Origin of the sequence: Stutzerimonas chloritidismutans (genome assembly GCF_051486945.1) — a bacterium.
Classification (GTDB): Bacteria; Pseudomonadota; Gammaproteobacteria; order Pseudomonadales; family Pseudomonadaceae; genus Stutzerimonas; species Stutzerimonas chloritidismutans_B.
In genome coordinates this window covers 56880-172222 of sequence record NZ_JAHVDX010000001.1, presented here as the reverse complement: position 1 = coordinate 172222, position 115343 = coordinate 56880, and the positions used below count along the sequence as shown (strand labels likewise).

87 protein-coding genes and 2 pseudogenes (2 of these 89 cut by a window edge) are annotated in these 115343 nt (G+C 62.9%); 45 read left to right on the top strand and 44 right to left on the bottom strand.

Going from position 1 to position 115343, the window contains the following annotated elements; genetic code table 11:
• The 7 genes from KXR72_RS00695 to KXR72_RS00665 all read right to left on the bottom strand — a co-directional run.
• On the bottom strand, nucleotides 1-172 hold the start of the coding sequence (locus KXR72_RS00695) for a formate dehydrogenase subunit gamma (RefSeq protein WP_437419218.1). It extends 521 nt beyond the left edge of the window; only the first 172 of its 693 coding nucleotides appear in the window; the start codon lies at nucleotides 170-172; its stop codon lies beyond the left edge, outside the window.
• On the bottom strand, nucleotides 169-1104 hold the full coding sequence (gene fdxH, locus KXR72_RS00690) for a formate dehydrogenase subunit beta (protein WP_437419217.1): 936 nt from the start codon (nucleotides 1102-1104) through the stop codon (nucleotides 169-171). Before fdxH ends, KXR72_RS00695 begins: the two co-directional genes overlap by 4 nt.
• Nucleotides 1104-4178: a formate dehydrogenase-N subunit alpha gene (fdnG, locus tag KXR72_RS00685; protein ID WP_437420345.1), complete on the bottom strand. Its 3075-nt coding sequence runs from the start codon at nucleotides 4176-4178 to the stop codon at nucleotides 1104-1106. Before fdnG ends, fdxH begins: the two co-directional genes overlap by 1 nt.
• 156 nt (nucleotides 4179-4334) lie before the next feature.
• On the bottom strand, nucleotides 4335-5255 hold the full coding sequence (gene ligD / locus KXR72_RS00680; RefSeq protein ID WP_437419216.1) for a non-homologous end-joining DNA ligase: 921 nt from the start codon (nucleotides 5253-5255) through the stop codon (nucleotides 4335-4337).
• 16 nt (nucleotides 5256-5271) lie between these two features.
• The gene (locus KXR72_RS00675) at nucleotides 5272-6285 is read right to left on the bottom strand and encodes a Ku protein (protein WP_437419215.1); all 1014 of its coding nucleotides are present in this window, start codon (nucleotides 6283-6285) and stop codon (nucleotides 5272-5274) included.
• 25 nt (nucleotides 6286-6310) lie between these two features.
• The gene (locus KXR72_RS00670; RefSeq protein ID WP_437419214.1) at nucleotides 6311-7165 is read right to left on the bottom strand and encodes an SDR family oxidoreductase; all 855 of its coding nucleotides are present in this window, start codon (nucleotides 7163-7165) and stop codon (nucleotides 6311-6313) included.
• 187 nt (nucleotides 7166-7352) lie between these two features.
• Entirely contained in the window at nucleotides 7353-8369 is a 1017-nt protein-coding gene (locus KXR72_RS00665; RefSeq protein ID WP_437419213.1) for a zinc-dependent alcohol dehydrogenase family protein, read from the bottom strand.
• A 265-nt stretch (nucleotides 8370-8634) separates the two neighbouring features.
• On the opposite strand from KXR72_RS00665, the gene KXR72_RS00660 reads away from it, so the two are divergent.
• The 5 genes from KXR72_RS00660 to KXR72_RS00640 all read left to right on the top strand — a co-directional run bounded on the left by KXR72_RS00660 (nucleotide 8635) and on the right by KXR72_RS00640 (nucleotide 16806).
• Nucleotides 8635-9552, top strand: a complete 918-nt coding sequence (locus KXR72_RS00660) for a LysR family transcriptional regulator (RefSeq protein WP_437419212.1) — start codon at nucleotides 8635-8637, stop codon at nucleotides 9550-9552.
• A 155-nt stretch (nucleotides 9553-9707) separates the two neighbouring features.
• Complete coding sequence (locus KXR72_RS00655) at nucleotides 9708-10940, top strand: efflux RND transporter periplasmic adaptor subunit (RefSeq protein WP_437419211.1); 1233 nt, start codon at nucleotides 9708-9710, stop codon at nucleotides 10938-10940.
• An 89-nt stretch (nucleotides 10941-11029) separates the two neighbouring features.
• On the top strand, nucleotides 11030-14200 hold the full coding sequence (locus KXR72_RS00650; protein WP_437419210.1) for an efflux RND transporter permease subunit: 3171 nt from the start codon (nucleotides 11030-11032) through the stop codon (nucleotides 14198-14200).
• Complete coding sequence (locus tag KXR72_RS00645) at nucleotides 14197-15600, top strand: efflux transporter outer membrane subunit (RefSeq protein WP_437419209.1); 1404 nt, start codon at nucleotides 14197-14199, stop codon at nucleotides 15598-15600. The genes KXR72_RS00650 and KXR72_RS00645 overlap by 4 nt, the downstream gene beginning before the upstream one ends.
• A 213-nt stretch (nucleotides 15601-15813) precedes the next feature.
• Entirely contained in the window at nucleotides 15814-16806 is a 993-nt protein-coding gene (locus KXR72_RS00640; RefSeq protein ID WP_437420344.1) for a TRAP transporter substrate-binding protein, read from the top strand.
• A 57-nt stretch (nucleotides 16807-16863) separates the two neighbouring features.
• On the opposite strand, the gene KXR72_RS00635 is transcribed toward KXR72_RS00640, so the two are convergent.
• The 4 genes from KXR72_RS00635 to KXR72_RS00620 all read right to left on the bottom strand — a co-directional run bounded on the left by KXR72_RS00635 (nucleotide 16864) and on the right by KXR72_RS00620 (nucleotide 25886).
• Nucleotides 16864-18330, bottom strand: a complete 1467-nt coding sequence (locus KXR72_RS00635; RefSeq protein WP_437419208.1) for an efflux transporter outer membrane subunit — start codon at nucleotides 18328-18330, stop codon at nucleotides 16864-16866.
• The gene (locus tag KXR72_RS00630) at nucleotides 18327-21431 is read right to left on the bottom strand and encodes an efflux RND transporter permease subunit (RefSeq protein WP_437419207.1); all 3105 of its coding nucleotides are present in this window, start codon (nucleotides 21429-21431) and stop codon (nucleotides 18327-18329) included. The genes KXR72_RS00635 and KXR72_RS00630 overlap by 4 nt, the downstream gene beginning before the upstream one ends.
• Nucleotides 21432-21540: 109 nt before the next feature.
• Nucleotides 21541-24621, bottom strand: coding sequence for an MdtB/MuxB family multidrug efflux RND transporter permease subunit (locus KXR72_RS00625; protein ID WP_437419206.1), 3081 nt, complete (start codon nucleotides 24619-24621; stop codon nucleotides 21541-21543).
• Nucleotides 24618-25886, bottom strand: a complete 1269-nt coding sequence (locus KXR72_RS00620; RefSeq protein ID WP_437419205.1) for an MdtA/MuxA family multidrug efflux RND transporter periplasmic adaptor subunit — start codon at nucleotides 25884-25886, stop codon at nucleotides 24618-24620. Before KXR72_RS00620 ends, KXR72_RS00625 begins: the two co-directional genes overlap by 4 nt.
• 269 nt (nucleotides 25887-26155) lie before the next feature.
• Here KXR72_RS00620 and KXR72_RS00615 point away from each other — a divergent pair, with 269 nt between their 5' ends.
• Nucleotides 26156-27622, top strand: coding sequence for a lipid II flippase MurJ (locus KXR72_RS00615; RefSeq protein WP_437419204.1), 1467 nt, complete (start codon nucleotides 26156-26158; stop codon nucleotides 27620-27622).
• A 235-nt stretch (nucleotides 27623-27857) separates the two neighbouring features.
• Here the strand turns inward: KXR72_RS00615 and KXR72_RS00610 are convergent, their stop codons facing one another.
• The 6 genes from KXR72_RS00610 to KXR72_RS00585 form a co-directional block, all read right to left on the bottom strand.
• A complete protein-coding gene (locus KXR72_RS00610; RefSeq protein WP_437420343.1) occupies nucleotides 27858-29033 on the bottom strand; it encodes an NAD(P)-dependent oxidoreductase in 1176 nt (391 codons plus the stop codon).
• A gap of 295 nt (nucleotides 29034-29328) precedes the next feature.
• Nucleotides 29329-29829, bottom strand: coding sequence for a thiol peroxidase (tpx, locus tag KXR72_RS00605; RefSeq protein ID WP_437419203.1), 501 nt, complete (start codon nucleotides 29827-29829; stop codon nucleotides 29329-29331).
• 50 nt (nucleotides 29830-29879) lie between these two features.
• Nucleotides 29880-31232: an alanine/glycine:cation symporter family protein gene (locus KXR72_RS00600; RefSeq protein WP_437419202.1), complete on the bottom strand. Its 1353-nt coding sequence runs from the start codon at nucleotides 31230-31232 to the stop codon at nucleotides 29880-29882.
• A gap of 407 nt (nucleotides 31233-31639) precedes the next feature.
• Nucleotides 31640-35314, bottom strand: coding sequence for a translocation/assembly module TamB domain-containing protein (locus KXR72_RS00595; RefSeq protein ID WP_437419201.1), 3675 nt, complete (start codon nucleotides 35312-35314; stop codon nucleotides 31640-31642).
• 8 nt (nucleotides 35315-35322) lie between these two features.
• Nucleotides 35323-37044 (bottom strand): autotransporter assembly complex protein TamA, encoded by a 1722-nt coding sequence (locus KXR72_RS00590; RefSeq protein ID WP_437420342.1) that lies wholly within the window; start codon nucleotides 37042-37044, stop codon nucleotides 35323-35325.
• Nucleotides 37045-37194: 150 nt separating this feature from the next.
• Complete coding sequence (locus KXR72_RS00585; RefSeq protein WP_437419200.1) at nucleotides 37195-37833, bottom strand: GNAT family N-acetyltransferase; 639 nt, start codon at nucleotides 37831-37833, stop codon at nucleotides 37195-37197.
• Nucleotides 37834-37959: 126 nt separating this feature from the next.
• Between KXR72_RS00585 and xthA the strand changes: the two genes are divergently transcribed.
• From xthA to xylB, 10 genes are all read left to right on the top strand, one after another.
• Nucleotides 37960-38772 carry an exodeoxyribonuclease III gene (xthA, locus tag KXR72_RS00580; RefSeq protein ID WP_437419199.1) on the top strand — a complete coding sequence of 271 codons (813 nt, stop codon included), beginning with the start codon at nucleotides 37960-37962 and terminating at the stop codon, nucleotides 38770-38772.
• A gap of 160 nt (nucleotides 38773-38932) precedes the next feature.
• Nucleotides 38933-40300: a substrate-binding domain-containing protein gene (locus tag KXR72_RS00575; RefSeq protein ID WP_437419198.1), complete on the top strand. Its 1368-nt coding sequence runs from the start codon at nucleotides 38933-38935 to the stop codon at nucleotides 40298-40300.
• A gap of 99 nt (nucleotides 40301-40399) precedes the next feature.
• Nucleotides 40400-41332, top strand: coding sequence for a carbohydrate kinase family protein (locus KXR72_RS00570; RefSeq protein WP_437419197.1), 933 nt, complete (start codon nucleotides 40400-40402; stop codon nucleotides 41330-41332).
• Between the two features lie 70 nt (nucleotides 41333-41402).
• On the top strand, nucleotides 41403-42308 hold the full coding sequence (locus tag KXR72_RS00565) for a helix-turn-helix domain-containing protein (RefSeq protein ID WP_437419196.1): 906 nt from the start codon (nucleotides 41403-41405) through the stop codon (nucleotides 42306-42308).
• 299 nt (nucleotides 42309-42607) lie between these two features.
• Nucleotides 42608-43915, top strand: coding sequence for an ABC transporter substrate-binding protein (locus KXR72_RS00560; RefSeq protein ID WP_437419195.1), 1308 nt, complete (start codon nucleotides 42608-42610; stop codon nucleotides 43913-43915).
• A gap of 70 nt (nucleotides 43916-43985) precedes the next feature.
• Nucleotides 43986-44930 (top strand): carbohydrate ABC transporter permease, encoded by a 945-nt coding sequence (locus KXR72_RS00555; RefSeq protein ID WP_437419194.1) that lies wholly within the window; start codon nucleotides 43986-43988, stop codon nucleotides 44928-44930.
• A gap of 10 nt (nucleotides 44931-44940) precedes the next feature.
• The gene (locus KXR72_RS00550) at nucleotides 44941-45774 is read left to right on the top strand and encodes a carbohydrate ABC transporter permease (protein WP_437419193.1); all 834 of its coding nucleotides are present in this window, start codon (nucleotides 44941-44943) and stop codon (nucleotides 45772-45774) included.
• A 35-nt stretch (nucleotides 45775-45809) separates the two neighbouring features.
• Nucleotides 45810-46913, top strand: a complete 1104-nt coding sequence (locus KXR72_RS00545) for an ABC transporter ATP-binding protein (RefSeq protein WP_437419192.1) — start codon at nucleotides 45810-45812, stop codon at nucleotides 46911-46913.
• A gap of 106 nt (nucleotides 46914-47019) precedes the next feature.
• Nucleotides 47020-48498 carry a mannitol dehydrogenase family protein gene (locus tag KXR72_RS00540; RefSeq protein ID WP_437419191.1) on the top strand — a complete coding sequence of 493 codons (1479 nt, stop codon included), beginning with the start codon at nucleotides 47020-47022 and terminating at the stop codon, nucleotides 48496-48498.
• Between the two features lie 10 nt (nucleotides 48499-48508).
• Nucleotides 48509-50032, top strand: coding sequence for a xylulokinase (gene xylB, locus KXR72_RS00535; protein WP_437419190.1), 1524 nt, complete (start codon nucleotides 48509-48511; stop codon nucleotides 50030-50032).
• A gap of 383 nt (nucleotides 50033-50415) precedes the next feature.
• Here xylB and KXR72_RS00530 read toward each other — a convergent pair whose 3' ends face one another.
• Complete coding sequence (locus KXR72_RS00530) at nucleotides 50416-51642, bottom strand: acyl-CoA dehydrogenase (protein WP_437419189.1); 1227 nt, start codon at nucleotides 51640-51642, stop codon at nucleotides 50416-50418.
• Nucleotides 51643-51786: 144 nt separating this feature from the next.
• Here KXR72_RS00530 and KXR72_RS00525 point away from each other — a divergent pair, with 144 nt between their 5' ends.
• Nucleotides 51787-52701 (top strand): LysR family transcriptional regulator, encoded by a 915-nt coding sequence (locus tag KXR72_RS00525; RefSeq protein ID WP_437419188.1) that lies wholly within the window; start codon nucleotides 51787-51789, stop codon nucleotides 52699-52701.
• Nucleotides 52702-52718: 17 nt separating this feature from the next.
• On the opposite strand, the gene KXR72_RS00520 is transcribed toward KXR72_RS00525, so the two are convergent.
• From KXR72_RS00520 to KXR72_RS00505, 4 genes are all read right to left on the bottom strand, one after another.
• The gene (locus tag KXR72_RS00520; RefSeq protein ID WP_437419187.1) at nucleotides 52719-53738 is read right to left on the bottom strand and encodes a LacI family DNA-binding transcriptional regulator; all 1020 of its coding nucleotides are present in this window, start codon (nucleotides 53736-53738) and stop codon (nucleotides 52719-52721) included.
• Between the two features lie 67 nt (nucleotides 53739-53805).
• Nucleotides 53806-54822 carry a TRAP transporter substrate-binding protein gene (locus KXR72_RS00515; protein ID WP_437419186.1) on the bottom strand — a complete coding sequence of 339 codons (1017 nt, stop codon included), beginning with the start codon at nucleotides 54820-54822 and terminating at the stop codon, nucleotides 53806-53808.
• 50 nt (nucleotides 54823-54872) lie between these two features.
• Nucleotides 54873-56150, bottom strand: a complete 1278-nt coding sequence (locus KXR72_RS00510; RefSeq protein ID WP_437419185.1) for a TRAP transporter large permease — start codon at nucleotides 56148-56150, stop codon at nucleotides 54873-54875.
• A gap of 42 nt (nucleotides 56151-56192) precedes the next feature.
• Entirely contained in the window at nucleotides 56193-57350 is a 1158-nt protein-coding gene (locus KXR72_RS00505) for a gluconokinase, GntK/IdnK-type (protein WP_437420341.1), read from the bottom strand.
• A 235-nt stretch (nucleotides 57351-57585) separates the two neighbouring features.
• Here KXR72_RS00505 and KXR72_RS00500 point away from each other — a divergent pair, with 235 nt between their 5' ends.
• Nucleotides 57586-57864 (top strand): peptidylprolyl isomerase, encoded by a 279-nt coding sequence (locus KXR72_RS00500; RefSeq protein WP_437419184.1) that lies wholly within the window; start codon nucleotides 57586-57588, stop codon nucleotides 57862-57864.
• Here KXR72_RS00500 and zapE read toward each other — a convergent pair.
• The 3 genes from zapE to KXR72_RS00485 are packed head-to-tail and all read right to left on the bottom strand — an operon-like array spanning nucleotide 57861 to nucleotide 61833.
• Nucleotides 57861-58976, bottom strand: coding sequence for a cell division protein ZapE (gene zapE / locus KXR72_RS00495; RefSeq protein ID WP_437419183.1), 1116 nt, complete (start codon nucleotides 58974-58976; stop codon nucleotides 57861-57863). The two genes, KXR72_RS00500 and zapE, sit on opposite strands and share 4 nt — an antisense overlap.
• 58 nt (nucleotides 58977-59034) lie before the next feature.
• Complete coding sequence (locus tag KXR72_RS00490) at nucleotides 59035-59757, bottom strand: DUF4198 domain-containing protein (RefSeq protein ID WP_437419182.1); 723 nt, start codon at nucleotides 59755-59757, stop codon at nucleotides 59035-59037.
• Nucleotides 59758-59781: 24 nt separating this feature from the next.
• Nucleotides 59782-61833, bottom strand: a complete 2052-nt coding sequence (locus KXR72_RS00485) for a TonB-dependent siderophore receptor (protein ID WP_437420340.1) — start codon at nucleotides 61831-61833, stop codon at nucleotides 59782-59784.
• Between the two features lie 749 nt (nucleotides 61834-62582).
• Here KXR72_RS00485 and KXR72_RS00480 point away from each other — a divergent pair.
• Complete coding sequence (locus tag KXR72_RS00480) at nucleotides 62583-64169, top strand: ABC-F family ATPase (protein ID WP_437419181.1); 1587 nt, start codon at nucleotides 62583-62585, stop codon at nucleotides 64167-64169.
• 10 nt (nucleotides 64170-64179) lie between these two features.
• Here the strand turns inward: KXR72_RS00480 and KXR72_RS00475 are convergent, their stop codons facing one another.
• Together KXR72_RS00475 and KXR72_RS00470 are read right to left on the bottom strand one after the other, a co-directional pair.
• Complete coding sequence (locus KXR72_RS00475) at nucleotides 64180-64539, bottom strand: response regulator (RefSeq protein ID WP_437419180.1); 360 nt, start codon at nucleotides 64537-64539, stop codon at nucleotides 64180-64182.
• On the bottom strand, nucleotides 64536-66317 hold the full coding sequence (locus KXR72_RS00470; protein WP_437419179.1) for a sensor histidine kinase: 1782 nt from the start codon (nucleotides 66315-66317) through the stop codon (nucleotides 64536-64538). Before KXR72_RS00470 ends, KXR72_RS00475 begins: the two co-directional genes overlap by 4 nt.
• Before the next feature lie 239 nt (nucleotides 66318-66556).
• On the opposite strand from KXR72_RS00470, the gene KXR72_RS00465 reads away from it, so the two are divergent.
• From KXR72_RS00465 to KXR72_RS00440, 6 genes are all read left to right on the top strand, one after another.
• A complete protein-coding gene (locus KXR72_RS00465; protein WP_437419178.1) occupies nucleotides 66557-68068 on the top strand; it encodes a CoA-acylating methylmalonate-semialdehyde dehydrogenase in 1512 nt (503 codons plus the stop codon).
• Between the two features lie 66 nt (nucleotides 68069-68134).
• Nucleotides 68135-69031 carry a 3-hydroxyisobutyrate dehydrogenase gene (mmsB, locus tag KXR72_RS00460; RefSeq protein ID WP_437419177.1) on the top strand — a complete coding sequence of 299 codons (897 nt, stop codon included), beginning with the start codon at nucleotides 68135-68137 and terminating at the stop codon, nucleotides 69029-69031.
• The gene (locus KXR72_RS00455) at nucleotides 69028-70083 is read left to right on the top strand and encodes an enoyl-CoA hydratase/isomerase family protein (RefSeq protein WP_437419176.1); all 1056 of its coding nucleotides are present in this window, start codon (nucleotides 69028-69030) and stop codon (nucleotides 70081-70083) included. The genes mmsB and KXR72_RS00455 overlap by 4 nt, the downstream gene beginning before the upstream one ends.
• An 11-nt stretch (nucleotides 70084-70094) precedes the next feature.
• A complete protein-coding gene (locus tag KXR72_RS00450; RefSeq protein ID WP_437419175.1) occupies nucleotides 70095-71246 on the top strand; it encodes an acyl-CoA dehydrogenase family protein in 1152 nt (383 codons plus the stop codon).
• A 204-nt stretch (nucleotides 71247-71450) separates the two neighbouring features.
• The gene (locus KXR72_RS00445) at nucleotides 71451-73103 is read left to right on the top strand and encodes a long-chain fatty acid--CoA ligase (RefSeq protein ID WP_437419174.1); all 1653 of its coding nucleotides are present in this window, start codon (nucleotides 71451-71453) and stop codon (nucleotides 73101-73103) included.
• Between the two features lie 441 nt (nucleotides 73104-73544).
• Nucleotides 73545-74621, top strand: coding sequence for a CaiB/BaiF CoA transferase family protein (locus KXR72_RS00440; protein ID WP_437419173.1), 1077 nt, complete (start codon nucleotides 73545-73547; stop codon nucleotides 74619-74621).
• Between the two features lie 523 nt (nucleotides 74622-75144).
• On the opposite strand, the gene KXR72_RS00435 is transcribed toward KXR72_RS00440, so the two are convergent.
• From KXR72_RS00435 to KXR72_RS00410, 6 genes are all read right to left on the bottom strand, one after another.
• The gene (locus tag KXR72_RS00435; protein ID WP_437419172.1) at nucleotides 75145-76119 is read right to left on the bottom strand and encodes a D-2-hydroxyacid dehydrogenase family protein; all 975 of its coding nucleotides are present in this window, start codon (nucleotides 76117-76119) and stop codon (nucleotides 75145-75147) included.
• A gap of 75 nt (nucleotides 76120-76194) precedes the next feature.
• Nucleotides 76195-77328 (bottom strand): acyl-CoA dehydrogenase, encoded by a 1134-nt coding sequence (locus KXR72_RS00430; RefSeq protein WP_437419171.1) that lies wholly within the window; start codon nucleotides 77326-77328, stop codon nucleotides 76195-76197.
• Nucleotides 77329-77337: 9 nt separating this feature from the next.
• Complete coding sequence (locus tag KXR72_RS00425; RefSeq protein WP_437419170.1) at nucleotides 77338-78525, bottom strand: acetyl-CoA C-acyltransferase; 1188 nt, start codon at nucleotides 78523-78525, stop codon at nucleotides 77338-77340.
• A gap of 14 nt (nucleotides 78526-78539) precedes the next feature.
• Complete coding sequence (locus KXR72_RS00420; RefSeq protein ID WP_437419169.1) at nucleotides 78540-79307, bottom strand: SDR family NAD(P)-dependent oxidoreductase; 768 nt, start codon at nucleotides 79305-79307, stop codon at nucleotides 78540-78542.
• A gap of 478 nt (nucleotides 79308-79785) precedes the next feature.
• A complete protein-coding gene (locus KXR72_RS00415; protein ID WP_437419168.1) occupies nucleotides 79786-80823 on the bottom strand; it encodes an AraC family transcriptional regulator in 1038 nt (345 codons plus the stop codon).
• Nucleotides 80820-81710, bottom strand: a complete 891-nt coding sequence (locus KXR72_RS00410; protein ID WP_437419167.1) for a LysR family transcriptional regulator — start codon at nucleotides 81708-81710, stop codon at nucleotides 80820-80822. The genes KXR72_RS00415 and KXR72_RS00410 overlap by 4 nt, the downstream gene beginning before the upstream one ends.
• Nucleotides 81711-81876: 166 nt before the next feature.
• Here KXR72_RS00410 and KXR72_RS00405 point away from each other — a divergent pair, with 166 nt between their 5' ends.
• Nucleotides 81877-82653, top strand: a complete 777-nt coding sequence (locus KXR72_RS00405) for an enoyl-CoA hydratase (protein WP_437419166.1) — start codon at nucleotides 81877-81879, stop codon at nucleotides 82651-82653.
• Between the two features lie 188 nt (nucleotides 82654-82841).
• On the opposite strand, the pseudogene KXR72_RS00400 reads toward KXR72_RS00405, so the two are convergent.
• The 8 genes and pseudogenes from KXR72_RS00400 to KXR72_RS00365 all read right to left on the bottom strand — a co-directional run bounded on the left by KXR72_RS00400 (nucleotide 82842) and on the right by KXR72_RS00365 (nucleotide 91571).
• Nucleotides 82842-83868: pseudogene (locus KXR72_RS00400) on the bottom strand (branched-chain amino acid ABC transporter permease).
• Between the two features lie 2 nt (nucleotides 83869-83870).
• Entirely contained in the window at nucleotides 83871-84758 is an 888-nt protein-coding gene (locus KXR72_RS00395) for a branched-chain amino acid ABC transporter permease (protein ID WP_437419165.1), read from the bottom strand.
• 76 nt (nucleotides 84759-84834) lie between these two features.
• Nucleotides 84835-86052 (bottom strand): ABC transporter substrate-binding protein, encoded by a 1218-nt coding sequence (locus KXR72_RS00390; protein ID WP_437419164.1) that lies wholly within the window; start codon nucleotides 86050-86052, stop codon nucleotides 84835-84837.
• An 81-nt stretch (nucleotides 86053-86133) separates the two neighbouring features.
• Nucleotides 86134-86850, bottom strand: a complete 717-nt coding sequence (locus KXR72_RS00385; protein ID WP_437419163.1) for an ABC transporter ATP-binding protein — start codon at nucleotides 86848-86850, stop codon at nucleotides 86134-86136.
• Complete coding sequence (locus KXR72_RS00380) at nucleotides 86847-87620, bottom strand: ABC transporter ATP-binding protein (protein WP_437419162.1); 774 nt, start codon at nucleotides 87618-87620, stop codon at nucleotides 86847-86849. Before KXR72_RS00380 ends, KXR72_RS00385 begins: the two co-directional genes overlap by 4 nt.
• A gap of 246 nt (nucleotides 87621-87866) precedes the next feature.
• On the bottom strand, nucleotides 87867-89132 hold the full coding sequence (locus KXR72_RS00375) for an OprD family porin (protein WP_437419161.1): 1266 nt from the start codon (nucleotides 89130-89132) through the stop codon (nucleotides 87867-87869).
• A gap of 105 nt (nucleotides 89133-89237) precedes the next feature.
• Nucleotides 89238-89831 carry a peroxidase-related enzyme gene (locus KXR72_RS00370; protein ID WP_437419160.1) on the bottom strand — a complete coding sequence of 198 codons (594 nt, stop codon included), beginning with the start codon at nucleotides 89829-89831 and terminating at the stop codon, nucleotides 89238-89240.
• Between the two features lie 60 nt (nucleotides 89832-89891).
• The gene (locus KXR72_RS00365) at nucleotides 89892-91571 is read right to left on the bottom strand and encodes an AMP-binding protein (protein ID WP_437419159.1); all 1680 of its coding nucleotides are present in this window, start codon (nucleotides 91569-91571) and stop codon (nucleotides 89892-89894) included.
• 240 nt (nucleotides 91572-91811) lie between these two features.
• On the opposite strand from KXR72_RS00365, the gene KXR72_RS00360 reads away from it, so the two are divergent.
• From KXR72_RS00360 to KXR72_RS00345, 4 genes are all read left to right on the top strand, one after another.
• Nucleotides 91812-92975 (top strand): isovaleryl-CoA dehydrogenase, encoded by a 1164-nt coding sequence (locus KXR72_RS00360; protein WP_437419158.1) that lies wholly within the window; start codon nucleotides 91812-91814, stop codon nucleotides 92973-92975.
• A gap of 95 nt (nucleotides 92976-93070) precedes the next feature.
• On the top strand, nucleotides 93071-94678 hold the full coding sequence (locus tag KXR72_RS00355; protein WP_437419157.1) for a carboxyl transferase domain-containing protein: 1608 nt from the start codon (nucleotides 93071-93073) through the stop codon (nucleotides 94676-94678).
• 121 nt (nucleotides 94679-94799) lie between these two features.
• On the top strand, nucleotides 94800-95597 hold the full coding sequence (locus KXR72_RS00350) for a gamma-carboxygeranoyl-CoA hydratase (RefSeq protein ID WP_437419156.1): 798 nt from the start codon (nucleotides 94800-94802) through the stop codon (nucleotides 95595-95597).
• A gap of 311 nt (nucleotides 95598-95908) precedes the next feature.
• The gene (locus KXR72_RS00345; RefSeq protein ID WP_437419155.1) at nucleotides 95909-97885 is read left to right on the top strand and encodes an acetyl-CoA carboxylase biotin carboxylase subunit; all 1977 of its coding nucleotides are present in this window, start codon (nucleotides 95909-95911) and stop codon (nucleotides 97883-97885) included.
• 194 nt (nucleotides 97886-98079) lie between these two features.
• On the opposite strand, the gene KXR72_RS00340 is transcribed toward KXR72_RS00345, so the two are convergent.
• Complete coding sequence (locus tag KXR72_RS00340) at nucleotides 98080-99702, bottom strand: methyl-accepting chemotaxis protein (RefSeq protein WP_437419154.1); 1623 nt, start codon at nucleotides 99700-99702, stop codon at nucleotides 98080-98082.
• A gap of 151 nt (nucleotides 99703-99853) precedes the next feature.
• Here KXR72_RS00340 and KXR72_RS00335 point away from each other — a divergent pair, with 151 nt between their 5' ends.
• The 10 genes and pseudogenes from KXR72_RS00335 to KXR72_RS00290 all read left to right on the top strand — a co-directional run bounded on the left by KXR72_RS00335 (nucleotide 99854) and on the right by KXR72_RS00290 (nucleotide 108677).
• Nucleotides 99854-100762, top strand: a complete 909-nt coding sequence (locus KXR72_RS00335; RefSeq protein ID WP_437419153.1) for a hydroxymethylglutaryl-CoA lyase — start codon at nucleotides 99854-99856, stop codon at nucleotides 100760-100762.
• 39 nt (nucleotides 100763-100801) lie between these two features.
• Complete coding sequence (locus KXR72_RS00330; RefSeq protein ID WP_437419152.1) at nucleotides 100802-101497, top strand: CoA transferase subunit A; 696 nt, start codon at nucleotides 100802-100804, stop codon at nucleotides 101495-101497.
• Nucleotides 101498-101499: 2 nt separating this feature from the next.
• Complete coding sequence (locus KXR72_RS00325; protein ID WP_437419151.1) at nucleotides 101500-102126, top strand: CoA transferase subunit B; 627 nt, start codon at nucleotides 101500-101502, stop codon at nucleotides 102124-102126.
• Nucleotides 102127-102267: 141 nt separating this feature from the next.
• Nucleotides 102268-102663, top strand: a complete 396-nt coding sequence (locus KXR72_RS00320) for a MerR family transcriptional regulator (RefSeq protein ID WP_437419150.1) — start codon at nucleotides 102268-102270, stop codon at nucleotides 102661-102663.
• 301 nt (nucleotides 102664-102964) lie between these two features.
• Nucleotides 102965-104050, top strand: coding sequence for a TRAP transporter substrate-binding protein (locus tag KXR72_RS00315; RefSeq protein ID WP_437419149.1), 1086 nt, complete (start codon nucleotides 102965-102967; stop codon nucleotides 104048-104050).
• Between the two features lie 77 nt (nucleotides 104051-104127).
• Nucleotides 104128-104739: a TRAP transporter small permease subunit gene (locus tag KXR72_RS00310; protein ID WP_437419148.1), complete on the top strand. Its 612-nt coding sequence runs from the start codon at nucleotides 104128-104130 to the stop codon at nucleotides 104737-104739.
• Between the two features lie 16 nt (nucleotides 104740-104755).
• On the top strand, nucleotides 104756-106123 hold the full coding sequence (locus KXR72_RS00305; protein WP_437419147.1) for a TRAP transporter large permease: 1368 nt from the start codon (nucleotides 104756-104758) through the stop codon (nucleotides 106121-106123).
• Nucleotides 106124-106257: 134 nt separating this feature from the next.
• Nucleotides 106258-107769 carry a sigma-54 interaction domain-containing protein gene (locus KXR72_RS00300; protein WP_437419146.1) on the top strand — a complete coding sequence of 504 codons (1512 nt, stop codon included), beginning with the start codon at nucleotides 106258-106260 and terminating at the stop codon, nucleotides 107767-107769.
• Between the two features lie 107 nt (nucleotides 107770-107876).
• Nucleotides 107877-108352: pseudogene (locus KXR72_RS00295) on the top strand (N-acetyltransferase family protein).
• A gap of 22 nt (nucleotides 108353-108374) precedes the next feature.
• Nucleotides 108375-108677, top strand: coding sequence for a chorismate mutase (locus KXR72_RS00290; RefSeq protein WP_437419145.1), 303 nt, complete (start codon nucleotides 108375-108377; stop codon nucleotides 108675-108677).
• Nucleotides 108678-108701: 24 nt separating this feature from the next.
• On the opposite strand, the gene KXR72_RS00285 is transcribed toward KXR72_RS00290, so the two are convergent.
• Entirely contained in the window at nucleotides 108702-109472 is a 771-nt protein-coding gene (locus tag KXR72_RS00285) for a 3-hydroxybutyrate dehydrogenase (protein ID WP_437419144.1), read from the bottom strand.
• A gap of 1087 nt (nucleotides 109473-110559) precedes the next feature.
• On the bottom strand, nucleotides 110560-111627 hold the full coding sequence (locus tag KXR72_RS00280) for a M42 family peptidase (protein ID WP_437419143.1): 1068 nt from the start codon (nucleotides 111625-111627) through the stop codon (nucleotides 110560-110562).
• Nucleotides 111628-111768: 141 nt separating this feature from the next.
• Here KXR72_RS00280 and KXR72_RS00275 point away from each other — a divergent pair, with 141 nt between their 5' ends.
• The 5 genes from KXR72_RS00275 to KXR72_RS00255 form a co-directional block, all read left to right on the top strand.
• On the top strand, nucleotides 111769-112167 hold the full coding sequence (locus KXR72_RS00275; RefSeq protein WP_437419142.1) for a DoxX family protein: 399 nt from the start codon (nucleotides 111769-111771) through the stop codon (nucleotides 112165-112167).
• Nucleotides 112168-112242: 75 nt separating this feature from the next.
• A complete protein-coding gene (locus KXR72_RS00270; RefSeq protein WP_437419141.1) occupies nucleotides 112243-112647 on the top strand; it encodes a hypothetical protein in 405 nt (134 codons plus the stop codon).
• Between the two features lie 279 nt (nucleotides 112648-112926).
• Entirely contained in the window at nucleotides 112927-113922 is a 996-nt protein-coding gene (locus KXR72_RS00265; protein ID WP_437419140.1) for a DctP family TRAP transporter solute-binding subunit, read from the top strand.
• A 48-nt stretch (nucleotides 113923-113970) separates the two neighbouring features.
• Nucleotides 113971-114447: a TRAP transporter small permease gene (locus tag KXR72_RS00260; protein WP_437419139.1), complete on the top strand. Its 477-nt coding sequence runs from the start codon at nucleotides 113971-113973 to the stop codon at nucleotides 114445-114447.
• A protein-coding gene (locus KXR72_RS00255; protein ID WP_437419138.1) for a TRAP transporter large permease crosses the window boundary here: on the top strand, nucleotides 114437-115343 show its 5' portion. Its footprint extends 389 nt past the window's final position; 907 of the gene's 1296 nt are visible here — the first part of the coding sequence; the start codon lies at nucleotides 114437-114439; its stop codon lies off the right edge, out of view. The genes KXR72_RS00260 and KXR72_RS00255 overlap by 11 nt, the downstream gene beginning before the upstream one ends.

Sequence of the window (115343 nt, the reverse complement as noted above, 5' to 3'; positions counted from 1 at the left end):
TGCGCGTAGGTTCCGGCCCGCCGAACAGCGCTGTCAGGCCGAAGAACGCCGGGTAGAACAAAGCCAGCCCGCTGAGCACGAGCAGCACGAAGCTGATCGCGATCAGCCAGTGGTTGACGCGCGTCCACCAGCCGTACCGCAGGATGCCGTGCTTGACGTTCGAATGGCTCATAACCTGTCCTCCCCGCGCCGGTCGAGGTCGCGATCGGCCGCAGCGAGCTCGGGATCGGGATCATCCTCCGGCTCCTCCTTCGGCCCCTTCATGACGTAGTGGAAGAAGCCGGCCAGCACCGACATGCCGAGCGCCACGGACATGATCGGCTTGGTCACACCCTTCCACAGCTCCACCGTCGGGCTGATGTGCGGGTCTTTCGGCAGGCCGCTGTAGATCTCCGGCTTGTCGGCGTGCTGCAACACGTACACCACGTGGGTGCCGCCTACGCCCGCTGGGTCATAAATCCCGGCGTTCTCGTATCCCCGGCCCTTGAGGTGTTCGACCCGGTGCGCGCCGTAGTCGAGCATGTCTTCCTTGGTGCCGAACATGATCGCCGAGGTCGGGCAGCTCTTGACGCATGCGGGCTCCAGCCCGTGATAAACGCGGTCGGAGCACAGCGTGCATTTGTAGGCCTTGTTGTCTTTTTTCGATATCCGGGGAATATCGAACGGGCAGCCGGCCACACAGTAACCGCAACCAATACAGTGCTCGGAGTTGAAGTCCACGATGCCGTTGGCGTACTGCACGATGGCGCCAGGCGAAGGGCAGGCCTTGAGGCAACCCGGCTCGGCGCAATGCATGCAGTTGTCCTTACGGATCAGCCACTCGAGGTTGCCCTGCTCGTCCTCGTATTCGGAAAAGCGCATGACCTCGAACGACTCCGGCGATAAGTCCTGAGGGTTGTTGTAGGTGCCATCGCATTCACCGACGTCGTCACGCAGGTCATTCCATTCCGAACATGCCACCTGGCAGGCCTTGCAGCCGATGCACACGGAGACGTCGATTAGTTTGGTGACCTTCTCGACGCCCCCGTGCCGCACCTGCGGCGAGGGGGTCGTCGTGGCCGATCGGGCGATGATGTTCTGCAGGTTGATCTGGTCGCCTCGCATCAGACGGCACCTCCGATTTTCTCCACGTTCACCAGGAACGACTTGAACTCTGGTGTCTGGGTATTCCCGTCACCCACGAAAGGCGTCAGGGTGTTGGTCAAGTGCGCCTTCTTCGCGACGCCCTTGAACCCCCAGTGGATGGGAATGCCGATCTGATGCACGGTGCGACCATCGATCTGCAACGGCACCATGCGTTTCGTCACCACGGCAACCGCCGTGATGTAGCCGCGCTTGGATGTGACGCGCACGCGCTCCCCTGCCACGATGCCCAGCTCGCTAGCCAGCACCTCGCTCATCTCAATGAATTTCTCCGGCTGGGCGATGGCGTTGAGGCGCACATGGGTCGTCCAGTAATGGAAATGCTCAGTGAGGCGGTAGGTAGTCGCCGCGTACGGGAACTCCTTGTTGCTGCCGAACGAGTCACGGTCCTGCTCGAACACCCGCACCGCCGGATTGTGCAGTGCCAGCGGGTTGTCCGGGTTCAATGGATTGCGATCGATCGGGCTCTCCATCGGCTCGTAGTGTTCAGGGAACGGGCCTTCGTTGAGCCACTCACAGGCGAAAAAATGACCGCCGCCCGTCTGCGTCACGATGAACGGCCGTACGCCCTGTGATGGTGGCGAGTTGATCGGGAAGTCCGGCACATCGGCACCGGTCCAGCGCTCACCGTTCCACCAGACGAACGCCTTGTTCGGCGCCCAAGGCGTGCCATCGGGCCGAGCGGAGGCGCGGTTGTAGAGCAACCGGCGGTTCATCGGCCAGGCCCATGCCCAACCGAGCGTGTTGCCGGTGTTGTATGGGTCGGCATTGTCCCGCCGCGCCATCATGTTGCCTTCCTGCGGCCAGGCGCCGGAGTAGATCCAGCAGCCGCAGGCGGTAGAACCATCCGCGCGCAGCTCGCTGAAATCCTTCAGCTGCTCGCCCTCGCGCCGGATGACATTGCCAGCGTCGTCCGTAATGTCCGCAAGCGCCCGGCCGTTGTACTCCATGGCCAGCTCGTGGGCTTTCGGGAAATCCGGATCCTTGTAATTCCAGGTGAGATTCAGGATCGGATCCGGGAAGGCTCCGCCCTCTTCTTTGTACATCTCCCTCAGGCGCAGGAAGACCTCAGCGAGAATTTCCGTGTCGGTCATCGCCTCGCCTGGCCCAGGTGCTGCCTTCTCATGCCATTGAAGCCAACGAGAGCTGTTGGTAATCGAGCCATCGTCTTCGGCGAAACAGGTCGTTGGCAGCCGGAACACTTCAGTCGCGATCTGCGACGGGTCGACATCGTGGTATTCGCCGAAGTTCTTCCAGAACTCGCCTGTCTCGACCTTCAGCGGATCCATGATCACCAGGTACTTGAGCTTCGACAGGCCATCGAACACCTTCGCCTTGTTCGGGAACGCCGCAAGGATGTTGAAGCCTTGGCAGAAGGCGCCCGTCATCTTGCCCAGCGTCATGTCGTTTACGGCATACAGCACGTCGTAGATCGGTTCCGAGAGCTTGGGCAGCCAGTCGTAGCACCAGTTGTTTTCCTGGGTCGCGACGTCGCCATACCAGTCCTTCATCAGGCTGACGAAGAAGCGCTCGTAGAACTTCCAGTACGACACCTCGCCTTCGAGTAACGGCAGCTTGACGCGGGTCTTCATGTAGTCCTGATACGACTGCAGATTCACCGACGGCAGGTTCATGTAGCCCGGCAACAGGTTCGACAGTAGACCGATGTCGGTCAGGCCCTGGATGTTGGAATGCCCACGCAGCGCGTTCACGCCGCCGCCGGGCATACCCATGTTGCCGAGCAGTAGCTGAACCATGGCGCCGCAGCGGATGATCTGCGACCCGATGGTGTGCTGCGTCCAGCCAAGCGCGTACAGGATGGTCATCGTTTTGTCGGGGGCCGAGGTCTGCGCCATCAGGTCCCATAGCTGCAGGACCGTCTCCTTCGGCATCCCACAGATGTTCTCGACCTGGTCGACCGTGTAGCGGCTGTAGTGCTGGCGTAGCAGCTGGAAGACGCAGCGTGGGTTCTGCAAGCTCACGTCGCGACGGGCGAAGCCGTTTTCGTCGAGCTCGAAGTTCCATGTCTTGCGGTCGTAGTTGTGCTTGTCCGGGTTGTAGCCGGTGAACAAGCCTTCATGAAAGCCGAAGCCCTCGGCTACGATGAGGCTCGCATCGGTGTACTCGAGCACGTACTCGTGGGCGTAGCGGTCGGTTTCGATCAGGTAGTTGATGAAACCGCCGAGAAAGGCGATATCCGTCCCTGTCCGTAGCCAGGCGTGATAGTCCGCCACCGCCGTGGTGCGGTTAAACCGCGGGTCGATGGAGATCAGGATCGCATTGCTGCGTTCCTTGGCTTTGATTACCCAGCGGAAACCGACAGGGTGCGCTTCAGCGGAGTTGCCGCCCATGGACAGGATGACATTGGCGTTGGCAATGTCGGTCCAGTGGTTCGTCATGGCACCGCGACCAAATGTTGGGGCAAGACCTGCCACCGTTGGTCCGTGTCAGACGCGCGCCTGGTTGTCCAGTTTGAGGATGCCGAGCGCGCGGGTGATCTTCTGCGTCAGATAGGCCGTTTCGTTGGTGCAGGCCGAGGCCGCCACCATCGAGGTCGTCATCCAACGGTTGACCAACCTGCCCTGCTCGTCGTGCGTCTCGAAATTACGATCGCGGTCATCCTTCATGTGCCGGGCGATGCGGCTGTAAGCCTCTTCCCAACTGATGCGCTTCCACTCGTTGGTGTAAGGCTCGCGAACTTCGGGGTATTTCACCCGTGATTCGCTCTTGATGAAATCCAGCACGCCCGCGCCCCGTGGGCAGAGCGAGCCGCGGCTGACCGGGTGGTCTGGGTCGCCTTCGACATGGTAGATCTCGTCGACCACATTGGCCGCACCGTCCCCACGTGCGTACAGCAACATGCCGCAACCCACCGAGCAGTAGGTGCAGATGTTGCGGGTAATTTTGGCGCCGGTCAGTTTGAAGTGACGTATCGACGCGACGGCTTCATCAGGCGCAAATCCCATCATTGCCATGCTCGAGGCGCCCACACCGGCCGCACCGAACTTCAGGAACTGTCGCCGGGATACTCGCACGGTCATCGGTATCTCCTGCTACTTGTTATGTCTGCCTCATCGGATCAATCGACTCCAGCCTCTCTGGGATGGTTCCTCCAGCGCGACAAGGCATGCGCATACGGCTGCGCTACCACAAGGCTAGCCGATGATCTGGCGATGGAAAGTTTTCTCCTGCTACTCGCGACCGGTGACCGATGCGAGCAGGCGGCTGGAGAGTGATTGGCGGATCGAGCCGAAATCGGCCCAGGGGTCCCGCTCGAGCGCGTCTAAACGCTCATGGACGTTGAGAATGGTCCAGCGGTTGGCCGCGCCCAGGCTTTCCAGCTCGTCGCGGCGCACGGGCATCGACACCGGCAGGCCAGCCCTCGCGCGCGCGGAATACGCCGCGACGGTGCTGGCACCGCGCTGGTTGCGCAGGTAGTCGACGAAGATCTTGCCGACCCGGTTCTTGGGCCCCATCTTGGCCACGATCCGCTCGGGGGATTCCTTGGTCAGCCGAACGGTCACGGCGCGGGCGAATTCACTGGCGCATTCCCAGCTGCTGCGCCGGTCGATTGGCACCACCACATGCATGCCACGCCCACCACTGGTCTTTAGGAACGCGCGCAGCCCTAGGCTATCGAGCAAGTCCAGCGTCAGGCACGTCGCCTCGATCATTCGCGCCCAGGGCAGCTCGGGATCGGGATCGAGATCGAATACCAGGCGATCCGGCCGATCGATGCGGTCGCTATGGGCATTCCAGGTGTGAAACTCGACCGTGCCCATTTGTGACGCCTCGACAATGGCCGTCACGCTGTCGGCCTGGATCAGGCGGGCATGTTCCGGATCGAGCGACTTGGGCAGTACCTTCATGTGCGGCATCTTCAACCGGCCGCAATGCCGCTGGAAAAAGCTTTCGCCGTCCACCCCATCCGGAGCGCGGACGATGGACAGTGGGCGGCCGGCCAGATGCGGCATCAACCGATCGCCAACGGCCAGGTAATACTCGGCGAGTTGCAGCTTGGTGGCGCCGCTGTGCGAATCGATGACGCGCTGGGGGTTGCTGATACCAATGCCGCCCACCTCGGGGCGGGCCTTGCCGGGCTTCGCGGGCATGCAGCCTCCTGATCCGTCAACTGGCCTTCTTGCTGCTGGATTTGCTCGCGGCGGGCTTGCGCGTGCCGGTTGCCTTACTCGTTGCCGCTTTGCTGCTGGTGCTGGACTTGCTCGCCGTGGCCTTGGCTGGCGCCTTCTTGGCTGTGCCCGACTTGCTCGCCGGACGCCGCGCCGGGGCGGCCTCTTCCTCATCGCCTTCATCGGCATCGGCGGTCTCTTCCGGTGCTGGCTTTTTCGCCGACTTGCCGGCGAGGCTGCGCTTGAGTAGCTCGGTAAGGTCGATGACATCGGCGCTGCGCCGATCGACGGCTTCTTCCGGCCCACCGACCGCTTCCAGCTTGCCTTCGCGCGCTTTGGTTTCGACCAGGTCCATGATCTGGTCCTGGAAGGTGTCTTTGTACTGGGCCGGGTCCCAGTTTTCGCTCATGTCCTCGACCAGACGCTTGGCCATGTCCAGCTCACGTGGATTGAGGTCGGCGTTGAGCGCTTCGTCCTTCATCTCCAGGTATTCGACACCGCGCACCTCGTCGGCCCAGCGCAAGGTATTCATCACCAGCGCCTTGCCGAGCGGCATCACAACGGCCAGGTGCTGCTTGTTGCGTAGCACGACGTTGGCGATGCCCACTTTTCCGGTCTGGAACAGGGTTTCGCGCAGCAGAGCGTAGACCTTCTCGCCTCGGCGATCGGGCGTGAGGTAGTAGGGGGTGTCGATATACAGGAAGGAAATATCCTTGGCATCGACGAAGGCAATGATGTCAACGGTCTGCGTCGCCTTTGGGTGAGCGGACTTGATCTCATCATCGCTGATGACGACGTAATGCCCCTTTTCATACTCGACGCCTTTGACGATGTTTTCGCTGTCGATGTCTTCGCCGGTGGTCTTGTTGATACGTTTGTAGCCAACGCGGTCCATGCTGCGCTTGTCGAGCCAATCGAAGTCGATGCCTTGTCGCGTAGTGGCCGGCACCAGTGCCACCGGAATATGTACCAGTCCGAAGCTGACTGCGCCTTTCCAGATCGTACGAGGCATGGGCTATCTCCTGAGGGGGGCTGGATCAGCCGTTCACGACCGTGCCGCCATTGACGTGAATGACCTGCCCACTGACGTACGAGGCGTCGCTGCTGGCCAGGTACACATACGCTGGTGCCACCTCGTCGGGCTGGCCCGGGCGCTTGAGCGGGACGTTGGCGCCGAATTCGGCGACCTTGTCCGCGTCGAAGGTCGATGGGATAAGCGGCGTCCAGATCGGACCCGGCGCGACTGAATTGACCCGGATTCCGCGCTCGGCCAGGCTCATCGACAACGCCCGGGTGAAGGCCACGATGGCGCCCTTGGTCGAGCTGTAGTCGATCAACATCGGGTTGCCCTTGTAGGCGGTAACCGAGCTGGTGTTGATGATCGAAGCGCCTTGCTTCAAGTGCGGCAGCGCGACCTGGGTCATCTGAAACATACCGAAGACATTGGTGCGGAACGTCTTTTCCCATTGCTCAGGAGGGATGTCCTCGAAGGCCTTCTGTGGGTGTTGCTCGGCGGCATTGTTGACGAGAATGTCGAGCTTGCCGAAGCGGGCAATCGTCTCGTCGACTACTTTGCGGCAGGTGTCGCGATCGGCGACGTCACCTGCAAACGTCAGGCACTGGCGCCCCTGCTCTTCTACGACCTTGCGGGTCTGTTCGGCATCCTGGTGTTGATCGAGGTAGAGGATGACGACGTCCGCGCCTTCTCTCGCGAACAGTACGGCCACCGAGCGGCCGATGCCGCTGTCGCCACCGGTGATCACCGCGACCTTGCCCTGCAGTTTGCCGGCAGCCTTGTAGTCCTCGCCCCGATACTGCGGGCGCGGGTTCATTTCGCCTTCCTTGCCGGGCTCGGGTTGTTGCTGCGGGGGTAGCGTCTGGTTATCGGACATTCATCGCCTCCATGAAACGGGTGTGAGACCTGTCTTCGGAGGACTGAGCGGCTGCGGTAAAAGTTTCGATGGCGCGATGAGAGGCCCGCGGCGGCATGCTCGCTGGGTCAAAGGCAACAGCTGATGTTGAGTGACGAATAGGGGCTGGGTGCGTCAGGCGGCAGGCTTGGCCAGCCGCCTGCGATGCTCACTCCACGCGCAAGGCGACGCGCCCGCGTGGGACGCCGCTTTCGACGTATTCGTGGGCGGCGACCACTTCGTCGAAGCTGAACTCACGGTCGAGCTGCGGCGTGATCAGCCGGTCGGCCGTCAGTTGGTTGATATGCCGAAGCGCGCGGCCGAGCGCCTCGCAATTCTGCTCGATGCCGAGTTCCGGCTGTCCAGTGAAATCACACAGGCAATGCAGGAAGAACTTGAAGTTCTTCTGGAACGCCGCACACGCCGGGAAAGCCGTTTCGTTGCCGCCGTTGAGCCCGTAGAGGATCAGCTTGCCGCGCGGCGCGATGACATCGCCCAGCAGCTTCATCTGGGAGCCGCCGCAGCCATCGAGCACCACCTCGACGCCGGCGCCGCCAGTAATTTTCTGCAGGCGGCCGACCAGGTCCTCTTCCTCGGTGACGATCACCGTCTCGGCTCCTAGCTCGCGCATGAAATCCCGGTCATCGCTGGTATCACACGTTGCGATCACCCGCCCGCCCAGGGCCTTGGCCAGCTGTACCGCAATCGGTCCGGTGCAGTGCCGGGCCTGGGTGACCAGCACGTGCTGGCCTGGCTCGAGCTGCGCCAGTTCGACCAGCGCGAAATAAGCGACCAGTGCCGGGGTGTAGTGAATGCAAGCCTCGGCTGCGCCGAGCATGTCAGGGTAGTGGACGAGCGAGGTATGCGGCAGCAAGACCTGCTCGGCATAGAGCGGATACTGGTTCAGATCGTGGCCGGGAAAGCTGGCTACCCGGTCGCCGACGGCAAAGCCGTCCACATCTTCGCCTACCGCGAGCACTTCCCCTGCGATCTCGCTACCCAACCCAGCCGGCAGCTGCGCCTTGCGTGGCGCGAGATTCTGCCGCCAGAGCACGTCGTTCCAGCTCACGCCGATGGCCCTGACGCCCACCAGTACCTCACCGGGCCCGGGCCGCGGGGTCTCCCGCTGCTCGTAGCGCAGCACCTCGGCTGGACCGAACTGGTGAAAACGAATGATGCGGGACATGAAAAAGACCCCTCGATTACAACTGTGGGAGTGACTCTATCTGCACCGACAGCACAACTCCAGCCGCCGATACCGCATTCCTTTCGATAGTCGCCATGTCCACGAATGATGATCCGCTGTATGTAATGTCGTACTCGATCTGCAGTTTTGTGCATTTGCAAAGCGGAAATCGACATGCCCGGCGCGTAGGGTTGTGTCTAGAATGCTGACGCACACCCCAAAGGTCAGCTGCATTCCTTTCTGACCCCAGCTTGAAGTGAATGGCATGAATCGCAACGATCTGCGCCGCGTCGACCTGAACTTGTTGATCGTCTTCGAAACGCTGATGCACGAGCGCAGCGTGACGCGGGCGGCTGAAAAACTGTTTCTTGGGCAACCTGCGATCAGCGCAGCCCTGGCTCGCCTGCGTACGTTGTTCGACGATCCACTGTTCGTCCGGACCGGGCGCAGCATGGAGCCGACGGCCCGTGCCCAGGAGATCGCCGGGCTGCTGTCGCCGGCACTCGACTCCATCTCGACGGCGGTGAGCCGTGCCGCGAGCTTCGATCCGGCTACCAGCGAACTGGTTTTCCGCATCGGTTTGACCGACGAGGTGGAGTTCGCCCTGCTGCCGCAAATGCTCCGCCGAATCCGTGCCGAGGCGCCGGGCGTGGTGCTCGTGGTCAGGCGCGCTAACTACCTGCTGATGCCTGGGCTGCTGGCCTCGGGGGAAATCTCGGTCGGTGTCTGCTACACCGAGGAGTTGCCAGCCAACGCGAAGCGCAAGGTGCTGCGCCGGCCCAAACCGATGCTGCTGCGTGCCGACAGCATTCCCGGGCGAATGACCATGGAAGACTACTGTTCACGGCCGCATGCGATGGTGTCGTTCGCCGGGGACCTCAACGGTTATATCGATGAGGAACTGGCCCTGCACGGTTGCAAGCGTAAGGTCGTGCTGGCCGTCCCGCAGTTCAACGGCCTGGCCAGCCTGCTCGCCGGAACTGACCTGGTGGCAACAGTCCCGGACTATGCGGCCGAAGCCTTGGCCGCGCGCGGCGGCGTGCGCGCAGAACCCCTGCCCTTCGAGACCAGCCAGGACTTCGAACTGTCCATGGCGTGGCGCGGCGCCCAGGACAACGACCCGGCCGAGCGGTGGCTGCGGTCGCGGATTCAGATGTTCGTGGGTGATCCGGATAGTTTGTAGCGCCCGACGTAGCTGCACCGACCGCATCGCTGGTCGATATAAACGCCCGCAACATCATCCCCAATGATATTCACCTTCGGCTCGTTCGATTTCTGCATTGCGAGCCCACCACGCACACTCCGCACCATCGATAAAAAACGATTGCGGAGCCAAGCATGGAACGTTCACTCAACGCGTTGCGTTATCCCCTGGTTGCCCTTGCGGCAACCCTCGTGGCCGCGTGCGGGAAAGCACCGGAAGCGACCGAGGCCGCAGCAGCGCCCCCGCCAGCCGTCAGCGTCGCCCAGGTCATCGAACAACAGGTCACCGAATGGGACGAATTGACCGGGCGGCTCGAAGCACCCGAGTCCGTCGAGATTCGGCCACGGGTATCCGGCTTCATCGACAAGGTCGCTTTCGAGGAAGGTGAGCTGGTCAAGAAGGGCGACCTCCTCTTCCAGATCGATCCACGTCCGTTCGAAGCGCAGGTCAAACGGTTACAGGCCGAGCTGCAACAGGCCCTCGCCACCCAGCGCCGTACCGCTAGCGAGGCGGAGCGTGGCGAGCGTCTGAGGGCTAACAACGCCATTTCGGCAGAACTGGCCGATGCTCGCGTGAGCGCCGCCAGCGAAGCCAAATCCGCCACGGCCGCGATCCAGGCGCAACTCGACGCCGCCAAGCTGGACCTCAGTTTTACCCGCGTCACCGCGCCAATCAATGGCCGCGTCGGCCGCGCGATGATAACCGCGGGTAACCTGGTCAACGCGGGTGAGGCGCTGCTGACCACGTTGGTCTCGACCGACAAGGTCTACGCCTATTTCGAAGCGGACGAGCGCACCTACCTGAAGTATCGCGAACTGGCGCGCAACGGCTCACGTGGTGAAGAAACGCCGGTCTACCTGGGGCTTTCCGACGAAGACGGCCATCCTCATTTGGGCCACATGGACTTCATCGACAATCAGGTCGACCCGCGTACCGGCACCATCCGCGGGCGCGCCGTGTTCGACAACCGTGACGGCAGCTTCACCCCGGGGCTCTACGCGAGGCTGAAGCTGGTCGGCAGCGCCACCTACGAGGCGGTGTTGATCAAGGACGTCGCGGTGGGGACTGACCTCGGCAAGAAGTTCGTCCTGGTGTTGGGCGAGGACGGCAAGGTCAGCTACCGCGCCGTCGAACTGGGGCCAAAGCTCGAAGGGCTGCGCATCGTTCGCAACGGCCTCGACGAGGGCGAAACCATCGTCGTGAACGGGCTCCAGCGCGTCCGCCCAGGCAGCCCGGTAACCCCGGAAACCGTGCCCATGGCGGATGCAGACACTCTCGCTGCACTGAAAGAGCAGAACCGCGCTATCACGGCCGCGTTCAAGACGGAGCTCGTCGACCGCACCGTGACGGGCCGCCCCAGTAGCTGAGCCGCGCTAATCCGCGCCAGCGGGCCCGCAAAAACAACATTCGATTCCGTCAGGGCGCGTCAGGCGCGCCCTTTACCCCGGAGTGCGTCATGAATTTCTCGCAATTCTTCATTCAGCGGCCGATCTTCGCGGCGGTGCTGTCCCTGATTATCCTCATTGGGGGCGCCATCTCGCTGTTCCAGCTGCCGATCAGCGAATACCCGGAAGTGGTGCCGCCAACCGTGGTGGTGCAGGCCAACTTCCCCGGCGCCAACCCAAAGGTGATCGGTGAAACCGTCGCGTCGCCGCTGGAGCAGGCCATCACCGGCGTGGAAGGCATGCTCTACATGTCGTCCCAGGCGACGGCCGACGGCAAGCTCAAGCTGACCATCACCTTTGCGCTCGGCACTGATCTGGACAACGCACAGGTGCAGATCCAGAACCGCGTCACGCGGACCATGCCGACGTTGCCGACCGAAGTCCAGCGGCTCGGCGTAACGGTGGACAAGGCCTCGCCCGATCTGACGATGGTCGTGCACCTGACATCGCCCGATAACCGCTATGACATGCTTTACCTGTCGAACTACGCGGCGCTCAACGTCAAGGACGAGCTCGCGCGGCTAGACGGCGTGGGCGATGTGCAGCTGTTCGGCATGGGTGACTACTCGCTGCGGGTGTGGCTGGACCCGAACAAGGTCGCCTCGCGCAACCTCACCGCGACCGATGTAGTGAATGCCATCCGCGAGCAGAACCGCCAGGTAGCCGCGGGAGCGCTGGGCGCACCGCCTGCGCCAGGCGCGACGGACTTCCAGCTATCGATCAACACCCAGGGCCGTCTGGTCACCGAAGACGAGTTCGAGAACATCATCGTGCGGGCCGGCAGTGACGGCGAGATCACTCGCCTGCGCGACATTGCACGGATCGAGCTGGGTTCCAGCCAATACGCCCTGCGCTCACTGTTGAACAATCAACCCGCTGTGGCCATTCCGGTGTTCCAGCGGCCCGGATCAAACGCCATCGAGATTTCCGACTCGGTGCGCGCGCGCATGGCCGAACTCAAGCAGGAATTCCCGCAGGGTGTGGACTACGAAATCGTCTACGACCCGACGATCTTCGTGCGCGGCTCCATCGAAGCGGTGGTACACACCTTGCTCGAGGCCATCGTCCTGGTGGTGCTGGTCGTCATCTTGTTCCTGCAGACCTGGCGCGCTTCGATCATCCCGTTGGCCGCCGTACCGGTATCGTTGATCGGCACCTTCGCGGTCATGCACATGCTCGGCTTCTCGCTCAATGCGTTGTCACTGTTTGGCCTTGTGCTGGCGATCGGCATAGTGGTGGACGATGCGATCGTGGTCGTCGAGAACGTCGAGCGGAACATCGGCCTCGGCAAATCGCCGGTGGACGCCACCAAGCAGGCGATGAAGGAAGTAACCGGGCCAATCATCGCCACGGCACTGGTCTTGTGCGCGGTGTTCATCCCGACCGCGTTCATCTCCGGCCTCACCGGCCAGTTCTACCAACAATTCGCATTGACCATCGCCATTTCCACTGTGATCTCGGCGTTCAACTCGCTGACCCTGTCCGCTGCCCTTGCCGCCGCCTTGCTGCGCGGGCATGACGCACCGAAGGACGGCTTCTCCCGTCTGTTGGACAAACTGTTCGGCGGCTGGCTTTTCGCGCCGTTCAACCGCGTGTTCGACCGCGCCAGTCATGGCTACGTCGGTGCGGTCCGGCGCATTCTGCGGGGTAGCGGCATTGCGCTGGTGGTCTACGTCGGCCTGGTCGGCCTCGGCTATCTGGGTTTTGCCAGCACACCGACCGGCTTCGTACCGCCGCAGGACAAGCAATACCTGGTCGCATTCGCCCAGCTGCCTGATGCGGCCACGCTGGATCGCACCGAGGACGTGATCAAGCGCATGTCGCAGATCGCCGCCGAGCATCCTGGCGTGGAAAACACCGTGGCGTTCCCGGGGCTCTCGATCAACGGCTTCACCAACAGCCCCAACAGCGGAATCGTCTTTACGCCGCTCAAGCCCTTCGACCAGCGCAAGGACCCCGCCCTTTCCGCCAATGCGATCGCGGCAGACCTGAACGGCCAGTTCGCGCAGATCCAGGATGCCTTCATCGCCATCTTCCCGCCGCCGCCTGTGCAGGGCCTGGGCACCATCGGTGGCTTCCGCGTGCAGGTGCAGGACCGTGGCAACCTGGGCTACGAGGAACTCTACAAGCAGGTTCAGAACGTCATCGCCAAGAGCGCCGACTATCCCGAGCTGGCCGGCCTGTTCACCAGTTATCAGGTGAACGTGCCGCAGGTCGACGCGGATATCGACCGTGAGAAGGCCAAGACGCACGGCGTGGCGATCGACCAGATCTTCGACACCATGCAGGTCTACCTGGGCTCGCTGTATGCGAACGACTTCAATCGCTTCGGCCGGACCTACCAGGTCAATGTGCAGGCCGAACAGAAGTTCCGGCTGACGCCTGACCAGATCGGCCAACTGAAGGTGCGCAACGACCGTGGCGAGATGGTCCCGCTGTCCACCTTCGTCAAAGTCAGCGACAGCGCAGGTCCCGACCGCGTGATGCACTACAACGGCTTCCTAACGGCCGAAATCAACGGCGCCGCCGCGCCGGGCTACAGCTCAGGCCAGGCCGAAGCTGCGATGGAGCGGCTGTTGAAAGCCGAATTGCCTAACGGCATGAGCTTCGAATGGACCGAGCTGACCTATCAGCAGATCCTGGCCGGCAACACCGCCATTTTCGTCTTCCCGCTCTGCGTATTGCTGGCCTTCCTGGTGCTCGCGGCGCAATACGAAAGCTGGAGCCTGCCGTTGGCGGTCATCCTGATCGTGCCGATGACGCTGCTCTCGGCCATCACGGGCGTGATCCTGTCCGGAGGCGACAACAATGTGTTCACCCAGATCGGCCTGATCGTGCTGGTCGGCCTGGCATGCAAGAACGCGATCCTCATCGTCGAGTTCGCCAAGGACAAGCAGGAGGAAGGCATGGACCGCCTGGCCGCGGTGCTTGAGGCCTGCCGCCTGCGGTTGCGGCCGATCCTGATGACCAGTTTCGCCTTCATCATGGGTGTGGTGCCGCTGGTGATCTCCACCGGTGCCGGTGCCGAGATGCGCCATGCCATGGGCGTCGCGGTATTCAGCGGCATGCTCGGCGTGACCTTCTTCGGCCTGCTGCTAACCCCCGTGTTCTATCTGTTGATCCGCGCCTTCGTCGAGAAGCGTGAGGCGCGCAAGGCTGTGTTCAAGGAGATCCCTGCATGAAGCCCTTCATCGCTACCCCGCTGTGGATGGCCGCGTTCCTGACTCTCGGCGCCTGCGCCGTGGGCCCGGACTACAAGACGCCCGACACCGCGACCGCGCAGATCGACCGGGCCGCCACCCCACCGTTCGACCGCAGCCGCTTCGAAGCAGCCTGGTGGCGCCAATTCGAGGACCCGACGCTCGACGCGCTGGTCGGCGAAGCGTTGGCGGAAAACCGCGAACTGCGTGTCGCATTCGCCCGCCTGCGCGCCGCTCGCTCGATCCGAGACGATGCAGCGAACGACCGTTTTCCGACGGTGACCGCCCGTTCAAGCGCCGAGATCGGCGAGGGCCAGCAGCCCGGGTTCACCGAGCAGCGAATCAACAGCGAGCGCTACGACCTGGGCCTGGACATGGCCTGGGAGCTGGACTTGTTCGGCCGTATCGAGCGCAGCATTCAAGCCAGCGAAGCGCGCAGCGACGCTGCTGCGGCTGAGCTCTATCAGCTTCAGGTCAGCCTGGTCGCCGAGTTGGTCGACGCTTATGGCCAGTTGCGTGGTGCACAACTACGCGAGCGTATCGCGCGGCAGAATCTGGATAACCAGCGCAATTCGCACCGCCTCACCGAGCAGCTGCGCGAGGCGGGTGTCGGTAGCGAGCTGGACGTGCTGCGTGCCGATGCGCGCCTGGCCGCGACGGAAGCCAGCCTGCCCTTGCTGCAGGCCCAGCAGACCCGAGCACGCAACCGCATCGCCACCCTGCTCGGCCAGCGCGCCGACAAACTCAGTGTCGACTTGTCTCCCCGTGAATTGCCAGCCATCGCCAAAGCACTCCCGATCGGCGACCCTGCCGAGCTGTTACGCCGTCGCCCGGACGTCATTGCCGCCGAACGCCGGCTGGCGGCGGCCACCGCTGATGTAGGCGTGGCAACGGCCGACCTGTTTCCGCGCGTGAGCCTGTCTGGTTTTCTCGGTTTCATCGCTGGTCGCGGATCGCAGATCGGCGCCAGCGCGGCGGAAGCCTGGTCGGTGGCGCCAAGCATCCGCTGGGCGGCCTTCGACATGGGCAGCGTACGGGCACGCTTGCGCGGCGCCGAGGCAGACGCCGACGGCGCACTGGCCAACTACGAGCAACAAGTGTTGCTGGCTCTTGAAGAATCGGAAAACGCGTTCAGCGATTACGCGAGGGCGCAGGAGCGGCTGCTTGCGCTGATCCGTCAATCAACGGCCAGCCGAGCAGCGGCCGAACAGGCCGAGGTGCGTTACCGCGAAGGCACGGCGGACTTCCTCGTGCTGCTCGACGCCGAGCGCGAACGACTCCAGGCCGAGGACGCCCAGGCGCAGGCTGAAGTCGAGCTCTATCAGGGTGTGGTCGCGCTGTACAAAGCGCTGGGGGGCGGCTGGCAACTCGGGCGCGGTTGAACATCCGCGGGCCGCTCTGCGTCGAGTGTCTCGGCATGCAGAGCGGCCCGCGACAACGAAAACTGTGATCTGTTCCCGCTCTCGCTCGCTGAATTGTGAATTTTGCGCGAAAGCGCTTTTTGTGGTGCGGCTTATTTGGCATAACGTCGCGGAAGCTCCTCACGCCCACTGCGGGTGTCATGCCAACCAACCAAGAACAAAGAGCCCTTCATGATCAAGCCGATCATCACCCTGGCCGGCCTTGTGCTGGCCCTCACCGCGACCGCGGTCGAAGCTGAACCCATCGTCATCAAGTTCTCCCACGTCGTTGCCGAAGGCACACCCAAAGGTCAGGGTGCGCTGCTGTTCAAGAAGCTCGTAGAAGAACGCCTACCAGGCCAGGTAACCGTAGAGGTCTATCCCAACTCCACGCTGTACGGCGATGCAAACGAGCTGGACGCACTGGCCAAGGATGAGGTCCAAATGCTGGCACCCTCTCTGGCCAAGTTCGAGCAGTACACCAAGCAACTGCAGGTCTTCGACCTGCCCTTCCTGTTCGACGACCTTGCTTCGGTCGATCGTTTCCAGAAGCGCGCCAAGGGGCGCCAGCTGTTGCTGTCGATGGAAAAGCAAGGCATTACCGGTCTGGCCTATTGGCACAACGGGATGAAGCAACTCTCGGCAACCAAGGCGTTGCGCATGCCCGACGATGCGAGTGGCCTCGCCTTCCGAATCCAGCCGTCGGGGGTATTGGAGTCGCAGTTCGCCCAGCTGGGTGCATCGACCAAGAAAATCGCGTTCGCCGAGACCTTCGCCGCGTTGCAGAACGGAACGGTGCAGGGTGCGGAAAATCCATGGTCGAACATTTACAGCAAGAACATGCATAGCGTTCAGCCATACATCACCGAAACGAACCATGGTGTGCTGGATTATATGCTGGTGAGCAACACCAAGTTCTGGTTCGCCATTCCGCATCAGATCCGGACCCAGCTCGAAGGCATCATCGAAGAAGTCACCTACCAGGTGAATCGTGCCGCCGAGGAAGCCAACCAGGCCGACCGCGAGCGCATTCGCAAGGCCGGCACCAGTGAAATCATCGAGTTGACTCCAGAGCAACGCGAAGCCTGGCGCGAAGCCATGCGACCCGTCTGGAAAGAATTCGAACCCGCAATCGGCGCCGACATCATCAAAGCGGCGCAGACGGTCAACCGCAAACAGCGTAACTGACCTTACCTCCAACAGCCGGCCCAGGGCGCTGCGTCTGGGTCGTTGCCTCCGTTGCGATCAGGGTATTGGCGGCTGTACTGCCGGGTCCTGCTCCAGCGCCGCCTCTTCCCATCCTCCACCTAGCGCAGCGATCAACTGAACGCTCGCAATCAGCCTGTCGCCTAGCAAGGTCAGGTTGGTGCGCTCGTTGTTCAACGCCGTGGTCTGCACGGTGACGACACTCAGGAAGTCCACCGTTCCAGCGCGGTATTGGTTTTCGATCAGGCGCAGCGACTCCTGAGCCGCTTCCAGCGCCTCCCGCTGGACGACAGCCTCGCGAGCGAGCACGCGCAGCTGGACCAGGGAATCCTCCACTTCACGGAAGCTGTCCAGTACGGTTTGCCGGTAGGTGGCGACGGTCTGGTCATAGGCCGCTTCGGCCTGCTCGAGGTCGGCTCGCCGGGCGCCAAAGTCCAGGAGCGTGACGGCCAGTTGCGGCCCAAGCGACCAATAGCGGTTCGGCAAGCTGATCAGGTTGCTAAAGCTGCTGTTGCGATAGCCGCCACTGGCGCTCAGGGTCAGGTCCGGATACCAGGCAGCTTCGGCTACACCGATCTGGGCATTGGCGGCGATCACGTCCCGCTCGGCTGCCGCTACATCAGGGCGCCGTTCGAGTAACTGCGACGGCAATATCACCGGCACGTCAGGCAACCGGGGAATGTCGGGCGTCACGGCGATCCCCAGTTCCGAGGGCGGAACCCCGACGAGCACGGCGATGGCGTGTTCCAGTTGCGCACGCTGCCACTCCAGATCGACCGCCTGGGCTTGAGTGCTGCGCAGCTGGGTCAGCGCCTGGCTGACATCGGACCGGGGCACGATGCCGGCGCGGTACTGGTTTTCGGTGAGCCGCAGCGAGCGCTCGAAGGCGGCGACGGTCTGATCGAGCAGCCGTTGCTGCTCGTCCAGAACGCGCAACTGCAGGTAGGTCTGGACCAGTTCGGACTGCAGGCTGAGGCGCACGGCGGCCAGGTCCGCAGCGCTCGCCTGCATGTTTGCGCGGTTGGCCTCGAGATTGCGGCGCAGGCGCCCCCAGATATCCAGCTCCCAGGACGCATCCAGGCCAGCGTCATAACTCTCGCTGATGCCGCTGCCCTGGGTCGTGGTCGAACTACTGCCCGCCCCGCTGCCTGCGCGGGTCGCGCCGACACCGGCGCCAACGGTTGGGAACAGTTGCGAGCGGGCGCCACGCACCAGGGCCCGCGCCTGCCGATATTGCGCTTCGGCGGCGGCCAGATTCTGGTTGGATAGATTCAATCGCTCCACTAACGCATCGAGCTGCGGGTCGCCGTAAAGCGTCCACCATTCGCCACGCGGCAGGACGTCGGCCGGCGTAGCGCGCTTCCAGCCTTCGGCCTGTTTGAATTCGGTCGCGACGGGCAGATCCGGGCGTTGGTAGTCGGGCCCCACGGTGCAGGCACCGAGGGATAGGCCCATGACCAGCACGGCCAGGGGACGCAGGGTTGGCTTGAAATGCGAAACGGTCATAGCGGGTTTTCCAGGGCGGCATCGGTGCGCACACCTCGCCAGCGGTTGAAACGGTGGCGCGCGCGGTCCAGGTACAGATAGACCACAGGCGTGGTGTAGAGCGTCAGGATTTGGCTGAGCACCAGGCCACCGATGATGGTCAGGCCCAGCGGCTGACGCATTTCGGCGCCTTCCGCACCGCCGAGCAGCAACGGTGTTGCGCCTAGGATTGCGGCCATGGTGGTCATCAGGATCGGGCGGAAGCGCAGCAGGCAGGAGCGACGGATCGACTCGGCTGGCGACAGGCCATCGTTGCGCTCGAATTGCAACGCAAGATCGATCATCAAGATGGCGTTCTTCTTCACCACCCCGATGAGCAGGAACAGGCCGAGCAGCGAGATGAGACTGAACTGCTCGCGCATCAGGATGATCGTCAGCAAGGCGCCAACGCCTGCCGAGGGCAAGGTCGAAAGGATGGTCAGCGGGTGGATATAGCTCTCGTAGAGGATGCCAAGCACGATGTACACCAGCAGCAGCGCGCCGAGGATCATCAGCGGTTGCCCTTCCTGCGTGCTCTGAAACGCGCTGCCGGTTCCTCCCAGCTTGCCCTGGACCTCGCTGGGCATGCCGATGGCCGCTACGGCCCGCTCGATCGCCAGCGTCGCCTGGTCGAGGCTGACACCCGGTGCCAGGTCGAAATCGATGTTTTCCGCGGCGAATTGCCCGTCATGGCTGACGGCGTCTTCCTCGAGGCTGCGCTCGTAGTGAGCGAACGCCGCGAGCGGCACCCGACGCCCATCGCTGGTGATGACCTGGACCTGTTCCAGCACTTCCGGATGCTGGGCGTAGGCGGGATCGACCTCCATCACAACCTGGTACTGGTTGAGCGTTTCGTAGATCGTCGAGATCTGCCGCTGGCTGAAGGCATTGTTGAGCAGCGTGGTCACGGTGCTCATGTCCACGCCCAGCCGCTTGGCCGCATCACGGTCGACCTTCAGGCTGATCTGCTGCGCACCTTCGCCTTCGTTGGCGTCGATGCTGGTCAACTCGGGTAACGCCATCAGGGCGCGCGTGACCTGCGGAACCCAAGTGCGCAAGTCCGCCAGGTCGCTGGCCAACAGCGTATAGGAATAGGACGAGCTACTTTGCCGCCCGCCGCCAAACTGCAGATCCTGGTCAGCCATGAGGAACATGCGCCCGCCGGGCACCTTGGGCTGGTTCTCGCGAATCCGCTCGATGACTTTCTGCGCCGAGATCTTGCGCTCGGCCAGTGGTTTGAGCCGCACGATCATGAAGGCGTTGTTGATGCCGCCCTGCCCGCCGATGAATCCGGCCACGCTTTCCACCGCAGGGTCGGCCAGAACCGCCTTGCGATAGGTCTCCATCTTCGGCTGCATGACCTGGAACGAGAGCCCGTCGTCGCCTCGGATGAAGCCGGTCAGCTGGCCGGTGTCCTGCTGAGGTAGGAAGGTCTTGGGCACCTCGATGTAGAGAAAGACGTTCAGGGCAATGGTCGCCAGCAGGCTGATCAGCGTGACGCGGCGATGACGCAGCGCCCAGCTCAGCGAGCGGTCGTAATGCCGCAGCAGCCACTGATGCGCATCGTGACTCCAGCGCTGCAAACGGCCGTCCCGCTCAGGCTCGTGCGGCTTCAACCAGCGTGCGCAAAGCATGGGCGTGAGCGTGAGCGAGACCAGCAGCGACACCAGAATCGCCGCCGCCAGGGTGATGGAGAATTCGCGGAACAGCCGCTCGACGATACCGCCCATGAACAGGATCGAGATGAACACCACCACCAACGACAGGTTCATCGACAGCAGCGTGAAACCCACTTCCCGCGTTCCGATGTAGGCGGCACGCATGGGTGGCACGCCTTCGTCGATGTGCCGCGCGATGTTTTCCAACACCACGATCGCATCGTCCACCACAAGCCCCGCCGCGAGGATCATCGCCATCAGCGACAGCACGTTGAGCGAGAAGCCGAACAGGTACATCACGGCGAAGGTGCCCACCAGCGACACCGGGACTGCCAGCGCCGGAATCAGCGCCGAGCGCAGCCGACCAAGGAACAGGAATACCAGCAGCACCACCAGGCCCACGGCAATCAGCAGGGTTCGCTCCGCCTCGTGCAAAGTGGCGCGGATCACCGGCGAGCGGTCCATTGCCACGTTCATCTTGACGCTGCCGGGCACGATGGCCTGAAGCGAGGGGAGTTCGTTGCGAATGCCTTCGATGGTTTCGATGATGTTCGCGCCGGCCTGCCGATTAATGACCAGCAGCACGGCCCGCTCATTGTTGAAAAAGCCGTCGTTATAGCGATCTTCGACGCCATCGGTGACCTTGGCCACATCTCGCAGGCGCAGGGCCGCGCCGTCCTGATAACGAATGATCAACGGCAGGTAGTCCGCCGCCTCGTGCAATTGGTCGCTGGCCTGGACCTGCCAGTGGCGATGGTCATCCTCGACCATCCCCTTGGGGCGGCGCACGTTGGCCGCGGCGATGGTCTGACGCACCTCGTCGAGCGCTACGCCGTACTGCTCAAGCTGCTGCGGCTGCAACTGGACCCGCACGGCAGGCAGCGAACTGCCGCCGACCTGCACCTCACCCACGCCCGGCACCTGCGAGAGCTTCTGCGCGAGGATGGTCGACCCGATGTCGTAGAGCTGGCCCTTGTCGAGCACGTCGGACGTCAGCGACAGCACCATGATCGGCGCCTGTGCCGGGTTGATCTTGCGGTAGGTCGGCATGCTGCGCATGCCGCTTGGCAGCAGGTTGCGCGCCGCGTTGATCGCCGCCTGCACATCCCGGGCAGCGCCATTGATGTCCCGCTCCAGATCGAACTGGATGATGATCCTTGTCGAGCCCTGACTGCTGCGACTGCTCATCTGGCTGACCCCAGCGATGCTGCCGAGCGAGCGCTCGAGCGGCGTCGCTACGCTTGACGCCATGATTTCCGGGCTTGCTCCCGGCAGGCTCGCCTGTACGGTGATCACTGGGAAATCCATGTTCGGCAGCGGCGACACCGGCAGCAAGCCGAAACTGACGCCACCCAACAAGAGGATGGCCAGGCTCAGCAACATGGTCGCCACCGGGCGGGCGATGAAGGGAGCGGACAGGTTCATCGCACTGACGCCGCTTGAAACGGATGGCCAATGGCTGGGCGAGCACAGCAAGGGCGCCGGAACTCAGCGCGCCATTCACCCGCCAGCCGCCGACGCGTTTTCGAAACGGTCATGCGCTGGCCTCCTGCTCCGCGCCGCCCTTGCGGGCAAACCGGTGCCCCAAGCGATCAAAGAACAGGTAGATCACGGGCGTAGTGAACAAGGTCAGCAACTGACTCAGCAGCAGCCCACCGACCAGCACCAGGCCCAGCGGCTGGCGCAGTTCGGCACCCGAGCCGGAAGCCAGCATCAGTGGGATGGCGCCAAAGAGCGCGGCCATGGTCGTCATCAGGATCGGACGGAAACGCAGCAGCGCCGCGCGGTAGATGGCATCCGCCGGGCTCATGCCTTGGTTGCGTTCGGCCTCCAGAGCGAAGTCGATCATCATGATCGCGTTCTTCTTGACGATGCCGATCAGCAAAATGATTCCGATGATCGCGATCAAGCCCAAGTCGTTGCCGGTCAGCAGTAGCGCCAATAGCGCGCCGACTGCCGCCGAAGGCAGCGTGGAAAGAATTGTGATTGGGTGGATGTAGCTCTCGTAGAGCACGCCGAGCACGATGTACATGGTCACCACCGCAGCCAAGATCAGCAGCAGCGTGCTCGACAATGACGCGCGGAACGCCTCGGCGGCGCCCTGGAAGCGGGTCTGAATACCGGCCGGCATGCCAATCTCCTGCTCGACGCGCTCGATCACCTCCACCGCGTGGCCCAGCGAGACGCCATCAGCCAGGTTGAACGACAGGGTCACCGCCGGGAACTGCCCGATGTGGTTGATCAGCAGCGGCGCGTTGCGTTGCTCCAGCGTCGCCAGGCTCGACAGCCGCACCGGTGTGCCACCCTCGCTCTGCACGAAGACCTGTTCGAGCGCCTTGGCGCCGAGCCGATTGCCCGCCTCAGCTTCCAGCACCACTCGGTACTGGCTGGCCTGGGTAAAAATGGTCGAGATCTGCCGCTGACCGAAGGCATCGTAGAGCGCATCGGTGATGGCCGACACCTCGATGCCCAACCGCGCGGCCGCGTCGCGGTCGATGTCGAGGTAAATCTGCAGGCCATCGCTTTGCAGGTCACTGGCGACATCGGTCAGCTCGGGCTGCGCGCGCAGGGCCTCGACCAGCCGTGGCGTCCACGTCTGCAGCAAGGTCATGTCGGGTGACTCCAGGCTGAACTGGAATTGCGTGCGGCTCACCCGGTCTTCGATCGAAAGATCCTGTACGGGCTGCATGTACAGTTCGATGCCGGGCAGCTTCGCCAGCGCGGGGCGCAGACGGTCGATCACCTGGTTCGCGGTAACGTCCCGCTCGGCGTGCGGTTTGAGGTTGATCAACAACCGACCACTGTTGAGCGTCACGTTGTCGCCGTCTACACCGATGTAGGACGACAGGCTTTCGACTGCGGGATCGGCGAGGATCACCTCAGCCAACGATTGCTGCCGCACACTCATCTCTCGGAAAGAGATCGACTGAGGCGCCTCGCTGATGCCCTGGATCGCGCCCGTGTCCTGAACCGGGAAGAAGCCCTTGGGCACGGCGAGGTACAACACGACGGTCAACGCCAGCGTGCCGACGGCGACGAGCAGGGTCAGCGTCTGGTGCGCCAGGACCCAGGTGAGCCAGCGTGAATAACCCCCGATCAGTCGCTCGACCCAGTCCGGGCCTTTGCCTTCGACCGAAACCGGTTTGAGTAATTTGGCGCACATCATCGGAGTTAGGGTCAGGGAGACGACGAGCGAAATGAGGATCGCGACGGCAAGGGTGATGGCGAATTCACGGAACAGGCGGCCGACCACGTCCTGCATGAAGAGCAGCGGGATGAGCACGGCGATCAGTGACAGGGTCAGCGAGACCAGGGTGAAGCCGATCTGCCTGGCCCCTTTGAGTGCGGCCTGAAGCGGTGTCTCGCCCTCCTCCACGTGTCGCGCGATGTTCTCAAGCATGACGATGGCGTCATCCACGACGAAACCGGTTGCGATGGTTAGCGCCATCAACGTCAGGTTGTTCAGCGAGAATCCGGCCAGGTACATGACTGCAAACGTGCCGACCAGCGACAGCGGTACCGCAATCGACGGAATGACCGTGGCAGAGAATTTCTTGAGAAACAGGAAGGTGACCAGGACGACCAGTACCGTGGCCAGCATGAGTTCATGCTGAACGTCGGTCACGGCGGCGCGAATGGTCTGGGTCCGGTCGGTGAGCACCACCACGTCCAGGCCTGCCGGCATGCTGGCCTGGACTTCAGGCAGCAGCGCCTGGATGCGCTCGACCACTTCGATTACGTTGGCGCCCGGCTGGCGCTGGATATTCAGCAGCACGGCCTGGCTCTGGTTGGCCCAGGCGGCGAGCCGTTCATTCTCCGCGCCGGCGCTGGTGCTGGCGACATCCTTCAGGCGCAAGGCCGCTCCGTCCTGATAGGCCAGGATGAGCTCGGCATACTCCTCGGGAGTCTTCAACTGGTCGTTGGCATCGAGCATCGAGACCCGTGTCGGGCCATCGAAATTCCCCTTGGGCTGGTTCACGTTGGAGCTTGTGACCAACGAGCGCACATCCGCCAGCGATAGCCCATAGGACGCGAGCGCCTCGGGGTTGACCTGGATGCGCACGGCTGGCCGCTGGCCCCCGGCGATGCTGACCATACCGACACCGCTGATCTGCGCGAGCTTCTGCGCCATGCGCGTGTCGACCAGGTCGTGCAGTTGCGGCAGTGCCAGGCTTTCGGATGTGACCGCCAGCGTCATGACCGGCGTATCGGCCGGGTTTACCTTGTTATAGACCGGGGGCGCCGGGAGGTCGCTGGGCAACAGGTTGTCTGCAGCATTGATGGCCGCCTGGACTTCCTGCTCGGCGACATCTAGCTCGACCTCCAGCGAGAAACGCAGGGTGATGACCGATGCGCCACCTGAGCTGGTCGATGACATCTGCGTCAGGCCCGGCATTTGGCCGAACTGGCGCTCGAGCGGTGCGGTCACGGCGCTGGTCATGACCTCTGGACTCGCGCCTGGATAGAGCGTCATGACCCGGATGGTCGGGTAGTCGACCTGGGGCAAGGCGGCGACGGGCAACAACCGGTAGGCGATCATCCCGGCCAGGAAGATCGCGATCATGGTCAGCGTCGTCGCGACCGGCCGCAGGATGAACAGCCGCGAGATATTCATCGCGTCGGGCGCCCCTGGCCTTGAGCCGGCCGTTGGTCTTGCTCACCGCCTTGAGTTTCGACCTTGGGGCTTTCAGCGGCTTGCCGCTCGAGCTGCTCACGGTCGACCACTTCGACCTCGGCGCCGTCGCGCAGGCGGTCGGTGCCTTCCATCACGACCCGCTCACCTGCCGCCAAACCCTGGGTGATGACGGTGCGTTCACCATCGCTGGGGCCGACCTCGACGACACGCAACTCGACCTTGGAATCGTCGCCTACGACGTAGGCGAAGTTGCCGCGTGAACCAAATTGCAAGGCGGCCGATGGGATCAGCACGGCGTTTTCGAGCCGCTCGACACGCAGCCGGATGTTGACGAACTGATTGGGAATCAGCAGTTCCGCCTCGTTATCGAAGCGTGCCTTGAGCTTGAGCGTACCGGTGGTCGCGTCGATCTGGTTGTCGAGGCTCTCCAGTACACCCTCGCCGAAGAGCACGCGCTCGCTTCGGTCCCAGGCCTGCACGGCCAGCGGGTCACCTCGACGGAAACGTGTCAGCACGGGGGTCAGCTCGCCTTCTGGCAAGGTGAAGGTAATCGCCATGGGTTGGGTCTGGGTAATCACCACGAGCGGTGTGGTGTCGTTGGCGCTGACCAAGTTGCCCTTGTCCAACTGGCGGAGGCCGGCACGGCCGTCAATGGGTGCGCGAATCTGGGTGAACGCTAGGTTCAGCTTGGCTTCATTGACCGCTGCCTGGTTGCTGGCGATGGTGCCCTGGTACTGACCGACCAGCGCCTGCTGGGTGTCGAGGGTCTGCTTGGCAATGCTGTCGTCGGCGAAGAGTCCGCGGTAGCGCTCCAGATCGACTTGGGCGTTCTTCAGCTGCGCCTGGTTTTGCCGCAACGTGCCTTCCGCCTGCTGCAGCGCGACTTCGTAGGGACGCGGGTCGATGACCGCCAGCAGGTCACCTTCCGAAACGCGCTGACCTTCTTCGAATTTCACCTCGACCAGCTCGCCGGCGACACGGCTGCGCACGTTTACCGTGTTCAGCGGCGTGACGGTGCCGAGCGCTTTTTCATACACCTCGAATGCACCCTCCTCCACGGTCGCGACGCGCACGGGCGTTGCCCCGCCAAACGCACCGAATCCGGGGCGACCACGCGGCCCCTGTTGTGGCTGCTCCGCAGCGCTGGGCCACAGCCACCAGACCAGAACGACGATCGCGATGAGCACCAGCCCTACGATCAACCAGCGCCGTACGGACGCAGAAGAAGTGCTTGCCTCTGACATGAATTCGGTTCGCCTGAAAAAGAGCGTGAACCATAAGCAGTGGCGCCCCGCTCGCAAAGGGGATTTACGGCATTTTTACGTATCGATGCGTGACAGATCGCTCTGGTCGGCGGCTCGACGCCTGGAACCATGTCCGGCGCGTCCAGTCTATGTATCGTTCTACCGCCGCGTCCGGCGGACAGAACTCACGGAACTGTCCCGGTGGCGCGTGTCTCCCCCGCGCCCCGCTTTACCAGGCCTCGAGCTCGCGGCCTGTACAGGATCAAGGAATGAATGCATCACTGGTCATCCTGGCGTTGACTGTCGCCAGCTTTCTGCTCGGTTTCCTGCGCGACCTGTTCATCGCCAAGGCCTTTGGCCTCAGCTGGGAAGCGGACCTGATCTTCGTCGCCCTCATCCTCCCATTGTTCTTCGAGAACTTTCTGGGCCTCGCCCTGCGCGACGCGATGATTCCCTACCTGCAGCGGTTGCGCAGCCAGTCCGAGGCCCTGTTCGAAACGGTTGCACGCTGGCTCTATTGGCGGGTGACGCTGATCGGCGTGGGCACAAGCGCCTTGGCCATTCTCGGCAGCTACTGGTTACTCACCGCCCTGGCCCCGGGATGGTCCGACAGCCAGGTTTCGGCCGGCCAGCTGGTGTTCTGCGTCGGCGCGTTGCTGGTTGCTGTCCAAGCGGTGCTCTATTGCCAAGGTGCGCTGTTGAACATGGACGACGTGTTCATCCTGCCGATGACCCGCACGGTGCTGCTCAACGCGGGCGCCATTATCGGCATCCTGCTGTTCGAACCGCGGGGCATGGTGATTTTCATCGGCATGCTGCTGCCGCAACTGGCGCTGATCCTGGTTCAGCACAAGCGCGTCCATTACCTGCGCGGCGGTACGAACGTCGAGACCCAAGGTCATGCGGGCAGCTTCGGGCTGGCTTTCGCGCCAGTTCTGGTGGCGGCGGGCGCTCAACAAGGGTGCATCCTGGCCGAGCGGATGTTTGCGTCATTCCTGGACGAAGGCAGTATCACGATGCTGTCGTTTGCGTTTCGCATCGTCACCATCCCACTGACGCTTTATGCGATGTCGGTGCTTTCGGTGTTGTTTCCCCGCTTCGTGTCCAGTTGGAACGATGGGAACCACGCCGAGCACGCGGCCCTGGTGCGTAAGGGCCTGCTCGCTACGCTGCTGTTCCTGGTTCCGGCCACTGTCGCGCTCTGCTCGTTCCCGGAAACGGTGGTTGCGGTCCTGCTGGAGCGCGGGCAGTTCGGTGCCAGCCAGACCGTTGCGACGGCCTCGCTCGTCGTGATCTACGCCATCGGCCTACCAGCGCAGGGGTTGGCGTTGCTCTGGGGCCGTGCGTTGCTGGCGCAGCACCAGGCGCGGCTGTTTCTGGTCATCACCTTGATCAGCTCGGCGCTTACCGTCGGCCTCGATGCGATTCTCTATCGCAGCCATGGTGCTGAGGGGCTGGCGTTCGCCTTCACCTGCGGTGCGCTGATTCAAGCTACCTTCATGGGGCTTTATGTGCGCCGCGCATCGCCTCGCGGGATCGCAGCGAGCCTGCTGCTGCGCTGGATTGCGACCGCAGCGGCAGTGTTCGCAGCCTTGCACTGGGCACCGACCCCGCACGGTCTGCTTCAGCTTTGCCTGTATATCGGGCTGGTCCTGGCTGCGTTCGCAGCCGGCGTGCTGCTGCTCGGTGAGCGTGACCTGTTCAAGCCGAGCTATTGGTCGATGAAGCGCGCCTGAACCGGGCATCGCCGCACGACCTCAAGGCTTGCCGCCGTTATGCGGTGAGCATGGATGGGGCTTCGACATCTCTGCGCTGACTGGACGGCGCCGTTTCGGCGGAAACGGGCTCTGCCTGCGAGCTCAGTCAGCCCACGTAGCTAAGCCTGACCCGCGGGCGTCGTCGCTCCTCACCCGGTGCCGGACTGTGCTCGTCACCGGTCATCTCGACTAACCTGCCGTTCTGTGCTCGAGCTCAGCTTCCCAGTGCAAGCATGCCAACCGATACCCCGCCAACCCCGTCTGCAGCAACAGGCGCCGCCTTGCGGGCTTCGCGTTGCGCCAGGACGATGTCCAACGCGCGGCTCGGCAGGATGTCGACATCCTCGAAGGTGATCAGCTGGCCCGGCTCGACGGCACGCTTGAGCGCCGTCTTGCGAAGCAGGCCAATGGGGACATGATCCGGTTCGTCATCGAGCCTGACGGCCTCGCCCCGGAACTGAAACCCGCCTATGCCACGCTCGATCAACTCGCCCGGGCGCATTGCACGCTTGGCAATGGCCGCGACGCCAAGGGTCGGGCTCGTCGAGTTGTTCAACAGCACACCGCCGCCGTTGAGTACCCTTCGTACGGTCTTGCCGACCTCAAGGGAACACAGGTGGAACGGCCGGACCAGCGTATAGAACGGGCCTGGCCCCAGCTTGAAGTACTCAAGCGCTGCCTGCTGCTCATCGTCATGCCGGCAGACGAGAAACACGCCGCCGGCAGGGTATCCCGCCGGGATGACGTAATCGACGAACGGCTGGCCGATACGTTCGGACATCAATCCGAGCAGGTTGCCCGTCTCGGTCAGGTTGGTTGAGGCCAAGCCTTCGAGTCCTTGACGGGTGATCGTCGCGCCGAGGCCATTGCCGACGATCACTTGCTCTATCTGCACCTTGGTGCCATCGGTGAAGGACGTCGTCTGGTCGACGCTGATGCCCTGCCGCTTGGCCCAGTAGGCCATGTCCTCGGGAGACGGATTGTGGTTCAGGTAGCCCTTCATGTTGCCGTATACGAGGGGCGTGAAGCCCATCATCAAGGCCTCCTCGTGCAACGCTGCCAACGAGCCCGGCTGGTCGCCCTCGGCCTCGGTCAGTAACCCTTTGCCAGCGAGATAGGAACCCGTGGTGACTTGTAGCTCTGCGTTGACCGTGACCACGGGCAGCCCCGCCTCGAATGCGCGCTCGATGACCTCGGTACCGTGAAAAACGTCACCGCTGCATTCGACGATCAGGTCGGCGCCGGCCATCAACTGGTCGACAGATTGGGTCAGGCGGTCAGAAAGGGGGAAGTCAGCCAATGAATGGAGTGGCCGACGGGTCAGAACGTGGGAGATCTCCAGATCCTGATAATGCTGCTTGATCAACCGGATGAAGCAGTGAGCAATCATGCCCGTGCCGGATACACCGATCTTCTTGGTATTGGAGTTATACATAGCGAATCCATTCAAAGGGCAACGAAGGCTAGGACCGCAGCGAAACCGAAAGATTGTGGCGGCAGCGATAAAACTGGCCTATCGCCATAAGACTGGTGCATCTCGCCATGCCCAAGCCACTTAAAACCTAAGGGCTGGTGGGGGATCGGGCCAATTGGGATTGCCTAGCGAGACGGCAAGACAGGCAGGATTTATGCCGTCAAAAAACCAGTCGGAGGGAACAGCGTTGCACTGTTCCCCTATTCCGACGTTACTTCAAAGCAGCCAGAGCCGCGGCGTAGTCGGGCTCCGTGCCGATTTCTGCGACCCGCTCACTGTGCAGGACCTGATCGTTCTCATCCAGAACCACGACAGCACGAGCCGATACACCCGCGAGCGGTCCGCTTGCGATCAGCACGCCGTAGTCCTCGAGAAATTCACGGCCGCGCATCGTCGAGAGGTTGACCACGTTCTCCAGCCCTTCCGCGCCGCAGAAGCGCTTCTGCGCAAACGGAAGGTCCGCCGAGATGCACAGCACCACCGTATTGGCCAGGTCATTGGCCTGGGCGTTGAATTTGCGGACCGACGTCGCACACGTCGGGGTATCGATGCTGGGGAAAATATTCAGCACCTTGCGCTTGCCGGCAAAGGCATCGAGGCCCACGTCGGCCAAGTCGCCGTTGACCAGGCTGAATGGCTTGGCCTTGTCGCCCTGAGCGGGAAAGGTACCGGCAACCTTGATTGGGTTGCCTCGCAGCGTGACATCAGTCATGTGGACTCCTAGTGGTCGTGGCCACGAGAGCGTCTCGTGGCCCAGGTTGATCAGGCTGAATGGGTGCGGGCGAAATACTCACGGGTCAACTTGACTACGACCGGGCTCAGCAGCAGCAGCGAAACCAGGTTCGGAATGGCCATCAGACCGTTGAGGGTGTCCGCCAGCAGCCAGGCGAAATCCAGTTGAGCGATCGCGCCGAACGGTACGGCGACGACCCAGATAATGCGGAAGGGCCAGATCGCTTTGGTGCCGACCATGAATTCCCAGCAGCGTTCGCCGAAGTAGCTCCAGCCGAGGATGGTAGTGAACGCGAACACCACCAGCGCGATGGTCAGCAGAGGGCCGCCAACGCCCGGCATCGCCTGCTCGAACGCGGCGGCTGACAGTGCCGCTCCGCTCTCACCGCTGGTCCAGACACCCGAGCAGATGATCGCCAGGCCCGTGATGGTGCAGATGATGATGGTGTCGATGAAGGTGCCCATCATGCCGATCAGGCCCGAGCGTACCGAGCTCTGGGTGGTACCGGCTGCCTGCGCGATCCCTGCAGTACCAAGACCGGCCTCGTTGGAGAAGATGCCGCGTGCGACACCGAAGCGGATCGCCGCCATGACCGCCGCACCGGCGAAGCCGCCTGTGGCCGCGATGGGCGTGAATGCATGGGTGAAGATCAGGCTGAACGCGCCGGGAATGCTCTCGGCGTTGACCACCAGCACGACGATCCCGGCAATGATGTAGGCCACGCACATGAACGGCACCAGCGCCGCGGCAACCTTGCCAATCCGCTTGATGCCGCCAAGGATCACCAGCCCGACGAAGACCATGGTTACCAGGCCGGTGACCCACAGGGGCACGGCGAAGGTAGCTTCCAGGGCCAGCGCCATGCTGTTCACCTGCACCATATTGCCGATGCCGAAGCCGGCCAGGCCACCGAATATCGCGAATGCGCCACCGAGCCACAGCCAGCGCTTGCCCAGCCCGTTCTTGATCGCATACATGGGACCGCCGACGTGCTCGCCGCGCTCGTCCTTCTCGCGGTAGTGGACAGCCAGCACGACCTCACAATATTTGGTCGCCATGCCCACCAGAGCGGTACACCACATCCAGAACAGCGCACCCGGGCCGCCGAGGAAAATCGCCGTGGCGACACCCGCGATGTTACCCGTACCGACCGTAGCCGCCAGGCAGGTCATCAGCGCCTGGAACGGGCTGATTTCGCCCGTCGCCTCATCGCCCTTGGCACGGCCGCGCCAAATCAGGGCGAAACCGGTACCGATCCGCACCAGCGGCATGAACTTGAGCATGACCATCAGGAAAAGGCCGGTACCGAGGATCAGCACCAGCATGGGTGGGCCCCAGACGAGCCCGTTGACGCTGTTGACGAGGTTTTGCAGGAATTCCATTCAAGGCACCCTTATTCGTTATGTTAGACATCCTTGCCCATGCGGGCCGCGTGCCAGCTGTGTACCTCTGTAGCCAAACGAAGCCAGCCGATCACAAGAGCACACGCGGCGCGGCAATGGCACCACGTCAATGTGGCGTCATTGCCGGCAGCTGCCACGGCCCGTGGTAGAGCCAAGCGGCGGCTGCCTTGCAAGGAGCGACCGGGCGATCCTACCACCACCCTGCACACTTGGCGCCAGCCTGAAATAGCGGGCCGGGCCCTTGTCCTGGAAACCGAAAAACGACCCACAGGTCATGCGCTGAAGGGCAGCAGGTTACCGGTTACGTAAGCCTGCTCAGCGTAGCCGAGCCAGGCAGGTGCGCCAGCGTGACGGGCAGATATTTTTGCCAGCGGAGCGGGTGCCAGTCAGAAGTTGCGCCGATAGAACACATCGAGAGAACTGGCCAACCCGCTTGCCGCCTCGAGGAAGATGCGCTTGGTCAATTGGTACCGCAGCGCAATGGTGTTGGCCGGCTCGAATACACCCACGCCGTAACGAAGCGTCAGGCGATCGGTGATGCGGCCACTGGCGACCACACTGGTGTCATTGCCGCTACCCTCGGTGTCCAGTTGAAAGTCCTGGATGCCAAGGCGCTGCGCGACGTTACCCGTCACCGATGCGCTACCTGCCAGCCCCAGCCCCAACGCCGCCTGCGCCAGCATGTTGTTATCGCCGGTTTCGGCTCCGAGCGGCCGGCCGAGAACGAGATAGGACAGTGCCTGCTCCTGACTCATCGCCGGTTCGGAGAACACATCCACCCGCGGCTGTTCGGCACTGCCGGTGATGCGCAGGCCGGCGATGACGTTGTCCGCCTCGATCCGGCGTATCGCTTCGATATCCAGGAAAGGCTGCGCCAGCACACCCGTGAACAACAGGCGGGCACGGCGGATGGTCAAGCGCTGCCCGTAGGCGCGGTAACGTCCATTGTTCAGATTCAGCTCGCCGCGGGCATCGAGGTTGTCGCCAATGTGCAGATACCCCGCCAGGTCCGCGGTCAGGCCGAAGCCGGAAAAGCGCAGCCTGTCCTGGCCGACTTCGACCTGGATGTCCATGCGCATGGCCAGCGGCGGCTGCGTGTCTTCAGCTTCCTCGCCAACGATCACCGCATCGCTCGACACCTTGACGGTCGACGGCGGCAGCTCACGTACCGTAATCGTGCCACGTGGTACGCGCACCTTGCCGACCACCGCCAAGGCGTCGCCAGCGAGCTGCAACCGCAAATCAGGCTCGACTTCGAGTTCTGCGTAGGGCTCGACGATCACCGGCAGGCGGCTGCCCTTGACGCTGATGTCCAGGTCCAGCGAATCGCCCCAAGCGACGTGGCCGCCGATCGCGCCGCGGCCTTGCTCGCCGCTGCGCCAATCGCCGTCCAGCTGCAATCGTTCCCCATCGATGCGCGCCTGCAGCTGCAGTTGTTCGAAGCTCACCGGCAATTCGCTACCGGCGATCTCGCCGCCGGTGAGATTCAACTCGCCGGTGACCTGAGGCTTGGTCAGCGTGCCAGATAGCGTGCCGCTGCCGTTGAGCTGGCCTTCGAAGCGATCGACCTGCGCGATGAAGGGACGCGCCACGGAAAGATCAAGCTCACGCAGGCGGAAATCACCAGAAATGGGCTTTTGCTCTCCGGCGGGGTCGATCTGCAGGTTGACCGCCAGCGAGCCGAGCGGCCCGCCTTCGAAATTGAGCTGGCTGTCGATACGCGACGGGGCGAGGTCGCTGCTCAACGCCAGCGTGCTGTATGGGAAATCCAGCCATCGTTCGCCCTCGCGGATACGTAAGGTTCCTGGCCCTGCGTCGACCCGAACACTACCGGTCGGCCCAGCGGCAGGAATGTCCAGCGACAGGTCGGCATTGAGTTCGCCCTGCCAGGCGAGGTTTTCCGGCAGGTATCCGGCCAGTGAATCGAGCGGGAAGTCCCTGAGGTGATAGCGCAACCGCGGATCTGGAGCCAGGCGCTGGTCCTCTGCGCAAAGGGATGCCGGGCCGGAAGCCCAGCAATGGGCGCCGAGATCGATCCGCCCGCTTGCCAATCGCTCGAGCCTGGCAGGCTGGCGAAGGGTCCAACGTTGGCTTTCGGCCTCGATCTCCGCGCTCAGCAACCGACCGCGCCAGTCGTCCCCGCTGAGACCACCCGCGAGTGCAAGGTCCAGGTCGACAATGGGCCCCTGCAGTGCGAGCTCCGCGCTGTGGGCCTCAGCCGTGCCACTGGCAGACAAGCCCAGCGCGCCAACGTCGGTCTCGCCTACTCCAATGCCGGTTGCGTCCAGGCGCAACCGCCCTCGCTGGCCTTCAGTGAGCGCCGCTGACACTTGCAGACGGTTAACCTGGTTCGCCTCTAGAGCGAGGCCATTCCCTTCGAGTTCGAGCGTGCCCTGTGGAGCGTCCAGCGTTCCGGCAAGCTTCAGACCACCGGATACGCGCCCTGTCAGGTGTGGCCACAGCTGCGCCAGTCGAGGCAGATCCAATTCCAGCTCTGCGCGCAGCGCGTCGCCCAGGCTTGCGCGCCCTTGTACGCGGTTGTCGCCGAGCCGCAGGTCCAGGGTTGGTACCTCCCAGTCCGCCCCTTCTCCGCTGGCGCGTAATTGCAGTTGCAAGGGTTGGCGCCGGAGCGTGCCGTCCAGGTCGAGTTGCGCCTGGGCCTGAAGGGCTTCATGAAGGCTGCCCTCACTGGTGAGCGTGCCGCGCAGCTGGCCAGGTAGCTCGGCGACCCAGTACGCTGGGTCGAGCTGGCTCAGCTCGAGCCGGGTCTTCCAATCGATGCCGTCTGCAAAGCCGATGCTCAGGTTACCCGCGGCACGCCCCTGCCCCGCCACGAGCTCCAATTGCGGCAGATGGACCACCTCGAGATTGCCGCTGACTGGGCTGCGCAGGCTGAAGTCGCCCGCTGGGCCAGACAGGCCCGCGTCGAAGTTGCCGAGGTAGTTGCCGTCGTCGTATTGCACCTGCGCGTCGAGCCGGCGCAGGGCAACGGGTGGCTCGTCGACGTCCGGGTAAAGACGCCGCCAGGGAAAATCACGCCAGGCCAGCGCGGCATCGGCGCGCAGTCCGTCCGTCCAGCCTGCCTCCCCCTTGAGTGACACCGTCCGATCTTCCCCGGCGTCGAGCAGCAGCTGCTCGATGCGTGCCTGCTCGGCATCGACAATCGCGCTGAGGCGAAGGCCGACCGCACCGCCTTCGCCCTGTAGGTTGCCCTCGCCTGCCAGCCGGTAGCCCTGCTGCATATCACCCTCGGCGCTCACTTCAAGCCGCTCCAGGCGCAAGGCATCGGGTAGCTCGGGGCTGGCTTTGAAGTCATCGACAGCAACCACCAGGTGTGCGGGCAGGTCCTCTTCGAGGGGCCTGATCCGGCCGCTGATGCGCGCGTCCAGGTAGCCCTGGCTTTGTACATCAAGCATCAGGTGCTCACGCAACTCACCGGTCGCGCGGAGCATGACTGCCCAGGGTTGTTCACTGGGTGAGCGGAGCGCGACGGCGCCACTCACGTCCAATGGCCAGTCGCCTTCGGGCACCAGCCTCCCCGCCATGTCAGCGGACAGGTCGGAACGGCGAATCTGCAGCGCACCTATGTCGAGCCCTTCGCGCCGCCAATCGGCGCGCAGCGACAATTCCTGCAGCTGTTCGGCCCCGTTGAACTGAACCTGGCCGACTTCGACCCGCTCGATGCGAAGCGCCAGTGGCAGTTTCAATTCCGGCAGTTCAATCGGTCCGCTGCTCGGCTCGTCGGGGCCGGGCGGAATATGCACGTCGATATCGCCTGCGACCAGCGCCTCGATGCACAGAGTCCGGCGGAGCAGGCATGACGGCGACCAATCCATCCGCGGCTCGGCGACTTCGACTCGCTTGCCGTTTTGCTCCCAGACCAGACGGTCGGCCCGCCAGCGACCGGCGAGCCGCCCCTCGAAGGCCTCGACTTCCAAGCCGGGCACCTTTTCCAGCACCCAGCGGCTGCCCGCACCGGTGCCGAGCACCGCACCCACCGCCAGTACCAGGAGAAGGATGAGCGCGACGACCGCCAGCAATACCCACCCGATGATCCGCACACCACGCCTCACAATTCGGGCCCCATCGAAAAATGCAGGCGCACCCCGCCCTCGCCATCAAGCGGATGCGCCAGGTCGACACGGATCGGCCCGACCGGCGATACCCAGCGCACGCCAAGACCGACGCTGCTCTTGAGCGACGGAATCTCCAGGGAATTGAACGCGTTGCCTTGATCGACGAAAGTCGCCACGCGCCACTGTTCGTTGATCGAAAACTGGTACTCGGCGCTGACCGCCAGCTGATAGCGCCCGCCGATGCGGTCGCCGTCGGAATTGGTCGGCGACAGGCTCTGGTAGTCGTAGCCTCGGACGCTTTGGTCGCCACCGGCGAAATAGCGCAGAGACGGCGGCACGTTGGTGTACTCGTCGGTCCAGTTGCCGCCAACCTGTACCCGCCCGAGAAAGCGATGCCGCCCACCCAACGTGGTCAGCCCCTTCACGGTCGCGTTGGCATGGATCAGATCGGCGTCGGAAAGCAGGCCCTTCTTCGCCGCAGCCAGTTCGAATTCCAGACGGTAGCCGCGGTTCGGGTTGATGCGATTGTCGCTGCGCAGGTAGCTGTACGCCACACCGGGCATCAGCAGCCTACTGATGCCCGTATCGTCCCCCAGTTCGTAGCGCTCGTGGCGCCATTTGAGCGACCAGATACGCTGCCATCCGCTGGGTAATTTTCGGTGCCATTCCGGCCCAATGGTGAGCAATTGGCTGAGGCTGTCGTCGTCGGCGATCTGCTCGTACTGGTAGCCAGCGGCGTAGCGCAACTTGTCGGTGAGCGGCGGATCTAGTGGCACGTCGTACCAGAGCCCGATGTTTTGCCGCGGCGCCGATAGCTCCGACTCGATACCGTAGCTGTGCCCCTGCGGGTTGACCCAGTGACGCAGGAAGTCGAAACGCACACGCGGGCCGACATCCGTGGAAAAGCCGAGGCCGAGGCCCAGCGTGCGGGGATCACGCGTGGTGAGCAGCACGGAAACGGGGATGCGCTGCGCCTGAGCATTGGACGGGTTGGCGTCCACCCGGACGCCCTCGAAGTAGCCACTCGACTGCATCGCCTGGTTGAGGTCCGCAATCAGCTCGGAGTCATAAGGCGTATCGGGCTCGAAGGGCACCATGCGCGCGAGCAGGTCGGGGTCGAACGGCGAATCGCCTTCGAAGGCAACGTCACCCAGTCGATAGCGCGGGCCGCTCTCGAACACCAACTCGACATCGGCCGTGTTCTGCGCCGGGTCTATCGCCAGGCGCTGGCGGACGAAACGGCCATCGAAAAAGCCGTACCGGGATGCCTGGTTGAGAATCTGTTGTTTGGCGCTTTCGTACTCGCCGTGGTTGAGCGCCTCGCCGGGTTTGAGCCGGTTACGGGGGACGCGGAAGGTCTGGAGTTGTGAGGCCGGGCCGTCTACCCGCAAGGTGACATTGCGCAGCCGTACCGGATCGCCCGGCTCAATGCGTACCCGCAAGCGCGGCGGCTCACCGCCGATGACCTCCGTCTCGATCGTGGCGTTGTAATGCCCCAGCGCTTGAAGCGCTTTCTCCGCCTGATCGTGAACGATGCGGCTGTAGCGCAGCAGTTCGTCCTCACTGCGGTCGCCTAGGTCGCCAATGTAGTTTTCGACGTTCTCGCGCAGGGCACCATTGGACGGCTCGACATCGACGTCGAGCTCCGCTGCAAAAACCGGAGCCGCAAGCAACAGGACAAGGCCGGCCGGAACCACACGGCGGCACAGTGAAATAGACATGGCGAGCGATGCTAGCACGACACGCACCGGCTTCCGGTGCCACATCGATACGCATTGCACGGCAGGGACGGCATAACCCAAGGCATAGACTGACTTCATCGCTAACCCGCCGTTTCGACTGCGCAGGCGCCGCAAAATTCGCCATCAGCCGACGCCGGCTTCGACAACCTGCGGCGCCGGATGGAAAAACACATGCTCGACCACCGGCCCGATCGCCACCTGACCGACGTTCTGGTAGCCCTGCCGCTCATAGAAATGCAGGTAGCGCGGGTTGCCCGTATCGATCATCAACCCCTCGGAGCGGGTGTCCTGGGCACACCAGTTATGCAGTGCTTCGAGCAGCTGCTCGCCATAGTGCTGCCCCTGGTACTGCGGATGCACGGCCATCAAGGGCAACAGGTGATAACTGCCGGGCGGCAGGCAACCCAGCACGGTGGCGTGGTAATCCAGGTAGCGACGGGTACAGCGAAACCCTGCAGTGAGCAGCATGCGCATGCGCCAGAACCAACTTTCGGTCACGTCCAACCGGCGTTGAGGAGGCGCGATGAGCGCGACGGCAATGAGCCGGTCATCCAGCAATAGGCCGAGGGCAGGCTGCTCCTGCGTCAGGTGCTGGTTGACCAACTCACGCACTGTCGCGCGAACACGATGCTCGTAGCCCGGCCGATCGGCCTCGAACAGGTAAGCAAAGGTGGGTTCGTGACGGTAGGCGTGATACAGCAGCGAGCGGGCCTCCCTGGCGTATCCACTGTCCAGCATTCGTACGTCGGCGGGCTTGGGCATGGTGGCTCTCTTGTTCTGGTCAGGCTGAGTTCACGGTAGCACCGCCGCGCGCGACACGCCTGGCCGCCTGCCTGGCCGGTGGTGGCATAAGCCGTTTAGAATCGCGCTTTTTCGGGAGCAGCGACGATGAAGCTTGTTTCATTCAATATCAATGGCTTACGCGCAAGACCTCATCAACTATCTGCACTGATAGAGGCACATCAACCGGATGTCATCGGCCTTCAGGAAACCAAAGTGGCCGACGAGCAGTTCCCCCAGGGCGAAATCGAAGCGCTGGGTTATCACGTTCATTTTCATGGCCAGAAAGGTCACTACGGTGTCGCCCTGCTCTCCCGCCAGGCACCGCTCGAGATTCATAAAGGCTTTCCCGGTGATGGCGAGGAATCGCAGAAGCGCTTCATCTGGGGCCGCTTCGCCGATGCCAACGGCCAGCCCGTCACCGTCATGAACGGCTATTTCCCCCAGGGTGAAAGCCGCGCCCACCCCATCAAATTCCCCGCCAAAACCAAGTTCTATGCGGACCTGCAGGCATTGTTGGAACAGCGCTTCACTCCGCAAGACGCCGTCGCGGTCATGGGCGACTTCAACATTTCACCCGAGGATTGCGACATTGGCATTGGCGAAGTGAACGCCAAGCGGTGGCTACGTTCCGGCAAGTGCAGTTTCTTGCCGGAAGAGCGCGAATGGCTGACCAGGCTGAAGAGCTGGGGCTTGCAGGACAGCTTCCGTACGCTCAATCCCGAGGTCGTCGACCGCTTCAGCTGGTTCGACTACCGCAGCCGCGGCTTCGAGGACAACCCGCGACGTGGCTTGCGCATTGATCTGATCCTGACCACCGCAGGCCTGCACGAGCGTGTCGTCGATTGCGGCGTGGACTACGACATCCGTGCCATGGACAAGCCCTCGGATCATTGCCCGGTGTGGATCAAGCTGCGCTAAGACTCGGCTTACTAGAAAGCGACGCTGTCTGCACTTGCAAAGCGGTGACCCGATGGAATGTGACAGAGGGCACAATGCCATCGCCCGCGAATGCGGTGTCACATAACTGCAAGGAAACCGTCTTAATCTCGCCCGCTTCTATGCATGGGAGTGTGGCTTCATGGGATTTACGGCGTCCGTCGGCTTTGTTGTATCCAGGGCGCTGCGCCCGGTTGTGTTCAGCCTGGCGTGTCTGGGTTTGGCCGTTCCGGGCGGCTCAGCCATCGCCGCTGAAGCTGGTTCCGTGTTGCGCATCCAAGGCTCTAACACGGTCGGCGCCAAGCTGGCGCCCATGCTGATCGCTGGCTATTTCGATTCCCGAGGCCTGCAGTCGGTGCGCATCGCCCCGGCGGGCCGCGAGAACGAACAGCGCATCACAGCGACAGACAGCAAGGGCAACGCCGTACATGCGTTCGTCGCGGCGCACGGCACCGGTACCGGCTTCGCCGGGCTGAAAGACAGCACGGCCGACCTTGCCGCCGCATCGCGCCCAATCAAACAGAGCGAAGCTGATGGTCTCGCCGCATTGGGCGACATGCGCAGTGCTGAAAGCGAGCAAGTCATTGCGATCGACGGGCTTGCGGTGATCGTCAATCCAGCCAACCCTGTCCAGTCCCTCAGCGTGGAGCAGGTGGCGCGCCTATTCGCCGGTGAAGTGACCAACTGGCGCGAGCTGGGCGGTGCGAACCTGGCGGTGGAACTGCATGCCCGCGATGACCAGTCCGGCACCTACGACACCTTCAAGGAACTGGTACTCGGCAGCCAGGGCAAGGCGCTGGCCTCGGGTGCGGCACGCTACGAATCCAATGACGCCCTGTCCCAGGCCGTCAGCAATCGTCCAGGTGCAATCGGCTTCGTTGGCCTTGCCTCGGTCGGTAAGTCCAAAGCGCTGGCTATCACCGATGGCGACTCGCAGCCCATGCCGCCCAGCACCGCACTGGTCGCCACCGAGGACTATCCCTTGTCGCGCCGCCTGTTTCTTTATGCCGACCCGAAGAAGCAATCCCCCTGGACTCGCGAGTTCCTGACCTTCGTCCACAGCCCGGCAGGGCAAGCCATCGTCGAGCAGTCCGGTTACGTTGCGCAGGCCATCGCGCCAATCAAACTGCCCGTGCAGGCCAGCATGCCGGACGCGTACCAGGCGCTGGCCCAGGATGCCCAGCGGTTGACCGTTAACTTCCGCTTCGCCGAAGGCAGCGCTCAACTGGATAACAAGGCCCAGCGCGACGTAACCCGGCTGATCGACTACCTCAACAGCCACGACAAGACGATGAACGCCGCAGTGCTGGTGGGTTTCGGTGACGCACGCAACGACCCGGCACGGACCGCACTGCTGTCGAAGCTGCGCGCCATGGCTGTGCGTCGCGAGCTGGCGCGCGGAGGCATTCTTGTCAGGGATATCAATGGCTTGGGCGATCAACTTCCAGTGGCTTCCAACAGTGAAGCCGGCCGGATCAAGAACCGTCGCGTCGAGGTCTGGCTGTACTGAAGCGAGTGCAAGATCGTATCGGCGCCCAGCCCAGCGGGTACTGTCTCGTCGCAAGACTCGCGTTTAAGCTCCGGGGATTTCCAGCGAAGGGAACGCCCCATGTACCTCGTCTGTGGTGAAGCGCTTTTCGATGTGTTCGCCGCGCCGGCGGCCAGCAGCAACCGTCTCAACCTCGAAGCCGTCGCGGGCGGCTCACCCTATAACGTCGCCGTCGGCCTGGCACGATTGGGCTCGCCGGTCGCCCTTTTCGGCGGGCTGTCCAGCGACCACTTCGGCCAGTGCCTGCGCCAGTTGCTGGAAGAGGAAGGTGTCGCAACGGATCATCTGGTGACCTTCGACGCGCCGACCACGCTGGCGATGGTCGCGGTAGGGGCCGACGGCTCGCCCGTCTACAGTTTTCGCGGCAAAGGCTGTGCCGACCGCTTGTTGCAGGCCGAACACCTTCATCCACTGAGCGACGCCATTCAAGGCATACATTTCGGCTCCTACTCCCTCGTAACGCCTCCAGTCGCCGACACTTTGCTTGCCCTGCTGGCTCAAGCGAGCACCAACCTTCTGATCTCCCTGGACCCAAACATCCGCCTGAACGTCGAGCCGGACCTGGCACGCTGGCGCGAGCGGGTCGAAGCCTTCGCTGCGCGGGCGCACCTGATCAAGGTCAGCGACGAAGACCTCGCCCTGCTCTACCCGAACGTCGCGCCGCACGCCATCGCGCAGCGCTGGCTAAGCGATCAGGCTGAACTGGTCGTGTTGACGCGTGGTGGCGAAGGCGCGCAGCTGTTCAGCCGGCGGCATGGGCTATTCAATGCCGCCGCTCAGTCAGTTCAGGTACGAGACACCGTAGGCGCAGGCGATACCTTCCAGGCGGCGCTCCTGGCCTACCTGGACGAACAAGGCCTGGCCTCACCGCAGGCGCTAGCGCAGATGCAGCCTGAGCAACTCGAAGCCATGCTCGTGTTCGCCGCCAAGGCCGCTGCCATTACCTGTTCGAGACGGGGCCCGGAATTGCCGTACCGATACGAAATTGCCTGAGCGACTTGGTCATCGCCGCCCCAGCAGCTATAAAAAACCCTTCGAGGCTTGTCACGACAACGGACCCTGCATGAGAGCGTTGAAGATTTCCGATCCGTCCTACGAACTGATGGACGACCACCACGGCAATTCGCTGATTTACCGCGAACACGGTTTCCCTTGCCCGCTGGTGCGCTGGCACAACCACAAGGAATACGAGCTGCACCTGATCGTTGCGAGCTCGGGCAAGGTCTTCGTCGGTGACTATGTCGGCAACTTCGGCCCGGACAGCCTGTTTCTGACAGGCCCGCACCTGCCGCACAACTGGATCAGCCAGGTCGAAGACGGCGAGGTGGTGGCCAAGCGCGACATGTTGGTCAATTTCACCGACGAACTGCTCGAAGCCGGTCACGCGGTGTTTTCCGAACTGCGTAGCTTCACCCCGATGCTCGAGCGCTCGCGGTACGGCATTGAGTTCCGTTGTCAGCACACCATTGCCCAGGCACGCGACCTGATGCAGCAGATTGCCGACAGCCACGGCGCCACGCGCCTGGGCTATTTCCTGATCATCCTCGAGCTGCTGGCTCGCTGCGACGACTACCAGCTGCTCTCCGGCTCCACCTCGGCGCAGCTCAGCGACGAGCACCACGCGGACCGCACCAACATGGCGGTCAACTACATCTTCGAGAACTACATGCGCGAGCTTCCGCTGGAGGAAGTCGCCAGCCACCTCGGCATGAAGCCGACCTACTTTTCCCGGTTCTTCAAGCGCGCCACCGGCCGCTGCTACGTCGAGTTCGTCAACAGCTTGCGCATCAGCAAGTCGTGTGAGCTGTTGCTCGACCAGGACAAGCCGGTCACGGATGTCTGCTTCGAGTCAGGCTTCAACAACCTGTCGAATTTCAATCGGCGGTTCCAGCAACTCAAGGGCATGACGCCGTCTTGCTATCGCCGCCTGGTCGAGCAGCGCCTGACCGAACAGAACCTGGCCGGCTGATACGCTTCCGGCCCGCCGTGCGCCGGCCTTATCACGCCCCCTTCGCTCGTTTCAGCTACCATCCCGCAGCGGGCAACTCCCATGCTTGAGCCTTTACGCTCGGATTAAGCCGTACGCCGACACCGTAGAGGCCGCCCACATCCAAGTGCAAAAAAGTACCGAACTCAGTGCAGTCAGGGCTTTGTCGCCCTTTGATGCCCAGCGTTGTAATGGCCCTCGAGACGCTCGTAGCGCAGTACGCGGGCAACAACAAAAACAATAAGTGCTTCCACCGCCGGACGTGGAAGAGGAGTCCAGGAATGAAGACCTTCAACTTGCTGCTCGGCACCGCCTGCATTGCCACCGTCGGCATGGCCCAGGCCGCCGAAACCCTCACCGTCGCCACTGTTAACAACGCGGACATGATCCGCATGCAACGCTTGTCCAAGACCTTCGAAGAACAGCACCCCGACATCGACTTGAACTGGGTCGTGCTGGAAGAAAACGTGCTGCGCCAGCGCCTGACCACCGACATCGCCACCGACGGCGGCCAGTTCGACGTCCTGACCATCGGCATGTACGAAGCGTCGCTTTGGGGCGACAAGGGCTGGCTGGCGCCCATGACCGATCTGCCCAATGACTACGACCTCGACGACGTATTCCCGTCCGTCCGCGAGGGCCTGTCGGTGGACGGCACCCTGTACGCGCTGCCCTTCTACGCCGAAAGCTCGATGACCTACTACCGCACCGACCTGTTCAAGCAGGCCGGGCTCGAAATGCCTGAGCACCCGACCTGGACCCAGATGGCCGAATTTGCCGAAAAGCTGCATAAGCCCGGCGAAGATCAGTACGGCATCTGCCTACGCGGCAAGGCTGGCTGGGGCGAGAACATGGCGCTGGTTACGACGATTGCCAATGGTTTTGGCGCGCGCTGGTTCGATGAAAAGTGGCAGCCGGAATTCACCGGCCCGGAATGGACAGAAGCGGCCAAGTTCTATGTCGACGTGCTGAGCAAATACGGCCCGCCCGGTGCATCGAGCAACGGCTTCAACGAAAACCTCGCACTGTTCAACAGCGGCAAATGCGCCATGTGGGTCGACGCCACCGTCGCTGGTTCTTTCGTGACTGACCAATCGCAAAGCAAGGTCGCCGACAAGGTAGGTTTCGCCTTCGCCCCACATGAAAAGACTGAGAAAGGCTCGGCCTGGCTCTATTCCTGGGCACTGGCGATCCCCTCCAGCTCGCAGCAAAAAGAGGCCGCCAAGACCTTTGCCGCCTGGGCCACCTCGAAGGACTACGCCGAGCTCGTCGCCGAGACCGACGGCGTCGCCAACGTGCCGCCGGGCACGCGTGAATCCACCTACAACGACGAGTACATGGCCGCCGCGCCGTTCGCCGAGATCACCCTGGAATCGCTGAAGCAGGCCGATCCCGCCTCGCCATCAGCCAAGTCTGTGCCCTACGTCGGTATCCAGCTGGTAACTATCCCCGAGTTCCAGGCCATCGGCACCCAGGTCGGCAAGATGTTCTCCGCCGCGCTGACGGGCCAGATGCCGGTGGAGCAGATGCTCACCGCGGTGCAACAGTCGACCACGCGTGAAATGAAGCGCGCGGGTTATCCCAAGTAGGCCGCCCGAAGGCATCCCCAAACGAGGGCTCGCCGAGCCCTCATCAGCCTTCCTTCTGCGGAGCACCACCATGGCCACTACCACGACAATTCCAACCAAGGCCACCGCCACACCTGCCTCCCCGGAACCTGACGCCCGTCGCCGGTCGAGGTTCTCGCCCAGCTGGTTTCTGGTCAGCCCATCGGTCGCCCTTCTGCTCTTGTGGATGCTGGTTCCGCTGTCAATGACCGTCTACTTTTCGGTAGTGCGCTACAACTTGCTTTATCCGGTGGAGAAGGAATTCCTGGGCCTGGAGAATTTCTATTACTTCCTGACCGACGCCGGCTTCATTCCCGGCATGACCAATACCCTAATCCTGGTCGGCAGCGTCCTGCTGATCAGCGTGGTGCTTGGCGTGTTGATCTCGGCGCTGCTCGAGGCGGCGGAATTCGCCGGTCGGGGCATCGTCCGCGTGCTGCTGATCTCGCCGTTCTTCATCATGCCCACGGTTAGCGCCCTGGTCTGGAAGAACCTGATCTACCATCCGGTCTCGGGCATTCTCGCCGCCGTCTGGAAATTCTTCGGCGCGCAGCCTGTGGACTGGCTCGCGCAGCATCCGCTGTTCTCGATCGTGATCATCGTGTCCTGGCAGTGGTTGCCTTTCGCGATTCTGATCCTGATGACGGCCATGCAGTCCCTCGATCAGGAGCAGAAGGAAGCCGCCCGCCTAGACGGCGCTGGCCCAATTGCCATCTTCTGGCACCTGACATTGCCGCACCTGGCGCGCCCCATCGCCGTGGTGGTGATGATCGAAACCATCTTTCTGCTATCGGTCTTCGCCGAGATCTTCACCACGACCAGCGGTGGTCCCGGCTATGCATCGACCAACCTTGCCTACCTGATCTACAACCAGGCGCTGCTGCAGTTCGATGTCGGCATGGCCTCGGCCGGCGGGTTGATCGCGGTGGTGATTGCCAACATCGCGGCGATCATCCTGGTGCGGATGCTCGGCAAGAATCTCACCGAGAAATATTGAGGACAGACCGATGCTGACGCTCAAACAAAGTCGCCGCCTCAACACCCTGCTGGTCGGCCTGCTCGCCTGGGCCGTGGCACTGCTGCTGTTCTTCCCGATCTTCTGGATGCTACTGACCAGCCTGAAGACCGAGATCGACGCTTTCGCCACGCCGCCGCAGTTCATCTTCACGCCCACGCTGGAGAACTACCTGCACATCCAGGACCGCAGCGGCTACTTCAAGTACGCCTGGAACTCGGTGACCATTTCCTTCGGAGCCACCGCGCTGGGCATGCTGATTGCCATTCCCGCCGCGTACTCGATGGCCTTCTACGAGACCAAGCGGACCAAGGGCACCCTGCTATGGATGCTCTCGACCAAGATGCTGCCGCCGGTGGGCGTGCTGGTGCCGATTTACCTCTTGGCCAAGCAGTTCGGCCTGCTCGACAGCCGTGCGGTGCTGATCATCATCTACACGCTAATCAACCTGCCGATTCTGGTGTGGATGATCTACACCTACTTCAAGGACATCCCCCGCGACATTCTCGAAGCGGCCCGCATGGACGGCGCCACGCTGATGCAGGAGATGGTTCGCGTGCTGTTGCCGATCAGTAAAGGCGGGCTGGCCTCGACCATGTTGCTGTCACTGATCCTGTGCTGGAACGAGGCCTTCTGGTCGCTGAACCTGACCTCGTCCAATGCCGCGCCGCTGACCGCGCTGATCGCGTCCTACTCCAGCCCCGAAGGGCTGTTCTGGGCCAAGCTCTCGGCCGTTTCCACCCTCGCCTGCGCACCCATCCTGATATTCGGCTGGATCAGCCAGAAGCAATTGGTCCGTGGCCTGTCGTTCGGCGCCGTGAAATAACCGCCGAACCGAGAAGAACAACAGAGGATTCGAACATGGCAGATTTGAAAATCCACAACCTGAAGAAAGGCTTCGACGGCAACGAGATCATCAAGGGCATCGACCTGGATATCCGCGACCGTGAGTTCGTCGTCTTCGTCGGCCCGTCCGGTTGCGGGAAGTCCACCTTGCTGCGCCTGATCGCCGGGCTCGAAGAAGTCAGCAGCGGTCGGATCGAGCTCGATGGCCGTGACATCACCGACCTCAGCCCGGCCAAGCGTGACCTGGCCATGGTGTTCCAAACCTACGCGCTCTACCCGCACATGACGGTGCGCAAGAACATGTCCTTCGCCCTCGACCTGGCGGGTGCCGACAAGCAGGAAGTCGCGCGCAAGATCGAAGCCGCCGCCCGCACCCTGGAGCTGGAACCGCTGCTCGAACGCAAGCCACGGCAACTGTCCGGCGGCCAGCGCCAGCGCGTCGCCATCGGTCGCGCCATCGTGCGCAACCCCAAGGTGTTCCTCTTCGATGAGCCGCTGTCGAACCTCGACGCCGCACTGCGCGTGCAGATGCGTCTGGAGTTGTCGCGCCTGCACCAGGAGCTGCAGGCCACGATGATTTACGTCACCCACGATCAGGTCGAAGCCATGACCCTGGCCGACAAGGTCGTAGTGCTCAACGGCGGCCGGATCGAACAGGTCGGCTCCCCCATGGAGCTCTACCACCACCCCGCCAACCTGTTCGTCGCTGGTTTTCTCGGTACGCCGAAGATGGGCTTCCTCAAAGGGCGGGCCAGCCGGGTCGAAGCCAGCGGCTGCGAAGTCGAGCTCGACGCCGGCTGCCGGCTGTTCCTGCCGGTCAGCGGCGCCACATTGAAAGCGGGCGATCCGGTCACGCTTGGCATTCGCCCCGAACACCTCAACCGCGGCAGCGAAGGCAACTGCCAGCTAACGGTGAAGGCCGACGTCAGCGAGCGTTTGGGCAGCGACACCTATTGCCACGTCATCACTGGCAATGGCGAGCAACTGACCATGCGTATCCGCGGCGACTTCACCCCGCGCTATGGCGAGACCCTGGCGCTCACGCTCGACGCTGCGCACTGCCATCTGTTCGACAGCGACGGACAGGCCGTCGGCCAGCCGCTGCAACAGGTCGCCTGAACCCGCCCGGTCGCCGACAGGCACCGGCCCCTTTAATCGATTCGCTGACCCCTGGTCAGCGATATCGGCCCCGGCTTTCCTTTTCTCACGCCCAGCGAGGCCTGACATGAAGTTGAATCGACAGAACTTGGCACAGCTGCCCGCTTACGTGGCCCGCCCCACTTACGAACTAGCCGACGTCACGCCCGGCATCGCCCACATCGGTGTGGGCGGTTTCCACCGCGCGCATCAGGCCGCCTACACCGACGCGCTGATGAACACTGGCGAAGGGCTCGACTGGGGCATCTGCGGTATCGGCACGCGTGCCGACGAGGTCTCCATGCGCGATGCATTGGGCTCGCAGGACTATCTATATACGCTGGTCGAACTCGACGACCGCCCAGACACCGAAGTGCGTGTTATCGGCAGCATCCGCGACATGCTGCTGGTGACCCAGGACGGTTCCGAAGCAGTAGTCGCGAGGCTCGCTGACCCAGCCATACGCATCGTGTCCCTGACCATCACCGAAGGCGGCTATTGCCTGGACGACAGTACAGGCCAGTTCAACGCCGACCTGCCACACGTGCAGCACGATCTGCAGAACCCGCGCACCCCGATCAGCGTGTTTGGTCTGCTTTGCGCGGCGCTGGCCAAGCGCCGTGGTGCTGGCAGCCGGCCGTTCACGGTGATGTCATGCGACAACCTCCCCCACAACGGCGACGTCACCCGCAAGGCCACGCTGGCCTTCGCCAATCTGGTGGACGCCGAGCTGGCGCGCTGGATCGAGCAGAACGTCAGCTTCCCCAATGCCATGGTCGATCGCATCACGCCGATGACCAGCGTCGCCCACCGCGCCGACCTCAAGCGGCAGCATGGTATCGATGACGCTTGGCCCGTCGTCTGCGAACCCTTCGTGCAATGGGTGCTGGAAGACAAATTCGTCGCCGGCCGCCCGGCCTGGGAAAAGGTCGGCGTGCAGTTCACCAACGACGTTTCACCCTACGAGGAAATGAAGATCAAGCTGCTCAACGGCAGCCACCTCGCGCTGACTTACCTCGGTTTCCTGCGCGGCTATCGCTTCGTCCACGAGACCATGGCCGATCCGTTGTTCGTCAATTACATCCGCTGCTACATGGACGAGGACGTTACCCCGCAGCTCGCCGCCGTGCCGGGCATTGACCTGGCGCAGTACAAGCAGACGCTGATCGACCGTTTTTCCAACTGCGCCATCGCCGATCAACTGGAGCGCGTGTGCTCGGACGGCTCGTCCAAGTTTCCGAAGTTCACCGTTCCGACCATCAACCGCCTGATCGCTGACGGTGCCGCGCTGGACCGCGCCGCACTAGTGGTCGCCGCCTGGGCGCTGTATCTACGTGGCGTTGATGAAAATGGCGTGCAGTACCGCATTCCCGATCCGCGTGCGGATTTCTGCCAGTCGCTCGTCGAGGAAGATGCCGGCCTGGCCGAGCGCCTGCTCGGCCGGGAGGAAATCTTCGGCCCACAGATCCCACGTTCGGCAGCGTTCCGCGATGCGTTCGAGCGCAACCTGCTGCGCCTGCGCACGTTGGGCGTCAGCGCCACGCTCGAACTACTGTTGACGCAATGAGGTGACGGGCATGTTTCTCGGCATCGATTGCGGCACCCAGGGCACCAAGGCGTTGCTGCTCGACCCAGCGAGCGGTCGCGTGCTTGGCCAGGGCTCGGCGGCGCATACGCTCATCAGCGGCGCCAACGGCCGGCGCGAGCAGGACGTTACGCAATGGACGACCGCGTTTGTCACCGCTACGAAAGCCGCCCTGACCGAGGCCGGCGTGGACGGTCACGAGGTGCTGGGCATTGGTGTATCCGGGCAGCAACACGGGCTGGTCACGCTCGACCGCGACGGCCAGGTACTGCGCCCGGCCAAGCTCTGGTGTGACACGGAATCGGCTACGGAAAACGTCGCACTGCTCGACTGGCTGGGCGGTGAACAGGGATCGCTCGAGCGCCTTGGGGTCGTCATCGCGCCGGGTTATACCGTCTCGAAACTCTTGTGGATGAAGGCGCGGCACCCCGCGCTCTTCGAGCGGATTGCGCACGTCCTCCTGCCCCACGATTACCTGAATCATTGGCTCACCGGGCGGGCTTGCGCCGAGTACGGCGATGCGTCCGGCACCGGTTATTTCAACGTGCGCACGCGCGAATGGGATCTCGGCATCCTGCGCCTTATCGACCCGAGCGGTCGGCTGGAAGCCGCACTGCCGGAGCTGATCGAGCCGGACCACGCCGTTGGCCGCCTGCGCCCGGAGATCGCCGAGCAATTGGGGCTGAACCCCAACGCCATCGTCTCCAGCGGCGGCGGCGACAACATGATGGGCGCCATCGGAACCGGCAACATACGCCCCGGCGCCATCACCATGAGCCTCGGCACCTCCGGCACGCTGTACGCCTATTCCGACGCGCCGCGCATCAGCCCGCAGCCAGCGGTCGCCACTTTTTGCTCGTCCAGTGGCGGCTGGCTGCCGCTGATTTGCACCATGAACCTAACCAACGCCAACGCAGCGATCCGCGACCTGCTGCAGCTCGATCTCGAATCATTCAACACACTCATCGCGCAGGCGCCGATTGGCTGCGAGGGCATCAGCATGCTGCCTTTCCTCAACGGCGAGCGCGTCCCCGCCCTGCCCCAAGCCAGTGCCAGCCTGCACGGCCTGACCACGGAAAACCTCACCCGTGCGAACCTCTGCCGGGCCGTCGTCGAGGGCGTCACCTTCGGCCTGCGCTATGGCCTGGACCTACTGCGCGAAAGCGGCATCCGCAGCGAGCGCATCCAGCTGATCGGCGGCGGCGCGAAGAACCCGCTGTGGCGCCAGATCGTCGCCGACATCATGGAAACGCCGGTGGTCTGCACCACCCACAGCGAAGCCGCAGCCCTCGGCGGCGCGATCCAGGCGGCGTGGTGTCATGCGCGACAAAGCAATCCCATCGCGAGGCTAGAGGCAATCTGCTCACGGTGCGTGCGGGTCGATGAAGCAACAGCGGTCGAACCCCAGGCGGAATCGGTTCGGGCTTACGAACAGGCCTATCGGCGCTATCGACGGCTGGTCATCGATATCCATGGTCAGCGAACACCACCGGATCTAGTCACCGCGGTGCCATAGGAAACAACGCGGGAACGCTGCCAACACCCCCGAGCACACCCTCTTCGCGAGCAAGCTCGCTCCTACAGGGTTCTGCGCTGCCTGTAGGAGCGAGCTTGCTCACGAATGAGGCGACGGGTTACCCGGTGGTCGCGGATACGAACAGGCCTATCGGCGCTATCGGCAGCTGGTCATCGACATCCATGGTCAGCGAACGCCACCGGATCTAAGCACCGCGGTGCCATAGTGCACCAAGCGTGAACACTGCCAACACCGCCGAGTACACCCTCTTCGCGAGCAAGCTCGCTTGCTCGCGAACGGCTGCGCAGAACTCTTCATACCGATCCCAAAAAAGCGAAGCCACTCACGTGGCTTCGCTTCGAGCTGCCTGACACCAAACCACCTTAGCGGCTACGCAGCGCCTCGCGCGGCACGTACTTGCCCAGCTCGTGACGCGCGATGGCGACCCGATGCACCTCGTCCGGGCCGTCGGCCAGGCGCAGGGTGCGCTGCATCGCCCACCAGTGCGCCAGCGGGAAGTCTTCGGAAACACCGGCGCCACCGTGGATCTGGATGGCGCGGTCAATGACCTTCAGCGCGACGTTGGGCGCGACCACCTTGATCTGCGCGATCTCGCTGGCGGCGATCTTGTTGCCGACGGTATCCATCATGTACGCCGCGTTCAGCGTCAACAGGCGCGCCATGTTGATCTCGATGCGGCACTCAGCGATGTAATCGAAGTTGGCACCCAGGCGCGCCAGCGGCTTGCCGAACGCGGTACGGTTCACCGAACGCTCGCAGAGCAGCTTCAATGCACGCTCCGCTACACCTACCGAGCGCATGCAGTGGTGGATACGGCCCGGCCCTAGTCGACCTTGTGCGATCTCGAAACCGCGACCTTCGCCGAGAATCACGTTTTCGTATGGCACCCGGACGTTTTCCAGCAACACTTCCGCATGACCATGGGGCGCATCGTCGTAACCGAACACCGGCAGCGGGCGCAGCACCTTGAGGCCAGGCGCATCCATTGGCACGAGGATCATCGAATGCTGAGCATGGCGTGGTGCGTCCGGGTCGGTGAGGCCCATGAAGATCATCACCTTGCAACGTGGATCGCAGGCGCCTGATGTCCACCACTTGCGGCCGTTGATGACCCATTCATCGCCCTCACGCACGGCGCGGGCTTGCATGTTGGTGGCGTCTGACGAGGCCACACCCGGTTCGGTCATGCCAAAGGCCGAACGGATTTCCCCACGCAGCAGCGGCTCCAGCCACTGCTTCTTTTGTGCATCGCTGCCATAGCGCACCAGCACTTCCATGTTTCCGGTATCCGGCGCAGAGCAGTTGAAGGCTTCCGGGCCGATACCCGAGCTGCCCATGATCTCGGCGAGCGGTGCATATTCGGTATTGGTCAAGCCCGCGCCCAACTCCGACTCCGGCAGGAAAAGGTTCCACAGCCCCTCGGCTTTCGCTTTGGTCTTGAGCTCCTCGACCACGGCAGTGGGCTGCCAGCGATCGCCTTCATTGACCTGCTGATAGAACACCTTCTCGGCGGGATAAACGTGCGCATCCATGAACGCCTGGACGCGCTCACGTAGCTCTTGAACCTTGGGGGAATAGGCGAAATCCATGGCAACAACCTTCTGGAGGTAACGTTTTGTAGTTTTGAATGCTAGAGGACGCTTGGCGATTTATCGAAGCTATTTTCCTCGTGTATAAACATTCATCACCGATATATGATCGGCGAATTCCGATACACGCCAGAGAGCACAACAATGAACCTGAACAAGGTCGATCTGAATCTGTTCATCGTCTTCGATGCAATTTACACCGAGGCCAATCTGACCCGTGCGGGGCAGATCGTAGGCATCACCCAGCCCGCCGTGTCCAATGCCCTGGCGCGCCTGCGCGAAACCTTCAATGACCCGCTGTTTGTACGCACTGCGCAAGGCATGGTGCCTACCCCGATGGCGCAGAACATCATCGGCCCGGTAAGGAATGCGCTGCAGCTGTTGCGCGTATCGGTGCAGGAAAGCCGCACCTTCAACCCTGCCCAGGCCAACAAGACCTTCCGTATCAGCATGACCGATCTCACCGAGGCGGTAATGCTGCCCCCTTTGTTCCAACGCCTGCGTCGCCTGGCACCGCACGTGAAAATCGAGAGCATGCTCGCCAAGCGTCGCGAGACCACTAAGGAACTTGCCGCCGGGCGTCTGGACTTCGCCATGGACGCGCCGTTGAATACCGACCCGCAGGTGCGGCACGTCAAGCTGCTGGAAGATCGCTATATCTGCGCCATGCGCCGTGGCCATCCACTGGCGAAGGACAAGATCAGCCTGGACGAATACCTGGCGCTCTCGCACATTCACATTTCCAGCCGCCGAAGCGGGCTGGGCATGGTCGACCTGGCACTCGGCAAGATGGGCCAGCAACGCAAGATCGCCCTGCGTTCGCAGCATTACCTGATGGCCACCCAGGTAATCCAACAAACGGATATGGTCGTGACAGTACCCGAGCGATTCGCCCGCCGGCATGACTTGCACCAGGTCCCGTTGCCAGTCGATATCCCGCCGCTGGAAACACACATCTACTGGCACGAAAGCACTGATCAGGACCCGGCCAACCGCTGGATGCGCGAACAAATGATCGAAATCGCGCAACAGGTCACTGCAGCGCAGCAGGCAGACTGAAGCAAGCAGGACGGTAATCAGGCGCTTTCGCGCATTACTACTTCGAAACCTACGTCGATTCGCCGGGAAGCCGGCGATTCGCCACGCATCAGGCTGAGCAGCATCTGTGCCGACAGCTTGCCGATCTCGCCGCGAATGGTGCGCACCGTGGTCAATGCCGGGTGCATCCACGCCGCGGCTGGTAAGTCATTGAAGCCGGCAATCGCCAGCCGCTCTGGTACGGCGAGCTGCAGCTGGCGAGCGCGGAACAGCGCGCCGAGTGCCAGGTCGTCGTTATTGAAGAAGATCGCGTCGATTTCCGGATGCTGTGCAAGCAAACGATCGAGCAGCTCGGCGCCGAGACCGATCGACGAGACTTCCGGTGTCAGCAGCTCCAACGCTTCCTGGTAGCGAGACGCCTCGCGCATCACGCTGCGATACCCCTCGGCACGCTGTAGCGTGCGTGGGTCGAGCTGGGCGGCGGCAAAGGCAATATGCCGATAGCCGCGCTCCAGCAACTTGCGGGTCATGGCAGCCCCTGCGTCGTACTGTGAGAAACCGACGCAATATTCCTCGTCCGAATCGCCCAACTCCATCAGCGTGACGATGGGGCTGGTGTAACACCCCAACACCTCGCGCGCGGCGTCGCTGCGTTCGAATCCGGTGATCAGTAACCCTGCCGGCTGGTGCGCAAGATAAGCACGAAGCAAACGCTCGTCCTCATCGGGCCGGTAATGGCTAACGCCGATCATCAATTCGTAGCCAGCTGGCATCAGTACTTTCTGGATCGCCTCGACCATATCGACGAACACGGCGTTGGACAGCGACGGGATGATCACCGCCACAAGGTTCGAACGCGCACTGGCCAGACTGCGCGCCGCCGTATGCGGCACGTAGCCGAGCGTCTTTACTGCCGCCATGACCCGCTCGCGCAAGGCATCGGAGACCCGTTCGGGTTGCGACAGTGCACGCGAGGCAGACATTAACGAACAGCCAGCGCTGCGGGCCACGTCGGACAGGGTGACCCGTTCGAGCGAACGGCGGCGGCGAGAACTCATGGCACGATCCAGCGGCGAGGGGCGGAGATTCTACAGCGAGATGGCGCCCCCGAAGGGGCGCGGCGGCTTACTTCGGCGCCTTCTCGATCTCGGCCTGCACTTCTTTGAACAGCGGCTCACCGACGGTATCGATCACCGTCTGAATGGCCGGCTGGGCCTGTTCACGCATGCGCTGGATTTCCTCGGAGCTGACCTTGTTGATCTGCATACCCTGCTGCTCGATCTTGGCCAGCGCTTCGCGTGCTTCCGCGCGGGTGTCCTCGCGCTCGGAATCGCGCGATTTTTTAGCCGCGTCCATGATGATCTTCTGCTCGGTTTCGGAGAGGCCATCCCACCAGCGCTTCGATGCCGTAACGATCCAAGGGCTGTACACATGGTTGGTCACGCTGAGGTACTTCTGCACCTCGTAGAACTTGGACGAGAGGATGGTGTTGTAGGGATTCTCCTGCCCGTCGACCGCCTTGGTTTCCAGCGCGGTGAACAGCTCTGAGAATGGCAGCGGCACGGCGTTGGCACCCATTTGCTTGAAGGTGTCGATGAAGACCGGGTTAGGCATCACGCGCAATTTGATGCCGTTGAAATCTTCCATCTTCTCGACCGGGCGCACGTTGTTGGTCAGGTTGCGGAAGCCATTCTCCCAGTAGACGAGACCGACCAGACCCTTCGCTTCAAGCGCATCCATGACCTTTTGACCAACCGGACCATCGAGCACGTAGTCCGCCTGCTTCTCGCTCTCGAACAGGAAAGGCGTATCCCAGACGGCCATTTCCTTGGCGATACCGACGAGGGTCGCGGTAGAACCGACCATCATTTCCTGCGCGCCGCCCATCAGTGCGTTCTGCATCTGGTCATCCGAACCCAAACTGGCGGAACCAAACGTGCGCACTTTGAGCTTGCCGTCCGAAGCCTTGGCAATCTCCTCGGCAAACACCTTCGCTGCGCGCCCCTGGTTGCTGTCTTCGTTAAGGCCGTAACCGAAACGGATCATCCTTGGGCGGATATCGTCAGCGGCCTGTGCGGTCACGGCGGTGATGGCACTGCCGAGTGTGGTGGCAGCGAGGGCTGCGATGAGGAATTTCTTCATGCTGTCTTACCTCTTGTTGTTGTGGATGAATGAAGTGTTAGCGCACCCGGTTACCGCAGCCACTGCAGCGGCACGGTGATGATCGACGGCACAGCGATCAGCAGAAGCACGATGGCCATGTAGATGGCGAAGAACGGCATCACGCCACGCACTAACGTCTCCATGCGCAGCCGCCCTATCCCACCGACGACGTTGAGTACCGTACCGACTGGTGGCGTGATCAAGCCGATCGAGCCGATCAGCACGAACATCACCCCGAAGTACACCGGATCCACCCCGGCCTTGACCGCGATCGGTGCGAGCACCGGGCCGAGGATCAGGATGGTCGGTGTCAGGTCCAAGACCATGCCGATGGCAATCATTAGCAGCATGATCGCGAACATCAGCAGTTTCGGATCCTCAGCCAGCGGGCCGAGCATCGAGGCGATTTCGTCCGGCAGTTGAGCCAGCGTGATCATGTAGCCGGACACAATGGCCGCGGCGCAGAGAAACATGACTGATGCGGTGGTGCGGCTGGCGCGGGTGAGCACTTCGACCACACCCCGCCAAGCCAGCTCACGATAGAGCAGCGTCGACACCGCCAGCGCATACACCGCCGCGACAACGGCCGCTTCGGTCGGGGTGAACAGGCCGCCACGCAACCCGCCGACGATGATCACAGGCAGCATCAGTGCCGCAGCGCCATCGACCAGCGCTTTGCGTCGCTCGGCGCGGGTGGCCTTTTCTTGTGGGGGCTCTTCGATCTTGCGTGCAATGAGCGTCCAGGCGACGACCAGGCCGGCGCCCATGATCAGGCCGGGCACCATACCGGCCAGGAACAGCTGGCTGATCGAGGTATTGGTGACCACGCCATAGATGACGAAGGGCATCGACGGCGGAATGATCGGCGCGATGATGCCACCGGCTGCGACCAGACCCGACGAGGAACTCAACGGATAGCCACGCTCGCGCATCATCGGCAGCAACAGCGTCGCCAACGCCGCCGTATCGGCCAGTGCGGAACCGGACATGCTTGCCAGCAGCACGGATGCGGCGATAGCGACGTAACCCAGCCCACCGCGCTTATGGCCAAAGTAGGCTTGCGCCATAGCGATGATCCGCCGGGAAATGCCGCCGGCATTCATCAGCTCGCCAGCCAGAATGAAAAACGGCACGGCCAGTAGCGGGAAGCTGTCGGCGCCGGCCTGAAGGTTCTGCGCCAACAGTTGCACGTCCCAGAAATCCAGATACCACATCAACACCGCGCCCGTGAGGATCAGCGCGAATGCGATCGGCATGCCGAAGGCCATGAAGCCGAACAGCGATGACAAGAAGACGACGACAGTCATGTACGGTCCTCGTGGGCGTCTGCCCTTGTTGTTATGGGAAGGTCAGTCGGCCGTTACGTTGGCTGCTGCGACAGGCTGCGAAGGTGGTCGGCGCCAGACGTTGACCAACTGGATCAGCGCGAGCACTGCCAACGCGACCATGCTCGTGGCGACCGGAACCATCGCGACGGCCAGCGGATAGCCCACCACAGGGCTGTTGATCGTCCAGCCGAACTGCATCTGGTTCCAGCCGCCGAGCGCAGCCAGGCCACTGGCGACCGCGACCATGATCCAACTGATCGAATCCACCACGCGCCTGAATAGATTTGGAAAACGGTCGCGGATCATGCTGAAGGCCATGAGTTCGCCGCGTCGCATGCTGGAGGCCACGCCGACGAATACCAACCAGACGAAGGCCAGCCGCGACAGCTCTTCCGCACCCGTCCAGCCCGTACCGAAGGCGTAGCGCAGCACCACGCTGCTGAAGACCACTATGACCATGAAGGCAAGCAGCATGGCCATCATCCAGTCGGTGATGCGATCGAAGCTACGCGCCAATTTGCCTTCATAGATGGGCGGGCTGGTCAGCTCCGCACCTTTAGGCTCGGCAAGAGGTGCTTCGGTACGCGCTTCGGATTCGTGCCTGCCGCCGCCCTGGCCACCGTGCTGGCCGCCGCGCCTGTTAGCGCTATCAAGCGGAGCCGCGGATAGATCCTCGCGGGCGTTGATCGCCAGCCCACCACCCTGCTCCATCCATTGAACGATCTCGGCGAGCACCGTCTCGCGCGGCTGGCTTGCATCCACCACCAGCACGCCGGGTTCGCCAGCGGGCGTTTCCAGCGTGGCGAACTGGCTATCGACAAGCGAAATGGGCATGAAGTGACCGACCCGACCACCAACGCGTTGGACGGCTGTTTCGTAATCGATGGACAGGTGGGCAAACCGCAGGCCGGGCACCGCTTCCCGCAAGATTTCCCGATAGCTGCGCTTGAGCGCCGAACACGCTAGAACGAAGCCAACGTTATCGGCTACAGCACGCTTCATTTCGACGGCAAGCCGGCGCAGCCACTCGACGCGATCGGCATCGGATAACGGCGTGCCGGCCCGCATGCGCGCAACGTTTTCTTCAGGGTGAAAATGGTCGGCTTCGATGTGCCGAAAGCCCAGCGCATCGGCAACAGCATGGCTGGTTTCGGTCTTACCCGAACCGCTCACACCCATAACGACTAACGCTCGGTGGAAAGGTGCGCTGATGGAGTGGGAATCCACAGTCGATCTCCGGCGGCCTCGTGGTGCCGCATTGTGTTTGTGATCCGGATGGTAGCGCTAACATATCGCAGACTATAACTACCGTTCGTCGGGTTAGGAATCAGCGAAACACTCCAAGGCAGGCAGCCCCCGCTTCGGATCGTGGCGCCACACGACTACAATCGCGCGCCCTGAAAGGAGATCTGCAATGCCCAAAGCCATGGCCCGCCACATCCTCGTCAAGACTGAAGCGGAAGCCGCGCAGCTGAAGAAGCGCATCGCCGGTGGCGAGGCCTTCGATGTGCTGGCCAGAAAGCATTCGCTTTGCCCATCCGGTAAGAAAGGTGGCGATCTCGGCGAGGTTCGCCCCGGCCAGATGGTGCGAAGCATCGACCAGGTGATCTTCAAGAAGGCGTTGCGCGAGGTGCATGGCCCAGTCAAGAGCCAGTTTGGCTACCACCTGGTTCAGGTGTTCTACCGCGACTAGCGGTGCCCCCGACCAAAACGCTGAAGCTGCATCTCGCCCAGCCGGCTCAGAGTGCGTCGAAAGGCGAACGACAGGTAGCCGAGTGTGTAGAGCGCTCCCATGGGCACGTTGGCCTGCAGGTACAGCGGTACGCCGCGGTCGTAGCACTCATCCACCAAAGCAATGAACCGCCTGACGGCATCATCGTGTGCGGCCAGCTTGGGTAACTCACGATCACCCGCCTCCACCTGAGCAGCCGCATCCTCGGTACCACGGGCAATGCGGCCTTCGCGCTGCTGACTGCCTAATTGGGGTACCTCGCTGATCAAGATCGCAGCGTAGCGGTCGCAGAGCGCGATGAAGTCCAGGGCGGAGAACGGACGCTCGCAGAGGTCGGCGAACCGGCACCAGATCAGGTTGTCGCTACGCCGCACCACCGCAAGAGATCGCTGCCCGATTTGCGCTGGCTCATAGCTGATCGGCCCGCTCTCGAGCGCATCGAACACAGCAGCCAGCACGTTGCCCTCGTCCGAAACCCAGTACCTCTGCTCGGCCGCGCCGGGTCGCTCGCGATGGTCTGCACCACCATCGACATCCAGCACATCCATGTGCCGCTCGATGGCCTCGATCGCAGGTAGAAAGCGCGAGCGATTGAAGCCGTCCGCATATAGTCGGTTGGGTGGCTGGTTAGAAGTCGTAACGAGCGTGACGCCATGCTCGAACATGGCCTGGAAAAGACGGCCCAGAATGATCGCATCGCCAATGTCGTCGACGAAGAGTTCGTCGAAACACAGCACCCGCAGGTCGCGACCAAGCTCGGATGCCAGCGCTTGTAACGGGTCGCGCGTGCCATTGAGTTGGAACAGCCGTGCATGAACCCAGCGCATGAAATGATGAAAGTGCTGCCGTCGGGCCGGCACGCGCAGGCTTTGATAAAAGATGTCCATCAACCAGGTCTTGCCACGCCCCACCGGGCCCCACAGGTAAACGCCCCTTGCCCCGCTGTCGGTGTGGTGAAGCGCCTGATGGCATGCTTCGAGATGCTCGGCGGCGCACTGCTGAGCGGGGTCGCAGACATACCCGTCGCGAGCGATAGCCCGCCGATAACGTTCTAGGGGTGTCGCCTGTGTCATGGGCCACCGACCGGTCATGAGAGCCGGCCGATGGTAGCGCAAGCGCGGGACTTGAGACCTAGTGCTCGTGGGGCTTGCGGAAGCTGAGTGACGTGAACATGCCACGGACGCGGGCATCCGGGTCGTTGCTGGGCACGCTTGTTGACGCCCCGATCACGTTGAACTCGGCGTTGCGTACTGGCACGTTCGCCTTGCCCTCGGCATCGGTCGTCGCCACGACCCGGTCAGGATCGTTGATGTAATCGCCGATCAGCTCGATGCCTTCGGCCGGCTTGCCATCGAGCAACACCTGCACAGGCAACGCGTCGCCGATGCCCAGCGTGAGCGGGTCGACCTGCGGCACGATAACGAGGGCGAGCTTGTCTAGCGCTGGCAGCTTTGCCCCTTCGGCGAGCACTGCGAGGCTGTACTTGTAGTAATGCCCGGAATCAAGCGCACCATCGACTTTAGTTTCGCCAGCATTGATCCAGCGCTTGTCCGGCGCCTGGGTCCAGTAACCATTGTCCAGCGCGACGCTGATAACAGCGGGCGATTCCAGGGGTTGCAGCCGCGCACGGTCTTCTAATCGTTCGACGGTAACCGGTATACGGCCGCCGTGCCGGTCTGTCGCCCAGGCACCGGATATCTTGCTGGGATCGTAGGCATCGTCTTCGGCGCCGTGCCCATAGATTACTTCGAAATGGCCGCGCCGCTCCTCTGTCCACATGCCATGAGCCGCAGCTTGCCCCGCAACGATCACCGCGAGCAGCGCCGTGGCCGTCTTCATCATTTGTTTGTTCATGGTCGGTCCTTGTCGTAAAGAGGATTAAAGCTCGAGCGACAGGCTCAGGCTGAGGTTGCGCGGCTCGCCCGGCATGACCCACACATTGCTGTAGGAGCGCTCGTAGTAAGTGCGGTCGAAGGCGTTGTTGAGGTTCACGCCCAAAGTCAACTGCTTGGTGGCCTTGTAGCGGGCCAGCAGGTCGACCGTGGTGTAGGCCGGCAACTCGAAGCCGCTGTCCGCCACGTTTCCAGAGCGGTCTCCGACGTAATTGACTCCACCACCGAGTTCCAAGCCGCTCAGCGTGCCATCGAGGAACTCATACACCCCTAGCAGGCTGCCGCTGTGTTCAGGCACGTTGAGCAGGCGACTGCCGCGCTCCAGCGTATTGTCTTCGGTGACTTCCGCATCGACATAGGCATAGGCGCCGATCAGGCGGATCTCGTCAGTGACCTGCCCCGTCAGTTGCAGGTCGATACCGCGGCTGCGAACTTCCCCGGCAGCGACCTGATAGGCCGAATCGGTCGGGTCGGCGGTGAGCACGTTTTCCTTCGTAAGGTGGAAAGCGGCGACGGTCATGCCTAGCCGACCATCGAACAGGTCGAATTTGGCGCCGGCTTCGTAGCCAATTCCCTCCTCCGGGTCGAACGCTGTGCCGCTCCGGTCCGCCCCGCTGTTGGGCTTGAACGACTGCGATGCATTAGCGAACACCCCGACCGTCGGCGTGAGCTGATAGAGCGCGCCGATCCGCGGCGTGACCTTCTCATGCGTCTGCTCGGTGCGAACGCCGCTCACCTCGTTATCCAAGCGATGCTCGTAGTGGTCGTAACGAGCGCCGATGACGCCGTAAAGCTTCTCGGTGAAGCGCATCTGGTCCTGCAGGTTCAACGAGCGGGCATGCACCAGTTCGTGACGATTCGTACTGCGCGCCGGGTTGAATGCCGGGCGCGGCTGGCCATAGACCGGCTCGTAGATATCGATTTGCGATACCGGCGACGAACGCAGCAGGCGCTCGTTCTTGGCATAACGCTCGTACTCGGTGCCAATCAGGAGGTTGTGCTCGACGCCACCGGTATAGGCCAGGCCGCGCAGCTCGAGCTGGGTGATACTGTCCTGCCAGTCGAAGTCACGGTAGCGAAACTCGCGATTGAGCGTGCGTGCGTCGGAGGCCATGGAGCTCGCCTCGGTTGCGCCGCCGCTCAGGCGCCCTTGTTTGTAGTGGCTGGCCAGGCGAACGGTCCAGCTGGCGTTAAGGTCGTGTTCCAGCTCCGCCTGCAGCGTCTCGTTGTTGTTGTCGATGTCCCCGTCGCGCGGCTCGCCGAAAAAATCGGAACGCGAAACGCTTCCCAGGTGATCGTTCGGCGCTACCACGCCGCGGTCGAATACCTGGCTGTTGCGGATGACCTCAGCCTGGACGAGCAAGCGCGTCTCAGGGTTGAGCGCCCAGCTGAACGACGGCGCGAAGAATTGCCGCTCGCCGGAGCGGTAATCGCGGAAGCTGTTGCTGTCTTCCACCGCCAGATTCATGCGGTAGAGCATGGTGCCCTCGTCATCAAGCGGCGTGTTGACGTCCAGGCTGCTGCGATAGCGGTCCCAGCGCCCGGCGCTCAGGTCGATACGCGCGAACCGTTCATCCTGCGGTCGCTTGCTGACGATGTTGATCGTGCCACCCGGATCGCCACGGCCGTAGAGGCTGGATGCAGGCCCCTTGAGCACGTCGATGCGCTCGACGTTTGAGGCGTCCTGCGGGTTCATGTAGCCGCGGTTGACGCTAAAGCCATCCTTGTAGAACTCGGACGTCGTCAGTCCTCGGATGCTGTACTCATACATCGTCAGGCCGCCGAAGTCGTTCTGCCTGGCAACGCCGCCGGCGTAATCCAGTGCCTTTTCAATACGAGGGGTATCGAGATCCCCTAGAACCGTCGCCGGCACGACAGCGACCGCCTGTGGAATTTCCTCCAGCGGAGTGTCCGTCTTGGTCGCGCTGCCGGTGCGGCGAGTACGGTAGCCCTCCGGCTCGCTGGACGCCTCGTCAGCAGTGATGACCACCTCGTCCAGCACTGCTGCCCCGTCCTGCGCCCAAGTCGGCAGCGCCATCCATCCCGCCACTGCCGCGGCGCCCATCCACCCTGCTGATAGCTTGTTGCTCATAATGCGTCCAATACAAATGTTATACCGTAACATTTGAACGAAGCGGCCCTGGACTGTCAAGGCAGGTGAGGCAAGGTTCGGTCGGTAGGTTCGAAACAGCGTGCAGGTTACTCAGTTGTCGGATGTCCGGACCGAACGCGTCATGCTTATCATCGCCTCGAGCCCGACCGCTCTAGGGTCCCGTCCGTTATCCACAGAACCTGTGGATAAGACTGTGAGCAAAACTTGGATGACTGCCTCAAAGGCCCAGCCGACGCGGCCTTGCAACAGATCGGACATTTTTTATACGTTGCTTAATAGTTATTTAAAATCAGTAACTTACAAGATACCAAAGGTCTTCGACTCGCCTAGCTCATGGCAAGGCACGACGCTGCGCCGATTATGTGCATAACAATTCTTGTCAACCATTTTTTAAGAAAAAAAGGCAGCTATAGCGCTGGACAAATATCACTTTTTGCCCTGGTGGATGGCTCGTTGCCACTACCGCTTGTACGGAAGACGTTGGGGTTTACCCGTCGCAGCCCGTACAATGCGCGGCTCTATGCAGCAGACGTCCGATACACATGCCAGACAACCGGCATGGGTTCCGTTTCGCTATGTCCGCTGACTGGCAGCCCGAAGCACCCTTTCGATAGCCTGGCCCTCGGAACAGCCCACGCGTCATCACTTACCTCTGATACCCGCGAGTAACACTCTTGATTTCAACCGCTAATATCACCATGCAGTTTGGCCCCAAGCCGCTGTTCGAAAACGTTTCCGTCAAGTTCGGCAACGGCAATCGCTACGGCCTAATCGGCGCCAACGGCTGTGGCAAGTCGACCTTCATGAAGATTCTCGGCGGCGAACTGGAGCCGACCACGGGCCAGGTCATGCTTGAGCCGAACGTACGCCTGGGCAAGCTACGCCAGGATCAGTTCGCTTATGAAGAATTCAGCGTCATCGATACCGTGATCATGGGCCACGAGGCGCTTTGGAAGGTGAAAGCCGAGCGCGAGCGCATCTACTCCCTGCCCGAGATGAGCGAGGAAGACGGCATGGCCGTCGCGGAATTGGAGACCGAGTTCGCCGAGATGGACGGCTATACCGCCGAATCACGCGCCGGTGAGTTGTTGCTAGGCCTCGGCATTCCACTGGAGCAGCATTTCGGCCCGATGAGCGAAGTCGCACCCGGCTGGAAGCTACGCGTGTTGCTCGCCCAGGCGCTGTTCTCCGACCCTGAAGTGCTGCTGCTCGACGAGCCGACTAACCACCTGGATATCAACACTATTCGCTGGTTGGAAAGCGTTCTGGTTGCTCGCAACAGCACCATGATCATCATTTCCCACGACCGCCACTTTCTGAATAGCGTCTGTACCCATATGGCGGACCTGGATTACGGCGAGCTGCGCCTGTTCCCGGGCAACTACGATGAGTACATGACTGCCGCGACCCAGGCCCGTGAGCGCCTGCTGTCAGACAATGCCAAGAAAAAGGCGCAAATCGCCGAATTGCAGACGTTCGTCAGCCGCTTCTCGGCCAACGCCTCCAAGGCCAAGCAGGCCACCAGCCGGGCGAAGCAGATCGACAAGATCCAGCTGGAGGAAGTCAAGCCGTCCAGCCGCGTCAGCCCGTTCATTCGTTTCGAACAGACCAAGAAGCTGCATCGTCAAGCGGTGACGCTGGAAAATGTCAGCCAGGGCTATGACGGTGTCGAGCTGTTCAAGCGCCTCGGCCTGCAAATCGAGGCCGGAGAGCGCGTCGCCATCATCGGCCCCAACGGCATCGGCAAAACCACCCTGCTGCGCACCCTGGTCGGCGAAATGCCAGCCATGAGCGGTGAAGTGAAATGGACCGAAAGCGCCGAGGTCGGCTATTTCGCCCAGGACCATGCTGAAGACTTCGAAGCAGACATGACCCTGTTCGACTGGATGGCGCAGTGGACCAAGGGCGGCGAGCAACTGGTGCGTGGCACGCTGGGCCGCATGCTGTTTTCCAACGATGACATCGGCAAGTCGGTGAAGGTGATTTCGGGTGGCGAACAGGGCCGCATGCTGTTCGGCAAGCTGATCCTGCAGAAGCCCAACGTCCTGGTCATGGACGAACCCACCAACCACCTGGACATGGAATCGATCGAGGCGCTGAACCTGGCGCTGGAGAACTATCCGGGCACGCTGATCTTCGTCAGCCATGACCGTGAGTTCGTCAGCTCACTGGCCACGCGTATCATCGAGCTGTCGGAAAACGGCGTCACCGACTTCTCCGGCACCTATGACGATTACCTGCGCAGCCTGGGCCTGATCTGACGGCTTCGGCTCACCCTTGCAGTGCCTGGGTCACCAGGCGCTGCAAGTCATCGAAGAAAAACGGCTTCTGCAGGGTCGGGATCGCCGCATAACGCGGATCCATCCCGACCTTCCCATAACCGGTTGCGAAAATCAGCGGGACGCCACGCTCGATCAGCCGCTCGGCGATGGGGAAGCTGTTGATCCCGTCCAGATTCACATCGAGCAAGGCCAGGTCGAACTCATCCTGCTCAGCGGCTTGCATGGCCTCATCGAACTGTGCAACCAAACGGACCGAGCCGCAGCCGATGTCTTGCAGCATGTCCTCGATCAGCATGCCGACCAGCGCCTCGTCCTCGATGACCAGTACCCGCGCGCCTCTTACCGTCATGGCAATGGGACCTCCATGTCGCAGACGAGCCCATCCGCAAGAAACGCCAGCCGTACTTGAGCGTTCAATTCCCCTGCAAGGCCCCGCTCGAGCAGGCGCGAGCCGAAACCTTTGCGCTCTGGCGGCCGGACCGGCGGGCCGCCCTGCTCTTCCCAACGCAGCTTGAGCAGCGCGACGGGGTGCGCTGCGGCGACTTGCCATGCCAAGTGCACGACGCCGCGCTCGCTCGACAGCGCACCGTATTTGCCTGCATTGGTACACAGTTCATGCAGCGCCATGGCCAGCGCCAGCGCCGCCTTCGGACGCAGGCGCAGCGCAGGGCCGTGGACAACGAAGCGTTGCCGTCCCACAAGCTGAAACGGTGCGGTTGCCTGGGCGACAACGTCGCGCAGGTCCGCGCTCTCCCAATTTTCACGCGACAGCACATCATGCGCCTTCGACAGCGCGATCAGCCGCCCTTCGAACCAGCGGTAACTCTCGTTGCCGGCGTCGCGCCGAAAGCTCTGCGAAGCGATTGATTGCACGGTCGCGAGCGTGTTCTTGACCCGATGATTGAGTTCGTTGAGCAGCAATAGGCGGTGGTCCTCGGCAACCTTGCGCTCGGTGATGTCGACCATCATGTTGACGGCCCCGACCACCTCACCGGCGTGGTTGCGAAGCGAGGCGGGATAGCCCAGGAACGGGATGCGACTGCCATCGGGACGCTCGGCCAGCGCCTCGATTCCATGAAAGGAGCAGTCCTGCGCCAGCGCTACGGCCATCGGGCAGGTGCCCGGCTCGATGAGCGTGCCGTCCGGGCGATACAGCCGCCAGATCACGCTCCACTCGTCCACACCGATCTGTGGCACTCGCCCAGCCAGCTCCACGCACGCCTGGTTGTAGTAAGTCAGCACGCCCCTGGCGTCCGTGGTGTAGACAGCCGTGGGCAGCGCATCGAGCAGGTTGCGAAGGCGCAACTCGGCTTCCAGATGAGCGTTTTCCAGCCGTTTGCGTTCGGTAATGTCATGCGTGATCGCAAGCTGCACGAAGCGCCCTTTTGCACCGACATCCTCGCTGGGCATGAACATGGGTACGGCATGCGTCTCCATGTGCCGACGGTTGCCTTCAAGGCTGATGAGGTCGAATTCCCAGCTGAGCTTCTCGCCTTCGCACACTCGGCGATGGAGCTCGATCCATCGCTCGCGGTGTTCCGGAACGATCAGGTCGAAGACGCAGGCGCCCTCGACCGCACCTGCGAGCGAGGCCTCGACCATGCGCAAGCCTGCCGGGTTCATCTGCAGCAAGGTGCCGTCGCGGTCGACGATTTTCACGCATTCAGGCGTGTTGTCGACGATCGCCCGCAGCCATTCAACCTGACGCTGCTCGTCGCTGCCCGGCGGTTCGCTCGCGTGGAAACAGAGAATCGCACCCGTTATCTGCCCCGTATCGCTACGCACCGCGTCGATGTTGGCGCGCATGGTCGCGGCGGTGCCATCGGCTCGTTCGATTACCAGCGGTACGTCCACAGCGCTGTGTCCGCTGCAGATCGGGTCGGCCAACGGCGTGTCGGCGAAGGGGACGAGGTGTCCGCTGGCGTCCAGGATGCGCAGCCGGCCCTGGCTGGCCAGGCCGCCGCCACAGAGCCGGTCGGCCTGGCGGTTGTAGCGCTGCACGGCGCCGTCGGCGTCGAGCGTACAAACAGCCATGGGGAGGATGTCGAGCGTTGGGTCGTCGAACGGCGACGGACCTGCGAGGGGGTCGATAGCGGGACGTGTACCCGATAGGTCTGCAATCTGCATCGGAACCTTGTTCGCGAGTGTGTTCAGCCAGTGTCGGCGGCGTAAGCCGCTGGCCAGTCTACCCAACCGAGGGATGTGGCGCGCTCAAACGAGTCGTCAATCGTCGGACGGGAGACAGATCTCTGTGGATTTTTGCAGAAGCGGTATGCATCCAGCCGCATTGATATGGGTAATTTTCCACTCTAGGCTCAAGCCATCATCGACTTGCCTTCCAATAACAACAATCGCTAGGACTCGCCATGACCCAGTCAAGTGCCATCCCAACAGTCAAACTCCTGATCGGCGGTGAGCTGGTCGAATCCTCGACGCAAGAGTGGCGCGACATCGTCAACCCGGCCACTCAAGAGGTGCTGGCGCGCGTACCCTTCGCCACCGAAACGGAAATGAACGCCGCCGTCGCCAGTGCCAAGGAAGCCTTCAAAACGTGGCGCAAGACGCCTATCGGCGCGCGCTCGCGGATCTTCCTCAAGTACCAGCAGCTGATCCGCGAAAACATGAAGGAGCTCGCCGCCATCCTCACTGCCGAACAGGGCAAGACCCTGCCAGACGCAGAAGGCGATGTGTTTCGCGGTCTCGAAGTGGTGGAGCACGCCGCCGGCATCGGCAACCTGCAGCTTGGCGAGCTGGCCAATAACGTCGCCACCGGCGTCGACACCTATACCCTGCTGCAGCCGCTGGGCGTTTGCGCCGGCATCACCCCGTTCAACTTCCCGGCGATGATCCCGCTGTGGATGTTCCCGATGGCCATCGCCACCGGCAACACCTTCGTACTAAAGCCATCCGAGCAGGACCCCATGGTCACCATGCGTCTGGCCGAGCTGGCGCTGGAAGCGGGCGTGCCACCGGGCGTACTGAACGTCATCCATGGCGGCGCCGATGCGGTAAACCTGATCTGCGATCACCCGGACATAAAAGCCGTCTCCTTCGTCGGCTCGACCAAGGTCGGCACCCACGTCTACAACCGCGCCTCCCAGGCCGGTAAGCGTGTGCAGTGCATGATGGGGGCCAAGAATCACGGCATCATCCTGCCCGACGCTCACAAGGAGCAGACGCTCAACAACCTCGTTGGCGCTGCATTCGGTGCGGCCGGTCAGCGCTGCATGGCGCTGTCAGTGCTGATATTGGTGGGCGAAGCTCAGAGCTGGCTGCCAGATCTGGTCGCTAAAGCCAAAACACTGAAAGTGAACGCGGGCGCTGAAAGCGGGACCGACGTCGGCCCCGTGGTGTCCTGCGCGGCGCTTGATCGCATCAGCTCGCTGATCGAGCGCGGCGTGTCCGAAGGTGCAGAGCTGGTCCTCGACGGGCGCAATCCACAGGTGGCGGGCTTCGAGAAGGGCAATTTCGTCGGCCCGACCATCTTCTCCGGGGTCAAGCCGGACATGACCATTTACCGCGAGGAAATCTTCGGGCCGGTGCTCTGCGTGATGCAGGTCGACACGCTGGATGAAGCCATCGAACTGATCAATGCCAACCCCAACGGCAACGGCACCGCCCTCTTCACCCGTTCCGGCGCCGCCGCCCGGCATTTCCAGGAAGAGATCGACGTTGGCCAGGTCGGCATCAACGTACCGATCCCGGTACCGGTGCCCATGTTCTCCTTTACCGGCTCACGCGCTTCAAAGCTCGGCGACCTCGGCCCGTATGGCAAGCAGGTGGTGCAGTTCTACACTCAGACCAAGACGGTGACCCAGCGCTGGTTCGACGAAAGCGAAGTCGGCGGCCCGGTGAACACCACGATCAACCTCAAGTAATTGGATCGGCGCTGGCTTTTGCTTGGCGCCGTTTCAGCCGTCAATCAGAACAAGAAGGAAACGGCCATGCATATTGGATTTCTAGGGCTCGGCAACATGGGCGGGCCGATGGCGCGCAACCTGCTCAAAGCCGGCCATCAGGTCACTGTATTCGATCTCTCCGCGGCTGCGGTGTCGGGTCTGGTCGAAGCCGGTGCCAAGCAGACCACCTCGCCTGCGGCAGTCGCAAGCGCTGGCGTCGAGGCCATCATCACCATGCTGCCCGCTGCTGCGCACGTGAAGCAGGTGTACCTCGGCGAGGACGGGCTTCTCGCCAATGTCCCCTCCGGCGTGCTGCTGATCGATTCGTCCACCATCGACCCGATGTCCGCGCGGGAAGTCGCGGCCGCGGCCGCAGAGAACGGCAATCCGATGCTCGACGCACCGGTGTCCGGTGGCACGGTCGGCGCTGCCGCCGGCACCCTGACCTTCATGGTCGGCGGCAGTGAGGCGGATTTTCAAAAAGCCCAACCGATCCTCGCCGCCATGGGCAAAAACATCGTCCATTGCGGCGATACCGGCAACGGTCAGGTGGCCAAGGTCGCCAACAACATGCTGCTTGGCATCTCGATGATTGGCGTTGCAGAGGCCATGTCCCTCGGCGTCGCGCTGGGGATGGATGCCAAGGTGTTGGCCGGCATCATCAATTCGTCGAGCGGCCGTTGCTGGGCCTCGGAGATCAACAATCCCTTCCCAGGCGTGCTGGAAAATGGCCCTGCATCGCGGGGCTACAGTGGCGGCTTCGGCACCGATCTGATGCTCAAGGACCTCGGCCTTGCCAGCGAGGCAGCCAAACAGGTGCGCCAGCCAGTTATCCTCGGTGGTCTCGCGCAGCAGCTCTACCAAGCCTTCAGCATGCAGGGCCATGGCGGGCTGGACTTCTCCGCGATCATCAAACTCTACCGCCAAGAGGACGAGACATGACCCAGGCAGAAGCACCGGTACTGATTGAATTCCGTAACCGCGTCGGCTATCTCACCCTCAACCGCCCGGCCGGCCTGAATGCCGTCACCCTGGACATGGTGCGCGTGCTGCACCGCCAGTTGAAGGATTGGGCAGACGACCAAGATGTGGTCGCCGTGGTGTTGCGCGGCGCTGGCGAGAAAGCCTTCTGTGCAGGCGGCGACATCCGTTCGCTGTATGACAGCTACCAGAACGGCGACAACCTGCACCGTGATTTCTTCGAAGAGGAATACGCGCTTGACCAGTACATCCACGCCTACACCAAGCCACTTCTGGCGTTGATGAATGGCTTCGTGCTGGGTGGCGGTATGGGGCTGGTTCAGGGCGCGTCGCTGCGGGTTATTTCCGAGCGCACCCGGATGGGGATGCCAGAGGTCGGCATTGGCTACTTTCCCGATGTGGGCGGCAGCTATTTCCTGTCGCGTCTGCCTAACCACCTCGGCTTCTACATGGGCCTGACCGGCCACCATGTGGGCTCTGCCGATTCGCTATTTGCGGGCCTGGCCGACTATTGCCTGCCGCATGAGCAGTTCGCCGAACTGGAGCGCCGTCTCGACGAGCAGGACTGGTCCATGCCGCCGCTGCAGGCACTGACCAACCTGCTGGTATCCATGGGCAGCCCTGAGCTGCCCGATGCGCCGTTCAAGACGCTCGCGCCCGCCATCGACGAACACTTCTCACATGACAACGTCGCCGCCATTCGCCAATCCCTCGCCAGCGAAACCCGCGCCGAGTACCGAGACTGGGCTGCCGAGACATTGAAAACCATGGACAGCCGCTCGCCGCTATCGATGAGTGTGACCCTGGAAATGCTCCGCCGTGGTCGGAACGCGTCGCTGGCCGAATGCTTCGCCATGGAACTGCACCTGGACCGCCAGTGGTTCGACGAAGGCGACATCATCGAGGGCGTGCGTGCGCTCATCGTCGACAAGGACAAGAATCCCCGCTGGAACCCGCCTACGCTGGATGAAGTGGCGCCCGCGCGCGTGGCGGCTTTCTTCGACGGCGTCTGATAGGAACTGCTATGCAAGACATCGAACTGAGCGAAGAACAACGGATGATCCGCGAAATGGCGCGCGACTTCGCCCGCGCCGAAATCGCGCCCAAGGCGGAAGCCTGGGAGCAGGCAGCCTGGATCGGTGACGACACCGTGACCCAACTGGGCGAGCTCGGTCTGCTGGGCATGATCGTGCCCGAGCAATGGGGCGGCACCTACATTGACTACGTCGCCTACGCCCTGGCCGTCGAGGAAATTTCCGCAGGCGATGGCGCCATCGGCGCGCTGATGAGCATTCACAGCTCGGTCGGCTGCGGTCCGATCCTCAAATACGGCACGCCGGAGCAGCAGGATGAGTGGCTGCCGGATCTGGCGGCTGGCCGTGCCATCGGCTGCTTCGCCCTGACCGAACCCCAGGCCGGCTCCGAGGCGCACAACCTGCGCACCCGCGCCGTGCTGGAAAACGGGGAATGGGTGATCAACGGCGCCAAGCAATTCGTCAGCAACGGCAAGCGCGCCAAGATCGCGATCGTCTTCGCCGTCACCGATCCGGAGCTGGGCAAAAAGGGACTTTCAGCGTTCCTGGTGCCCACCGACAACCCCGGTTTCGTCGTCGACCGGATGGAAAAGAAGATGGGCATCAAAGCCTCGGATACTTGCGGCGTCACCCTGCGTGATTGCCGCATTCCTGAGGCCAACCTGCTCGGCCCGCGCGGCAAAGGACTGGCTATCGCCCTGTCGAATCTCGAAGGCGGGCGTATCGGAATCGGCGCGCAGGCGTTGGGCATCGCCCGCGCCGCGTTCGAGGCGGCACTGGGTTACGCCCGCGAGCGAATCCAGTTCGACAAGCCGATCATCGAGCACCAGAGCGTGGCCAACATGCTTGCGGACATGCACACCCGTATCAACGCGGCGCGTCTGCTGATCCTGCATGCCGCGCGCCTGCGCAGCGCCAATCTGCCGTGCCTGTCCGAGGCTTCCCAGGCCAAGCTGTTCGCGTCCGAAGTTGCCGAGTACGTCTGCTCAAAAGCGATGCAGATCCATGGCGGCTACGGCTATCTCGAGGATTACCCGGTCGAGCGCTACTACCGTGACGCGCGGATCACGCAGATCTACGAAGGCACCAGCGAGATTCAGCGGCTGTTGATTGCGCGTGAGTTGAATAATTACGGACTCTGATCGCAGTCCAAGTGGGCGTTACCGAAAAGGATCGCCAGCAAGCTGGCTCTTACGGAATGCACGATCCCTGCTTTGTAGGAGCCAGCTTGCTGGCGATCAAGCGCTAACCCAAACAGTAGAGAAGGACCACCTCGAAGCAGTATTCCGAACGGCCGATGGCGGCGGCGCGAGCCGCCATCCAACAACAATAAAAAGGATACGAAGATGCTCAAAGGTACGATGCAGCAGACCCCGCTGATGATCAGCGGCATCCTCACCCACGCCGCCCTCGCCCATGGCGACCGTGAAATCGTGTCGCGGCTGGTGGACGAACCCCTTTGGCGCTACGACTACGCGGGACTGGCCAAACGTGCCGGCCAAGCCGCCTCGATGCTGCGCAGCCTGGGCGTCAAATCCGGCGACTTGGTCTCGTCCATGGCCTGGAATACCCATCGTCACTTCGAACTCTTCTTTGCCGTACCGGGCATCGGCGCCGTGCTGCACACCGCCAATCCGCGGCTGTCGGACGACCAGATCATCTACACCCTGAACCACGCCGGCAGCGGCGTACTGCTGTTCGATCGCAGCTTCCTGGCTGTCGTCGAGCGGGTTCGGCCCCGGCTGGAGCACATCCGCACTTACATCATGCTGTCGGATGCCGAACGCACCGAGCCGGGCGAAGTGGGCGCATTGAGCTACGAAACCCTTATCGAGCGAGCAGATCCGCTCACCGACTGGCCGCAGTTCGACGAGCACGCCGGCGCCATGCTCTGTTACACCTCCGGTACCACCGGCAATCCGAAGGGTGTGGTCTACAGCCACCGTTCCGTCGTGTTGCACGCCATGGCCGCGGGCCTCACCGGCGCCTTCGGCTTTTCGGCATTCGATTGCATCATGCCCTGCTCCTCGCTCTACCACGCGGCCGCCTGGGGCGTGCCGTTTACCGCCGCGATCAATGGCTGCAAGTTCGTCCTGGCGTGCGACAAGATGGATGGCGCCAGCCTGCAGGAGCTGATCCAAAACGAAGGCGTCACCTTCTCCGGCGGCGTGCCGACGATCTGGACGATGTACCTCAACCATCTGGAGCGCACCGGCGAGGATACCGGCCAGCTCAAGTGCCTGGTGATCGCGGGCTCAGCCGTGCCCAGGGCACTGGCCGAGAAGTTCGAGACGAAATACGGCGTCAGCGTCCGCCAGCTCTGGGGCATGACCGAAACCAGCCCGCTCGGCGTCGTCGCCACCCCGACGCCCAAGCTGGCTGCCCTGGGCGAAGCCGCTACCAACGAGGCCATCTGGACGCGCCAGGGCCGCCTGCAATTTGGCATCGAGCTGAAGATCGTCGACGAAGCGGGCAATGAGCTGCCGCACGACGGCGTCAGTTCCGGCGCGCTTCTAGTACGCGGCCCGTGGACGGTCGAGCGCTACTTCCGCAGCGACGCCAGCGCGCTGGACAAGGATGGTTGGTTCGACACCGGGGATATCGCGACCCTCGACCCGAACGGCTACATGCGTATCACCGACCGCAGCAAGGACGTGATCAAGTCCGGCGGTGAGTGGATCAGCTCGATCGACATCGAAAACATCGCCGTCGGCTGCCCAGGCGTGCGCATCGCCGCGGTGGTTGGCGTGGCCCACGCCAAATGGGAAGAGCGCCCGATTCTCATCATCGAAGCGCACGATGATGCCGAGGTCTGCGCCGAAACGGTCCTCACGTTCCTGGAATCGCAGATCGTCAAATGGTGGATGCCCGATGCCGTGATCTTCGACAGCGTTCCGCTAACCGCCACCGGCAAGATCGACAAGAAGACCCTGCGCGACCGCTACCGCGACCACCTGATCGAGCAGGAGGAAAGCGCGGCGGATGCGGCGGGCATGTGACTGGGGCCAGACCGAGCGCCCCCCGTTGAGCACCAAGCTGTTTGCGCTTTGACCCGGTTCCCTTAAGGCACTGCAACACTTGCCGCATCGTGCGGCGGCTCTAGCACGACGCGGCTGGGAGCAAGTGCAGAACGGCGAGGCGTTCTGCTGCGACCGCTGACGCTTTCTGTGAACGTTCATGCCGTATCTCGCAGCGGCTTCAGCACGGCGCGGCGCCGGGACCGATCGTTAGGATGGCTAGGTGGTGATTTCTTATTACGCTTCGGTCCACCGGCGCGAGGAGCGAGCATGCGCACGGCAATCGGCAGCGCATAGTTCGACGTTTGGCTTCCGCCACGGCACCGCAGCGTGATCTTCCAGTCATGACTCGCTGACTAGCCCGGTCGGATCGCAGCCAAATGAGCCTAACCGCTCAACATAAACACAAATAAGGAGCGCCCCATGCCGACCGCCACCGCTACACCCCGCCAGGGCCCGCTGCTCGGACTGCGCGTGTTGGAATTCGCCAGCATCGGCCCCGGCCCGCATTGCGCAATGCTGCTGGCCGATCTCGGCGCCGAAGTGATCCGCATCGAGCGCGAGGGTGGCAATGGTTGGCCCAATCCGGTCGCGGATCGTGGTCGCAAGCGCATGACGCTGAATATCCGCACCGCTGCCGGACGCGAGCGCTGCCTAGCCCTGGCGGAGGGTGCCGACGTACTGATCGAAGGCATGCGACCCGGCGTGATGGAACGCCTCGGCCTCGGGCCGGAACAGGTCCATGCGCGCAATCCGCGGCTGGTCTACGGCCGGATGACCGGCTGGGGCCAGACCGGACCCTTGGCCCAGAGTGCCGGGCACGACATCAACTACATCGCGCTGACCGGCGCCCTCGCCGCCATTGGAGGTCGTGAAGGCCCGGCGATTCCGCCGCTCAACCTGGTGGGCGATTTCGGCGGCGGCTCGTTGTATCTGGCGTTCGGCATCATGGCCGCACTGTGGGAGCGTGAGCGCTCAGGTTTGGGCCAGGTGGTCGATGCCGCCATCGTCGACGGCGTGTCGTCGATGATGACCTTCTTCGCCGGGCTGCTGCCCAGCGGTACCATTTCGCTGGAGCGCGACCGCAACCTGCTCTCCGGCGCCGCGCCGCATTACCGCTGCTACACCTGTGCCGACGGACGCGACATCGCCATCGGGCCACTGGAGCCACAGTTTCTTGCCGAGCTGATGCAGCGAATCGGCGCCTCAGAGAGCCTGCTAGAAAGCTGCGCCAATCCTGACCATTGGCAGGCACAAAGCGAACAGCTCGCCACCCTCTTCGCCAGCCGAACCCAGGCCCAGTGGTGCGAACTGCTCGAAGGCACCGATGCCTGCTTTGCCCCGGTCCTCACCTTGGAAGAAGCCGCTGCGCATCCGCACATGCAGCAACGTGGCGTATACCACGCAATCGACGGCGCTCTCCACGCCGCCCCCGCGCCGCGATTCTCCCGCACCCCCGGCAATATTCGCCCGTCGTTCAACGCCGACGGTTGGGACTAAAGCTGCCCAAAGGCGCCGGCGTCGGCGATCTGAAACCGCCACCCGGGTCGCAGCCAGAGGCAGCTCCTACATAAAGCACCGCGCACTCGCCTGTAGGAGCAGGTTCTACCTGCGACCTGGCGCGCGCACGCCGCCCAGTCGCAGCCTAAGGCTGCTACTACAAAAGCACCGCAGCCGCCTGTAGGAGCAGGTTCTACCAGCGACCCGCGCACCCGCACGCCACCCCAGTCGCAGCCAGAGGCAGCTCCTACAAAAGCCCACCGAAGCCCCTGTAGGAGCAGGTTCTACCTGCGACCCCCGCGCACCCGTGCATCACCCCGGTCGCAGCCAGAGGCAGCTCCTACAAAAGCCCACCGAAGCCCCTGTAGGAGCAGGTTCTACCTGCGACCCCCGCGCACCCGTGCATCACCCCGGTCGCAGCCAGAGGCGGCTCCTACAAAAGCACACCGCAGCCCGCCTGTAGGAGCAGGTTCTACCTGCGACCCGCGCACCCGCACGCCACCCCGATCGCCACACGCCGCTGCTATTGAAGCGCATCGAGCACGCCTGGGTTGGCTACTTCGCACGCCTCTCCCCGAAAGAACGCCGCCACGTTGGCGAAGGCGTCGCCGAAGTAAAGTTCGTAACCCTGCCGCTCCACATATCCGAGATGCGGCGTGCACAGCACCCTGGGATGGCGCAGCAAGGGATGTTCCGGGCCGGTAACGGGCTCGTCTTCGAACACGTCCAGCGCCGCGTAGCCGGGCCGTCCGGCGTCCAGCGCGGCGAGCAAGGCGCCGGGCGCAATAAGGTCTGCGCGGCTGATATTGACCAGCAACGCAGAGGGCTTCATCCGTGCGAGATCCGCAGCAGTGACGATGTGCCGGGTCGCCTCGACCAGTCGCAGGTTCAGGCTCAGCACATCCACCTCGGCAAAGAATGCTTCGCGGCTTGCTGCTGCGCGATGGCCGTCACGCTCCGCTGCTTGTCGCGACCCCTCGCTACCCCAGACCAACACTGGCATTTCGAACGCCTGTGCATAACGGGCCAGGCGCTGGCCGATCTTGCCGTAGCCCCAAATGCCCAGCGTCTGACCATACAACCGGTCACCTAGATTCACCTGCCACTGCCCGGCGTACAGCGCCTGCATGGCGGGGTACAGCTGCCGCCGCGCCATCATGATCAGCGCCCAGGCCAGCTCCGCCGGCGCGATGGGGGAGCCACGCCCCTCCATCACCGCCACGCCGTGGCGTGTGCAGGCATCAAGGTCAAGGTGAGCCGCGACCTTGCCTGTCTGGCTGATGAGTTTGAGATTGGGTAAGCGAGCCAACAACGCTTCGTCGATGACTGTACGTTCGCGAGTCAGGACCAACGCGTCGGCGTCAGCGAACCGTTCCGCGAGCACCTCGGGGTCTTCCGCCGCATCGTGATAGATCGTCACCCGATGCCCGTCGAGCTGCCTGAAGCATTCCAGCGAACGGACGACGTCCTGGTAATCATTGGGGATGACGATGTGCATTTGCTCTCTCCGGCGCGCAGCCCTGACTTGTGATCGGGCAATTGTAGGCGCGCGCCGGTGGGGCGCAGGACCGATCTACTCGCCCAAATTACGCGCGATCACCAACCGCTGGATGTCGCTGGTGCCTTCGTAGATCTGGCAGACCCGCACATCGCGATAGATGCGTTCCACTGGGAAGTCCTGCAGATAGCCGTAGCCACCCAGCGTCTGGATCGCCGCCGAGCAGACCTTCTCGGCCATCTCGGAGGCGAACAGCTTGGCCATGGAGGCCTCGACCAGTGCCGGCTGGCCGGCTTCACGCAAGGCAGCGGCATGCAGCACCATCTGCCGGGCGACGGCGATCTGCGTGGCCATGTCGGCCAAGCGGAAAGCGACAGCCTGATGTTCGGTGAGGGCCTTGCCGAACGCCTCACGCTCACGAGCATAGTCGCGGGCGGCTTCGAACGCTGCGCGGGCCATGCCGACCGCTTGAGCGGCAATGCCGATACGGCCGCCCTCCAGATTGGCCAGGGCGATGCGGTAGCCCTCGCCCTCCTCGCCCAGGCGCTGGGATTCATGCACGCGCATGTCCTCGAACGCCAGTTGGCAGGTATCCGAGGCGTGCTGTCCGAGCTTGTCCTCGACGCGCACCACCTGATAACCGGGCGTGTCGGTCGGCACGATAAAGGCGCTGATACCGCGCTTGCCGGCGTCCGGGTCGGTCACAGCGAAGACGATTACCGTACCGGCGCGCTGGCCCGAGGTGATGAACTGCTTGGCGCCGTTGAGCACATAGCTGTCACCGTCACGCCGCGCACGGGTGCGCAGGCTGCTGGCGTCGGAGCCGGCATGGGGTTCGGTCAGGGCGAAGGCGCCGATTTGCGCACCGCTGGCCAGCGGCGTCAGGTAGCGCTGTTTCTGCTCCTCATTGCCAAAGCGCAGGATCGGCACGCAGCCGACCGAGTTGTGCACGCTCATGATGGTCGAGCAGGCGCCGTCCCCGGCCGCGATCTCTTCCAGCGCCAGCGCATAGGCGATATAGCCGGTGTCGCTGCCGCCCCACTGTTCGGGACAGAGCATCCCGAAAAAACCGAGTTCGGCCATCTCGCTGATCGCCTCGGCCGGATAACGATGTTCACGGTCCCAATCGGCAGCGAAGGGTTTGAGGCGTTCCTGAGCGAACTGCCGGGCCATGTCGCGAATGCTGGTTTGATCTTCGTTGAGCAGCATGACGAGTCCTCAGTCGAGCAGTTCGACGGCCATGGCAGTCGCTTCGCCACCACCGATGCAGATGGCCGCGATGCCCTTGCGCAGACCGCGGTCACGCAGCGCAGCGATCAAGGTGACCAGAATCCGGGCGCCGGACGCACCGATTGGATGGCCCAAGGCGCAGGCGCCGCCATTGACGTTGACCTTGGCGTGGTCGAGCCCCAGCTCGCGCATGGTGACCATGCTCACCACCGCAAACGCCTCGTTGATCTCGAACAGATCGACTTCGTCGAGGCGCCAGCCAGTGCGCTCGAGCAGCTTGTGGATGGCGCCAATGGGCGCGGTAGGAAACAGGTTAGGCGCGTCGGCGAACACCGCATGGCCATGAATCACGGCCTGGGGTTTCACCCCGAGTTGCTCGGCGTGGGACCGCCGCGTCAACAGCAGTGCTGCAGCACCGTCGGAAATCGAACTGGAGTTGGCCGCCGTTACGGTGCCGCCTTCACGGAATGCGGGCTTCAGCGACGGAATCTTCTCCGGCATCGCCTTAGGCGGCTGCTCGTCGTCGCGTACGGTGCGCTGTTCGCGGCCCTGGGTGACCTCCAGCGGGACGATTTCGCTGGCGAAGCGGCCACTGGAAATGGCATCACGCGCACGCTGCAGCGAGGTCAACGCATAAGCGTCCTGTTCCTCGCGGGTGAAGCCATGATTCTGTGCGCAATCCTCAGCAAAGGTGCCCATCAGGCGGCCCTTGTCATAGGCGTCTTCAAGGCCGTCGAGGAACATATGGTCGAGCACCTTGCCGTGGCCCATGCGATAGCCGCCGCGCGCCTTTTCCAGCAAGTAGGGGGCGTTGGACATGCTCTCCATGCCGCCGGCGACGACCAAATCGACACTGCCGGCGCGCAGCGCATCGTGGGCAAGGATGGCCGCCTGCATGCCCGAGCCGCACATCTTGTTCAGCGTGGTGGACGCGGTCGCCTTGCCCAGCCCCGCGCCGAGTGCCGCCTGACGGGCCGGCGCCTGGCCGAGACCGGCCGGCAGTACGCAACCCATCAGCACTTCCTGCACCTGCTCAGCGGCAACACCGCTGCGCTCCACCGCCGCGCGAATCGCTGCGGCACCCAGCTCCGGCGCGCTGAGGCTCTTCAGATCACCCTGGAAACCGCCCATGGGGGTGCGGGCCGAGCCTAGAATCACGATTGGATCGTTGTTCATCATCTGTCTCCCGATTATTTGGCGGCCATGCGCAGCGCGCCGTCGAGGCGGATCACTTCGCCGTTGAGCATGTCGTTCTCGGCGATATGGCGGACCAGCGCCGCGTACTCACTGGCGCGGCCCAGACGTGGCGGGAACGGCACACCCGATGCGAGCGAGTCGCTCACTTCCTGAGGCATGCCAGCCATCATCGGCGTCTCGAACACACCGGGCGCGATGGTCATGACGCGGATGCCGTGACGTGCCAGTTCACGTGCCGCCGGTAGCGTCATGGCCACGACGCCGCCCTTGGACGCTGCATAGGCCGCCTGGCCGATCTGCCCGTCGTAAGCGGCGATAGAAGCCGTATTGATGATCACGCCGCGATTGCCCTGGGCATCCGGCTCGCCACGCGCGATGGCTTCGGCCGCCAGGCGCAGCATGTTGAAGCTGCCAATCAGGTTGAGGTTGATGACTTTGCTGAAGCTCGCCAGCCCGTGCGGGCCCTGGCGGCCGAGGATCTTTTCGCCGCTGGCGACGCCGGCGCAGTTGACCAGCCCGTGCAGGCCGCCGAAATGCTCGACCGCTGCGTTGACTGCCGCTTGTGCCGCCGCTTCGTCGCATACGTTGGTGACCACGGCGTGAGCGTTAGCACCCAGCGCCTCGCAGCGTTCGCTCAGCAGCTCGGCATTGATATCGGCGAGCACCACCTTCGCACCCGCGACGACCAAGGTTTCGGCAGCGGCCGCGCCCAGACCGGATGCGCCGCCGGTGATCAGGAAAATCTTGTCTTGAATGTTCACTGCACGACCTCACGAAGATGTTCGGGACGCTGCACAACCGGCGCCCGTTCGATTGAGTTCATCTTCATTAGAGCGATAGCCACCGGCAATGGTCGTTGCACGCAATAGCAGTGACTGTTTTGGCCAACGTAGCCCCCACTTGGTCTCGGTCATGGACACCGGTCGCAGGCAGAGCCTGCTCCTACAAAAGCGCTGCGTTTCATGCCTGACCGCTGTAGGAGTGGGCTCTGCCCGCGACCCGTGGATTCGGCCTCCACAGAGTGTCGGTTATCGGGCACCGGTCGCAGGCAGAGCCTGCTCCTACAAAAGCATGTGCGGTTATGCATGACCGCTGTAGGAGTGGGCTCTGCCCGCGACCACAAGGCTCGGCCTCCACAGGGTGTCGGTTATTGGACACCGGTCGCAGGCAGAGCCGGCTCCTGCAAAAGCGGAAGCGACTCTTGGCTAAACGACGGGCTTGCTCGATGAATGCTGCACGTTAGCTTGGCAACTGATGCGCTTCGTCGCCGCGAAGAATCAGCCCGCGATACTGCCCAGGGTTGGTCCCGGTCCATTTGCGAAAGGCTTTGTAGAACGAGCTGACGTCGGCGAAGCCCAACCGCTCGGCGATTTCGGCGAAGGTGATGGAGGCGTCCGACAGCCACAAAGTGGCCATTTCCTGGCGGATCTGATCTTTAATCGCCTGGTAAGGCTGCCCGGCATCGGCCAGCCGGCGGCGCAGGGTCGAGGCGGACACACAGAGGCTTTTCGAGAGCCGTTCGCTGGTTGGCCACTGCTCCGCCGGCAGTTCACGCAGCTGCGCCTTGATACGGCTGGCCAGGCTGGTGGGGTCGCGATACTTGACCAGAATGTTTGCCGGCGCCTGGGCGAGAAAGCCGTGCAGCTCCTGCTCGCTGCGGCGGACCGGCAGGTCGAGCACCTCGGCCGCGAAGATGATCCGCGTGCGCGGCCGGCCGAAGCGCAAATTGCGCGAGAACATTACCCGGTAGTCATCGACGTAGGTGGGCTCTTGGCAGCGCAGCTCGACGGCCAGCAACGGAATACGGCGCCCGACCAGCCAGCAGGCCAGCCCATGCACCAGCATCCAGAACGTGAAATAACCAAAGGCCCTCAGCGGCTCGCCGGTTTCTTGAAGGGTGACCTCCGCCAAACTCTCACTACGCACGAGCCGGCCGCGAAAGCCTTCGAGCGAGAGTCCGAAGAAGCCCAGCACTACATCCAGCGCGCGTTCCAGGCTGGGTTGCGCCATGGCGGCGCGGCAGGCGAAGGCAAAGCTGCCGACGCGCAGGCGCCGCGCGTCCATGCCGAAGAATTCATCATCGAAGTGCCGTGCGAGCCGACGCCAGAGGCGGCTGTAGTCGGCTACGTCGATGCGTATGTCCGGGTCGTCCAGCGCGATCGGCTCCAGCCCCAGTTGCTGAATGATCAGCTCCGCAGGCAGGCCCGTGGAGACGAACGCGCGTAGCGCCTCCTCGACCAGCCGGACCGATATGCTTCCCTTGCTGTCTCGGCTCATGCGCGTCCCATCATCACGTCGTGGCTCTTGGCGGCTACGTCGCGCAGGAAGTCCCAACACACCCGCATGCGCGCCAAATCCTTGTTTTCGACCGGCATCAGCATCCAGAAGGTACGGGTGAACTCGATCTCCTCGACCAGCACTTCCCTGAGTCGCGGCTCCTGGCGCGCCGAGAACGCCGGCAGAATCGCCAGCCCCGCACCGGCCGCAACCGCCTCCTGCTGGGCCATGATGCTGGTGCTGCGCAGCGAATGCTGACGCGGGCGAACGATCTCGTCCAGGAAGTACAGCTCCTTGCTGTAGAGCAGGTCCTCGATATAGCTGACGAATACGTGACCGCTCAGATCCTCGCGGCTGCGAATAGGCGGGTGCGCCGCCAGGTAGGCCTCCGATGCGTAGAGACGCAGGACATAATCGGTGAGTTTGGTGATGACGTAGGGGCCGCGCTCAGGACGTTCCAGCGTGATGACGATGTCAGCCTCGTGCCGCGCCAGGCGCACCGAGCGCGGCACGGCGAGCAGGTCCACGCCCAGGTGCGGATAATCCTGCGTCAGGCTGGCCAGTTGGCCGGCGAGCATGAGCGTGCCGTAGCCTTCCGTGGCGCCGATGCGAACCTGGCCGGATAGCTTGTCTCCCGTCAGGCTGGGCTGCTCGATGCTGGCGATGGCGCTCTCCATGGCTTCGGCCTGAGCGAGCAGCTCACGCCCGGCCTCGGCCAGGCGATAGCCCGCCTTGGCGCGGATGAACAATTGCCGATCCAGCGATTTCTCCAGAGCCTGCACCCGCCGCGCGACGGTGGTGTGATCGACACCCAGGCGCCGCGCTGCAATGGTCAACTTGCCCGCGCGGGACAGTTCGAGGAAATAACGCAGGTTGTCCCAATCCACTACCGACTCCATCGTTCATCAAGCGGGCAGCTTGGCTCGCTGTGCAAAAAAACAGAATACCTCTGCATTTCGCGGCATGGGTTTACTATTTTTTCGCTGCTAGGCTCGTCAATCACTGCATCACCTCACGCCATTCCACCAATCATTCGAAGAAGAAGGAACCGACATGAGCCAGAAGATCCAGCTCGACATGCGTGGCCATACTGCCCTGCTGACCATCGCCAATCCGCCCGCCAATACCTGGGATCGCGAATCGCTCGCCGACCTGGAACGGATGATCGGGGAGCTCAACGAAAACCCTGAAGTCTATGCACTGGTCATCACCGGCCAAGGCGAGAAGTTCTTCTCCGCCGGCGCTGATCTCAAGCAGTTCGCCGACGGCGACAAGGCGGCCGCGAGTGAAGTTGCCGCCCTATTCGGTCGTGCCTTCGATGCGCTGACGCGCTTTCGCGGTGTGTCCATCGCCGCCATCAATGGCTATGCCATGGGCGGTGGGCTGGAATGCGCGTTGGCCTGCGATATCCGCATCGCCGAGGAACAGGCGCAGATGGCACTGCCCGAAGCCAGCGTCGGCCTGCTGCCTTGCGCCGGCGGCACGCAGAACCTGCCGTGGCTCGTGGGCGAAGGTTGGGCCAAGCGCATGATTCTTTGCGGCGAACGCATTGACGCGCAACGCGCGGAAAAGATCGGGCTGGTCGAGGAAGTTGTCCCGCGCGGCGAGTCTCTTGCAGCGGCATTGAAGCTCGCCGAAGGTGCAAGCAAACAAAGCCCGTCGTCTGTTAGTCGTTGCAAGCGCCTGGTGATGAACGCGCGCCATGATGACCATTCCACCGGGTGGGCGGCTGAGCGCGAACTCTTTGCGGAGCTCTTCGACACCCAGGATCAAAAAGAAGGCGTTAACGCCTTTCTGGAAAAGCGCAGCCCGAACTGGAAAAACGCCTGAGCAACGAGGGCCCTGCGTGACCGCAGGGCTAACTCGCCGCCAGACAGATTCGGCCCGGGTCGGGGCTCCCACAATCAGTCCGCCGGCCCACGATATTGAAGCTCCCGCGCTCCTCAGCCCGATAGCTTTGCCTAGGGACCACTCTCCTGCTGCTTAGCGGGAGAGTCTGGATACCCTCCCACCGTCCCCTACTTGAAATTGCGTTTGATGAGTCGTTCGATCCAACCCACGATCCCCGAGCGGAACAGCAACACGCAAAGCACGAAGATCACGCCGAGAATCACATGCACCCACTCCCCTAGCGGCCCGTTGGACAGTGAGCTCTGCAGCGTGACCACCACCGTTGCCCCCACCACCGGCCCCAGAATGGTGCCGACGCCCCCTAGCAAGGTCATCAGAATGACTTCGCCCGACATGTGCCAATGCGCATCGGTGAGCGACGCCAGCTGGAACACCACCGTCTTTGTCGAACCGGCCAGGCCTGTCAGCGCAGCGGAGATCACGAAGGCCAGTAGCTTGTGTGCATCGACGTTGTAGCCCAGCGAAATCGCTCTCGGCTCGTTCTCGCGGATCGCCTTGAGCACTTGTCCGTAGGGCGAATGGATTGTTCGTTGGATGATCACGAAACCCAACACGAAGACGGCGAGCACGAAGTAATACAGCGCCATGTTGTTCTGCATATCGAACAGCCCGAACAGATGCCCTCGCGGCACGCCCTGCATACCGTTTTCACCGCCGGTGAACGGCGCCTGGACGAAGACGAAGAACACCATTTGTGCCAGCGCCAAGGTAATCATCGCGAAGTAGATGCCGTGGCGACGGATAGCCAGTACGCCGAAGATCACTCCCAGCACCGTCGAGGCCAGCGTCCCGGCGATGATGCCCAACTCTGTACTCAGCCCGCTGTAGGTACTCAGCATGTAACCGGTGATGTAGCCGCCGCAGGCAAAGAACGCTGCATGCCCAAACGACAGCAGCCCGGCATAGCCCAGCAGCAAATTGAAGGCGCAGGCGAACAGCGCGAAGCACAGCAGCTTCATCAGGAAAAAGGGGGTAGACCATAAACGGTGCCACCAGCGCCACACCCAGCAGTGCCAGGTAGAACAGATGCTGGCGCCGTCGCGCGGCGCGGCGGCGCTCACGCTCGGCATTGGCCCGCACCTGGGGGGAAGATTCAGGCAAGACCGAGCCCTGAACGCTCTGTGGGGTCGACATGGTCATGCCTCCTTTCCAAACAGCCCGGCCGGGCGAAGCAGCAGTACCAGCACCATGATCACGAAAATCACCGTGTTGGCCGCCTCGGGATAGAACACCTTGGTCAGGCCCTCGATCAGCCCCATGGCGAGGCCCGTCACAATCGCGCCCATGATCGAGCCCATCCCGCCGATCACCACCACAGCGAAAACCACGATCAGCAGGTTCGAGCCCATGCCCGGCGTCACGGCGTAGATCGGTGCAGCCAGCACGCCGGCGAACGCGGCGAGCGCAACGCCATAGCCGTAGGTCAGGGTGACCAGCACCGGTACGTTGATTCCGAACGCCTGCATCAGCTTCGGATTTTCCGTACCGGCACGTAGGTAGGAACCCAGCCGGGTGCGCTCGATCATGTACCAGGTCACGAGGCACACCGTCAGCGCGGCGACGATCACCCAGCCGCGATAGGTCGGCAGAAACATGAAGCCCAGGTTGTGCCCGCCCTTGAGCAGGTCCGGCATCGGATACGGCGAGCCGGACACGCCGAACAGTTTGACGAAACTGCCCTCGACGATCAGCGCCAGGCCGAACGTCAGCAGTAGACCGTACAAGTGGTCTTCTCCCGCGATACGGCGCAGCAAGCCGCGCTCGATGCCCATGCCCAACAGCCCGATAAGCACCGGGGACAACAGCAAGGCCATCCAGTAGTTGATGCCCAGGTAGTTCAGCCCGAGGAAGGCGGCGAACGCACCCAGCATGTATTGCGCGCCGTGGGCGAAGTTGATGATGCGCAACAGGCCAAAGATGATCGCCAGACCAAGGCTTAACAGCGCGTAGAACGAGCCGTTGATCAGGCCGAGCAGCAATTGCCCGAACAGAACGCTCAGCGGAACGCCGAATACGAGAGTCATGGGGTACCCACCAGAGAATGTCCTCGAATGCCCGGCCCCTCAGGCGAGAGATGGCCGGGCAGCGGCAGCTCGGCCGTCAGCTCTTCGGTGCCATCTTCTGGCACTGGCTTTCACCAATCGGACGGAACGCTTCGTCGCCCGGGATGGTGCTGACGATCTTGTACAGGTCCCACTCGCCTTTGGATTCCTCCGGCGTTTTGACCTGCACCAGGTACATGTCATGCACCATGCGGCCGTCTTCGCGGATCTTCCCGTTCTTGGCAAACATGTCGTTCACCGGTGTTTTGGCCATGTGCGCGCGGACGGTCTCGACATCATCGCTGCCGGTCTCCTTCACCGCGTTGAGGTAATGCATCGTGGCCGAGTAGATACCAGCCGGCACCATGCCAGGCATGCGCCCGACACGCTCGTGGTAGCGCTTGGCCCAGGCGCGGGTTTCCTCGTTCATGTCCCAATACCAGCCGGTGGTCAGCATCAAGCCTTGGGTCACGTCCAGGCCCATGGCGTGGATGTCGTTGAGAAACACCACCATACCGGCCAGCTTTTGTCCGGACTGGGTCACGCCGAACTCACTGGCGGTTTTCAGCGAATTCACCGTGTCGGCGCCCGCATTCGCCAGCGCGACTACGTCGGCGCCGGAGCCTTGGGCCTGGAGGATGTAGGAGGAGAAGTCGCTGCTCGGGAAGGGATGGCGAACGGTGCCGACCACGCTGCCGCCCTCGCCTTCGACGACTTTCTTGATGTCGTTTTCCATCGCATGGCCGAAGGCGTAGTCGGCGGTGAGGATGAACCAGCTCTTGCCGCCATCCTTGAGCACCGCGTTAGCGGTGCCGTTGGCCAGCGCGAAGGTGTCGTACGTCCAGTGGATATGGCTCGGGGCGCAATATTCATTGGTAATGCTGGAGGCCGCCGCGCCGGAGATGAGCGCCAGCTTGCCGCCCTGCTCCACGACCTTAGCGGCGGCCAACACGACGGAACTCGCAACCATGCCGGTCACCATGTCCACGTTGCGCTCGTCGATCCACTGGCGAACCGTGTTGGCGCCGACGTCAGGCTTGTTCAGGTCGTCGGCATTGAAGGTGACGATTTTCTTGCCATTGACGGTGCCACCAAAATCTTCGATGGCCATTTGCAGCGCTTCGAGCCCACCGGGGCCGGAGAGGTCGCGGTAGGTGCCGGACATGTCAGCCAGGTAGCCGATGCGGACTTCGTCGTTACTGATATCTGCCTGCGCGGCACCGGCAATGAAGCTGGAGACGAGAACGGCGGCTGCGGTTTTCCGTAGATTTTTCATATTCACCCACTGTGATTGTTTTTGTTGGTGGTTGATGACGACGCCGGCTTACAGCGAGCCAGCAGATCCCTCTGGCAGGGGTCAGACCCCGAGACAGCTGTTCAGAAACTCCTTTTTCGAATCCAGCTCGGCGGCGTGGATTTCCTCGATGACCTGGCCGTGCTCCATGACGTAATGCCGGTCGGCCAGGGGCGCGGCGAAGCGGAAATTCTGTTCTACCAGCACAATGGTCAGGCCGCGCTTCTTCAGCTTGAGCAGTACCTCACCGAGCTTCTGCACGATTACAGGCGCGAGGCCTTCGGTGATTTCGTCGAGCAACAACAGGTTGGCGCCGGTGCGAAGAATGCGCGCCATTGCCAGCATCTGCTGTTCTCCACCGGAGAGCCGCGTGCCCTGGCTGAAACGACGTTCGTAGAGGTTGGGGAACATCTCGTAGAGCTCGTCCAGGCCCATGCCGCCGCTACGCACCGTGGGTGGTAGCAGCAGGTTTTCCTCGACGCTGAGGCTGGCGAAGATGCCACGCTCTTCCGGGCAGTAACCCACGCCGAGCCGCGGAATCTGGTGAGCAGGTAAGCCGATGGTTTCGTTACCGTTGACGACGATGGAGCCGGTGCGCCGGCCCACCATGTTCATGATCGCCCGCAGCGTAGTGCTCCGACCCGAGCCGTTTCGCCCGAGAAGCGTCACCAGCTCGCCGCGCCCGACCACCATGTCGACGCCATGCAGAATGTGCGATTCGCCATAAAAGGCGTGCAAGTCATCGACTCGCAGTTGGTCCCGATCAGCCGAGGGCGTCATGCGTGAGCCTCCTCTGCCGGGGCTTCGCTGCCCATATAGGCCTCGCGGACCTGCGGGTTGGCCGAAACCGTCTCGTAGTCGCCCTCGGCCAATACCGCGCCGCGTGCCAGCACCGTGATGCGGTCGCATAGGCGGCTGACCACACTCAGGTTGTGCTCGACCATCAGCACCGTACGGTTCTGCGCTGCGCGCCGGACGAGCGCAACCACCATGTCGACATCCTCGCTGCCCATGCCTTGGGTGGGTTCATCGAGCAGCAGAACCACGGGATCGAGCGCGAGCGTGGTAGCAAGTTCGAGAGCACGCTTGCGCCCGTAGGGCAGCTCGATGGCAAGGGTTTGCGCGTAATGCTCAAGGTCGACATCAGCGAGCAACTGCATCGCGCGATCATCGAGTTGGCGCAGCGTGTTTTCCGATTTCCAGAAATGAAACGAATTGCCGAGCTTCTGTTGCAGCGCGACACGGACGTTCTCCAGGACCGTCATGTGACCGAACACAGCGGAAATCTGAAACGAGCGCACCAGCCCCAATCGCGCGATTTGGTTCGCCTTCATCCCGGTGATGGATTGGCCGCGATAGAGAATGTCGCCGCGTGTGGGTGTGAGGAACTTGGTGAGCAGGTTGAAGACGGTCGTCTTGCCGGCGCCGTTGGGGCCGATGAGTGCGTGGATGTGCCCTGTCTGGACACGAAGATCAACGGAATCCACTGCGGTGAAGCCGCGAAATTCCTTGGTCAGGCCGCGCGTTTCCAGCACGAACTCGGGTGCCATGGGATGCCCTCTAACCCTGATTATTGTTGTTGGTTATGGCGCAGGTCACCGGATGACCTTTACGTAAACGATAACAACCGTTTTCAGCGCCAGGCAAGCCCCGTTTTCAAACGCCCGATTGAGCGAAGGCTTACTGGTGACGCGCTTCCCGCGGCCAAGGACTACTGGTGAAACATCTTGAAAAAGCCGGGCCGGTGGCGGCCCGGAAAAAGACCAACGAGGAGGTATTACGTAGAGCGGCCGGCTTTACCAGAGCGCTAGCGTGTAGCTGAGAATCAGCCGGGTCTCATCAATGTCACGACCGAAATTGGTCCGCACGGTAGCGTTGCGCACCTTCATGCCGAAGTTCTTCAGCGGACCGCTCTGGACCACATAGGCGATATCGGTGTCGCGCTCCCACTCTTCCCCTTCACCGCCGCCGGCCAGCGCGACGTTGTCACCGGACACGTAACGGGCCATCAGGCTCAACCCGGGGATGCCCGCCGCTGCGAAATCATAGTCGTAGCGAACCTGCCATGACTTCTCATCTTGGTTGCCGAAGTCATTGATCTGCAACAGGTTTATCAGCATGTTGTCGCCACCGCTGACATACGCGAAGCCCGTATCGCCGCTCATCTTCTGATAACCGCCGGTGAAGCCGTGGCCACCGATCTTGTAGGTGAACAGCGCGCCGAAAGCATTGTTGTCGACGTTGCTGCCACCATCGTCGGTGGAGCGCACATAGCGCAGGTCGGTCTTGAAGCTCTGGTTCTCACCCAGCGGCATGATATGCACCAGCTGTGTGTTGTGCTGCTTGTAGATCCCGTCAAGCGCGCCGTAGTAATAGCTGGCGGTCAGCTCGGGCGTGAACTGGTACTTGCCGCCGGCGAACATGAACTCATCGCTCGTCGTGCTGCTGCCCAGACTGATGTTGCGCGCGCCGCCGTTGAAAACGGTCATCTCCTCGTAATCGGACGAATCGCGATAGCTGGTGCGGTCAAGCATACCGGCGTCGAGCGTCAAGCCTTCAAGCTCTTTGCTCTGAAGCCAGGCACCCCGGTAGACATTGGGCAGCAGGCGGCTGTCGTTGCGCATCAATACGGGGATGATCGGTTGCAGCGTGCCGACATGCAGCGTTGTGCTGGACACCTTGGCCTTGGCCGTCAGGCCGGCGGTCCCGTAGTCGTCGTGCGCCTTGTTCGGCGCCTCGCGGTCTCGTGGCAGCAGGCCGGTGCCAGTCCGCTCGGGATCCGAGTCGAGTTTGACGCCGAGCAGGCCGATGGCATCAATGCCGAAGCCGATCGGCCCTTCGGTATAGCCAGATTCGAGCTTGAGAATGAAGCCTTGGGCCCACTCCTCGGCTTTCGATTGACCGGTACCGCTGCGGAAGTCGCGGTTCATGTAGAAGTTGCGAAGTTCGACGGCTGCCTTGCTGTCGTCCAGGAACGCCGCAGACGCCATCGACGAGGTACCCAGGGCGGTAGCCGCCAGGCTGCTGAGGATGAAATAACGGCTAAGGGGTTTCAGTTGCATAGTGATCACTCTTGTTATTGTCTTGGTTGATGCAGCTGTAGAGCCGGCCTCACTCTCCCACCGACTCGGCTTTACCACAGCAAGTGGTAAACCTGACGCTGACGCCTAGCCTGCGGCAGCCCTGGGCACTCGGCCCAGCAAATAGAATTCCTCGTTCGGCGGCGTGCGCGCCATCGAAACCAGCCGATTGGATAGCCCGAACAGCGCAGCTATGGAGCCGATATCCCAGATATCGCCATCAGTGAAGCCCAGTTTCGTCAATCGCGCCTGCCAGTCGTCATCCAGCACACCTCTGTTGGCCGCCAGATGAAGCGCGAAATCGATCATCACCCGCTGGCGCTCGCTGATGGGCGCGGTGCGGTAGTTGACGGCGATCTGGTCAGCAATCAGAGGATTTTTCGCCAGAATGCGAAGGATGGCGCCATGCGCAACCACGCAATAGAGGCAGCCGTGGTCCGCGCTTACTGCCACCACGATCATCTCCTTCTCGGCCTTGGTCAGGCTGTCGGATTCGCGTTCCATCAGCGCGTCGTGGTAAGCAAAAAAAGCACGAAATTCATCTGGCCGATGGGCCAGCATCAGGAAGACATTCGGCACGAAGCCGGCTTTTTCCTGCACTGCGAGGATGCGCTCGCGCACGTCAGCAGGCAGCGAATCGAGGTCTGCGACAAGCGGGAAACGGCTGATTGCATCTGCCATGGGGCGCTCCGGTATTAGGTATGTGCGCAGATCAAGGGCGGCTGGCCGCCGCCCTCCCGTTTACGCGTGGTCCAGGCCCAACTCAGCGACGCTGACTTCGCGCATCTTGAATTTCTGCACCTTGCCGCTGATGGTCATGGGAAATTCGTCGACGAACTTGATGTGCTTGGGCGTTTTGAAGTGTGCGATGCGGCCCTTACAGAACCCGCGCAGCTCCTCCTCACTGGCCTCGTGCCCGGGGTGCAGCTTGACCCAGGCGACGATCTCCTCGCCGTAGGTCTTGTCCGGCACGCCGATCACCTGCACATCCGCAACCGCAGGATGAGTGAAGAGGAATTCCTCGATTTCGCGTGGATACACGTTCTCGCCGCCGCGAATGATCATGTCCTTGTTGCGCCCGACGATCTTGATATAGCCCTCGTCATCCATGATCGCGAGGTCGCCGGTGTGCATCCAGCGCGCCCCGTCGATCGCGCTTGCGGTCGCTTCCGGGTTATTCCAGTAGCCGAGCATCACGCTGTAGCCGCGGGTGCAAAGCTCGCCAATCTGCCCGCGCGGCACGATGCGGTTGTGCTCGTCGACCACTTTGCTTTCCAGATGCGGCTGAGTACGACCGACGCTGGTGACGCGCCGTTCGAGGTCATCGTCCGGACCGGTCTGGGTGGAGACCGGGCTGGTTTCAGTCATGCCGTAGGCGATCTGCATCTCCGCCAGGTGCATGTCATCGATGACGCGCTTCATGACTTCGATGGGGCACGTAGAGCCCGCCATGATGCCGGTACGCAGGCTGCTCATATCGAGCGACTGTCGCTCCGGGTGATCGAGCATGGCGATGAACATAGTCGGCACGCCGTACATGCCAGTGGCTTTTTCTTCGGTCGCAGCCTGCAGCGCGGCGAGCGGCTCGAAGGCGGCGCTCGGATAGATCATCGTGGTGCCGTGGGTGACGCAACCCAAGTTGCCCATGACCATGCCGAAGCAGTGATACAGCGGCACCGGGATGACCAGCCGGTCTTGCTCGGTGAGTTTCAGGCTCTCACCGACCATGTAACCGTTGTTGAGAATGTTGTAGTGGCTAAGGGTGGCGCCCTTGGGGAAGCCGGTGGTGCCGGACGTGTACTGGATGTTGATGGGATCGTCGAACTGAAGCTGCTCACTGCACTGGCGCAGCTGTTCCGGACCGACCTGCTCGGCCATGTCCATCAAGCCTTTCCAGAGCAGCATGCCATCCACAGGCGTGTCGCACAGGCTGATCACGCCGCGCAGCTCCGGCAACATATGGCTCTGTAGCGCGCCCACCGCCGAGCGTTCCAGCTCCGGCAGCAAGTCGTTGAGCATCGCGTGGTAATCGGACGTCTTGAATGCATCTGCACAGATCAGCCAACGGCAGCCGGACTGTTTGAGTGCGTATTCGAGCTCGTTCAGCCGATAGGCCGGGTTGATGTTCACCAGCACCACGCCGATCTTGGCCGTGGCGAACTGGGTGATGCACCACTGGGCGTTGTTCGGTGACCAGATGCCCACCCGCTCGCCAGCCTTCAATCCGAGCGCGAGCAGCCCGCGTGCGCAGCGATCAACCTGTTCGGCCAGCTGGGCCCAGGTGTAACGCAGGTTCTGGTGCCGTACGACCAAGGCCTCACGTTCGGAGAACCGCTCGACCGTCCGGTCGAATGCCGCACCAATGGTCATCGCCAGCAGGGGTTTGGTTTGCGGTCCGCAGGTGTAGCTCGGAAGACTCATGTCATAAATCCTCGGTCTTATGTTTGTTATGAGGCCCTGCAGCCCGGCCTGTCGATGAGTTGACAGTTGCTTCGGGCCGGGATTACGTTAACGTAAAGGTCACAGCGTGACAACCCACCGCACCCTACGCCGAACGTCGGCCTGGGCATGGCGTTAGGAACAGGCTGGAGTGCAGGTGGAATCAACATTTCGCCTCGCCCAGCAGTCGAACAGAACAATGACAAGACAAGCAGGTGGCACATGACTTACTCCGGTCTCAACTTCGCCCTCGGTGAAACCGTCGACATGCTCCGCGACCAGGTGCGCGGTTTCGTGGCCGATGAACTGGCGCCCCGCGCCGAAGCCATCGACCGTGACAACCTCTTCCCGAGCGACATGTGGCGCAAGTTCGGCGACATGGGCCTGCTCGGTATCACCATAGACGAGGAATACGGCGGCGCCGGGATGGGCTATCTGGCGCACGTCGTCGCGCTCGAGGAAATCAGCCGCGGCTCGGCCTCGGTGGGCCTGTCCTACGGCGCGCATTCGAACCTGTGCGTCAACCAGATCAACCGCAACGGCACGCCCGAGCAGAAAGCCAAATACCTGCCCAAGCTGGTGTCCGGGGAGCACGTCGGCGCGCTGGCGATGAGCGAGCCCAACGCCGGCTCCGACGTCGTCTCGATGAAGCTGCGCGCCGATAAGCAAGGCGACCGCTATGTGCTCAACGGCAGCAAGACCTGGATCACCAACGGGCCGGACGCCAACACCTACGTGATCTACGCCAAGACCGACCTGGACAAGGGCCCGCACGGCATCACCGCCTTCATCGTCGAGCGCGACTGGAAGGGCTTCTCCCGCGGCAACAAGTTCGACAAGCTCGGCATGCGCGGCTCCAACACCTGCGAACTGTTCTTCGATGACGTCGAGGTGCCGGAAGAGAACGTGCTGGGCGTCGAGAACGGCGGCGTCAAGGTACTGATGAGCGGCCTGGACTATGAACGCGTGGTTCTGGCTGGCGGGCCGGTTGGCATCATGCAAGCCTGCCTCGATGTAGTCGTACCCTACATCCACGACCGCAAGCAGTTCGGCCAAAGCATCGGCGAGTTTCAGTTCATCCAGGGCAAGGTGGCCGACATGTACACCCAGCTCAACGCCAGTCGCGCCTACCTCTATACCGTGGCGCAGGCCTGCGATCGCGGCGAAACCACCCGCAAAGACGCCGCCGGGGTGATTCTCTACACCGCCGAGGCGGCCACGCAGATGGCGCTGCAGGCGATCCAGATCCTCGGTGGCAACGGCTACATCAACGAATTCCCCACCGGCCGGCTGCTGCGCGACGCCAAGCTCTACGAGATTGGTGCCGGCACCAGCGAGATCCGCCGCATGCTGATCGGCCGCGAGCTGTTCAACGAAACCAAGTGAGCCGTAGGGTGGAAACGGCCAACGGCCTCTTCCACCGCATTGACGAAACAAGGTGGAAATCGCTTCGCCGATTTCCACCCCACGGGAGCCCGAACATGGCCATCCTGAACACCCAAATCAACACCCGCTCGCCTGAGTTCGCCGCCAACCGCGACGCGATGCTCGAACAAGTCGAGCAACTAAGGTCGCTGCTTGGCCGTGTCAGCGAAGGCGGCGGCGAAAAGGCCCAGCAGCGCCATGTCGCCCGCGGCAAGCTGCTCGTGCGTGACCGCATCAACGCCCTCCTCGACCCCGGTTCGGCCTTCCTCGAGGTTGCGCCACTGGCCGCTCACGAAGTCTATGGCGAGGACGTCGCCGCTGCCGGTGTGGTCGCCGGCATTGGCCGGGTCGAAGGCGTCGAGTGCATGATCATCGCCAACGACGCCACGGTAAAAGGCGGCAGCTACTACCCGCTGACGGTCAAGAAGCACCTGCGCGCCCAAGCCATCGCTCAGCAGAACCGCTTGCCATGCATCTACCTGGTCGATTCCGGTGGCGCCAACCTGCCCCGCCAGGACGAGGTGTTCCCGGACCGCGAACACTTCGGCCGCATCTTCTTCAACCAGGCCAACATGAGCGCCATGGGCATTCCGCAGCTGGCTGTGGTCATGGGCTCCTGCACCGCCGGTGGCGCCTATGTGCCGGCGATGGCGGACGAGACCATCATGGTGCGCAATCAGGCGACCATCTTCCTTGCAGGCCCGCCGCTGGTGAAAGCCGCCACCGGCGAAGTCGTCACGGCGGAGGAGCTGGGCGGCGCCGACGTGCACTGCAAGACGAGCGGCGTCGCCGATCATTACGCCGAGAACGACGAACATGCCCTCGCCCTCGCCCGTCGCTGCATGGCTAACCTCAATTGGAGCAAGCTCGGTCAGGTGCAGGTACGTGAGCCTCGCGCGCCGCTGTACCCGGCCGATGAGCTTTACGGCGTGATTCCGGCGCAGGCCAAGCAGCCCTACGACGTCCGCGAAGTGATTGCACGGCTGGTCGACGGCAGCGAGTTCGATGAATTCAAAGCGCTGTTCGGCACCACCCTGGTCTGCGGCTTCGCCCACCTGCACGGCTATCCGATCGCGATCCTGGCGAACAACGGCATTCTGTTTGCCGAAGCCGCGCAGAAAGGCGCGCACTTCATCGAACTGGCCTGTCAGCGCGGCATTCCGCTGCTGTTCCTGCAAAACATCACCGGCTTCATGGTTGGGCAGAAATACGAGACCGGCGGCATCGCCAAGCATGGCGCCAAGCTGGTTACAGCAGTCGCGTGCGCTCAGGTGCCGAAGTTCACCGTGGTCATCGGCGGTAGTTTCGGCGCCGGTAACTACGGCATGTGCGGCCGCGCCTATGACCCGCGCTTCCTGTGGATGTGGCCCAACGCGCGGATTGGCGTGATGGGTGGCGAGCAGGCAGCCGGCGTGCTGGTACAGGTCAAGCGCGAACAGGCCGAGCGCAGCGGGCAGACCTTCTCGAATGAGGAGGAAGCCTCGCTCAAGCAGCCAATCCTGGAGCAGTACGAGCACCAGGGCCACCCCTATTATTCGAGTGCGCGCCTTTGGGATGACGGCGTTATTGATCCGGCGCAGACGCGTGATCTGCTGGGCCTGGCACTCTCAGCCAGTCTCAACGCGCCGATCGAGCCGACGCGGTTCGGCGTATTCCGGATGTAGAGCCTGCGGCGATCAGCGCATGGCGCGGCCAAGGCCATCAGGTGATGGTTAGACCTGGCTGGTGACCGGGCGCAGCGGCGTCACATGATCGCGAGCAAGCTCGCTCCCACAGGAGAAGCAGATGACCGATTTTCAGACCATCGAACTCGAATACAGCGACAAGGGTTTCGCCACCCTCTGGCTCAACCGGCCGGAAAAGAACAATGCCTTCAACGCCGAAATGATCCGTGAGCTGGTGCAGGCGATCGACCAGGTCCAGATGGACAAGCATCTGCGCTTCCTGCTGCTGCGCGGGCGCGGCAAGCACTTCTCCGCCGGTGCGGATCTGGCGTGGATGCAGGAATCGGCGAAGCTCGATTTCGACGCCAACCTCAACGACGCGCGTGAGTTGGCCGAGCTGATGTACAGCCTCTACCACCTGAAGCTGCCAACGTTGGCCGTCGTGCAGGGTGCGGCCTTCGGCGGTGCCGTCGGGCTCGTCGCCTGCTGCGACATGGCCATCGGCGCGCACGACGCGCTCTTCTCGCTTTCGGAGGTACGAATCGGCCTCGCGCCTGCGGTGATCAGCCCCTTCGTGATCAAGGCCATCGGTGAGCGCGCTACGCGCCGTTACGCCATGACCGGTGAACGCTTCAGCGGCGAACGCGCCCGCGAACTGGGTCTGCTCTCCGAAACCTACGCCGCCGCCGAACTGGACGACGCTCTGCAAGGCTGGCTCGACAACCTGATGCTCAACAGCCCACAGGGCATGCGGGCCAGCAAGGATCTGCTGCGCGAAGCCGCCAGTGCCTCGTTGAACCCGGCACTGCGGCGCTACACCGAGAACGCCATCGCCCGAATCCGCGTCAGTCCGGAAGGCCAGGAAGGGCTCAATGCTTTTCTGGAAAAGCGCAAACCAGCCTGGCTGGGGGACACTTGATGACCGGGCTCGCCTGGAACACCGCCCCCTCACCCCAGCCCTCTCCCCAGCGGGGCGAGGGGGTTTGGCGGTGCGGGACCTGGAGCGCGGTGGCCGCCCGCTACGACCCGGGTGCTGGGCCAGCAGATCTGAAAAGTCGTCGTACTTACCGCAGCGATGGCAGCGATGCCCGTCCTGCGACATCTACCAGACAAGCACCGAGCTACCAAACCACACCATTTCTTCGCCTCACTCCGCCATCCCCTTCGCCCCTATGGGGAGAGGGCTAGGGTGAGGGGAAACCCACTCAAGGCCACGCGGGAGCTACAACAATGATTACCACCCTCCTGGTCGCCAACCGCGGCGAAATCGCTTGCCGCGTGATGCGCACCGCTAAGGCCATGGGCCTGACCACCGTCGCCGTGCACAGCGCCATCGATCGCCATGCCCGGCATGCCCGGGAAGCAGACATTCGTATCGACCTCGGCGGCGCCAAGCCCGGCGAGAGTTACCTGCTGATCGACAAGCTGATCGATGCGGCAAAGGCCAGCGGCGCCCAGGCGATTCACCCCGGCTATGGCTTTCTCTCCGAAAACGCCGACTTCGCCCGCGCTATTGAAGACGCCGGTCTGATCTTCCTCGGCCCGCCCGCCTCGGCCATCGACGCCATGGGCAGTAAATCCGCCGCCAAGGCGCTGATGGAGAAAGCCGGCGTGCCGCTGGTGCCGGGCTATCACGGCGAAGCGCAGGATCTGGAAACCTTCCGCCTCGCCGCGGAAAAGATCGGCTACCCGGTGCTGCTCAAGGCCACCGCCGGCGGTGGCGGCAAAGGCATGAAGATCGTCGAGCGCGAAGCCGACCTCGCCGAAGCACTGCAGTCGGCCCAGCGCGAAGCACAGTCGTCGTTCGGCGACTCGCGCATGCTGGTCGAGAAATACGTACTCAAGCCGCGCCACGTCGAGATACAGGTGTTCGCCGATCAGCACGGCAACTGCCTCTACCTCAACGAGCGAGACTGCTCGATCCAGCGTCGCCACCAGAAGGTCGTCGAGGAAGCGCCCGCGCCTGGCCTTTCTCCGGAGCTTCGCCGCGCCATGGGCGAAGCCGCGGTAAAGGCTGCGCAGGCCATCGGTTACGTCGGCGCCGGCACCGTGGAATTTCTGCTCGATGCACGCGGCGAGTTCTTCTTCATGGAGATGAACACACGCCTGCAGGTCGAGCACCCGGTGACCGAGGCAATCACCGGGCTGGACTTGGTTGCATGGCAGATTCGCGTCGCCCGCGGCGAGCCGCTGCCGATCACTCAGGATCAGGTGCCGCTCAAGGGCCACGCCATCGAAGTGCGGCTCTACGCCGAAGACCCGGACAACGACTTCCTGCCGGCCACCGGCACGCTGGGTCTGTACCGCGAATCCGCTGCTGGGCCCGGCCGTCGCGTCGATAGCGGCGTGGCCGAAGGGGACCAGATCTCGCCGTTCTACGACCCGATGCTCGGCAAGCTCATCGCCTGGGGCGAGAACCGCGAGGAAGCGCGCCTGCGGCTGCTGGCGATGCTGGAGGAAACCTACGTTGGCGGCGTGCGCACCAACCTGGCGTTCCTGCGGCGGGTAATCGGTCACCCTGCGTTCGCAGCCGCAGAACTGGACACCGGATTCATCCCCCGCCACGAAGCCGAGCTGATGCGCAAGCCCGGCGAATTGGGCGATGCGTTCTGGCAAATGGCCGGCGAGCTTTACGTACAAACCGAACCCGCTAACGTTCGCCACGACGACATGCACTCGCCTTGGGCAAGGCGCGACGGCCTGCGCTTCGGGATGCCGGCGCGGATCGGCGTGCATCTTCAGTGCAATGGCGAAAGCAGACGGGTTTGCGTCGGTGCGGGTTCAGAGGCGAGCGCTCCCGCCCTGGCTCGCGAATCAGATGCCGTCTCGGCCGCTGCCATACCGAGCGAGCTCGCGCCTGCGAAAACGGAAGCCTTGCGCAGGCCGAAGGCGATTCGTCAGGGCCACACGCTGTATCTCGAATGGAATGGCGCGCTGCACGCCGTGACCGCCTTCGATCCCATCGCAAAGGCCGAGGCCAGCCACCAGCACCATGGCGGGCTGACGGCTCCCATGAACGGCAGCATCGTTCGTGTGCTGGTCGAGGCCGGGCAGCAGGTCGAAGCCGGCGCCACGCTGATCGTGCTGGAAGCGATGAAGATGGAGCACAGCATTCGCGCCGCGGAGGCCGGCGTCGTCAAGGCGGTCTATTGCAGCGAAGGCGAAATGATCAGCGAAGGCGCCACGCTGGTAGAGCTTGAAGAATGACCGCCGACGCTGGTCCGCGATTCGGGCGATGCCTGCCGGCTTCGCCGAGCGCCGGCCTCGTGAACCTGGCCGCCACGATGGCCTGTCGCAGGGGCGCGCTTGCACGCAAAGGCGACGATCAGGAGGCGCGCCTTCGCGAGCTGATCAGGAAACGCCCGCTCCCCCTCATCAGGCGCGCAAACGCTACCCCGCCGTTACATCCGGAAGCGGCTGACCGTCTCGTTCAGGTCCACGGCCAGGCGGGACAGTTCCTGGGTTGCGATGCTGGTTTGCTGCGCGCCGGCGGAGGTCTGTACCGAAAGGTCACGAATGCTGACAAGGTTGCGGTCGATCTCCCGCGCGACCTGCGCCTGCTCTTCGGAGGCGCTGGCGATCACCAGGTTGCGCTCGTTGATACCGGCGACCGTTTCAGCGATCTGCACCAGCGCCGCGCCCGCTGCGTGCGCCTTGTCCAACGTACCCTGCGCGCGCGATGCGGTCTGCTGCAGCGCCTCGACCGTCAGGCCGGTGCCTTGCTGGATGCTGCCGATCATCGACTCGATTTCGCGTGTGGATTCACCGGTACGCTTGGCCAGGGCACGCACCTCATCGGCGACAACGGCGAAGCCACGGCCAGCGTCCCCGGCCCGCGCCGCTTCAATGGCGGCGTTGAGCGCAAGCAGGTTGGTTTGTTCAGCAACGGCACGGATAACGTCCAGCACACGGGTAATGTTGTGCGTTTGGTCGGCCAGGTCGCCCGCCCGCGCCGAAGCGCTGACCACGTCATCGGTCAACGCCTGGATCGCGGCAATCGCCTCGTCCAGCTGCCGGCGCCCTTGCTGCGCCGAGTCGCTGGAAGCCCGCGACGCTTCGGAGGTGGACACCGCGTTGCTCGCCACTTCCTCGACCGCGCAGGTCATTTGATTGACCGCCGTGGCAGCCTGTTCGATCTGCTCGTTCTGCCGGTGCAAGCCATCGGTACTGTCGAGCATCACGGCAGTCATCTCTTCGGCGGAAGTCGTCAGTACGCTGGCCGAATCGTTGATCTGCCCGATGATCTTTCGCAGGTTGGCCTGCATGTCACGCAGCGAAACGAGCAGCTGGGTGGCCTCGTCGTTGCCATCGACCGGCACCAGATGGGTCAAATCACCATGTGCGATCTGGTCGGCCACGGCCACCGCCTGGCGCATCGGCCGGACAATACTCGCCGTCAGCACCAGCGCCAACGCAACGGTCGCTACGAGCGCCAGGACGATCACGGCCAGGATCACGGTGCGCGCGTTTTGATAGACGGCTGTCGAGGCCTGAACGGCGTGATGCGCGCCCTCCTCGTTGAATGTTCTAAGGCTCATCAGCGCATCGTTGAATTGCGGCCCGAGCGCGGCGAGCCGTTCATTGATCGGCGCCATGGTTGCATCGTTCGGCTGCCCGGCCATCAACCGCTGGCGCTCTTCGAGGGTTGCGGCGTATTGCTCGAACAACGCCTTGGCTGCGTTGAAGGCACGCGCTTCCTCGTCCCCGGTGATGTGCGCCTGGTACTGCGTCATGTGCTGCTGCAGGTCGGCCATCGCCGATGCGATAAGCGCATCGCTGCTGCGCTGCGTCTCGGCGTCCCGGAAGGCCAGCTGGCGCAGGGATTCGGTCCGCACCTGGGCAAAACCCAGCGCCATGTCATCTGCGGCTGCCTGGCTCGGCATCCAGTCCGAGTCGATCTCGCTGCCCGCTGCGCGGATCGCCGCCATTTGCATCAGGCTGAACAGCCCGAGGGCGGTGAGCAGCACAGCGACGATCGCAAAAAACAGCAGTGTGCGATGGGATATTCGGATTTTACGCAGCATGACGCCCTCAATAAGTGCGCGCGGTGGGACCGGGCTTCCTATTCTTATCTGCCAGCACCCTGCGAACTTGAGCCGGAGGTCCCGTTGTGACCGAAAAGTCACTCAGCTTCGGTAGCCCATTCCATACCGTCACACAGAAAGAGAAACGCCCATGACCACAGACATCCCACGCCGGGTCCGCCTGGTGGAAGTCGGCCCGCGCGACGGCCTGCAGAACGAAAAGCAGCCCATCGACGTCGCGGACAAGGTCCGGCTGGTCGATGACCTGACCGCAGCCGGCCTTCACTACATCGAGGTAGGCAGCTTCGTCTCGCCCAAATGGGTGCCACAGATGGCCGGCTCAGCGCAAGTCTTCGCGCAGATCAAACAGAAGCCCGGCGTGACCTATGCGGCGCTAACGCCGAATCTAAAAGGTCTGGAAGCGGCGATCGAAGCCGGTGTCAGCGAGGTGGCGGTGTTCGGCGCGGCATCCGAAGCCTTTTCGCAGAAAAACATCAATTGCTCGATCGCCGAAAGCCTGGAGCGCTTCGCGCCGTTGATGGCCGCCGCCCGGGAGAACGGCATTCAGGTACGCGGCTACGTCTCCTGCGTGTTGGGCTGCCCGTATGAAGGCGAAATTGAGGCCAAGCGCGTTGCGCATGTTGCTCGCGAACTGTTCGCCATGGGCTGCTACGAAGTCTCGCTGGGCGACACCATCGGCACGGGCACACCCGGCAAGACCCGCCAGCTGATCGAAGCGGTCAGCCGCGAGGTACCGCGTGACAAGCTCGCCGGGCATTTCCACGACACCTACGGCCAGGCGCTGGCCAATATCTACGCCAGCCTGCAGGAGGGGATATGCACCTTCGACAGCTCCGTCGCTGGTCTCGGCGGCTGCCCCTATGCCAAGGGCGCCAGCGGTAACATCGCCAGCGAAGACGTGCTCTACATGCTTAACGGTCTGGGCATAGAGACTGGTATCGATCTCGGCGCGCTGATCGCCGCCGGGCAGCGCATCAGCGATGTCCTGGGCCGCCCCAATGGATCGCGGGTCGCGCGAGCGCGTCTGAGTGCGGAATAACCCGACCCTGTAGCCCAACTCGGATAACAAGAGGCCTACATGAACAAGATCTACCCCAACGCGCAGCAGGCGCTCGACGGTCTGGTCGAGGACGGCATGACCCTCGCGGTCGGCGGCTTCGGCCTGTGCGGCATCCCCGAAGCGCTGATCGCGGCCTTGCGCGACACCGGCAAGAAAGACCTCACCGTGATCAGTAATAACGCGGGCGTCGATGGTTTCGGCCTCGGCCTGCTGCTCGAAACGCGCCAGGTGCGCAAGATGATTTCGTCCTACGTGGGCGAGAACAAGGAGTTCGAGCGTCAGTATCTAGCGGGCGAGCTTGAACTGGAGTTCACCCCACAGGGCACGCTGGCCGAGAAGCTGCGCGCGGCCGGCTCCGGGATTCCGGCGTTCTACACCCGCACCGGCTACGGCACGCTGATCGCCGAGGGTAAGGAAACCCGCCAGTTCAACGGCGAGTGGTACGTGATGGAAGAGTCGCTGCCAGCCGATGTCTCGCTGGTCAAGGCGTTCAAGGCGGACAAGGCCGGCAACCTGGTCTTCAACAAGACGGCACGCAACTTCAACCCGCTCGCCGCCATGGCTGGCAAGGTCTGCGTCGTGGAAGTCGATCATCTCGTGGAAACCGGTGAGCTGGACCCGGACCAGATTCACCTGCCCGGCATCTACGTGCAGCGCATCATCCACAACCCTGACGCCGAAAAGCGCATCGAAAAACGCACGGTGAGGAGCTGATCATGGCCTGGACACGCGAACAGATGGCGCAACGCGCCGCGCAGGAGTTACAGGACGGCTTCTACGTCAATCTGGGTATCGGCCTGCCGACACTCGTCGCCAACTACATTCCCGAGGGGATGGACGTCTGGCTGCAGAGCGAGAACGGCCTGCTCGGCATCGGCCCCTTTCCCACGGAAGACGAGATCGACCCGGATCTGATCAACGCCGGCAAGCAGACCGTCACCGCCCTGCCCGGCAGCGCCTTCTTCGACAACGCCATGAGCTTCGGCATGATCCGCGGTGGCCATATCAACCTGGCGATTCTCGGCGCCATGCAGGTGTCTGAGGAGGGTGACCTGGCGAACTGGATGATCCCCGGCAAGATGGTCAAGGGGATGGGCGGTGCGATGGACCTGGTCGCGGGCGTCAAGCGCGTCGTGGTGCTGATGGAGCACACCGCCAAGGGCGCGCACAAGATCATTCCGCACTGCGACCTGCCACTGACCGGCGTCGGCGTCGTGGACCGCATCATCACCGACCTCGGCGTACTGGACGTGACCGAGCAGGGCCTGAAGCTGGTGGAGCTGGCCGACGGTGTGAGTTTCGAGGCGATGCAGCAGGCCACCGGCTGCACCATCCACCGCTGAGCGAACTCGCACCTCTGTGACATGGCCCGACGCCACTGTGCATCGGGCCAGCGCAGCGTGTAGCCTTGGCCCGTTTCAAACGCAAGCACGCACCCGGCTCGACGCGAGCCGCGGGTGGATAGGCAGGACTGGATTACCTTCATGGCAAAGCAGACGTACAGCATTTCCGATTTGGCCAACGAGCTCGACATCACCACCCGCGCCATCCGCTTCTACGAAGAACAAGGCATGCTCTCGCCGACCCGCCGCGGTCAGGAACGCATCTACAGTCCGAAGGATCGGGTTGCCCTCAAGCTCATCCTGCGCGGCAAGCGCATCGGCTTCTCGTTAGCCGAGTGTAAAACTCTGATCGAACTCTACGACCCCAAGGCCGGCAACCAGAAGCAGCTGAACATCATGCTTGGCATGATCGCCGAGCGCCGCCAGCAGCTCGAACAGCAGCTGCTGGATATCCAACAGATGCAACTTGAACTCGACACCGCCGAGGAACGTTGCCTGACCGCGCTCAAGACCACCTTGGGCAAGGAAGCGAGCTAAGCGCTGACGTGAGCGGGCCGAACCGTCCAGTGAGCTGGACAGGCTTCCAGATTTCTGGACACACGACTCCAGCCGCTCGGCGGCTGTCCAGCCACCTGGACACCACCGACCTGCTCCAACCGGCTAAACCGCTCTAAACCGGCCGCTCCAGCCTGATTTCCCGGTCAGGCATAGAACCTGCTAAGTCTTTCCACACAACGCCAGATCCCCAGGTGGCACGTATGGCTGCGGCCGTTTCGTTTGCCGCCCGGCCCAAACGCCGGTTCTGGCCCAGAACAACAAGAAAGAAGGAAAACCTGCAATGTCGATTACCAAGAAGCTGTCCCGTCTCGCCTGTGCCATTGGCGCCACCACCGTGCTCGGTGCCAGCCTGGTTGGCGGCCACGCCGTAGCCGCGGAGAAGATTCGCTGGCAAGTCCCGCTGGCCTTTCCATCGCATCTGATCGGCCTGACCACACCCATCAAGCATCTTTCCGAATCGCTCAAGGCCATTTCTGGCGGCGACATCCAGCTGCGCTACTACGAGCCGGGCGAACTGGTGCCGCCGTTCGAAATCATGGATGCGGTCAGCAACGGCAAGTACCCAGCCGGCTACACCTGGATTGGCTATGATCAGGGCACCATCGCTGCGCTGCCACTGTATTCCGGCGCGCCGTTCAACATGGAACCGCCGGCTTATCTGGCCTGGTACTACGAAGGCGACGGTAAGAAGCTGCTCGAGGAGATCTACGCTCAGCGCAACATCCATCCGATGCTCTGCAGCATCATCGGCCCGGAGGGTGCCGGCTGGTTCTCCAAACCAATCGAAAAGCTCGAAGACATTGACGGCCTGCGTATTCGCTTCGCCGGCATCGGCGGCAAGGTGCTGGAGAAACTCGGCGCCTCGGTGACCATGGTGCCGGGTGGCGAGATCTACCAGGCGTTGGAACGCAAGACGATCGACGCCACCGAGTTCTCTCAGCCTGCCGTCGACAAGATGCTGGGCCTCGACCAGATCATCAAGAACTACGTCATGCCGGGCTGGCACCAGACGCTGACCACCTCGCATCTGCTGGTCAATAAGGGCGTGTGGGACAAGCTGGAGCCGCAAAGCCGCGCGCTGATCGAGATGGGTTGCGAATCGGCCACGCTCAAAGGTTTCGCCGAAAGCGAGTGGGCCCAGCCCACTGCCCTGCGCGACTACGAGAAGCAGGGCGTGAAGGCCCAGGTGCTGCCGGAGCCGGTGTTGCGCGAACTGGAACGTGTGACCAACGAAGTGCTGGACGAGATCGCTGCGAAGGACGAGATGTTCAACCGCGTCCTGACCAGCCAGCGCAACTTCATGAAGCACCACTCCATCTGGCAGAGCAAAGGCTACCTGCCACGCGACTACTACCAGTACGACTGAGGCCTGGCGCCGCTCAGCGGGCGCGCCGCCAGGGTGCGCCCGCTCCCTCTTATGGTCCGGACTGTCGAGGTGAGATCGTGTCCGCTGCTCCTGTATCCGAAACGCCCGGTAGCGTCGCGCCTGGCGATCCGCTACCCCATAACCGGTTATCCCACTGGCTCGACCGGGCGCTCGTCGCGATCGGCGAAGCCAGCGCCTGGATCTGGTTGCTGGTGCTGGCCGTCGTGCTGGCCAACGTCTTCAGCCGCTTCGTGCTCGCACGCGGTTCGATCGCCCTGGAAGAGCTCTCCTGGCACCTGTTCGGTGCGGTGCTGATGCTTTCGCTCGCCTATGCGGTGGTGCGCGATGATCATGTGCGGGTCGATGTGTTGCGCGAAAAATTCAGCTTGCGCAGCCAGGCCATGATCGAGCTGCTCGCTATCCTGTTTCTCGCGCTTCCGATCGTGGTGCTGATGGTCGACGCCCTCGTACCGTTCGCTTACCAGGCGTACATCTACGACGAGCGCTCTCAGGCCCCAAGCGGCCTGCCGCATCGCTTCATCTTCAAGAGTGTGTTTCCGCTCGGGTTGACGCTGGTCGCCCTGGCACTGCTGTCACGCGCAAGCCGCTGCAGCACCTTCCTGTTCAACTTCCCGCGGGCGCTCGCCGCCCCCCGGCATGACCGCGACCGCGGCCATGCGCAGCCCTGATGGAGCCGTCTTGATCATGGGTCTGGAACAAATTCTCGTCATCGCGATGTTCGCCTCGTTCATGGGGCTCCTGCTGCTGGGCTTCCCAGTCGCCTGGTCGCTGGCCGGCATCGGACTGTTGTTCGCCGTGCTCGGTCATGTGCTGGTCGAGCACTACGATGCCGATCTCTGGTTCACGTGGGATGGCACCATTGGCGTCCTGGATGCGCGCATCTATGGCATCGTCGCCAACGAACTCATGGTTGCCCTGCCACTGTTCATTTTCATGGGCATCATGCTCGACCGCTCCGGCATCGCCGAGCGGCTGATGCACAGCCTGGTCCGGGTGCTCGGCCCGTTGCGCGGCGGCTACGCCGTGACAGTGGTGCTGGTGGGTATTCTGCTTGCCGCATCTACCGGCATCGTCGGTGCCTCGGTGGCGCTTCTCGGCATGCTCTCCATCGGGCCGATGCTGCAGGCCAAATACAACAAGAGCCTGGCGGTCGGCACGGCCTGCTCCGTTGGTACGTTGGGCATTCTTATCCCGCCGAGCATCATGCTGGTGCTGATGGCCGACCGGCTAGGCACCTCCGAAGCGTCCGTGGGCAAGCTGTTCATGGGCGCGCTAATTCCGGGGATGATGCTGGCGCTGATGTACATCCTCTACATCGTGGTAGTCGCCTGGCTGAAGAAAGATTTTGCGCCCGCTCCGGCCAACCGGCAGAAGCTCGATGCAAAGGCATTGGTCGACGTGTTCTGGGCCGTCGTGCCGCCGTTCGTGCTGATCCTCGCGGTGCTCGGCTCGATCTTTTTCGGGATCGCGACCACCACCGAAGCCTCGGCTGTCGGTGCCTTCGGCGCGGTGCTGATGGCGGCGTTCAGCCGCAGACTGAACATGGCGGTGCTGAAAGACGCGCTCTACCAGACCAGCCGCACCGCGGCGTTCATCTTCGGCATCTTCATCGGCGCCACGGTATTCGCTGCGGTGCTTCGCGGTTTGGGCGGCGACGATGTCATTCGCGCAGCGCTCACCGGGCTGCCGTTCGGCCAGACGGGAGTTCTGCTGACGGTACTGCTGATCACCTTCCTGCTCGGCTTTTTCCTCGACTGGGTGGAGATCACCCTGATCATCCTGCCGCTGGTCGCGCCTGTGCTGTTCTCGATGGGTGTCGACCCGCTGTGGTTCGCGATCCTCTTCGCGCTTTGCCTGCAGACATCTTTCCTCACGCCGCCAGTGGGTTTCGCGCTGTTCTACATCAAGGGCGTCTGCCCGCCAGAGGTGACCACGCGGGATGTTTACCTGGGTGTGCTGCCTTACATCCTCATCCAGCTGCTGGGGCTCGCACTGGTGTTCTTCTTCGCGCCTTTGGCGACCTGGCTGCCGAACGAGGTGTACGCGCAGTAAAACGACCTGCGTTGGCGATACTGCATGGCTTGCCTCGCCAACGTTTTCAGGCTGGTTCGTGGCGGGCCGGTCGCCTTGCTCCGCACAACCGGCGCCTCCCATAATCGGCCGATCGAAACCGGACAGCTCCGCTCATGGCAATTGCACGCAACGACCTCGACCACAACGGCCTGATCATCGGGGTCTCGCCTGAGCGCTTTCGCGCGGTGGCGATGCCGCTCCTGTTTGACCACCTGAACGCCCAGTGCGAAGGCACCATCGCGGTAAACCGGCAGGCACGCATCGTCTGGATAAACGACAAATATGCCGAGAAGATTGGCATCAGCGATCCGCGCAGCGTGTTAGGCAAAGAGGTCGAGGAGGTCTTGCCGGCCAGCCGCCTGCGCGAGGTAGTCGACAGTGGCCTGCCGAGCATGCTCGACCTCATGGCGTTCGGCGACGAACACTTCGTCGTCACCCGTATCCCGCTCCGCGATGAAGACGGCACCCTCGTAGGGGCCCTGGGGTTCGTCCTGTTCGACCGCGCCCGGCACCTCAAGCCGCTCATGTCCAAGTTCAACGTACTGCAGACCCAGCTTGTCGCGACGCAGAACGAACTGGCCAAGGCTCGCCGTGCCCGCTATACGATCGCAGGGTTCATCGGTACCAGCCCGGCCGCGAGCGAGGTGAAGCGTCAGGCTCGGCGCGCCGCGCAGCTGGATGCGACGGTGCTTATCCGAGGTGAAACCGGCACCGGCAAAGAGCTGCTTGCCCAAGGCATCCACAACCTGTCCCCGCGCGCCAATGGGCCATTCGTTGCGGTAAACGTAGCGGCGATTCCAGAGACGCTGGTCGAAGCCGAGCTGTTCGGCACCGCACCCGGCGCCTTCACTGGCGCCGACCGCAAGGCGCGCATCGGCAAGTTCGAAGTGGCCAATGGCGGCACCCTGTTTCTCGACGAAATTGGTGACCTGCCGCTGGCCCTTCAAGCCAAGCTGTTGCGCGTGCTGCAGGAGCAGGAGATCGAGCCGCTGGGCTCCAACCAGGTCAAACCGCTCAACGTGCGGGTGATCGCCGCCACACATATCGACCTCGAAGCGAAGGTGGCCGCGGGCGAATTTCGTGACGATCTTTACTACCGCCTCAACGTGCTCGCATTGAAGGTGCCGCCTTTACGTGAGCGCGCCAGCGACATCCCTTCGGTCATCGAGCACCTGCTCGACGACATCGCCAACCGCTCGGGCCAGGCGCCCATGGAACTGACGGCCGATGCGATTGCGCTGCTCTGTCACCAGCCCTGGCGCGGGAACGTTCGTGAACTCGGCAACTTGCTGGAACGGGCCCAGCTAAGCACCGATGGCGCGCCACTCGAAGCCAAGCACTTCCTGCCACTGCTAGCCGACCAAACCAGCAAGCCGGCGCCACCAGCCGCCGCGCTCATTGAAGTCGCCGCCACAAGTGCTGGCACTGCAGGGTTGGAAACCGCAGCCAGTGACCCCGCTCCACTGCAACGCCTTGCCGAAAGCATCGCCCAAGCTGAACGCCGCGCCCTGCAAAGCGCCCTGCTCGCCTGCAAAGGCAACCGCCGCCGGGCCGCTACCGAACTTGGCATCTCGCGCGCCAGCCTTTATTCGAAGCTGCAACTGCACGGTTTGAGCGAGCGTTGATCAGGCGCAACCTATCCTGACGATGCCACTCGCCAGCGCGTTGTGGTGCATGGCGGGCGGCGCTAAGGTGGTAGCAGCACCGTTAAGACAGCCGCAGGATGCGCCTCATGACGTTTAGCCTCCGCCCCGTCCAGCCGGACGACCTTGCCGCGATTTGCCGCTGGCCGGAAACCGCGACCGAGCTCTACTACTGTTTCCCAAGGCTCGTTACCCATTGACCGTTGGGCAATTGTCCGCGGCAATTGCGCAGCGTGCCGAGTCGACCGTGGTGTGCCTGTCGAACCGGCCGGTTGCGTTCGCGAACTTTTACCGATGGGAACAAGGCGGCGTATGCGCAATCGGCAATGTGATGGTGGATTCGAGCGCCCGACGCCTCGGTGCTGCCAGCATGCTGGTCGAGCACTTATGCCGACTCGCTTTCGATCGTTATGGAGCCAGCGAAGTGCGCGTGTCCTGCTTCAATCACAATACGGCCGGATTGCTGTTCTATCCGAAACTGGGCTTCATGCCCATCAGCATCGAGCCGCGCGAAGGGCTCGATGGCGAGCGCCTCGCACTGATCCATATGCGCCGCGAAAGATAACCAGAACCGACGGGAGTCCACCATGCATCCAGCCGCCAACTGCACCTCGCTCGACGAAGTCCGCCAGAACATCGACCGTATCGACGAAGCGTTGGTCGCGCTTCTTGCCGAGCGTGGGCGGTACGTGAAGCGCGCGGCAGCGTTCAAAAAGACCAGCGACGATGTGAGGGCACCTCAGCGGGTCGAGCGGGTCATCGAAAAGGTCCGCGCGCTGGCGACCACTCTGCAGGCGAACCCCGACATCACCGAACAGATATATCGGGCGATGATCGCCGGGTTCATCGAGGCCGAACTGGCAGAGCATGCGGCATTGCGAGCCAATTAACTCACGCGCGTGCGATTCTTAGCGCTACTGCGCCACCCAGCCACCGTCCATGTTCCATGCGACACCACGGACCTGCTTTGCGGCGTCGCTGCATAGGAACAGCGCCAATTCGCCCAGCTGCTCCGGCGTAACGAAGTCCAACGAAGGTTGTTTTTCCATCAGCAATTCGCGGGTCGCCCGTTGGACGTCGCCATGGGCCTTGGCGTTGTTGTCGATCTGCTGCTGGACCAGCGGCGTCAGGACCCAGCCGGGGCATAGCGCATTGCAGGTGATACCCGTCGTCGCCGTTTCCAGCGCCACACTTTTCGTGAGCCCGAGCAGTCCGTGCTTGGCTGCGACGTAGGCCGATTTACCGGCCGAGGCGACCAGACCGTGAGCGGACGAGATATTGATGATCCGGCCCCAGTTGCGCTGACGCATGCCAGGTAACACCAGGCGAATGGTGTGAAACGCCGAGGAGAGGTTGACGGCGATGATGCTGTCCCAGCGCTCGACCGGAAACTGTTCAATCGGCGCGACATGCTGAATACCGGCGTTGTTGACCAGCACATCGACGCGGCCTAAGTCGCGCTCGGCCTGGCGAACCATGTCGGCGATCTGCTCGGCATCGGAAACGTCGGCCGGATGATGCCGTACGCGCGTGCCGAAGGCAGCCACATGCGCAATAGCTCCCTCCGAATCGCCGAATCCATTGAGCATCACGTCTGCACCAGCCTCGGCCAGCTTGCTGGCGATGCCAAGGCCGATACCGCTGGTGGAGCCCGTCACGAGGGCGATTTTGCCGTGCAGGTTCATGGCTGGCCCTCGGTATTAAGCGGACGCAGCAGCGGGTTGAAGAATGAAGCGAACGACACGAGGCAGGCCGAAGGGGCGGCCGAGGCGGCAATGGACTTCATGGGCGGTTTCCTTGTTGTTCTAGTTGTCTCGCCCGGTCAGAGAACCGGTCGAACAAGCCTGACCCTAGACCCGGAGCGAAAGACGTGCCAATTCAGGTGTCGCACGCCGATTGATCGGTAGCGTCCGTTAACGCCAGCGTCTGTGTGGTATCGCGCCGGCTTGGCACGGCGGCTGGGGTCATTTTGCAGCCCTGAAAATGTCCGCAACCTTGGACATGCCTACCCCACGCGACACCCCCGATGTGGGCCTGTCCGGCCGGATGGACGCATAACCTGGGCAAGCGCTCGGTAGGCGTTAGCTTGTTTGAGATTCGGCCGACGACGTGCCCTGGATCGCCAGCAAGCTGGCTACTACGGGACGGAGGTTGTCCTGGCGGTCCAAATGAACTGCCAGCACAGAGGTTGAGGCCTAGCACGCACCGCCGATGCGCTTCATAGGAGCGAGCTTGCTCGCGATCTGGTTGCCGGCGTGCCCTGGATCGCCAGCAAGCTGGCTCCTACGGGACGGAGCTTGTTCTGGCGGCCCAAGTGAAGCGACTGCCAGTACAGAGGCCGAGGCTTAGCATGCACCGCCGATGCGCTTCGTAGGAGCGAGCTTGCTCGCGATCCGGAAGCCGCCCTGCCCTGGATCGCCAGCAAGCTGGCTCCTACGGGACGGAGCGTGTCCTGGCGGCCCAAATGAAGCAACTGCCAGCACAGAGGGCGAGGCCTAGCACGCCGCCGATGCGCTTCGTAGGAGCGAGCTTGCTCGCGATCCGGCTGTCGGCGTGCCCTGGATCGCCAGCAAGCTGGCTCCTACGGGACGGAGTTTGTCCTTCCGGCTCAACTGCTGTCGGCTGTAGGACAAAGCTCTGCTTTCCACCCGGCAGGCCGGAGAGAGGGTTTGCCTTGGATGCGGGTAGAACCAGCGCCTAGAGCTGCCAACGTGCGGACTAGGGCCAAGGTGACGGAAGTGACGCGCTATCCCCCGCCGAGCGTCCGTCCGATCATCTTGCGTTCAGCAAATACTCGGTGAGGGTCCGCGTGCACGCCTGGATGCCACCTTCGGTGATCAGTTCATAGCCATGGGTATTCTCGGTGGGAATCGCCAGGCAACCAGCTTGCGGTGAAGAGCCAGAGCCGAGCACAGCACTTGCATCCGAGGCGAAGCCCGGCATCAGGGCAGGCTGGGGCGTGTAACCGCAGCGGACGGCAGCGGCGAACAGGGCATCGGACAGCGCCTTGGTGTAAAGCCCCTTCTCATCGCCGGTCAGGATGATCGGATCGGCGCACAACCGGGTGCCGTATTCCTCGGCGATCGGGCCTACCTCGAGTGCGATGCAGGCCAGGCCGGGAAGCGTACGGGCAGCGTATTGCGCACCGGAATTGGTTTCTTCTTCGTTGGTGGTAAACACGAAATAGACGTCCTGAGCGAGTTCGCCCTTGCGTCCCGCCAACTCCTCGGCAGAGCGCAGGGCTGCGACCACGGGTGCGCGATCGTCGAGGAAATGAGCGGCGATCGCGTCGTGCACGCGGAACGGACGCCGCCAGTGCTGGCTTAGCACAACACGCGTGCCGGGCCGTACGCCCATTCGTGCAAGCTCTTCCGTGGTCCGGCGAGTGATCACGTGCACATCGCGCCATTGGACATTGCCGCTCAGGATGTCCATTGACTGGCTGGACTCGGGCGTACCGTGCATGGTGCCGAATGAAAGCACACCGGGCAGGTTTTCCGACTCACCCATGATGTCGACCGGGCACATACCGAAATTGACCGGAAACGCGCCACCCAACGCCACTACGTGGAGACGGCCATCATCGGCAACGCGCTTGACCACCATCGCGATCTCGTCCTGGTGTGCCATCACTCGAATTGCGTTGGCCTGCGCCACGTCGCGTGAAGCGCCCTCAGCACGTATCCAACCCACCAGATTGTTTGCCGCGTCCAGCCAGACCTCATCACAGCTGGCCTCTAGCGACTCACGGCAAAGCGTCCGCACCTCTTCCTCCTGACCGCCCGGCCCGCGCGCCATCAGCAAACGCTCTAGCAAGGCAAAATCGGCTTCCTCAGACATGCTGTCCTCCTTATTCGTCTTCAGCGCTAGGACAGCGCAGCGCCTTGGCCGTGCGAAGAAAAATAGCCGGCGCCATAACGCGACCGCAGCAATCTGCCGCTAGGCTTTGTGTGCGACTCACCGCCTTTCGGAGAAATGGAAATGACAGATGACGTAGGCAAACTGGTTCTGCGGGTAAGTGTTGGCTTGATGATGCTGCTGCACGGCATCGCCAAGCTGTCAGGCGGCGTCGGAGGTATTGCAGGAATGCTGGCGGGACGTGGCCTGCCGGAGTTCTTCGCCTATGGCGTCTACCTGGGCGAGGTGGTCGGCCCGTTGTTGGTCATCATCGGCCTGTTCACACGCATCGGCGCGCTGCTGATGATCGGCAACATGCTGGTTGCTCTGCTCCTTGCGCATATGGCCGAACTCTTTTCACTGGGCCAGATGGGCGGTTGGGCGTTGGAAACCCAGGGGCTGTTCCTGTTCGGCTCGGTGGCGATCGCACTGCTTGGTGCCGGCCGTTACAGCGTCGGTGGTGTGCACGGCCGCTTCAACTAGCTTGAGGCTAGGCGCGCCCGGGTAGCCGCCGAACGGTGGGTGCATCCGGGCGCCGCCTCGCTATGATCAGCGGCCATGACGACTGCCATTCCGATTCGCTCCCCTTGCCCGCCCGGCGCCTGCATCTGCCGGCGCGAGCAAATGCTCGAGGCACCCGAGAGCCATGACCTTCGCATCCTTCGGCTAACGCGCGCCGAGGAAAATCGCTTGCTTGAACGGCTGGAAAACCTGAAGAGCCTCGAAGATCTGGAGCGCCTGCAGCAACGCATCCAGGATCAGCTGGGCATTCTCATGGCCATCGCACCCGGACCGAACGAAGTGCGCAGCATGCGCGGTATCCGCATCGAAATCGCTGAGCAGCCAGGCCTCTGTCGCAAGACACGCCAGTCGATTCCCGCCGCCATACGCCGCGGGCTGGAAAAGCGCCCCGAGATCGCCTTCGCGCTGCTCAACACCCACGACCTGCTACGCGACGCCTGACCTAGGCACGACCAAAGACGAGGCGCCCGACAATGGCGCTCCCAGATGCCATCTGCGATAGTGACGCGGCCAGTGAATCGCCGCTGGCAACCCCCAGCCCACAAGGCTTGCGGGTTATGTGACGCATCAAGTGCCCAGCTGATCAACCGTACAGCCGCTCGCGTCCTTTTTTCTCGCGCTACCCGCGCGTCCCGTGGCTCACCGGCCACCAAGCCTGTCACCCATCGGCGCCAGGCCGTTCGCTAATAAAACCAAAACTGATCCGAACAAGGACGCCTCATGAAACTGACTCGCTGCCTTACTGCATTGGCCGCCGCCGCGGCGCTGTCCGCGACCTTCTCGGCCGCTGCCCGTGAATACTCCGTCTCTACCGTGCTCTCCGATGCATTCCCATGGGGCCAAGCGGCGCAAAAGTGGGCCGACCTGGTAGCCGAGCGCTCCAACGGCGAAATTACCCTGCGCGTCTACCCTAACGCGCAACTCGTCGCGGGCGACCAGACCAAAGAGTTCTCAGCGATGCGCTCGGGCCTGATCGACATGGCCGTTGGTTCCACGATCAACTGGTCGCCGCAAGTGCCGGAGCTGAACCTCTTCTCGCTGCCCTTCCTGATGGCCGACAGTGCCGACCTCGACGCCATTACCGGGGGCGAAGCCGGCCAGCAGGCCTTTGCTGCCATCGAGAAGCGCGGCATCGTCCCGCTGGCCTGGGGTGAGAATGGCTTCCGTGAGATTTCAAATTCGGTCAAGCCGGTCAAGACGCCTGCCGATCTCTCTGGCCTGAAGATTCGTGTCGTAGGCTCTCCGCTGTTCCAGGACACGTTCAGCGCCCTCGGCGCCAACCCGACGCAAATGAGCTGGGCCGACGCCAAACCGGCACTGACCACAGGTGCCGTCGACGGTCAGGAAAACCCGCTGTCGGTATTTGACGTTGCGCGTGTCGACCAGGTCGGCCAGAAGTACTTGACCCTCTGGCACTACATGGCCGACCCGCTGGTCTTCGCCGTCAACCAGCGTGTCTGGAAGCAGTTGCCGGAAGCGGATCGCGAAATACTGCGTCAGGCCGCCATTGACGCTGGTAAGTGGGAAATCGAGCTGTCACGCAGCGCCGAAGCCAAGCGGCTTGAGGACATTCGCGCCCGTGGCGTCGAGGTGACCGAGCTGAGCGATGCCGAGCATCAGGCCTTTGTCGAAGCCACCCGCGTAGTCCATGAGAAGTGGGCGCCGAAGATTGGTGCCGAGCTGATCGAAGCTGCACGCACCGCCATCGCTGAGTAAACACCGCTTTGCCCGGCGGCGCGGGGCCGCCGGGGTTCGAGGACTTTCATGGACAATCGACAGGACGCGCGCCTTGAGCGCGTGCTGGCCACCCTGGCGCTGGTGATCATCGGCCTGATCAGCCTCGCCAACGTAGTGGTTCGCTATTTCACCAATGCATCCTTTGCTTTCACTGAAGAAATCTCCGTTTTCTTGCTGGTGATCCTCACATTCGCCGGCGCTTCGGTGGCGATGCGCAGCAACCGGCACATCCGTATCGGCTTCGTCGAACGGCTGTTCCCGCAACTGCGCGTACCGCTGATCCTCTTGCAATGGTTGGCCGGCGCGCTCGTGCTAGGGCTGGTGCTCTGGTACGGCGGCCAGTTCGCGTTGGAAGAATACCAGTGGGAATCGGAGTCGCCTGGCCTCGGCCTGCCAAATTGGTGGTACGTGGTCTGGCTGCCGCTGTTGGCGCTGCTGATGCTGGTACGCCTGACGCAGATGACCATCGACCGCCTGCGCGGGAGGCTTAGCGATGAGCCCTGATGTCTGGATGCTCGCCAGCTTCCTGTTGTTGCTGCTGATTGGTGTACCGGTGGCCTTCTCCCTCGCCTTGTCCGGTGCGATCGGCATCATTGCCGGGCTTTCGCCGGACATGCTCGCCACGCTCGGCACCAACACCTACAACGGGGTCGCCAAATACCCATTGATCGCCATTCCGCTGTTCATCCTGACCGGTCTGGTGTTCGAGAAATCCGGCGTGGCGCTGCGCCTGGTGCGCTTTGCCCAGGCATTGATCGGCCCGCGGCATGGCGGATTGGCAATGGTCGCCATTCTGGTCTGCCTGATCATGGGCGGCATGAGCGGCTCAGGACCGGCTGATGCTGCCGCGGTCGCCATGGTGATGTTGCCGAGCATGACCCGCGCCGGCTATCCCAAGCCCTTCTCCGCGACCCTGATCGCCGCGTCGGCCTCCACCGCGATTCTGATCCCGCCGTCAATCGCGCTGATCCTCTACTCCATCGTCGTACCCGGCGTGGACCTGCGCGCGCTGTTCGCGGCAGGCCTGTTCCCCGGCATCATCGCGGGGCTGGTGCTGCTGCTTCCGGCCTGGCTGCTTTCACGTCGCTACGGCTGGGAGAGCCCCGAAGGAGCCGAACGTCCACCACTGGGCGAAAGCTTCCGCCAGGCACTGCCGGCGCTGTTCGCGCCGGTGCTGATTCTGGGCGGTCTGCGCAGCGGGCTGTTTACACCTACCGAAGCGGCCGTGGCTGGCGTGACCTACGGCGTGCTGGTCGGCCTGTTCGTCACCCGCGAGCTGGACTGGCGAAACCTCTGGCGCCTCTGCGGCGAGGCGGCAGTCATTTCCGGCGTGGTCATGCTGATCATTGCCCTGGCCGGGATCTTCGCCTGGGCCGGCACCATGCTCGGCACCTTCCGCC

What these genes read in the sequence shown, in the direction of transcription:
- KXR72_RS00455 (WP_437419176.1), top strand. Translation starts at nt 69,028, where the DNA reads ATGACCCAGGCAGAAGCACCGGTACTGATTGAATTCCGTAACCGCGTC.
- KXR72_RS00265 (WP_437419140.1), top strand. Translation starts at nt 112,927, where the DNA reads ATGAAACTGACTCGCTGCCTTACTGCATTGGCCGCCGCCGCGGCGCTG.
- KXR72_RS00490 (WP_437419182.1), bottom strand. Translation starts at nt 59,757, where the DNA reads ATGAACAAACAAATGATGAAGACGGCCACGGCGCTGCTCGCGGTGATC.
- tpx (WP_437419203.1), bottom strand. Translation starts at nt 29,829, where the DNA reads ATGACTGATGTCACGCTGCGAGGCAACCCAATCAAGGTTGCCGGTACC.
- mmsB (WP_437419177.1), top strand. Translation starts at nt 68,135, where the DNA reads ATGCATATTGGATTTCTAGGGCTCGGCAACATGGGCGGGCCGATGGCG.
- fdxH (WP_437419217.1), bottom strand. Translation starts at nt 1,104, where the DNA reads ATGCGAGGCGACCAGATCAACCTGCAGAACATCATCGCCCGATCGGCC.
- KXR72_RS00660 (WP_437419212.1), top strand. Translation starts at nt 8,635, where the DNA reads ATGAATCGCAACGATCTGCGCCGCGTCGACCTGAACTTGTTGATCGTC.
- KXR72_RS00270 (WP_437419141.1), top strand. Translation starts at nt 112,243, where the DNA reads ATGACGACTGCCATTCCGATTCGCTCCCCTTGCCCGCCCGGCGCCTGC.
- KXR72_RS00445 (WP_437419174.1), top strand. Translation starts at nt 71,451, where the DNA reads ATGCTCAAAGGTACGATGCAGCAGACCCCGCTGATGATCAGCGGCATC.
- KXR72_RS00670 (WP_437419214.1), bottom strand. Translation starts at nt 7,165, where the DNA reads ATGTCCGATAACCAGACGCTACCCCCGCAGCAACAACCCGAGCCCGGC.
- KXR72_RS00555 (WP_437419194.1), top strand. Translation starts at nt 43,986, where the DNA reads ATGGCCACTACCACGACAATTCCAACCAAGGCCACCGCCACACCTGCC.
- KXR72_RS00355 (WP_437419157.1), top strand. Translation starts at nt 93,071, where the DNA reads ATGGCCATCCTGAACACCCAAATCAACACCCGCTCGCCTGAGTTCGCC.
- KXR72_RS00330 (WP_437419152.1), top strand. Translation starts at nt 100,802, where the DNA reads ATGAACAAGATCTACCCCAACGCGCAGCAGGCGCTCGACGGTCTGGTC.
- KXR72_RS00385 (WP_437419163.1), bottom strand. Translation starts at nt 86,850, where the DNA reads ATGACGCCCTCGGCTGATCGGGACCAACTGCGAGTCGATGACTTGCAC.
- KXR72_RS00360 (WP_437419158.1), top strand. Translation starts at nt 91,812, where the DNA reads ATGACTTACTCCGGTCTCAACTTCGCCCTCGGTGAAACCGTCGACATG.
- KXR72_RS00560 (WP_437419195.1), top strand. Translation starts at nt 42,608, where the DNA reads ATGAAGACCTTCAACTTGCTGCTCGGCACCGCCTGCATTGCCACCGTC.
- KXR72_RS00335 (WP_437419153.1), top strand. Translation starts at nt 99,854, where the DNA reads ATGACCACAGACATCCCACGCCGGGTCCGCCTGGTGGAAGTCGGCCCG.
- KXR72_RS00530 (WP_437419189.1), bottom strand. Translation starts at nt 51,642, where the DNA reads ATGGATTTCGCCTATTCCCCCAAGGTTCAAGAGCTACGTGAGCGCGTC.
- KXR72_RS00450 (WP_437419175.1), top strand. Translation starts at nt 70,095, where the DNA reads ATGCAAGACATCGAACTGAGCGAAGAACAACGGATGATCCGCGAAATG.
- KXR72_RS00390 (WP_437419164.1), bottom strand. Translation starts at nt 86,052, where the DNA reads ATGAAAAATCTACGGAAAACCGCAGCCGCCGTTCTCGTCTCCAGCTTC.
- KXR72_RS00540 (WP_437419191.1), top strand. Translation starts at nt 47,020, where the DNA reads ATGAAGTTGAATCGACAGAACTTGGCACAGCTGCCCGCTTACGTGGCC.
- KXR72_RS00345 (WP_437419155.1), top strand. Translation starts at nt 95,909, where the DNA reads ATGATTACCACCCTCCTGGTCGCCAACCGCGGCGAAATCGCTTGCCGC.
- ligD (WP_437419216.1), bottom strand. Translation starts at nt 5,255, where the DNA reads ATGCCCGCGAAGCCCGGCAAGGCCCGCCCCGAGGTGGGCGGCATTGGT.
- KXR72_RS00520 (WP_437419187.1), bottom strand. Translation starts at nt 53,738, where the DNA reads ATGAGTTCTCGCCGCCGCCGTTCGCTCGAACGGGTCACCCTGTCCGAC.
- KXR72_RS00300 (WP_437419146.1), top strand. Translation starts at nt 106,258, where the DNA reads ATGGCAATTGCACGCAACGACCTCGACCACAACGGCCTGATCATCGGG.
- zapE (WP_437419183.1), bottom strand. Translation starts at nt 58,976, where the DNA reads ATGACACAGGCGACACCCCTAGAACGTTATCGGCGGGCTATCGCTCGC.
- KXR72_RS00485 (WP_437420340.1), bottom strand. Translation starts at nt 61,833, where the DNA reads ATGGCGCTGCCGACTTGGGCGCAGGACGGGGCAGCAGTGCTGGACGAG.
- KXR72_RS00275 (WP_437419142.1), top strand. Translation starts at nt 111,769, where the DNA reads ATGACAGATGACGTAGGCAAACTGGTTCTGCGGGTAAGTGTTGGCTTG.
- KXR72_RS00375 (WP_437419161.1), bottom strand. Translation starts at nt 89,132, where the DNA reads ATGCAACTGAAACCCCTTAGCCGTTATTTCATCCTCAGCAGCCTGGCG.
- KXR72_RS00440 (WP_437419173.1), top strand. Translation starts at nt 73,545, where the DNA reads ATGCCGACCGCCACCGCTACACCCCGCCAGGGCCCGCTGCTCGGACTG.
- KXR72_RS00515 (WP_437419186.1), bottom strand. Translation starts at nt 54,822, where the DNA reads ATGAAGAAATTCCTCATCGCAGCCCTCGCTGCCACCACACTCGGCAGT.
- KXR72_RS00545 (WP_437419192.1), top strand. Translation starts at nt 45,810, where the DNA reads ATGGCAGATTTGAAAATCCACAACCTGAAGAAAGGCTTCGACGGCAAC.
- xylB (WP_437419190.1), top strand. Translation starts at nt 48,509, where the DNA reads ATGTTTCTCGGCATCGATTGCGGCACCCAGGGCACCAAGGCGTTGCTG.
- KXR72_RS00415 (WP_437419168.1), bottom strand. Translation starts at nt 80,823, where the DNA reads ATGAGCCGAGACAGCAAGGGAAGCATATCGGTCCGGCTGGTCGAGGAG.
- KXR72_RS00665 (WP_437419213.1), bottom strand. Translation starts at nt 8,369, where the DNA reads ATGTCCCGCATCATTCGTTTTCACCAGTTCGGTCCAGCCGAGGTGCTG.
- KXR72_RS00470 (WP_437419179.1), bottom strand. Translation starts at nt 66,317, where the DNA reads ATGCAGATTGCAGACCTATCGGGTACACGTCCCGCTATCGACCCCCTC.
- KXR72_RS00610 (WP_437420343.1), bottom strand. Translation starts at nt 29,033, where the DNA reads ATGATTGCTCACTGCTTCATCCGGTTGATCAAGCAGCATTATCAGGAT.
- KXR72_RS00650 (WP_437419210.1), top strand. Translation starts at nt 11,030, where the DNA reads ATGAATTTCTCGCAATTCTTCATTCAGCGGCCGATCTTCGCGGCGGTG.
- KXR72_RS00620 (WP_437419205.1), bottom strand. Translation starts at nt 25,886, where the DNA reads ATGTCAGAGGCAAGCACTTCTTCTGCGTCCGTACGGCGCTGGTTGATC.
- KXR72_RS00340 (WP_437419154.1), bottom strand. Translation starts at nt 99,702, where the DNA reads ATGCTGCGTAAAATCCGAATATCCCATCGCACACTGCTGTTTTTTGCG.
- KXR72_RS00430 (WP_437419171.1), bottom strand. Translation starts at nt 77,328, where the DNA reads ATGCTGCTCAACGAAGATCAAACCAGCATTCGCGACATGGCCCGGCAG.
- KXR72_RS00500 (WP_437419184.1), top strand. Translation starts at nt 57,586, where the DNA reads ATGCCCAAAGCCATGGCCCGCCACATCCTCGTCAAGACTGAAGCGGAA.
- KXR72_RS00380 (WP_437419162.1), bottom strand. Translation starts at nt 87,620, where the DNA reads ATGGCACCCGAGTTCGTGCTGGAAACGCGCGGCCTGACCAAGGAATTT.
- KXR72_RS00575 (WP_437419198.1), top strand. Translation starts at nt 38,933, where the DNA reads ATGGGATTTACGGCGTCCGTCGGCTTTGTTGTATCCAGGGCGCTGCGC.
- KXR72_RS00525 (WP_437419188.1), top strand. Translation starts at nt 51,787, where the DNA reads ATGAACCTGAACAAGGTCGATCTGAATCTGTTCATCGTCTTCGATGCA.
- KXR72_RS00570 (WP_437419197.1), top strand. Translation starts at nt 40,400, where the DNA reads ATGTACCTCGTCTGTGGTGAAGCGCTTTTCGATGTGTTCGCCGCGCCG.
- KXR72_RS00325 (WP_437419151.1), top strand. Translation starts at nt 101,500, where the DNA reads ATGGCCTGGACACGCGAACAGATGGCGCAACGCGCCGCGCAGGAGTTA.
- KXR72_RS00635 (WP_437419208.1), bottom strand. Translation starts at nt 18,330, where the DNA reads ATGACCGTTTCGCATTTCAAGCCAACCCTGCGTCCCCTGGCCGTGCTG.
- xthA (WP_437419199.1), top strand. Translation starts at nt 37,960, where the DNA reads ATGAAGCTTGTTTCATTCAATATCAATGGCTTACGCGCAAGACCTCAT.
- KXR72_RS00630 (WP_437419207.1), bottom strand. Translation starts at nt 21,431, where the DNA reads ATGAACCTGTCCGCTCCCTTCATCGCCCGCCCGGTGGCGACCATGTTG.
- KXR72_RS00550 (WP_437419193.1), top strand. Translation starts at nt 44,941, where the DNA reads ATGCTGACGCTCAAACAAAGTCGCCGCCTCAACACCCTGCTGGTCGGC.
- KXR72_RS00280 (WP_437419143.1), bottom strand. Translation starts at nt 111,627, where the DNA reads ATGTCTGAGGAAGCCGATTTTGCCTTGCTAGAGCGTTTGCTGATGGCG.
- KXR72_RS00615 (WP_437419204.1), top strand. Translation starts at nt 26,156, where the DNA reads ATGAATGCATCACTGGTCATCCTGGCGTTGACTGTCGCCAGCTTTCTG.
- KXR72_RS00260 (WP_437419139.1), top strand. Translation starts at nt 113,971, where the DNA reads ATGGACAATCGACAGGACGCGCGCCTTGAGCGCGTGCTGGCCACCCTG.
- KXR72_RS00435 (WP_437419172.1), bottom strand. Translation starts at nt 76,119, where the DNA reads ATGCACATCGTCATCCCCAATGATTACCAGGACGTCGTCCGTTCGCTG.
- KXR72_RS00285 (WP_437419144.1), bottom strand. Translation starts at nt 109,472, where the DNA reads ATGAACCTGCACGGCAAAATCGCCCTCGTGACGGGCTCCACCAGCGGT.
- KXR72_RS00290 (WP_437419145.1), top strand. Translation starts at nt 108,375, where the DNA reads ATGCATCCAGCCGCCAACTGCACCTCGCTCGACGAAGTCCGCCAGAAC.
- KXR72_RS00365 (WP_437419159.1), bottom strand. Translation starts at nt 91,571, where the DNA reads ATGAGTCTTCCGAGCTACACCTGCGGACCGCAAACCAAACCCCTGCTG.
- KXR72_RS00350 (WP_437419156.1), top strand. Translation starts at nt 94,800, where the DNA reads ATGACCGATTTTCAGACCATCGAACTCGAATACAGCGACAAGGGTTTC.
- KXR72_RS00510 (WP_437419185.1), bottom strand. Translation starts at nt 56,150, where the DNA reads ATGACTGTCGTCGTCTTCTTGTCATCGCTGTTCGGCTTCATGGCCTTC.
- KXR72_RS00505 (WP_437420341.1), bottom strand. Translation starts at nt 57,350, where the DNA reads ATGGGTGTGAGCGGTTCGGGTAAGACCGAAACCAGCCATGCTGTTGCC.
- KXR72_RS00600 (WP_437419202.1), bottom strand. Translation starts at nt 31,232, where the DNA reads ATGGAATTCCTGCAAAACCTCGTCAACAGCGTCAACGGGCTCGTCTGG.
- KXR72_RS00305 (WP_437419147.1), top strand. Translation starts at nt 104,756, where the DNA reads ATGGGTCTGGAACAAATTCTCGTCATCGCGATGTTCGCCTCGTTCATG.
- KXR72_RS00585 (WP_437419200.1), bottom strand. Translation starts at nt 37,833, where the DNA reads ATGCCCAAGCCCGCCGACGTACGAATGCTGGACAGTGGATACGCCAGG.
- KXR72_RS00395 (WP_437419165.1), bottom strand. Translation starts at nt 84,758, where the DNA reads ATGACTCTCGTATTCGGCGTTCCGCTGAGCGTTCTGTTCGGGCAATTG.
- KXR72_RS00465 (WP_437419178.1), top strand. Translation starts at nt 66,557, where the DNA reads ATGACCCAGTCAAGTGCCATCCCAACAGTCAAACTCCTGATCGGCGGT.
- KXR72_RS00370 (WP_437419160.1), bottom strand. Translation starts at nt 89,831, where the DNA reads ATGGCAGATGCAATCAGCCGTTTCCCGCTTGTCGCAGACCTCGATTCG.
- KXR72_RS00405 (WP_437419166.1), top strand. Translation starts at nt 81,877, where the DNA reads ATGAGCCAGAAGATCCAGCTCGACATGCGTGGCCATACTGCCCTGCTG.
- KXR72_RS00475 (WP_437419180.1), bottom strand. Translation starts at nt 64,539, where the DNA reads ATGACGGTAAGAGGCGCGCGGGTACTGGTCATCGAGGACGAGGCGCTG.
- KXR72_RS00675 (WP_437419215.1), bottom strand. Translation starts at nt 6,285, where the DNA reads ATGCCTCGTACGATCTGGAAAGGCGCAGTCAGCTTCGGACTGGTACAT.
- KXR72_RS00320 (WP_437419150.1), top strand. Translation starts at nt 102,268, where the DNA reads ATGGCAAAGCAGACGTACAGCATTTCCGATTTGGCCAACGAGCTCGAC.
- KXR72_RS00315 (WP_437419149.1), top strand. Translation starts at nt 102,965, where the DNA reads ATGTCGATTACCAAGAAGCTGTCCCGTCTCGCCTGTGCCATTGGCGCC.
- KXR72_RS00425 (WP_437419170.1), bottom strand. Translation starts at nt 78,525, where the DNA reads ATGAACAACGATCCAATCGTGATTCTAGGCTCGGCCCGCACCCCCATG.
- KXR72_RS00645 (WP_437419209.1), top strand. Translation starts at nt 14,197, where the DNA reads ATGAAGCCCTTCATCGCTACCCCGCTGTGGATGGCCGCGTTCCTGACT.
- KXR72_RS00625 (WP_437419206.1), bottom strand. Translation starts at nt 24,621, where the DNA reads ATGAATATCTCGCGGCTGTTCATCCTGCGGCCGGTCGCGACGACGCTG.
- KXR72_RS00655 (WP_437419211.1), top strand. Translation starts at nt 9,708, where the DNA reads ATGGAACGTTCACTCAACGCGTTGCGTTATCCCCTGGTTGCCCTTGCG.
- KXR72_RS00565 (WP_437419196.1), top strand. Translation starts at nt 41,403, where the DNA reads ATGAGAGCGTTGAAGATTTCCGATCCGTCCTACGAACTGATGGACGAC.